General features: G+C 44.6%; 75 protein-coding genes, 1 rRNA gene and 1 riboswitch. Of the genes, 58 read left to right on the plus strand and 18 right to left on the minus strand.

Translation table 11 applies throughout. The annotated features are described in order from the left end of the window. The first annotated feature begins 190 nt into the window (after nucleotides 1–190). The 4 genes from AB4Z30_RS21390 (at nucleotide 191) to AB4Z30_RS21405 (ending at nucleotide 6,031) form a co-directional block, all read left to right on the plus strand. Nucleotides 191–817 (plus strand): bifunctional 4-hydroxy-2-oxoglutarate aldolase/2-dehydro-3-deoxy-phosphogluconate aldolase, encoded by a 627-nt coding sequence (locus tag AB4Z30_RS21390; protein ID WP_441929479.1) that lies wholly within the window; start codon nucleotides 191–193, stop codon nucleotides 815–817. A gap of 282 nt (nucleotides 818–1,099) precedes the next feature. Beyond that, nucleotides 1,100–2,062 carry an alpha/beta hydrolase gene (locus tag AB4Z30_RS21395; protein ID WP_441929480.1) on the plus strand — a complete coding sequence of 321 codons (963 nt, stop codon included), beginning with the start codon at nucleotides 1,100–1,102 and terminating at the stop codon, nucleotides 2,060–2,062. Nucleotides 2,063–2,252: 190 nt separating this feature from the next. Then, nucleotides 2,253–4,655, plus strand: a complete 2,403-nt coding sequence (locus tag AB4Z30_RS21400) for a YcdB/YcdC domain-containing protein (RefSeq protein WP_441929481.1) — start codon at nucleotides 2,253–2,255, stop codon at nucleotides 4,653–4,655. A gap of 248 nt (nucleotides 4,656–4,903) precedes the next feature. Then, nucleotides 4,904–6,031, plus strand: a complete 1,128-nt coding sequence (locus AB4Z30_RS21405; RefSeq protein WP_441929482.1) for a transglutaminase domain-containing protein — start codon at nucleotides 4,904–4,906, stop codon at nucleotides 6,029–6,031. 153 nt (nucleotides 6,032–6,184) lie between these two features. Here the strand turns inward: AB4Z30_RS21405 and AB4Z30_RS21410 are convergent, their stop codons facing one another. From AB4Z30_RS21410 to AB4Z30_RS21435, 6 genes are all read right to left on the minus strand, one after another. After that, on the minus strand, nucleotides 6,185–8,479 hold the full coding sequence (locus AB4Z30_RS21410) for a preprotein translocase subunit SecA (protein ID WP_441929483.1): 2,295 nt from the start codon (nucleotides 8,477–8,479) through the stop codon (nucleotides 6,185–6,187). A 23-nt stretch (nucleotides 8,480–8,502) separates the two neighbouring features. Next, nucleotides 8,503–9,213, minus strand: a complete 711-nt coding sequence (locus AB4Z30_RS21415; protein ID WP_441929484.1) for an ABC transporter permease — start codon at nucleotides 9,211–9,213, stop codon at nucleotides 8,503–8,505. After that, a complete protein-coding gene (locus AB4Z30_RS21420) occupies nucleotides 9,210–10,055 on the minus strand; it encodes an ABC transporter ATP-binding protein (protein ID WP_441929485.1) in 846 nt (281 codons plus the stop codon). Before AB4Z30_RS21420 ends, AB4Z30_RS21415 begins: the two co-directional genes overlap by 4 nt. Before the next feature lie 137 nt (nucleotides 10,056–10,192). Then, nucleotides 10,193–11,128 (minus strand): LytTR family transcriptional regulator DNA-binding domain-containing protein, encoded by a 936-nt coding sequence (locus AB4Z30_RS21425; protein WP_441929486.1) that lies wholly within the window; start codon nucleotides 11,126–11,128, stop codon nucleotides 10,193–10,195. Between the two features lie 230 nt (nucleotides 11,129–11,358). Beyond that, nucleotides 11,359–12,849, minus strand: a complete 1,491-nt coding sequence (locus tag AB4Z30_RS21430; RefSeq protein WP_441929487.1) for an amino acid permease — start codon at nucleotides 12,847–12,849, stop codon at nucleotides 11,359–11,361. A gap of 113 nt (nucleotides 12,850–12,962) precedes the next feature. After that, a riboswitch (Lysine riboswitch) is annotated at nucleotides 12,963–13,181 on the minus strand. Nucleotides 13,182–13,351: 170 nt separating this feature from the next. Further along, a complete protein-coding gene (locus AB4Z30_RS21435) occupies nucleotides 13,352–14,494 on the minus strand; it encodes a virulence factor (protein ID WP_441929488.1) in 1,143 nt (380 codons plus the stop codon). 255 nt (nucleotides 14,495–14,749) lie between these two features. Between AB4Z30_RS21435 and AB4Z30_RS21440 the strand changes: the two genes are divergently transcribed. Further along, nucleotides 14,750–15,166, plus strand: a complete 417-nt coding sequence (locus AB4Z30_RS21440) for a hypothetical protein (RefSeq protein ID WP_441929489.1) — start codon at nucleotides 14,750–14,752, stop codon at nucleotides 15,164–15,166. Between the two features lie 80 nt (nucleotides 15,167–15,246). Here the strand turns inward: AB4Z30_RS21440 and AB4Z30_RS21445 are convergent, their stop codons facing one another. After that, nucleotides 15,247–15,945 carry a response regulator transcription factor gene (locus AB4Z30_RS21445; protein WP_441929490.1) on the minus strand — a complete coding sequence of 233 codons (699 nt, stop codon included), beginning with the start codon at nucleotides 15,943–15,945 and terminating at the stop codon, nucleotides 15,247–15,249. Nucleotides 15,946–16,424: 479 nt separating this feature from the next. On the opposite strand from AB4Z30_RS21445, the gene AB4Z30_RS21450 reads away from it, so the two are divergent. From AB4Z30_RS21450 to AB4Z30_RS21465, 4 genes are read left to right on the plus strand one after another with little or no spacing between them, the layout of a single operon-like run. Continuing rightward, entirely contained in the window at nucleotides 16,425–17,549 is a 1,125-nt protein-coding gene (locus tag AB4Z30_RS21450) for a glycosyltransferase (protein WP_441929491.1), read from the plus strand. Beyond that, entirely contained in the window at nucleotides 17,546–18,844 is a 1,299-nt protein-coding gene (locus tag AB4Z30_RS21455) for an oligosaccharide flippase family protein (RefSeq protein ID WP_441929492.1), read from the plus strand. The genes AB4Z30_RS21450 and AB4Z30_RS21455 overlap by 4 nt, the downstream gene beginning before the upstream one ends. Next, the gene (locus AB4Z30_RS21460) at nucleotides 18,841–20,034 is read left to right on the plus strand and encodes a glycosyltransferase family 4 protein (protein WP_441929493.1); all 1,194 of its coding nucleotides are present in this window, start codon (nucleotides 18,841–18,843) and stop codon (nucleotides 20,032–20,034) included. The genes AB4Z30_RS21455 and AB4Z30_RS21460 overlap by 4 nt, the downstream gene beginning before the upstream one ends. Before the next feature lie 45 nt (nucleotides 20,035–20,079). Further along, on the plus strand, nucleotides 20,080–20,994 hold the full coding sequence (locus AB4Z30_RS21465; RefSeq protein ID WP_441929494.1) for a glycosyltransferase family 2 protein: 915 nt from the start codon (nucleotides 20,080–20,082) through the stop codon (nucleotides 20,992–20,994). Here AB4Z30_RS21465 and AB4Z30_RS21470 read toward each other — a convergent pair. Beyond that, a complete protein-coding gene (locus AB4Z30_RS21470; RefSeq protein WP_441929495.1) occupies nucleotides 20,959–21,660 on the minus strand; it encodes a response regulator in 702 nt (233 codons plus the stop codon). The two genes, AB4Z30_RS21465 and AB4Z30_RS21470, sit on opposite strands and share 36 nt — an antisense overlap. A gap of 46 nt (nucleotides 21,661–21,706) precedes the next feature. Here AB4Z30_RS21470 and AB4Z30_RS21475 point away from each other — a divergent pair, with 46 nt between their 5' ends. The 11 genes from AB4Z30_RS21475 to AB4Z30_RS21525 all read left to right on the plus strand — a co-directional run bounded on the left by AB4Z30_RS21475 (nucleotide 21,707) and on the right by AB4Z30_RS21525 (nucleotide 41,856). Continuing rightward, on the plus strand, nucleotides 21,707–22,123 hold the full coding sequence (locus AB4Z30_RS21475) for a hypothetical protein (protein ID WP_441929496.1): 417 nt from the start codon (nucleotides 21,707–21,709) through the stop codon (nucleotides 22,121–22,123). 28 nt (nucleotides 22,124–22,151) lie between these two features. Beyond that, nucleotides 22,152–23,879: an ATP-binding protein gene (locus tag AB4Z30_RS21480; RefSeq protein WP_441929497.1), complete on the plus strand. Its 1,728-nt coding sequence runs from the start codon at nucleotides 22,152–22,154 to the stop codon at nucleotides 23,877–23,879. Nucleotides 23,880–23,936: 57 nt separating this feature from the next. Beyond that, on the plus strand, nucleotides 23,937–28,379 hold the full coding sequence (locus AB4Z30_RS21485; RefSeq protein WP_441929498.1) for a hypothetical protein: 4,443 nt from the start codon (nucleotides 23,937–23,939) through the stop codon (nucleotides 28,377–28,379). Between the two features lie 264 nt (nucleotides 28,380–28,643). After that, entirely contained in the window at nucleotides 28,644–30,005 is a 1,362-nt protein-coding gene (locus AB4Z30_RS21490) for a sugar phosphate nucleotidyltransferase (protein ID WP_441929499.1), read from the plus strand. 265 nt (nucleotides 30,006–30,270) lie between these two features. Then, nucleotides 30,271–32,856, plus strand: a complete 2,586-nt coding sequence (locus AB4Z30_RS21495; protein WP_441929500.1) for a PAS domain-containing sensor histidine kinase — start codon at nucleotides 30,271–30,273, stop codon at nucleotides 32,854–32,856. Between the two features lie 176 nt (nucleotides 32,857–33,032). Further along, nucleotides 33,033–35,813: an S-layer homology domain-containing protein gene (locus tag AB4Z30_RS21500; RefSeq protein ID WP_441929501.1), complete on the plus strand. Its 2,781-nt coding sequence runs from the start codon at nucleotides 33,033–33,035 to the stop codon at nucleotides 35,811–35,813. 395 nt (nucleotides 35,814–36,208) lie between these two features. Further along, the gene (locus AB4Z30_RS21505) at nucleotides 36,209–37,555 is read left to right on the plus strand and encodes a cytochrome ubiquinol oxidase subunit I (RefSeq protein WP_441929502.1); all 1,347 of its coding nucleotides are present in this window, start codon (nucleotides 36,209–36,211) and stop codon (nucleotides 37,553–37,555) included. Next, entirely contained in the window at nucleotides 37,552–38,586 is a 1,035-nt protein-coding gene (locus tag AB4Z30_RS21510) for a cytochrome d ubiquinol oxidase subunit II (RefSeq protein ID WP_441929503.1), read from the plus strand. The genes AB4Z30_RS21505 and AB4Z30_RS21510 overlap by 4 nt, the downstream gene beginning before the upstream one ends. A gap of 7 nt (nucleotides 38,587–38,593) precedes the next feature. Continuing rightward, nucleotides 38,594–38,866 (plus strand): cytochrome bd oxidase small subunit CydS, encoded by a 273-nt coding sequence (cydS, locus tag AB4Z30_RS21515; RefSeq protein WP_441929504.1) that lies wholly within the window; start codon nucleotides 38,594–38,596, stop codon nucleotides 38,864–38,866. 93 nt (nucleotides 38,867–38,959) lie between these two features. Further along, on the plus strand, nucleotides 38,960–40,006 hold the full coding sequence (locus AB4Z30_RS21520; RefSeq protein ID WP_441929505.1) for an MBL fold metallo-hydrolase: 1,047 nt from the start codon (nucleotides 38,960–38,962) through the stop codon (nucleotides 40,004–40,006). A gap of 224 nt (nucleotides 40,007–40,230) precedes the next feature. Then, a complete protein-coding gene (locus AB4Z30_RS21525; RefSeq protein WP_441929506.1) occupies nucleotides 40,231–41,856 on the plus strand; it encodes an ABC-F family ATP-binding cassette domain-containing protein in 1,626 nt (541 codons plus the stop codon). Nucleotides 41,857–41,963: 107 nt separating this feature from the next. Here AB4Z30_RS21525 and AB4Z30_RS21530 read toward each other — a convergent pair whose 3' ends face one another. Further along, complete coding sequence (locus AB4Z30_RS21530) at nucleotides 41,964–42,152, minus strand: hypothetical protein (RefSeq protein WP_090924473.1); 189 nt, start codon at nucleotides 42,150–42,152, stop codon at nucleotides 41,964–41,966. Between the two features lie 284 nt (nucleotides 42,153–42,436). On the opposite strand from AB4Z30_RS21530, the gene AB4Z30_RS21535 reads away from it, so the two are divergent. After that, nucleotides 42,437–43,324 (plus strand): cation diffusion facilitator family transporter, encoded by an 888-nt coding sequence (locus tag AB4Z30_RS21535; protein WP_441929547.1) that lies wholly within the window; start codon nucleotides 42,437–42,439, stop codon nucleotides 43,322–43,324. Between the two features lie 103 nt (nucleotides 43,325–43,427). Here AB4Z30_RS21535 and AB4Z30_RS21540 read toward each other — a convergent pair whose 3' ends face one another. Both AB4Z30_RS21540 and AB4Z30_RS21545 read right to left on the minus strand, forming a co-directional pair. Next, the gene (locus tag AB4Z30_RS21540; RefSeq protein ID WP_441929507.1) at nucleotides 43,428–43,946 is read right to left on the minus strand and encodes a hypothetical protein; all 519 of its coding nucleotides are present in this window, start codon (nucleotides 43,944–43,946) and stop codon (nucleotides 43,428–43,430) included. A gap of 379 nt (nucleotides 43,947–44,325) precedes the next feature. Beyond that, on the minus strand, nucleotides 44,326–44,490 hold the full coding sequence (locus tag AB4Z30_RS21545; protein ID WP_090924476.1) for a DUF1328 domain-containing protein: 165 nt from the start codon (nucleotides 44,488–44,490) through the stop codon (nucleotides 44,326–44,328). Between the two features lie 221 nt (nucleotides 44,491–44,711). On the opposite strand from AB4Z30_RS21545, the gene AB4Z30_RS21550 reads away from it, so the two are divergent. From AB4Z30_RS21550 to AB4Z30_RS21600, 11 genes are all read left to right on the plus strand, one after another. Continuing rightward, nucleotides 44,712–45,227, plus strand: a complete 516-nt coding sequence (locus AB4Z30_RS21550; RefSeq protein ID WP_441929508.1) for a DUF948 domain-containing protein — start codon at nucleotides 44,712–44,714, stop codon at nucleotides 45,225–45,227. A 68-nt stretch (nucleotides 45,228–45,295) separates the two neighbouring features. After that, a complete protein-coding gene (locus AB4Z30_RS21555) occupies nucleotides 45,296–45,832 on the plus strand; it encodes a hypothetical protein (RefSeq protein WP_441929509.1) in 537 nt (178 codons plus the stop codon). 95 nt (nucleotides 45,833–45,927) lie between these two features. Then, nucleotides 45,928–46,272: a general stress protein gene (locus AB4Z30_RS21560; RefSeq protein ID WP_441929510.1), complete on the plus strand. Its 345-nt coding sequence runs from the start codon at nucleotides 45,928–45,930 to the stop codon at nucleotides 46,270–46,272. A 374-nt stretch (nucleotides 46,273–46,646) separates the two neighbouring features. Beyond that, a complete protein-coding gene (locus tag AB4Z30_RS21565) occupies nucleotides 46,647–47,816 on the plus strand; it encodes a PP2C family protein-serine/threonine phosphatase (RefSeq protein WP_441929511.1) in 1,170 nt (389 codons plus the stop codon). Further along, nucleotides 47,813–51,538 (plus strand): response regulator, encoded by a 3,726-nt coding sequence (locus AB4Z30_RS21570; RefSeq protein ID WP_441929512.1) that lies wholly within the window; start codon nucleotides 47,813–47,815, stop codon nucleotides 51,536–51,538. Before AB4Z30_RS21565 ends, AB4Z30_RS21570 begins: the two co-directional genes overlap by 4 nt. Before the next feature lie 69 nt (nucleotides 51,539–51,607). After that, nucleotides 51,608–52,480 carry a CheR family methyltransferase gene (locus AB4Z30_RS21575; protein WP_251511825.1) on the plus strand — a complete coding sequence of 291 codons (873 nt, stop codon included), beginning with the start codon at nucleotides 51,608–51,610 and terminating at the stop codon, nucleotides 52,478–52,480. 16 nt (nucleotides 52,481–52,496) lie between these two features. Next, nucleotides 52,497–54,173, plus strand: a complete 1,677-nt coding sequence (locus tag AB4Z30_RS21580) for a response regulator (RefSeq protein ID WP_441929513.1) — start codon at nucleotides 52,497–52,499, stop codon at nucleotides 54,171–54,173. Between the two features lie 87 nt (nucleotides 54,174–54,260). Then, nucleotides 54,261–54,599, plus strand: a complete 339-nt coding sequence (locus AB4Z30_RS21585) for an STAS domain-containing protein (protein WP_090924484.1) — start codon at nucleotides 54,261–54,263, stop codon at nucleotides 54,597–54,599. Nucleotides 54,600–54,617: 18 nt separating this feature from the next. Beyond that, complete coding sequence (rsbW, locus tag AB4Z30_RS21590; RefSeq protein WP_441929514.1) at nucleotides 54,618–55,070, plus strand: anti-sigma B factor RsbW; 453 nt, start codon at nucleotides 54,618–54,620, stop codon at nucleotides 55,068–55,070. Next, nucleotides 55,067–55,840: a sigma-70 family RNA polymerase sigma factor gene (locus AB4Z30_RS21595; RefSeq protein ID WP_342552793.1), complete on the plus strand. Its 774-nt coding sequence runs from the start codon at nucleotides 55,067–55,069 to the stop codon at nucleotides 55,838–55,840. Before rsbW ends, AB4Z30_RS21595 begins: the two co-directional genes overlap by 4 nt. 137 nt (nucleotides 55,841–55,977) lie before the next feature. Continuing rightward, nucleotides 55,978–56,997, plus strand: a complete 1,020-nt coding sequence (locus tag AB4Z30_RS21600) for a magnesium transporter CorA family protein (RefSeq protein ID WP_441929515.1) — start codon at nucleotides 55,978–55,980, stop codon at nucleotides 56,995–56,997. A gap of 22 nt (nucleotides 56,998–57,019) precedes the next feature. Here AB4Z30_RS21600 and AB4Z30_RS21605 read toward each other — a convergent pair whose 3' ends face one another. From AB4Z30_RS21605 to AB4Z30_RS21620, 4 genes are all read right to left on the minus strand, one after another. Next, nucleotides 57,020–57,385, minus strand: coding sequence for a DUF5665 domain-containing protein (locus tag AB4Z30_RS21605; protein ID WP_441929516.1), 366 nt, complete (start codon nucleotides 57,383–57,385; stop codon nucleotides 57,020–57,022). Nucleotides 57,386–57,468: 83 nt separating this feature from the next. Continuing rightward, nucleotides 57,469–57,876, minus strand: a complete 408-nt coding sequence (locus tag AB4Z30_RS21610; RefSeq protein ID WP_441929517.1) for a YtxH domain-containing protein — start codon at nucleotides 57,874–57,876, stop codon at nucleotides 57,469–57,471. Between the two features lie 64 nt (nucleotides 57,877–57,940). Continuing rightward, complete coding sequence (locus AB4Z30_RS21615; RefSeq protein ID WP_090924488.1) at nucleotides 57,941–58,198, minus strand: GlsB/YeaQ/YmgE family stress response membrane protein; 258 nt, start codon at nucleotides 58,196–58,198, stop codon at nucleotides 57,941–57,943. Between the two features lie 132 nt (nucleotides 58,199–58,330). Further along, nucleotides 58,331–59,032, minus strand: a complete 702-nt coding sequence (locus tag AB4Z30_RS21620) for a phosphatase PAP2 family protein (protein ID WP_441929518.1) — start codon at nucleotides 59,030–59,032, stop codon at nucleotides 58,331–58,333. A 199-nt stretch (nucleotides 59,033–59,231) separates the two neighbouring features. Here AB4Z30_RS21620 and AB4Z30_RS21625 point away from each other — a divergent pair, with 199 nt between their 5' ends. Both AB4Z30_RS21625 and AB4Z30_RS21630 read left to right on the plus strand, forming a co-directional pair. Continuing rightward, nucleotides 59,232–60,236, plus strand: a complete 1,005-nt coding sequence (locus tag AB4Z30_RS21625) for an asparaginase (protein ID WP_441929519.1) — start codon at nucleotides 59,232–59,234, stop codon at nucleotides 60,234–60,236. A 150-nt stretch (nucleotides 60,237–60,386) separates the two neighbouring features. After that, nucleotides 60,387–61,124, plus strand: a complete 738-nt coding sequence (locus AB4Z30_RS21630; RefSeq protein ID WP_441929520.1) for a pirin family protein — start codon at nucleotides 60,387–60,389, stop codon at nucleotides 61,122–61,124. 164 nt (nucleotides 61,125–61,288) lie between these two features. Here AB4Z30_RS21630 and AB4Z30_RS21635 read toward each other — a convergent pair whose 3' ends face one another. Beyond that, a complete protein-coding gene (locus AB4Z30_RS21635; protein ID WP_441929521.1) occupies nucleotides 61,289–61,510 on the minus strand; it encodes a DUF1128 domain-containing protein in 222 nt (73 codons plus the stop codon). 212 nt (nucleotides 61,511–61,722) lie between these two features. Here AB4Z30_RS21635 and yyaC point away from each other — a divergent pair, with 212 nt between their 5' ends. The 5 genes from yyaC (at nucleotide 61,723) to AB4Z30_RS21660 (ending at nucleotide 68,523) form a co-directional block, all read left to right on the plus strand. Beyond that, nucleotides 61,723–62,280, plus strand: coding sequence for a spore protease YyaC (yyaC, locus tag AB4Z30_RS21640; protein WP_441929522.1), 558 nt, complete (start codon nucleotides 61,723–61,725; stop codon nucleotides 62,278–62,280). Nucleotides 62,281–62,340: 60 nt separating this feature from the next. Then, entirely contained in the window at nucleotides 62,341–63,132 is a 792-nt protein-coding gene (locus AB4Z30_RS21645; RefSeq protein ID WP_434749428.1) for an alpha/beta fold hydrolase, read from the plus strand. 291 nt (nucleotides 63,133–63,423) lie between these two features. Beyond that, nucleotides 63,424–64,143, plus strand: coding sequence for a DUF6483 family protein (locus AB4Z30_RS21650; RefSeq protein WP_441929523.1), 720 nt, complete (start codon nucleotides 63,424–63,426; stop codon nucleotides 64,141–64,143). 174 nt (nucleotides 64,144–64,317) lie between these two features. Next, entirely contained in the window at nucleotides 64,318–65,559 is a 1,242-nt protein-coding gene (locus tag AB4Z30_RS21655; protein WP_441929524.1) for a class I SAM-dependent methyltransferase, read from the plus strand. Nucleotides 65,560–66,510: 951 nt separating this feature from the next. Beyond that, on the plus strand, nucleotides 66,511–68,523 hold the full coding sequence (locus AB4Z30_RS21660) for an O-antigen ligase family protein (RefSeq protein WP_441929525.1): 2,013 nt from the start codon (nucleotides 66,511–66,513) through the stop codon (nucleotides 68,521–68,523). Nucleotides 68,524–68,689: 166 nt separating this feature from the next. On the opposite strand, the gene AB4Z30_RS21665 is transcribed toward AB4Z30_RS21660, so the two are convergent. Continuing rightward, nucleotides 68,690–69,037, minus strand: a complete 348-nt coding sequence (locus AB4Z30_RS21665; RefSeq protein WP_441929526.1) for a dehydrogenase — start codon at nucleotides 69,035–69,037, stop codon at nucleotides 68,690–68,692. A gap of 160 nt (nucleotides 69,038–69,197) precedes the next feature. On the opposite strand from AB4Z30_RS21665, the gene AB4Z30_RS21670 reads away from it, so the two are divergent. The 17 genes from AB4Z30_RS21670 (at nucleotide 69,198) to AB4Z30_RS21750 (ending at nucleotide 82,937) form a co-directional block, all read left to right on the plus strand. Then, a complete protein-coding gene (locus AB4Z30_RS21670) occupies nucleotides 69,198–69,815 on the plus strand; it encodes a DedA family protein (protein ID WP_441929527.1) in 618 nt (205 codons plus the stop codon). Beyond that, nucleotides 69,815–70,384 carry a thioredoxin family protein gene (locus AB4Z30_RS21675; RefSeq protein ID WP_441929528.1) on the plus strand — a complete coding sequence of 190 codons (570 nt, stop codon included), beginning with the start codon at nucleotides 69,815–69,817 and terminating at the stop codon, nucleotides 70,382–70,384. The genes AB4Z30_RS21670 and AB4Z30_RS21675 overlap by 1 nt, the downstream gene beginning before the upstream one ends. A gap of 5 nt (nucleotides 70,385–70,389) precedes the next feature. Further along, nucleotides 70,390–71,022, plus strand: coding sequence for an MBL fold metallo-hydrolase (locus AB4Z30_RS21680; RefSeq protein ID WP_441929529.1), 633 nt, complete (start codon nucleotides 70,390–70,392; stop codon nucleotides 71,020–71,022). A 346-nt stretch (nucleotides 71,023–71,368) separates the two neighbouring features. Further along, nucleotides 71,369–71,746: a hypothetical protein gene (locus AB4Z30_RS21685; protein ID WP_441929530.1), complete on the plus strand. Its 378-nt coding sequence runs from the start codon at nucleotides 71,369–71,371 to the stop codon at nucleotides 71,744–71,746. 136 nt (nucleotides 71,747–71,882) lie between these two features. Further along, complete coding sequence (gene sigY / locus AB4Z30_RS21690) at nucleotides 71,883–72,410, plus strand: RNA polymerase sigma factor SigY (protein ID WP_441929549.1); 528 nt, start codon at nucleotides 71,883–71,885, stop codon at nucleotides 72,408–72,410. Nucleotide 72,411: 1 nt separating this feature from the next. Further along, on the plus strand, nucleotides 72,412–72,750 hold the full coding sequence (locus AB4Z30_RS21695) for a YxlC family protein (protein WP_441929531.1): 339 nt from the start codon (nucleotides 72,412–72,414) through the stop codon (nucleotides 72,748–72,750). Continuing rightward, nucleotides 72,743–72,967, plus strand: a complete 225-nt coding sequence (locus tag AB4Z30_RS21700) for a sigmaY antisigma factor component (protein ID WP_441929532.1) — start codon at nucleotides 72,743–72,745, stop codon at nucleotides 72,965–72,967. Before AB4Z30_RS21695 ends, AB4Z30_RS21700 begins: the two co-directional genes overlap by 8 nt. A 161-nt stretch (nucleotides 72,968–73,128) precedes the next feature. Next, nucleotides 73,129–73,512 (plus strand): ATPase, encoded by a 384-nt coding sequence (locus tag AB4Z30_RS21705; RefSeq protein ID WP_441929533.1) that lies wholly within the window; start codon nucleotides 73,129–73,131, stop codon nucleotides 73,510–73,512. Nucleotides 73,513–73,685: 173 nt separating this feature from the next. Next, nucleotides 73,686–73,973 (plus strand): Asp-tRNA(Asn)/Glu-tRNA(Gln) amidotransferase subunit GatC, encoded by a 288-nt coding sequence (gene gatC, locus AB4Z30_RS21710; RefSeq protein ID WP_090924504.1) that lies wholly within the window; start codon nucleotides 73,686–73,688, stop codon nucleotides 73,971–73,973. Nucleotides 73,974–74,000: 27 nt separating this feature from the next. Continuing rightward, nucleotides 74,001–75,458 (plus strand): Asp-tRNA(Asn)/Glu-tRNA(Gln) amidotransferase subunit GatA, encoded by a 1,458-nt coding sequence (gatA, locus tag AB4Z30_RS21715; RefSeq protein ID WP_441929534.1) that lies wholly within the window; start codon nucleotides 74,001–74,003, stop codon nucleotides 75,456–75,458. Nucleotides 75,459–75,484: 26 nt separating this feature from the next. Beyond that, nucleotides 75,485–76,924, plus strand: a complete 1,440-nt coding sequence (gene gatB, locus AB4Z30_RS21720) for an Asp-tRNA(Asn)/Glu-tRNA(Gln) amidotransferase subunit GatB (protein ID WP_251511861.1) — start codon at nucleotides 75,485–75,487, stop codon at nucleotides 76,922–76,924. Between the two features lie 131 nt (nucleotides 76,925–77,055). Next, entirely contained in the window at nucleotides 77,056–77,523 is a 468-nt protein-coding gene (locus AB4Z30_RS21725) for a GNAT family N-acetyltransferase (RefSeq protein WP_441929535.1), read from the plus strand. A 33-nt stretch (nucleotides 77,524–77,556) separates the two neighbouring features. Next, nucleotides 77,557–78,267: an MgtC/SapB family protein gene (locus tag AB4Z30_RS21730; RefSeq protein WP_090924508.1), complete on the plus strand. Its 711-nt coding sequence runs from the start codon at nucleotides 77,557–77,559 to the stop codon at nucleotides 78,265–78,267. A 151-nt stretch (nucleotides 78,268–78,418) separates the two neighbouring features. Further along, nucleotides 78,419–79,021 carry a hypothetical protein gene (locus AB4Z30_RS21735; protein ID WP_441929536.1) on the plus strand — a complete coding sequence of 201 codons (603 nt, stop codon included), beginning with the start codon at nucleotides 78,419–78,421 and terminating at the stop codon, nucleotides 79,019–79,021. A gap of 31 nt (nucleotides 79,022–79,052) precedes the next feature. After that, nucleotides 79,053–80,474 carry a DUF4097 family beta strand repeat-containing protein gene (locus AB4Z30_RS21740; RefSeq protein WP_441929537.1) on the plus strand — a complete coding sequence of 474 codons (1,422 nt, stop codon included), beginning with the start codon at nucleotides 79,053–79,055 and terminating at the stop codon, nucleotides 80,472–80,474. A gap of 159 nt (nucleotides 80,475–80,633) precedes the next feature. Beyond that, the gene (gene perR, locus AB4Z30_RS21745) at nucleotides 80,634–81,059 is read left to right on the plus strand and encodes a peroxide-responsive transcriptional repressor PerR (protein WP_441929538.1); all 426 of its coding nucleotides are present in this window, start codon (nucleotides 80,634–80,636) and stop codon (nucleotides 81,057–81,059) included. A gap of 147 nt (nucleotides 81,060–81,206) precedes the next feature. Then, nucleotides 81,207–82,937: a glycosyl hydrolase family 18 protein gene (locus tag AB4Z30_RS21750; protein ID WP_441929539.1), complete on the plus strand. Its 1,731-nt coding sequence runs from the start codon at nucleotides 81,207–81,209 to the stop codon at nucleotides 82,935–82,937. 129 nt (nucleotides 82,938–83,066) lie between these two features. On the opposite strand, the gene AB4Z30_RS21755 is transcribed toward AB4Z30_RS21750, so the two are convergent. Continuing rightward, complete coding sequence (locus AB4Z30_RS21755; RefSeq protein ID WP_441929540.1) at nucleotides 83,067–83,444, minus strand: DUF2614 family zinc ribbon-containing protein; 378 nt, start codon at nucleotides 83,442–83,444, stop codon at nucleotides 83,067–83,069. A 132-nt stretch (nucleotides 83,445–83,576) separates the two neighbouring features. On the opposite strand from AB4Z30_RS21755, the gene AB4Z30_RS21760 reads away from it, so the two are divergent. Both AB4Z30_RS21760 and AB4Z30_RS21765 read left to right on the plus strand, forming a co-directional pair. Next, entirely contained in the window at nucleotides 83,577–84,455 is an 879-nt protein-coding gene (locus tag AB4Z30_RS21760; RefSeq protein WP_441929542.1) for a nucleotidyltransferase-like protein, read from the plus strand. Between the two features lie 506 nt (nucleotides 84,456–84,961). After that, a 16S ribosomal RNA gene (locus AB4Z30_RS21765) occupies nucleotides 84,962–85,112 on the plus strand; the annotation flags it as partial.

The following is an 85,112-nucleotide window of genomic DNA, read 5'->3' on the forward strand; positions in this document are numbered from 1 at the left end:
GAGACTCATTGTTGTTTTGTTCACACTCCCTATGTTCATAATCACTATGTTCACACTCCCTAGTATGGATTAATGTATTTCTTCTAGGGGAGCCTATGCATTACAATAGTGTGTAACGGAAAAGCGGTGAACACCACATGACGGGTCCTCGGCTGCCGAATCTGAATGAAGCAAGGGGAAGTGAATGGATATGAATCTGACTGAAGTACTATTGGAATCGAGACTGGTCGCGATCGTGCGCGGTATAAGCCGTGAAGCGGCGGTTACGGCTGGACAGGGCATGACCGACGGGGGCATTCGTCTAATGGAAGTAACGCTGAATACACCGAATGCTCATCAGATTATTGCGGATTGGCGTGAACGTTACGAAGGACAGGCCTATATCGGGGCAGGGACGGTACTCAATGTGAGTATGGCGAAGGAAGCGGTGGCTGCAGGGGCACAATTTTTGGTCTCCCCTAATGTCGATCTGTCTGTCATTGAATATGCTGTAGAACACGGTGTAGAGATCTGGCCTGGGGCGATGACACCAACGGAGATTGTAGCTGCGTATGAAGCAGGGGCTCGAGCTGTTAAGCTGTTTCCTATGGCCAGCCTGGGTATTCCATACCTTCGTGAGATCAAAGCACCTCTCGATCACATCCCACTGCTGGCAACGGGTGGAGCGACACTAGAGAATATTGCTGCCTATTATGAGGCAGGTGCAGCCGCGGTGGGCTTGGGTAGTGCTCTTTTGCCAAAAGAAGCTTTAACATCAGGTGACACCGCACAAATTGCAGATCGTGCAAAGGCATTTGTAGAAGCCGCTAATACGTGAACGGACAGATAAGTGGATGGGTAGGCAGATAGGTAGGCAGTTAGGTAGGCAGGCAGTTAGGTAGGCAGGCAGTTAGGTAACCGAATAGGGGAACGTTAATAAAGAGAACCAACCCTAAGTTTTATTCTGGAGAAATAGAGAGCAAGCCATAGACATTAGGGTAAATATAAAAAGAGTTTACATGGTTATTCGTTATTACAAAAAATGAGATCATTTAACGTACAGCTGATCATGCTATCGTATGATGAGCATATGCCAGTAGCCAGAGAGGAGAGAGACCTTGTGAAAGCGAGAACGATGATTGGTAGTATGTTGGCTGTGGCCGCTGTAACGGCGGGAGGGTTATGGCAGGCAGCAGTCAAAAGCCAGACACCCAAAAAAATTCCGATTACGTTGACTCCGCCGATGCCTTTTGAGGATATAACCTTTGAAAGTGGAGGGGGACAGGTGCAAGGCTGGTTTATTCCAGCGAGGCCCGATGTTCCAAAGCCTTGGCCGCTCGTCATTATCGCTCATGGCTGGGGTTCCAATCGTTCCCGTGTATTGCGGTATGCGCGCCCCATTTGGGAAGCTGGATATGCACTGTTCATGTATGATGTGCGCAGCCATGGAGCCAGTGATGCGGTTCGCGCTGCATCGGCCTATCTGTTCAGAGACGATCTGCTGGCTGCGCTGACCTATGTATCAGGCCGATCTGAGGTTGACCCGGAAGCGATCGCTGTGTTAGGGCACTCATTGGGTGGACTGGGAACGATTCTTGCACTTACAGAAGGCATCCCGGTTTCCGCTGTGGTCACTGATTCCATGCCATCCCAGTTTCAGGTTATCGTCAGTTCGGAACTGAGACGCCGGCGTCTGCCGCTGTTCCCGCTGGCACAGTTGATCCCCCGAATATGGTTTTGGCGGCTAGGTGAGTCCTTGAAGACATATCAGCAGAATGATGCAGTAATGATGCTGAATGAAAGGCGAAGAGGTATGCAATTACCGCTATTGATGGTGCATTCGAAAGGGGATAATTTTATCCCGCCGAGTGAACTGGAATATTTTATGTCCAAAGCAGATCCGCCTGTAGAGCATCTTTGGGTCAACAGTGAGGGGCATAGCTGCTCTGAGGAAGACCCGGCTTTCTGGGAAACGGTGATTCCGTTTTTGAAAATGCATGTTCGTTCTATATCGGAACCAATAGCGCAGGACGGAGTTGCAACAGAGCAGGATGAGACGGATTTGCATCATAGTATAGGTTAGTATTGAAAACGCCAACTTGATTGGCGTTTTTTTGTTTTGTCTTTACAATATACAGAAATTCACAATTGTAAAATTGCCCGGAAAACAGCGATTAAAATGGGAGCTTATGGTATCATAGATTAGAATGTCAAAATTCATGCGAGAGATTAATCATACATCCTGCATGAAATCGAAGGGAGAGGTAACCATTTTGAGTTGGGATTGGAACATGAATGGAAGGCTTAAAACGTTCACAGCCAAAGCCGCAGCAACAGCAATGGCAACTCTGCTGTTTACGACACAGGCACCGGGTTTGACGGGGAGCGCATCTGCTGCTCAGGCGGAAGCTGGCTCAGTGAATGAAGCAGTGTCGGGGGAAAATGATCAACTAGACGTAACAAGCAATGACGTGCCGGAGGGAGCAAAGATTTCATCCAGGCAAGCCGCTGACAATATATTAAAGCTGTTCCCGTTATTAAAAAAAGCGGCGATCTCATCCGCAAAGTTTGATTCACCAAATTCCTATCCGCCGCCGGATTACAAGGCGTGGGATATTGGATTCCAAATTGTACAAGGCAATCACTCCATGGGATTCAGCGCAAGTGTACATGCAGGTACTGGGGAAGTACTTAGCGTACATTTGCCCTCTGAATTTGTGGAGAGTCAGCTATCATCGGTAGCTGATGTTCAATTGACCAAGGAAGAAGCAGAAAAAGCCGCTTTGGAACTGCTGCATCAGGCGATTCCTGGACTTAAGGAAGGGCAGTATGAACCGCTAGGTGACCAATATTCACCAGCGGAGCAGCAAGCATTGTTTGGCCGCAATCAATATCAATTTGTCTATAACCTAAAACATGACGGGGTTATTTCGGATGCAGAGACAGTCTACATAAGTGTGGATGAGAGAGGGCAGGCAACATCGTATTCGCGATCTACCATCTCCGCGAAATATCCGTCCTCCAAACCGAAGGCATCGGAAGAACAGGCCAGAAAAGTGTTTGAGGATGGGTTTGATGTTGAGCTGGCATATATCTCAAAAGAAAGTTTGTCTTCCAGACAGGGGCAGCAATACGTTCTTGGTTATTTACCCAAAGATGATAGTATGGGGCCGATTAACGCTAACACATTAGACCGAATTGATGTGCTGACCGGAAAATCCGTGGACAAGAGCAATTCACAGCATAACAAAAAAGTGACAGGTAATGTGCCGGCATTTACCGCAGCCAGCGGTCAGCGCTTAAATGTACAACAGGCAGTAGAGCGGGTTGCAGCGAGCTTTGACATACCTAAGGATTACAAACTCGAGCACAGCCAATTAACCAAAGGTTCCTACGGCAATGCGAACAACCAGGTATGGAGTCTAAGCTGGAGCAATCGAAATGCGAACATATCCTATATGTTCATGCGTGATATTTCGGCTCAGGTCGATGCGGTTACAGGACAGGTCTACAGCTATAACTTGATGCAACGGGTTGGACCAGAGATGGGTCAGGAAAAGCCTTCTCAAGAGAAGGAGAGTAAGACAGTTACTTCTCAACAAGCCGAGAAGCTGGCGATGAATACGATCATTGCTGCTGTGCCGCAGGCAAAAGAGCAGTATCAGCTGAGCAGAGTCCTTGAAATAGACGATGCTCGTACGTTTGTGTTTCAGCGTTATCTGAATGGAATTCGGGTTCAGGATGACACGGCACAAGTGCAGGTGAAGAACAACGGGAACATTACCGAATTTTATACACGCTTGGCGGCATCGCCTGAACAACTTCCGGCAGATACCACACCTGCAATCCGCTACGAAGAAGCCAAGGAACTTTATCTGAAGAAATATACGTTAACGCTGAATTATGCCCGTTACGGTGGATACGGCTTGGGTTCTGGTAGTTCTGTACCTGTCGGAGTGAATTTGGCTTACGTACCTGTGAGTGGCAAGAAATCTCTCTATAATTTGAACGAATTGCTGGATGCCAATTCAGGTCAATGGTTCTTCATGTACGGTCTGAATCATGCGGCATCTCAGGTAGAACCAACAGATATTGCGGGCCACATTGCTGAAACAGCCTTGCGTAACATGACAAAGCATAAGGTGTTGCTTGCCGATGAACAGGGACGTGTGCTCCCGGATCGGGTCATTACCCGTGGAGACTGGTTCAACTATCTGGCAAGAGCAATTAATCCGAACTTGGATATGTATTATAACAGTGATAGTAATGACAAGCTTTTTGCTGATGTGACTATAGAGAGTCCGTATTACAAGGCAGTGAAGGTCCTGATGGATCAACGCTGGATCGGTGGAGCTGACCCTGAAAAGCAGCTAAAACCTGAAGAAGAAATGACACGTGAGGAATTGGCTGTAGTGTTGATGCGGATTCTGCGTTATGAGAAGCTCGCTGGTTTCTATATGCAACCATCAGATTTGCCTAACATTGCAGATGCGAGTGCAATCAATAATAAGGGAGCCGTTTCCTTGAGTCTGAAGCTTGGTTTATTACCTTCCATTGAGGGAAGATTCATGCCTGCACGCAAAGTAACGGTAGCTGAGGCTTCTCAAGTTCTGGAACGACTTGCCAAGTTGCAGGGTAAGACGGACACGTTTATGAGTGGTAGCCGGCTTTATTGATTCCAACCTTAACTAACTATTTCTACGAATCTGTACGAATTTAAAAGTAGTTCATAATTTGCTTTTGGAAGACATAGGATGAAGAGAAGCGGGAAACATGATGACAGCAACTAAAGATCAAGGGGCCTTCCGAGAAGGTCCCTTTTCAAATTGAATAGACCAATATGAGAAATATAGAACAAGGAATGCAAGACCTTTTATGATACAATAGGGCATGAGAATGTTACGAAGAAGGGTGGGGTCCTTTCATGGGTAAGAACGGTAAACGAGTGATCACCATGTTGCTGGCAGGCTGTCTCGTTGCGGCTTGGCTACCGCGTACGGTTGATCTGGATCAATTGTATGCTGCGTCGGGAACTTCCGAACTATCTACAGCGACGGATTTGCGTCAGACACTGTTGAATGCAATGTCACAACGGACAGAGAAAGTAGTGTTTACCTATAAGGGGAATGTAAAGGGCCTCAAGAAACAGCTGCAGACCTCTATCGACGAGGCAATGAAGAGCGACCCCTACATCCAATATACAGTGAAAAGTTATGCGTTTAACTATAAAGGATCGAACACGTCAGCCGAGGTGGATGTGACCCTTACTTACCGGGAGACGAAGGCACAGACTGATTATGTGAATCGGAAAGTAGCTAATGTGCTCAAAGAAATCATTAAACCCGGTATGACGAGCCATGAGAAGGTTAAAGTGATTCATGACTGGATTGTACTGAATCTTGCTTATGATACGTCATTACAAAAATATACGGCTTACGATGGACTTGCTACAGGCAGTACCGTATGCCAAGGATACTCCTTGCTTACTTACCGCATGCTGGAGCGCGTTGGGATTGAAAATCGCATCGTTGAAGGTAAGGCAGGCGGGCAACTCCATGCCTGGAATCTGGTGAAACTGGATGGCAAATGGTATCATCTCGATACAACATGGGATGATCCAACGCCTGATCGCAAAGGTGTGGTTAGCCATAATTATTATCTGCTTAGTGATAAAGAGATGGCGCGTGATCATGTCTGGACAGGCAAAAACAAATACCCTGCAGCTTATGCACCTTACCGAGACGCTCTGCTTAAACTGGTGAAGTCGGATGGGAACAAGCAGGCGGTTTATGAGAAGCTCTACCGTGCTCTGGAGTACTCCCTATACGATGAACAGGATGCAGTCAAGGAACGGGCAGTGCTCAAAACCAAAGTACAGAGTGTACTGAAAGAGGGCGGCACTTCGCTTACGTTCAGGTACAAAGGGACGGAGAGCAGTTTGGTCGAAGATTTGCAGGATTTGTACCAGCTTGGAATGAAATCCATCTCTTATTTTGTCTCCAAGATGGAAGGTACAACAGACCTGCGTGTCAAAATTAATTGGACTTTGTAAGGAACTGGATAGGGTTTTTAGTCTTACCACAGCGAAAAAAAGTATATGAATAGCAACGTGCTTTCAATGATTAGAGCGCTCCTTATGAGGGGCGCTCTTTGTGATGTTTGCAATTGAATGCTAAGAATACGCCCGTCTAGTCTATATGCTGTATCAAAATTTTTCCCATCCAAACACTGGCCTCAAAATCTTATGTAGCCAATAGGCCATGATTGTGGCAGGTGTCCATGAACCAGGATTCAACAAATATTGCTGATATTGATCATTGATAATGTATGTCCAAGTGGAAGGAGGGGTGCTTAGTCCAAACTTCTCCCATAATGCGGGATCATTGGAACCCCCTATTTGGGACAACATATCTGCAGACTTCTTATCTATTTCAGAGGGGATCTGCTCGTAAGCTAGAATAATTTGATGATGGAATTCATCAATCGGATTTTTTTCAGCAAGACCTGTTAGATGAATGCTCTCACGGATGAAAGATGCGTAGGCCAAATGATCAGCCCAAAGCTGATCCATATAAAAAAGTCTCACCCGTTGCTCCGAAGGGCTTATTGGCAGTACCCTCTTCAGGATTTGGACCCTTTTCTCATACAAATGGCGTCTCTGAACCTCGATGATATCGGAGTAACTGTTCAGTTCCTGCTGGAGATGGAAGTTTTGGCTCATAATTCTACGCTGAATCAGGTCTATTTTTTCACAGAGTACCGGATCTTCAAGAGGTTCATTCTGCTTAAGTGTACTCTTCATGAGATCGGAACCAAATTGAAGTAACATCTCATCTTCCAAACTTAAGAAAAAGACAGAAGCTCCGGGGTCACCTTGGCGGCCAGCCCGTCCGCGCAGTTGGTTGTCGATCCGTACGTTTTGGTTCATATTCGTGCCAATCACGTACAAACCGCCCAGTTGGGCTACTGCTTCACCCTGTTCGGACTTACCGCCACCAAGCTGAATATCGATGCCTCTTCCCGCCATATTCGTAGAAACCGTTACTGCGCCGAGTACTCCCGCTTTGGCAATAATCTCGGCCTCTTCAGCATCATTCTTTGCGTTCAGAACATGGCAAGGTACCTGGGCATCTGCCAGCGATTCAGCGARAATAACAGATTCTTCAACACTCGATGTACCAATGAGTATTGGACGTCCTGTTGAGTGGGTAGATATCACTTCTTGGATAAGAGCTTTAAATTTGGCTTCTTTATGAGTATATATGCGATGCGGATGATCAATCCGTATGTTTGTTCGATTCGGCGGGATGTTTACAACCTGCAGGTTATAAATGTTTTTAAATTCTAATGCTGAAGCCTGCGCGGTAGCTGTCATTCCACAAATCTTTGGATAAAGACTAAGGAAATGTTGGAGTGTGATTGTGCCGAGGACCTTTCCTCCCGTTTTTACAGGTAGTTCCTCTTTGGCGTAAAGCGCGGTCTGCAGGCCCTCCGGCAAATGCCTGTTCTCCGCAACACGTCCGGTATACTCGTCGATTAATTTGATTTCTCCATCATGAACGATATAATCGATGTCTCTTTTCAGTAATAGTGCTGCATGCAACGCGCAGTTCAACGACATTAACAAATGACTATTTGATTCTTCATACAAGTTGCCGCAACCCAGTAACAATTCCACTTTAGCTGAACCAGCTTCATTTAAATAAACATTTCGTTTAAATTCATCAAAGTCATAATGCTCATTTTCATGCAGTTCCCTCACTAATGCTACTAATGAATTCCTTTCACCATCAGTGGTATCTGGTTCACCAGCGATGACTAGAGGCACACGTGCTTCGTCAAGTAGCAATGAATCTGCTTCGTCAACGATAACGTAGTGGAAAGGACGATGTACAGTATGGGCTTCAACCAATGCGATGGTGTCCCGAAGATAATCAAATCCAGCTTCTTTGGCTGTAACGTAGGTGATATCCGCAGCGTACGCTTCCCGTTTCTGTGTCATACTCATGCTGGCTTTAACGGAAGCAACCGTCAATCCAAGCAAGGAATAGATCGGTTCCATCCAAGTCGCGTCACGATTGGCCAAATAATCGTTAAATGTTAGTACATGAACACCTTTGCCTGTTAATGCATGCAGATAAGCAGGCATGACAGCTGAGAGAGTTTTCCCTTCTCCAGTGTGCTGCTCAATCAGGAATCCCTCGTATAGAGCGAAGGCAGCCATAATTTGAACATCATAAGGTTGTAATCCAAGGGTTCTACTCCCTGCCTCACAAACCATTGCATAAGCATCAACAAGCAGCTCGTCCATTGGCCTGCCAGCTTGTACTTCCTTTTTTAACCGGAGAGATTCCGCTTGTAGTTGTCTATCGTTCCACGCATGCATTTCCTTTTGCTGTTGTCTGACAAGAATGGCTTTGTCTCGATAGCCTTTCAATCTTAGCTGATCTTCACGCTTCCTGAATTTCTGAATGAATTTGATGACAGTATGTAGTGGCATGAGATTGATATACCTCCTTATTTCTATTCATCCTTTAAGCGCCGTTGGTATAGCACTACAGAGACAACCGTTACTACAACCGTCCATGACATAATAAAGAGAAGAGGTTTTGTCAGATCTTCCACCGTAAAGCCTGTACGGGGCACATTCAGTAGATGTACAAGCTGGCTGCTTGGCATATAATTCAGTACTTTGAGAATCGGATAGTCATTCTCAAATACGGCTCCCCACGGTGCCCCGGAGAAGATAATGGAGACAGGCAGTATAGAAAAGGAGGCATCCACCAGTGTTTTGGAGTATAAACCACAGATTGTTCCGAGTGACGTGTACAAAATAATCGAAAAGAGGGTTGCTGCCACAAACGCCCACAGGCTGGGTGGTTTATACCCCAATATAAGGATAGAAATACTCAAAGCAATAGTAGACAGTACAAAAACGAGCGCACTTTTACCGATTAATACATCTAAGGTTGTTGCTGGCGTCATCATTAATGAGCGTAATGTGCTGCGTTCCTTTTCTTCTGCGAACAAACAAGCCTGTGCAAAGCATGTGAGAAGGACAAACGAGAGATTGAGAAGAAAGCCGATCGCTCCAGGCAAATTTGGACCTGCACCTCGAAAAATAATAGCAAAAATAATGGGAACGAATAACATGATGGAGAGACCATAATTTCGTGTGAACTCCTTATAATCTTTCACAAAAATTGCACGTGCGCGTTTCAATGAGAAATTCATAATAGCTCACTTCCAGTCATTTTTATGAAAATATCGCTGAGGCTGGGCTCTTTTGTTTCTATACGATTAATTAATCCCGATTTCATCCAAAGAGAAATTTGGTCGGCTGTTTCCTCGTTGATTGGTAACTCGTATGATTCCTCATTAATTAGTTCAACACAAACTATATGTTCCCGATGCTGATGTTTAAGCTCCTTGGGTGTTCCGATGACCCTCACCTGTCCCTGAAACAAGATTGCTATACGGCTGCACAGCAGTTCTGCTTGTGCCATATCATGCGTGGTTAAAAAAATCGTTGTTCCATTTGAATTCAAACACCGTAATCCTTCATAGATATGTGCTGCGTTAACTGGGTCTAAAGCCGAGGTAGGTTCATCCAAAAATAACAGTTCCGGCTCATGAATAATGGCCAGTGCCAAGAGGAGCCGCTGGCGCATTCCTTTGGATAAGAGCTTCACCTTCTTTTTTCGTTCTCCGCTTAAGTTTACAAGTTGTAGTGCCTTCTCAATTGAAGATGTCGGTAAACTGTAGAGCTGGCGGTAGAGCTGCAGATTCTCCTCTATTGTTAATCGCTCATATAAGCCGCTATTATCAGTCAAAATACCAAAACGCATCTTTTGTACTGATTGAAGCATCTTCTCCGCTGGTTCGTTAAATACGTAAACTTGTCCACTTGTTGAATTTAATTGTGCTGTCAGCAGCTTTATTAATGTTGTTTTTCCTGAACCACTTGGCCCTAGGAAGCCGAATATTTCTCCCTTAGCAATGGAAAAAGATACATCAGAGAGTACAGCCCTCGATCCAAATTTTTTCCCGATATGTTCAACACGTATAACTGCCATTTACACCACTTCCTTAGCGTTTATGGCTTAACTATATAGAGATTAGCTGTTCCCAGCTATTCGAATCCCCTGAAATGTAGCTGTTTTGTGCTGAATTGTACCCAGAAGTGATTGACTGAGTCGTTATAGGTGCAACATCAAAGATTAAGAAGTGATTTTAAATCCTGTAATTTCGTTCGAGACAATGGGACAACCGTATCTTTGCCTGTATGTAATCGAAGACTATAACTATTTTTCGACCATGTAATGATCTCTCTTATTTTTTGCAGATTAACAATGTAGGATCGATGGCATCTGAAAAAGCCGAAATTCGCGAGTCGCTGCTCAAGCTCAGTTAGCGTCAAGGTACAGTCATAATTTTCACCATCTACATGGACAAGAACGGAACCCTCTATACTTTCGATAAAATCAATTTCAGGGGGATTGAATAAAATGACTTTGTTATTCCTTTTTGTATAAATTTTTTGCAAGGTGATATTAACTAAATCTGGGTCCTTCGCTTCTGGTTTATCCTCTTCTGAATCCTGAATATCCATTTGCTGAAATCCAAGCTTATTTAATCGATAAATGACATTGCATGATATAAGGGCGTCTTCAAAATTTGAAGTAATAACTAGAATCTGCTTTTCTTTCGAAAGGTCATCAATAATACGTTTGAACTGACGACGTTCGTGTTCTTCCAAGAAAAAAAAGGGCTCCTCTAATACGAGTGTAGGCTGATGGGCAAAGTAGGCACGCAATAGAGTCACATACATCCTTTTGGAGGGGGTTAGATTTTTGATTTTTACTTTTCGCTCTTCCTTTAATTCAAAATAGTCTAACAGATGAGTGGTAAGCTCATGATGCTCGGTTACGTTGATTAGAAATGTGATTAGTTCCTCTACTGTTAAGTGTAGATATTCGTTTTGCTGTGCTCGAAAAATATAATATAGTGAACGATCCAGCAGTTGATTAATTAAAATCTGCTTTCGCTTCAGGTCGGTTATGATGCCAAATACTTGGTCATATGTCATGTTTAATTCAAACGCCGGTAGAAATGATTCTCCATCTTGATAAACAGTTTGAAATTGCATGTGAGCCTCCTAACACTGCTTTTGAATATATGAAACAATCACATTATTATAATGTTGGCATAATTCTTTGTCATCCTTCATTAAAACATAAATCTAACTATTACAGAGAAACATATGGCTCTTTCGAAATGGCGTTAGTCCACTTACATTCCTTTATAAAAATAGAAATCCCCTATTCTACGAAGAGGTTTTCTCTTTGTAGAACAGGGGATGAGTATACATGGTAAGCTCTACTTTTTGATACCTGGCAGTTCAGCAGGTGTGAAGTCACATTCCTGCAGCGGGACAACTTTGGTCTTTTTGATCCATTTGTAACCAAGCCATAGAACCAGGAATAGCGGCACACTCAGATAAGCGACAAGGACTCCGCTCCAGTCGATCTGATCGCCTAAAAATGCCTGATAGTTCTGTCCCAGAATAACGATGATACACAGGACAAAAGCAAAGATTGGTCCAAACGGGAACCACCGCGCACGGTAAGGCAGATCTCTTAGATCGCGACCTTGTGCAACATAGGCTCGCCGGAAGCGGTAATGGCTAATTGCAATACCAAGCCAAGTAATGAATCCACACATGCCGGATGCATTCAACAGCCATGTATACACAATGCCGTCACCGAAGAGGGAAGCCAGAAATGCAAGCATGCCCACAGCGGTTGTGACAAGCAGGGCATTCATGGGAATGCCCCGTTTATTCAGCCTGCCAAGGAAACGAGGAGCTTTACCATCCCGAGCTAGCGCATAGAGCACCCGACTTGAGGCGTACATCCCGGAATTGCCGGCTGAGAGCACAGAAGTCAGGATGACGGCATTCATAACAGAGGCCGCAATGGCAAGTCCTGCTTTTTCGAAGACGAGTGTAAACGGACTGACACCGATGTTTTCCAAATCATCTTTGAGCAGATTCGGGTGCGTGTACGGAATAATCAAACTGATGACAGTGATGGCCAAAATGTAAAAGATCAGAATGCGCCAGAAGACCTGACGAATGGCACGTGGCACGTTTTCGCGTGGGTTCTCGCTTTCACCAGCGGCGACACCGATTAGCTCTGTTCCCTGGAAGGAGAAACCAGCGGCCATAAACACGCCTAGTACAGTGAAGAATCCGCCGTGAAATGGTGCATCCCCGATGGTAAAGTTGCTGAAGCCGACAGCTTCACCGCCCAGAATACCAAAAATCATCAACACGCCGACGCTCAGGAAGATGATGACGGTAGCCACTTTAATAATGGCAAACCAATATTCCGATTCCCCATATCCTTTGACAGATAGGATATTCAAAGCAAAGATCATTACCAGAAACAGTAAACTCCATAACATAGAGGAGCTTTCCGGGAACCAGTATTTGATAAGTACTGTAGCAGCAGCGAGTTCGGCGGCAATCGTCACCGCCCAGTTGTACCAGAAGTTCCAGCCCATGGCGAAGCCCAGAGCGGGATCAACGAAACGTGCCGCATACGTATTAAAAGAACCGGAGTCCGGCATAAAGGTTGCGAGTTCACCCAAGCTGGTCATCAGGAAATAAACCATAATGCCCACAGCCGCGTAGGCAATTAATGCACCGCCGGGGCCGGCAGTGGAGATGGCTGTACCACTTGCCAGAAACAGCCCGGTACCAATGGAGCCGCCCAAGGCGATCATAGTCATGTGACGTGCACGCAAACCTTTTTTCAGGGTAGGTCCGGTTGTAGTTGTGTGTGATTGGTTGCTGCGRTCTTGCATGGAAACACTCCTTCATTTGTATTGCTGATGCAGATCATAAACTCCCATAAACAAAAAAGACCACAGGCATGAGCCAGCGGTCTTGATATCTATATCCGCACCATGTCCCAGATGATTAAGATAGCTCAACACAGAAGAAGTCATACCTTTTTAGAAAAAGATACGAATACTTGCTGTGACAGTTCTGCACCTTTCGGCTGCAGCCCCAGCTCACCGGACCGATAAAGGAACGTCCAGCGAGCTTCGGCGGGTACACCTTTCGGCTGATCTCAACAGCGGCTCCTAACGCCTTCTTCAGCTTACTGATCGCACCCGCGACCTCTACCTCACCATGCAATGGATGAGGTGTATCTATTGTTTATGAAATTAGAAATCACGCTTTGAGCAGCGTGTAACCTGTTAATCAAACAGACAACAAGTATACCGCTCATTGATTTACAGTGCAATAACAAATGTTGGAGTTTACTCTAAAGGCCCCATAAAGAACATTGGATAGAACAGATTAATCCTGCTTTTTATTCCGTCCTGCCATCTGTTGCCACACGGTTCCGGCAGCTTGTTCACCAGATTCAATGCGTTCCAGCGCCATTTTGGCTTGCAAACTTACTTCAAATTCAGGATCTTCCGCGGCGAGACGTAAAGCCTGCTCCGCTTCTTCGGTTCCGACTTCATACAGAAAACGAGCTGCACGCCAGCGCACAAGTTTGCTCTTGTCCGTTAACGTTTCAATCATAGCCGGTGTGGCAGCAGGGTCACCGATGTCTGACAATGTATCCCCGGCAGTACGCCGTACAGCGGGAGAACTGTCCCGAAGTGCTTCGTACAGAAGTTCCATTGCCTCAGCTGTACGAATATCCCCCAGATAAACAACAGCCAAACGGCGAATTTGCATTTTGCTGTCATGTAGCGCCTGAGCTACCAGAGGCAGTTTTTCCTCTGTTGGCTCCATACCATCCAGTGCAGCGTAGCGCACATTCCAGTCTTCGCTCTGAAGAGCTGCTTCCAGTTCCGGCCCAGCCAGCGCACGCCGATGCTCAACGAATTCTTCTGTATTCGTACCATGAGCAATAGCTTGCTGAATAACCTGCTCCAATCGTTCCGGCGGGTAGGCTGCTTCCAGTTCCTGCTCAACTTCACGCGCAATTTCTGGCAACTCTCCATAACGTACCCCATAATCGCTCAACTTCCGCTCTTTGATTAGCGTGGCGCTCGCAACCTCCGTAACGGCTTTGACGAAACGGTCTGAGAGTGAGATTCGTTCTTCTTTCGTTCCGGCTTTGACACGAATCTGCATAGGCACTCCCCGGAAAAACTGTACAAAAACTTGTGCCTCTCCAAAATGCTCGCCTGAAGCATCTTCGGAGTCAATCCAGTCCAGACTTACACCTTGCTGACCGAGACGGCTCTGTACTTCACCAAGAATAAAAGACCAATCTGCATTGCCTTTACGATCCAGTGCAACGAAGTCAGTTGTGTGGAACACACTTTTCACGCCCGGAATGTGGAGCATCTGGCGAATAAACGCCGGGGCTGAACGTTCGTTGTCCAGTGTATAAGTTCTACGAATCCCGTCTTCCAGACGTTCGTCGAGATGGAGCATCATCGTATTTGGACTTGGTGTTGGTTCAATGGAAACGATATTCATGGGTGAAACCTCCTATAATACCAGATTGATACATAACCTCCCGTAAAATATATCACACGGGTGACTTTATTTTAACGGACACCTCTATTTTACATGAAATTAGGAAAACTACGAAATTACATGCCGAGAAGAAGCATCGGCGTAGGTATGTGAAGAATTACGAAGATTGTTAACACTTCTTTCATGTTCGTGCACAAACATTTTTAAATGAAACCTGACATAATATCGATTAAGAAGCTATTGGAGGTTATACCTATGGAGCCTGTTACTGTGCTAACGGATGGAGAGCGTTGTATTGACTATGAGAAAATCAAACCATTGTTTGAGGATTGGATTGCTTCAGCGCCATCGGATTCAGTAAAGGGAACAGGAAGAGGGGATTGGGAAAATTCCAGTTTTTGCATTGTGGATTACAGGAACGCTGAACAGGCAATATCCGCGGCGAAAGCCATTCGTGCTTTTGTACCGGATGTGCCTCTACTGGTCATTACCGATTTTACATCCTTGGTTCGTAAGCGTCATCTGCAGCAGATTACAGGTATTGGTGTTATGAAATTGATGCTCTGGAATAAACAAGACCCCGATCAATTGGTTAGCGGCATTGAGAAGTGGCTGCAAACATTTGGGTATGAAACACCAATAACCATGCCTTCCGCTCTACACATCAGGTAAAACGAAAGAAGCATGGTGCTTGCACAGTTTTTATACAGTTTTGTCATGTTTATGTTTTTGGCGTATTTATCGAAGACTATTTAGACCATATATTTATAGCCTGTACCCCATACCGTTTTAATATAACGGGGATTTTTGGGGTCGGGCTCTATTTTTTTGCGAAGACTTGAGATATGTACGTCGATAGTTCGATCCAGATAGGCGCGTTCCGAGCCTTTGATTCGATCCATCAGTTCATTGCGGGTAAAAACTTTGCCCGGATTCCGATACAATTCCTTCATAATCTCGAATTCTATATGGGTTACTTCAATTTCTAGACCATTCACAAACAATGTTCTACGATATTCGTTCACTTTAATCTGTCCCATAACCATTTCGGGTTCGTCCTCTTGTGGAGGCTTGACCTGATATGTAATGATCGAGCGGCGAAGTAACGCTTTAATTCGAGCGTCCAACTCCTTCAAGCTAAATGGCTTACAGAGAAAGTCATCAACTCCATTTTGTAATGCTTGCAATCTATCATTTAGCATAGTACTTGCAGAAATCATCAGTATAGGTACTGTGGAATTTTGGCGAAAAGCATCGACAATGTCGTTTCCGTCCATTTCTGGGAGCATGAGGTCGGTTACGACAATGTCAGGTTGAAACTGGGAAAATAGATGAAGTGCCTCACGGGCATGATGAGCCCGCTCCGTTATGTATCCTTCCTCCTCGAGAAAAAAGGCAATCATATCAGCCAAATTTTTCTCATCTTCGATAAGAAGTACTTTAATAGACATAGCTCCACACTCCTGGTGAAAAGTAATTTGTTAAGAAAGTACAAAATAGATGCATGAAAATATTGTAAATATTTATTTTTTTATTCGCGATACAGGTAAAATATAGTTATTTTATGAAGTGATTCACTATTATTATGTAGTTTAACATGTGCTTTCTAATTTGCCGATCCTTAAAAATTCCCAAACATCTGCTTGAGACTATTGGATCAGAACGAGCACAGAAAGGCTGGGCAGAAGAAATGGAAAGGAATGCGACAATATAATTCAATATATTCATCTATAATACCATATTGAAACGTATTATACGTATACTATGTCACATAATTGCCTCCTAATTCGTCGGAGGGTATAAATGTCGAGTGAGGGAAAATTATGAAGAGAATACAATCATTTTTATAATAAATTCATATGTACAAACAAACATTCTTAATCATTAATTGGGAAAATAGAACTATGAAATTTTGTTTGGAGGCGTGACTATGGACCCTGTTTTTGTTCTGAGTGATGACGGAAGAAGGATTAAGTTCAAAGAAATTGTTCATTTTTATAATGTAATAATAGGTGACGCTCTATTTAAGCCGGAAGGTAAGCATTTCGAGAAGATAAGCTGTAGTATTGTGGATTACAAGGATCCTGAGGAGGCAGTTTCGGCTGCTAACGCCATTCGTGCTTTTCATCCTCAGCTACCTCTGTTAATTATTACGGATATGCATTCAGGCTTACATGATCAGCATATGTTACGTATTAAGGGGGTTGGAAGGATCCGACTTTTACATTGGAATGCCAATTATCCGGATAAATTAATTACAGACATTCAAAGTTTACTACATCCTGAGTATCCTGCTAAAAGCACACATATCGCTTTTGTGTTGTCGGTGTATAACGAAGAACAACGATTTGCATATGTAGAAAGCTTTTGTCGTAAGTTACAAGATTATATCTGTACACACGTTATCGAAGGATCTTTATACCTTATTGATGATGGAAGTGGAGACCGAACTTTGGAATTAATTCAAACGTTAGAGAAAGAGACAACGTTGTCCATTAACCGGATAAACCGTGATGTTAGTCCACTGTTGAATGCCAAAGAATTAGGCAGAAACACAAGAAAAGCAGGCACATACCTGGAAGGGATGAAGGAAGTCGAAGCAGACTATTTTGTTTTTGTGGACGCGGATGACTCGTTTTTCATTGAAGATATTGCTCGTATGATCAACATTGTGCGTCTGGGCTATTACGATATGATAACGGGAACCAAAGATACATCAGCAGAAAACCGGCCCTGGATTCGGGTAGGACTAAGTTTTTGTAAAAGGTTGATCTCTAAACCGTTTTTGCCTGATGGAGTTGTAGATTCACAGACGGGGTTGAAAGTTTTAAGTGCAGTGGCGGTTAGAAGATTGTTTCCACATCTGAAAGAGAACCTTGGATTAGCTGTAGACCTTGAAATGATGTTTATCGCAAAAAGGCTTAAATTAAGAGTACTTCAACTACCAGTTGCATGTATTGACCGGGAAGGATCACATATTCATGTCTGGAAGGACTCCATACGTTTCCTTAGGTCCATCGCAGACATATGGCGTTTAGATCGGCGAATTAGATGAATGATACTAAAGCGAGGTATCGTTGGCGTGTAGTAGTTTTTCCTTTTTTTAATGTGTTATTAAATGCCTTTAATTTTTTATTTCATATTTTGGCTGGGCGTTACTTATCTTCCGAGCAATATGGACAGGTGAATGCCTTACTGGCCTTATTTGCATTACTGTCCGTGGTAGGTTTATCTGTTCAGCTTGTAATTGCAAAGTTGTCATTGCAGAGAGCCGATGAAGCTGTTATTCCTGCACCGAGGATCATATCACTTATCGCAATAGCAATTAGCATTTTGCTCCTGTTATTTCTCTCTTTAGCAACTAAGGTTTTGGAGTCAAGTGTATTGGCCTATCTTTGGTTAGTTATAATCGTAGGACTTCATATAATAACCAGTTACCATAGAGGTGTTATGCAAGGGAAGGGTTACTTACTTAAATTGAATGTTAACTTTTATGCAGAAGTTGGAGGGAAGTTATTTTTCGTTTTTTTCTTTGTCTTATGTACAAAAGAAGGTCTTAATGTAGAACGCCTGATGTTCACCGTCATGATGGGTATGCTTATCTCGGCTATACATGGTTATTGGACAAGCAAGGCCGGTGCTGGATTAAATCCCCGTAAAGATTCTGCTTCCAACCTGCCTTGGAACCAGATCGCCAAAGATCTGGGGCATTCATTTGTTCTGAACTGCTGCATCTTATTTTTTTTATCCGTGGACATGCTGGTTGTGCATCATTATTTACCTGAGCAATCAGGAGAGTATGCAGTTGCATTAAAGTATGGACAACTTGTCTATTTTGCTGGGTTTAGTATCATTACAGCCCTTGTTCCACGAATCAATATTATTCTTTCTCATACCGATCAAGAAGAGAGGGGAAAAAACAAGAAGTTAACAATTATGATAACGGGATATACAATTTGTATTTTTTTTGGACTGATGGGATATATCCTTTTCAACTCGTTGTGGTTACCACAAACGATTCCTATGCTGTTTGGCCCGGATTATTGGGGTGCTTCATCCATCTTGGTGCCCATTGGAACGGTATATGCTATCTTCTCGGTGCTCGTGTTCTTGGCTTATCTTCATATGCTCTCTGGAAACTCCCGTCTCATGGTTTGGCTCATCGCTGGGGCCGGATGCATAGTCACTGTATTTATATTTAATCACCGTAATTTAATGCAAATCGTGCTTAATGAAATAATGGTTTACAGCTTGTTGGTCTTAGGGCTGCTGGTAGATTGGTTATTTTATAAAAGGAAAATTAAGGTGACCAAGCCGATACATTTGGATTCAAGGGGGAGACGAACGTGAAATCAAAAATACAATTATCTAATCAGGTCGTATTACTGCTATCCTGGCGTGATATCCTTGCTCCTCGCAGAGGTGGAGCGGAGGTGTTTACCCATGAAATGCTAAAGCGTTCAACCTTAAAGCAATTTCAATATGTCCACTTTTCTCCAATGTATCCGGGTTCTGAGCGAGTTGAGATGATTGACGATGTACTTTATTTAAGAGCAGGGAACATTTGGACTGTCATCCTGCATGCAGCTAGTTTTTATCGGAAACACCGAAAAAAAATAAAATATGTTGTTAATCAATGTAACACTCATCAGTTTTTCACACGGTTCTGGGTACCGCGTGCCAAAAGATTGTTTTTCATTCACCAAACAACCCGAGAAATATGGTTTCAGAATATGGGCTTTATCAAGGGATTGCCGGGTTATTTAATGGAACCAACCTTACTCCGCTTGGCAAAACACGATCGTACGATTACAGTCTCAGCCTCTACTCGAAATGCTCTAATTCATCATGGATTTCATCCAGACCATGTACAAATTATTCCTGAAGGCATTGAATTCGAGCATTGGCCACATGAGAATTGGCTTCCCAAGCAGGCAAATCCGACTTTTTTGTACATTGGACGTTTTGTGAAGTATAAAGGGATTGATTATGTTGTTGAAGCCTTTGGCAAATTGAAACAAAAATATCCTACTGCAACCTTATGGATTGCTGGTAAGACAAATGAACAATACCTTAATCAGGAACTCCAACCAATTATGGAACGTTACGGGTTGAGTTCAAATAAGGGGACCGAAGAGGACGATTTAAGTATGTCTAAAATGAAGGCTGACGTTATTTTTCATGGATTTGTCACGGAAGAACGTAAACTGGAGTTAATGAGCCGAGCACATATACTTGTTTTCCCATCACAAAGAGAAGGATGGGGATTGACCATTACCGAAGCAGCTGCTGTAGGAACCCCTAGTCTAGTGAGTAACTCACCAGGTTTGGTAGATGCCGTGGATTACGGACGTAGTGGATACATGGTTGCTCATGGGGATGTAGATGCACTATGCAAACAAATGATTGATGTGATTGACCGCCCGGGGGAGTATGAGAGAATTCGTGCTTGTGCCTATGAATACGCAAAGCAATTTCATTTTGATCATACAGGTCAGGCATTTGGAGAGTGGTTGGGACGGATAAGCCATTCATCCTGAATCCAAGTGGGAAATTACATATGAAGTTAAAGAGAGGCGATTTATATGAAACCCAAAGTGTCCATCGTATTTTCAACATATAACAATTCCGAGTGCATAGAGAAGTGTCTGGAGAGTTGTCTAAAACAATCCTACGCAAATGTCGATGTTATTATAGCTGATGACGGGTCCACAGATGATACGACTTTGCGAATTCATAGGTTAGCCCGGCAAGCGGATAAACGTGTAAGAGTTTTACAATTAAGTCATGGAGAACGTGGAATTGCAAGAGTAGCCGCCGTACAAGAGGCGAAGCAGGAAGCTGCGGATTATATACTAATCATTGATTCCGATATGATCCTTGAAGAAGGTATGATTGATCATTTGATGGATGCCGTGATGAATACGGAGGTTGGCGCATACATCATCCCGGAGGAAGCCTTCACCACCTATCGAAACTTCTTTTCAAAAGTTAAAGTTTTTGAACGAAATATCATTAATAATGCTGGAGAAGATGTAGGCAAACGTTCAATTGAAGCCGCGAGATTTTGGAAAATGTCGGAGTATATATCCACAGGTGGGTTCAATGCGGGGCAGATATCATTTGAAGAAATCCAGCCCACACTACGTTATTTGGAAAAAGGAGGGAAGGTGAAGCGGGCTGTTCATACCCGACTGTATCATGATGAAAAGAAAGTATTGCTAAGAGAGCTTTTAGCTAAGAAAGCCTATTATTTCACCGCTATGGATCGAACTTTATCCTCCGAAAGTGGAGGATTCCGGAAAGCTCTCGAACGCTGGTACTTTTTCCGTCCTGTTCTATATCGGAAGGATAATATAAAGCGGTATATGAGACATCCCTTGTTATTTACTGGAATGATATTTATGTATGGTTGTCTTAGTTTTCTTGGAATCTACGGGATCGTTAAAGGAAGAATTGCCCGTTCAAACCGCTTCGTGCAGACGGAGAAAATAAAATGAAGTACCAAACGTATTCAAACGAACAAGCGTGTAACGTTCATGCTCTGTAACATCTCTGTTGCTAGGTGGAATGTGAAGATGATGATTGGCTAAATACAAGCCCTCCCATGCGTCGTCTTGAAGTACAATGCCAATGGGGTAGGCTTCCGACAAAACGGGATCTACTGCCACAATTTGACCGTTCTCGTCCAGTAAAAGATAGTTTCCATCATTATGCTTAAGAATCGTAATTAGGAATTGCTGTAACAAGGCAGCCGAATTTTTCTCGAATATTTGCTTTTGGCGATTGCGATGAGACTGATTTAGTGCATTCTGAATGACCGCGGTGAATTGGTCTGTGTATTCCAGAGGTTTGGTTATAAAGGCAAAGATTCCAACCTCATTAATTGCTGTCAACATGGAGGACATGTGTAAATGTCCAGATAAAATAACACGTACAACCGAGGGATATACGCGTTTTAGTGAGCGTAAAAATGCGATTCCATCCATATCCGGCATTAGAATATCGGAGATGACCACGTCAATTTCGTGATTTTCTAAAATCTCAAAAGCTTCTTTCGGATTAAGTGCAGTAATGATATTTACCTTCTCTGTTTCCAGCCAACGCTTAAGAATTGTTAATACCATTTTGTTGTCATCTACACATAAAATAGTTCTGGTTGTCATTGTTAATGGCAGCTCCAATCTAAAAAGAGGGAATGATTTCCTGTATATGAATGATACCAACATTATTGCTTTTTTGAAAGACAAGAAGTTGGCCGAAAGATTAAAGTTGAATTTCGAGCGTATGAATTCATCAGAAAGGTACCTTAAAGCAAGGGGCATGAGACTGTTTTATGGTGTGCCAGAAAAAAAGTGGGGAAAAGTATCGATTAAGATTACAGATCAGCTTGATCACATAGATGGAAAATGGGACTTATACATCATTGATAGTAGAGTGTTTGATGTTGGTGAACTGGATAGGCTGTATTTTGACCAGCAAAGTCGTATCCTACTTCTTCATGCAGCTCAAGAAGAGGCTTTCTCGGTATATGAGCTTCTTGAACGGAAAGTTATTCGTTTATTGTGCCTGAGATTGCCTTTAATAGAGTTTGAACTGGAGTGTGCTGTAAAACAAATAATCGACTAAATTGATTTGGGAAAGGAGGGAGCTTCGTTTGGTTAACAAACTCATTAACCTACTTAAATCAGTCCTTCCTGTTGTACTTATCGTATTCGCCTTAACTACTCTCTACATCGGTACAGTTCAATATATGAATTATAAATATCGTGAACAATCCATTCAAAGCCATAAAAAAGAATTGGAGCAGGCCGTCTCGATTATCAGTCACCGACTGGATTCCCAATATAAGATGTGGCAACAATCTTTAACCTATCTTGCCAAAGCTGGAATAACAGAAACGTCAGATGGAGTACTTAGAGCCGATCCGGAAATTGCTACACTTTTGCCTGACACTTGGACAATATTGAACAAAGAAGGCAAAATGATCGCTTCAAACCAAAATGATGTAGCCGTTCCCGCCAACCTGTTAAGTACCGCTAATGATCGAACTTATACATGGTCTGATTTTTATGTAGATGACTATGTACCTAAACAGTATTTTATCAGTCCCATCTCAAGAACAAAGGATACATATGCATTGCTTCAGATTGGACCAGCGCAACTGTCTGAAACCATAGGATCAGACTTGCCTTATCATGTATCTCTATACAACTTCGAATATAAAGTCGTAGCCTCCGATTCACAAGGTGAGGTAGGTCATCCAGTTATTAATGAAATCACCAAAAAGATGCTTGATGGCGATACGGGAACCGAACTCTCCGACGGAAGAATGACGGCTTACGGGTTTAGTGATACCAAAGGTGGAGCGTTATATGTAACAGCATGGCTGGATGAATCCGACATATTCAGAGAGCCCAATCGGTTCAAGATGTGGAGTATGCTCTCCATTGTTCCCGTTATGTTTGTCTTTCCCATGCTAGCTATATGGTATCGCAAAATGGTTATTGTGCGTGAGACACATCACCAGCGCTCCAGAGATGTTCATCATCAGGCGAGTTTGTTAAAGAGACAGGGTGAGCTGCATGTGCCGTTCTTACAAGAAATCAATGAGGGTATTGAAAGCATGAGTGACCGATTGAAGGTGCTAACAGACGGAGAAGACTTGAAATTGTTAGGGTTTTACCGAGATATAGCCAATGAATGGGCTCAGGAGGAAGGTCTCCTTACAAATTCAGAGCGAACAGAAAAAAAGGTCTTTTTTGATGATCTCAACGAAACCTTCATACAGAATCGATTAAATCAGAATATGGAGATCGATGAGATCCAGCATCAATTAAGAATGATGAGCAAAAAAGTAACTTCCCATCTGCAGACAGGTATGAACAATGAACTGGTCGATATCAATCAGCTTATTCAGGAAACGATGGCTTGGGCCAGAGTTCATATGGATTTATCCGATATAGAAGTATATTTTGTGGCTGAACATATACCCGGGGTGCTTTTACATCCAAGTATGTTCCGAAAGATTATAGTCGGACTGCTTGAAAACGCAGTAGAGGCGATGAGAAAACAAAACAAGTCTCAAAGGTCAGTCGGAAGTAGCAGGAAAAAAAGTCGTTCGGGTGAGCAATTATCCAACATGAAAATTCAAATTCACACTCGTCTTGAACCGCAGGGAATTAGCATTGAAATGGAAGATGAGGGAGGCGGCCTCGATGATAAAAAGCGGTATCAATATTTTCAGGAAAACTATTCTCAAAGCAGACAGGAGTATGGTTTAAGCTTGTTTCGGATGGATCAATATCTTAAAAGCATTCACGGCAAACTAAAGCTTCGAAATACAGACGTCGGATTAAAAGTAACTGTTCGAGTCCCTCGATAATTGGAGTTGAAACACATTGACTGGACAACAATCGCTTCGTTGCGTGGAGGAAAAAATATGAAACAACGGATTTATGCCTATAGATATGATGCTGTAGCCATTCTATTTATGGTTATCATCATTGGCATTTTTTTGGCTCCTATCTATACTGACGGACATATTGTATTCAGTGATCTTGCATTCGGCTGGAGTTCGGAACGTTATCTAGAAGAGATCATCGGTGTGTGGAATGAACGATGGTCCACATCCACTCTGTTTAATGCACCAAGATTAATTTATATTTTTCCCTTCTATATCATTTCCACTTGGTTCGATCATAGCGGAGCAGTGTTGATTAAATCATTTCTTACTTCGCTGCTGCTTATATCTGGGCTGTCCATGTATTTGTTTACCAAGAGATTGGTTAGTGTGTATTATTCTAAGAACTTTACTTTCCAGCGGATTATGGCGCTGACAACAGGTTCGTTATTTTACGCCATTAATCCATGGGTGATTTTTCGGATACAACATATTTATCTACTATGTGGGTACAGTCTGTTTCCATTCGTTTTAATGTTTTTCTTTAACGCCTTTGATCCCAAATTTCAAACTCAACGTATCCCCAACTATCAGATTTCCAAGGTTTATCGAAAAAATGTCATTGATCTGTTTTTGTTAGCTCTGGTATTCACGGTGAGTGCAGCTGCTATTCATTATTTCTTTTTTGGAGCCATGTACCTAGCGATGTTTGCCTTTTTATTACTAATTAAAGTGACATGGCAATATCGGAGAAAAGGTTGGGGATTTCTGTTAGGGATATATCGGAGCTGGTTTTTGAAAGGTCTCATATTTAGCTTGTTTTTCGGTATGCTTAGCTTTTATTGGTTGTCTCTATATGGTGGTAGTATCTTGATGGGGGCACAGGCATCTCAACATAACATTAATGTAGTGGATACACTGTCTCTGTTTAGCCGCAATAGCACGGTGTTAAATGTGCTTTTGATGGTTAGCTACTGGTGGCCGATGTTTCCTCTAAGTCATTTGCCCCTCAGCTTTTACATATTTGGTGGCCTGATCCTAACGACCATGTCGGTTGGTATGATTGTGCGTTCCAAAGGAAGGACATTAATTCTTTTATTTGGAAGTATTGCGCTAATTTTAATACTGGCGTCTACAGGAACGACTATTCCTTGGCTAGCCAACATTTTTGTCACGGTTGTTACGAAGACTCCTATTATCGGTACTATGTTTCGAGATCCAAATAAAATTGTAGGACTCCTTGCCTTGAATTTTGCAATCTTGCTCTCATTTGGTGTAATACAAATTCAAGAATGGATAAGAGCAAAGAAGAGCGGTCGCTCGCTAAAGTTTGCTGTAGTTATAGCGGTAACTGCATGTTTGTGGATATACATTTTTCCAATACGCCATGAATTTATTGAGGGATATTATAAACCTGTACAGATCCCCAAAGAATATCATGAAATTAACAATGAATTATCCAAAGTCAATAATTATGCAAGCAAGGCTCTGTACATTCCGGTGGCAGATCAGATGATCCAGAACTACAATGGGGTAGCAACACCTGTATGGAATGTGGGAAACACTGCGATGGAGAAAGCTACAGGTGATATTCCAGTGTATTCATCTTCTCAGAATACATTATTTCATCATGAAGGGAATGCACCAAGTATAGGCTATTACATGAATTTCCTACAGTACCTGTTGGATCAGGGGCTAAGCTCTAAATTAGGAAAATTATATGTACCTTTTGGTATCAGTCAACTGGTGTATCATAACGAATACTCTGGTCAGAAGGAACGACAACAATTTAACGAGCAAATCTTAAACATTCAGGAAGGGCTCAGGCGTACTTATAAAAACTCTATTTTTTCCATGTACCATTTGGCTGACCCGCTTCCGTATATGTCTCTTTTATCAAACAAGATTATTACGCCTTTCGGGTATAGTCGTGCCGAGAGTTACAGTCATCAGCCAGGTTTCGACTTTAACCGATTTGGTGTGCTATATAGTGCTCTAGATCCCTCCGTGAAAACGGTCCAAACAGCAAATAAGGGAGATTATATAGAATCTTCGAGTATGAAGGATTTATGGCTGAGCCAGCTCCCAGAAGCTCTTTATCTTCATCCTTTTGATGTGATTGAGGATGGAAATGCTTTTCTGAAGTGGTCTAAATCCTATGTGTCGAACGCGGATTGGATGTGGTTCCTTTCATCACAAGGACTTCGGAACTTTCCTTATGATATGGAGATGGGGACGGGAGTGGCAGTTACATTTGCTAGTAACAAACTGGACGTTTTGCCTTACCAGATGAATCAGATCAAAGGTAAGGTTGTGGCAGATTTTGATTCGTTACTAAAAACGGAGAAGTTTTTTGAGGCGGATAACCCGGGCATGTTTGATGTGCAAGCTCATCCTGCTGCCGATTCCAATGATATACCTTTACTTCAAGGTGAGATTATCAAGGGTGACCCGGATAATATATGGCAAGTTGCAAAATCAGGATTGCTGGATGCCAAGGAAAATAACCCTTATCGATTTTCCATCGTTGCCTCCGGGAGGGGCACCAATAAAATGCATGTCAAAGTGCGTTTCTATGATGAAAGAATGCAGGAGTTGGGCATTAGCTATGTAGTTGCGCCTACCGAAGAGTACAATTTTGATAACGTTAACTTTTTTGGTGAGTATGTTTCTCCTCCGGGTAGCGCTCATATGCGTATAGAATTGTTAAGTCAGCAACGTCCCGAACAAAAAACATACTGGTGGATACATGATATTCTGCTTCAAGACCTAGAAGACTACAAAAAACCGAATACCTTTACCATGGTAAAGAAGATGGATAAGGATACACTAGCCCATGTCTATATCAGAGTACTTAAAAATCAGGCCGGTGGCGAGATTGAAATTGAAATGCCTGATAAAACAACAACAACAGTACAAACGCGAAGTCAGTTAATTAATCAATTTGAATGGGTTGATTTGGGCCCCTATGTCTTTCCAAGTGGCGCATCAAGCGTAACAGTCAGAAACAAAGATGGTTTCAATGCCATTAACACATTCGCCATTGTTCCGGAGAATCTTATGGACACGTCTATGTTTCCCATTAAACAGGCCATTAAACGAGCGAAGATGTTTTTTGTTCTGGAGGCTGAGAATGATTTTGAGGGGAAGCCAGAGTTACAATCTACAAGAACGTATCCCGAATTAAGTATGGGAAGAGGGCTCAGATATCTGGAAGGCGAGCTAAGTAAAAAAATTGAAATAGTAAAGTCAGGACGGTATGACCTTTCAATGCTGGCGGATATCCCGAAGTCAACTGGCGGAGAAATAACAATACGGTTAGAGCATTTAACAACAGGTCGAGTAGTTCAGCAAAACTTGACTTCTCAGGACATACGGGTTGAAGGGAAAATAAATTCTGAACACCAAGTTATTATTACTGATCCATATCGCGAAGGATTTACCAAAAGACTTGTATCATCTCACAACATTCTGGAGGGTTATGGACGAGCAGAAGTAAATGCAATTTTTCTCGAGCCCGGAGAATACAAGCTGAGCGTTAGATTGCATAGCCAGGTTGCTTCAATGGTTGCATTGGACGATTTTCACCAAATGCGTGGAGATGAATACAGCTTGGACCAGGTGACAGAGGAACAGCAAACTTCTGAGAAAAATCCATCTTCAGCCTGCGCTTTTAGTGGTCTGAGCTTGGGGGAAACAACATCAGTGGTCTCTAAGGAAGGTTTGGATATTAAGTATGGTAAAACGTATTCCTGCGAGTGGTATACCTATACCTCAAGTTCAACTCCAGTGACCGGGCAAGATGAGTATTTCATCTCCTTTCTTGCTAAGTCCGAGTATATTCACGATCGGCATATCAAAGTAGCCTTTATGGATCGTTCCAATAACCTTATTCAGACCACCTATATTGATGAAGTCGAGGAAAAAGAGAAGTTCAAATGGAATCAATATAAACAACTTATCACTGCCCCACAGCAGGCGGCTACTATGCGAATCCAGATTTTAGCCAGAGGGAATGGAACTGAGAACGGATTGCTCAGCATGAAAGATCTCAATGTGATTCCTTACCAAGAGTTAGTGTTATTAGACCAAGTTATGCTTGCCGAGCATGATGATACATCGCCTTTTTTTAAAGCCAGCTCAACGGACGCCAAATTAACCTATCAGCGGACGGGGGCGATGAGCCGCAAGCTTTCACTGTTCAATCCTCAAAAGGAACGCTTGTTAATTAATGAGATTGAGTCACCTAATCCATTGTGGGAATTTACACTGGATACGGACAAGAACCGTGCGCGGCTAGCTGTTAACGGAGTCACCTCCGGATTCATAACGACTGGTTCCGGAGATGGGGAAATTGTAGTTATTTTAGAAAAAATGTATTGGATAGGCATTGTTCTATTACTGTTAGGTATCATGGCCGGAGTGTTATGTATTCTGCCTTGGAAGTGGAGGAAGAAAAAGAGTTATAAAATATATTTGTAGCCTGTGCCCCAGCGGTTTGAATGTATCGTGGATTTCTGGGGTCAGGCTTTTATTTTTTATGAAAAAAGTTATTCTTGAATCAATAACATATTAATTTTAATCAGAAAGTCGGCTCAACTGTGCATTTGTTAAAAAAATACGAAGAAAATATATTGTTTTGAGATGAAAAAGATGGAAGAAGTTTAATGATTTTATTCCAGAATATAGATTGAAGAACAATGTCCAAAATCGTCGTATAATACAATGTGAAGGAAGGGCAGTCTTATGCGTCTTATATTATTATCGGGTGGTGCAGGTAAACGTTTATGGCCTTTATCGAATAATAATCGACCCAAGCAATTTTTGCCTGTGCTTCAGAATGGCGATTTAATGGAAAGCATGCTGCAGAGAGTATGGCGCCAACTTGAAGAAACTGGGCTCGCTCATAATGCTATTTTCTCGTCTAGTGGCAATCAGAAAGAATTGATACTTAGCCAAATCGCTACAGATGTCGCAATTGTTGAAGAACCTGAACGAAGAGATACCTTTCCTGCAATCGCGCTAGCCGCTGCACATCTTTATTCACAAGGTGTAGATAAAAATGAGGTGATTACTGTCATGCCAGTTGATGGTTACGCAGATCATTCTTTTATAGAACACATTCCACGTCTTGCAATGGTTTTGGAAGAAACGGGAGCTGATATTGCGTTAATTGGCGTGAAACCGAACCAGCCATCTGAAAAATATGGATACATTGTCCCTGGGAACAGCTTCGCGAGTGATACTCCATACCACGAGGTAGAGTATTTTACTGAAAAACCAGATTTAATGAAAGCAGCGCAGTTAATAGAGAAGGGTGCCCTCTGGAACTGCGGCGTATTTGCTTTTCATTTAGGGTATATGATTGAGATTCTTCGAAAAAAAGGCCTGCCTTACCACTATCAACAATTACGAGAATTGTACGGAAAAATGCCAAAATCAAGTTTTGATATTGAGGTTGTAGAAAAAGCCAATAAAAGAGCCGTTATTACATATAACGGGACGTGGAAAGATTTGGGTACCTGGGACACACTGACGGAAGAGATGGCCTCTAATGTAATTGGGAAAGGCCATTTATGTAAGAACTCGATAGATTCCCATATAATCAATGAGCTTGATCTGCCAGTAAGTGTGTGGAAAGTGCCTAATATCATTGTTGTTTCTGGGCCCGATGGAATTCTAGTAACTGATCGGAATGAGGCTACAGGCATCAAACATATGGTTCAGCAGGTTGAAATTCCACCTAGATACGACGAGAGATTATGGGGAAAGCAGACTGTGCTGATGCATAAAATAGAACCAGAAGGAATTGAAACTTTGACAAAACGTGTCATTATCTCCGCTGGCAGGAGCATCAGTTACCAGGAGCATCATTTGCGCAAAGAAGTATGGACAATTGTTTCCGGATCGGGAGAGATTTGTCTAAATGGTGAAGTATCGTCAATTAAAGCTGGAGATACCATTATTGTAGAAGTCGGAATGAAGCATGCAATAAGGGCAGTGGCGACAGATTTGGAACTTATTGAAGTACAGGTGGGGAAGGAGATTGGTGAGATGGATACAATAAGATATACACATGATTGGGATTTAGCCCCATCAACCCATTGAAGCGATGGTCAGAATTAAATCACTTGAGTTGTATATTACGAATAAACTGAAAATTCCCTGGTTAGGGACGCTAGTCCTAACGTTCCTAGGGATTCTAGGAAGTATATTTCCAGTTAACCTTTTTTATGGTGTCGATCTGTTCATGGGATCTTTGGTCTCATTTATTGCAATTCGTTTGTTTGGCGGTCTATATGGGATTAGCTCCATTGTAATCATAAATTTGGTCTACATTTTGTACACCGGCGATTGGATCCAAAATCGCGATATGACTATTGTTATTTTTGAAATTGCTTGGGTAGGATATCTTCAACATAAGAAAAAAAATATGAGTATTCTCAAGGCGGACACTTATTTCTGGTTGATTATGATTGTGCCGGCTTTTGCCATGGGCTATTGGATGTTTGATAAAGACATTGTTAATATCCAATATATCTTTCTCAGTTTTAGTGTAAATGGCATGATCAATGCACTGATAGCCGGAATTATAATTGATTACTGGATTACCAAATATCCAGTAAAGGGATTGGGACAATCTACAATCCCATTATCCAGAATTGCGTCCAAGTATGTCGTTGCTTTTGTTGTTGTAGTTTCCTTATTATTAATAACTGCAGATAGCCGCAGACAAATGAACCAGATCAAATCTTCTATACTTGCTAATCTCAATCGTGCTGCTTATGGAGTCATGCAGGATATTGAGCGAGGGACCCTGAACCAAGACAACCTCTCGAGTGTGATGAGGCTTCTGCATGAATATTACAAAGTGAATACGATTGTCATTGATGAGAACGATACGATCGTTTTGTCCGGAGCACATGAGTTTATTCCAGGGAAAAAAATAGATCTAAATGCGTACCACGAGGTCGATATTGATGGCACAAAATTGTACCAAAAGAAATTTGACAAGTTCGAACGAGACACTTTGAAGAATTGGAAAAATAATTCCTATATCTATGAGATTGGAATACTTAAAGGGTCTTCCTATCGTATGGCTATTGAAATGGATTCCTCCTATTACTATAAAAATATTCAAAAAGTTTATCTAGTAGCTCTTCAATCTCTTTATCTCATCATAATTACATCTCTTGCTGTCGCTGCTCCATTAAGTAAAAAAGTAGTAAGCCCAATGAAAGACCTCACTAGGTTAACAGGTTCGTTACCTCGGATCTTATTCCGTGATCGGAAAATGAAATGGCCTACAAGTCATGTTACGGAGGTACAGATCTTAATTAATAATCTGAGGAAGATGGCTGACGTACTCGTCGAACAATTCGATCAAATTCATCAGGATAAAATGACGCTTGAGGATCGTGTGAATCAGAGGACAGCTGAGTTACAAAATAGTGAAGAAATCAAGAAGGCAATTATTGATTCTTCTATCGATCCCATTATATCTGTTGAATCAAGTGGTATTATTATTGAATTTAATCCGGCTGCGGAACAATTATTTGGATGGAAGCGAGAGGAAGTAATTGGTTTAGTCCAAGCACCAACGCTATTCAAGGGAGCCAGCTGTGAAGAGATAAAGAAGTTGTTGGAGGGTTACGATTACGTTAGACGACAACGATTCGTTGTGCTTACTGATGAAATTTCGGGGCTGCATCGAGACGGATCCAATTTTCCAATTGAATATAAAATTGTTGAGATTCAAGTAGGCAATAAAGAATCGATTTACAATCTATTTATTAGGGATATGACTGAAAAGACCATTGCAGAGGAAGAGAAAGTGAGACATGCTCTTGCTTTGGTGAATTTGAATGGCGAATTGGTTAAAGGGAAAAGCGCTATTGAAGAACAACGTGACATTAGTGAGCACTTTATTGAATCTGTAAGAGAAGGCCTGATCATGTGTGATCCATCAGGGATGATCACTATTGTTAATTGCCAGATTGAGGCCATGTTTGGATTAGGTCATTATCAAGGCAGATCGATTCTAGAGTTTGCGAGTGCCATTGATCAATCTTCAAAGGGTTTGAACTTAACCGAAAAAGTGAATTCCTTCCTATCCAGAGAGCTCTCATTTATTGAAACCGAGTTCACATATGGAAAAGATGGCACGGAGGGAAGTGTGTTTTCGCTATACATTAAACATATCGAAAGTCCGCATAAATCTATAAATCACGGATTTTTACTCGTTTTTAGAGACCGAACGGAAGAAGAAAGACTGAACCGGATGAAAAATGAGCTAATCAGCGTTGTTTCTCATGAATTAAGAACACCCATTGCTGCCATTATGGGTCATGTCGAGTTGATGTTGTTATATGACATTCCTTTGGAGAAGCGTAATCAATTTATGCAAACGATATCTGCAGAAGGGACGCGATTGACAGGGCTGTTGGATGATTTTCTGGATATTCAGCGTCTGGAAGACGAGCGGATGACTTATCATATGACATATGTTCCACTACTTGAAATTGTTGAAGGTGTCGCAGAACAGTGGAATCTTAAGGCGAAGCAGCGTATTTATGTACATGCCTTAAACGGTGACTTTTTTGCCTACGCGGATCGTAATCGTATAATCCAGGTGTTTCATAACATCGTCGGAAATGCTGTGAAGTACTCACCAGATGCAGATCGTATCGATATTACCGTATGGGAAGAGGACGAGAATCTGGGTGTGGATGTAAGAGATTATGGGATTGGAATTGCTGAGAATGTGCATAGCAATCTATTTAAAAAGTTTTACAGGGTCGATAATTCGGAACAACGACAAATTGGAGGAACAGGTCTTGGGCTGTACATTTCCAGAAAAATTGTTGAGGATCATGGAGGAACTTTAACGTTTCATTCCGTCTCTAATAAAGGGAGCACCTTCACGATTCGTTTGCCCAAGCTTGTTGAACTAATCTAAGTTGTTTCTTAGTTCGATGATATTAAGGGGGGGGTGCCTATTCAACGGTATGCTTGTGGTAAATTTTTTTGCCGGCCGGACATGATCTGAGAACAAATAATAGCCCGGCAGAGGCTATCATTTCGTAAGGAAGGTGAGGTATATTTTTACTCAACATTTCTACATAGGCATCTATCATGATGAGTGGTAAACAGGGATTTGCTCGTAAAATTCTGTACTGCCTGTTCATTCTGTTGTTTACAATAGATGAACCTTCTTATGTGGCGGCTCAAAGTGCTACAGGTGATGTTTTTACGGATATTCGTTATTCTTATGCCAATTATGAAATTAATCAGTTGGCTCGTGAAAAAATCATCAAAGGATACAGGGATGGTACTTTTCGACCCGACCGACTGATTAATCGTGAAGAGTTCGGAACAGTGGTGGGCCGGACATTAGGACTTTTTACAACAAAGAACAATCAAGCTGTACCCGTTAGAGTGTCGTCTTGGGCTGAGCCGTGGGTTTCAGCTGTTATGGATGCTAAAATTCCTAATGTTCTGCCGAATAAACATTGGTTTGGTGCCAAGAACAGGATAACCCGGGAAGAAGCTATCATGTGGTATGTCCGCGTGTTAGGTGTGGAAGACAAGCTGGATAGAATAAAGGATAAGCCTGATTTTAACGATGTAGATTTAATTTCAGATGATGCTCAACATTCAATCTGGCTTGCTCAGAAACTGGGTTTGATTCACGGAGATCGGGATCGGAACTTTAAGCCGCAAGCCTTTTTAGACCGTCAAGGTGCTGCTGTAATAACTCATCGGGTCTATCAAAATATTGAAAATTATAGAGTGAATGCGTTGAATTTGCTGGAATCACTGAAACAGCCGCCGAATCCAGTAACATCGCAGCCACCAGATCCACCGGACCTGGTAACGCCGCAGCCGCCGGATCCACCAGACCCGGTAACGCCGCAACCGTCGGATCCACCAGACCCGGTAACGCCGCAGCCGCCAGATCCACCGGATCCGGTAACGCCGGATCCTGTGCTTGTTCCAGTGTCTGTAACGGTTGCAACCTATACTATACCGTCAGCCCAAGAAGCCTTAGGGTCTAATTGGAGAGTAGAGTACTCTCTTCATGATGGAGATAATCAAAAAATTCCTGAAAACCGTTTACCTGCAGATCTAGAGATCTCTTTTTCGGATGACTTTAGTATTTTAAGCACGGATGGGGATATAGCCAATGTTAATAACATTCCGTTATCTGGATCTGAAATACAAGGCTTGGTTCGAATAACTTCAGTTCAAAAGGGAATTGATTTCAGTCAAACTTTTCAATTGATTGTAGATCCGTCAGGCCCGGTAACACCGGATACGGTACTTGTTCCAGTGTCTGTAACGGTTGCGACCTATACTATACCGTCAGCCCAAGAAGCTTTAGGGTCCAATTGGAAAATGGAGTACTCTCTTCTAGATGCAAGTGGGCAACATATCCCTGAACATCTTTTGCCTGGAGATTTGGAAATCGTCTTTTCGGACGACTTTAACATCTTAGGTAAAGATGGGAACATAGATAATTTTTATAATATTCCGTTATCAGGGTCTGAAATACAAGGCTTGGTTCGAATAACTTCAGTTCAAAATGGAACTGATTTCAGTCAAACTTTTCAACTCATTGTTGACCCTGCTGGAACGGGACAGCAATATATGGGGATTTCTATTTTGCTTGAGGATACGGGAGCTCAAGCAACTACAATTGCCGAGATGGATGAGATCAGAAACATGTTCTCTTCTATTGATCCTTCGTTAAAAGTAACATGGGCGATGGATAACCGCTTTGTTTTTGGGGAGAGTCAACGTCCACAATTACAACGACTTTTACAATACGTGGATACGTATGGAGATGAAGTGGGTATAGTTTCGGGTTATCCGAATAACAACTACTCCTTATCCCAGTGGGCAGCAGAAATGAATTCTTGGATGTACATGTATCGCTATAACGCGTTTACTGACTTACATGTGGGTAACACCAACGGGGAGCCTTCTGTGTGGAGTAGTATTCCGGAAGCGTACAGGCCGAAATCATTATCCACCCTTGCCGTTAATCCGGAACAAGCGTTATGGTTGAAACAAAATTTCCAGATCGACTCTTTTATGGGGTGGGCAGCTACACAATATAACGTTGATCAACTTTCAGCGGAAGGATCACCCTTAATGCCATATTGGTCGAATATTAATAATCCAATGGTACCTGCCCAATCTATGGCGGAAAACAGTGGTCTTATCTTTATGAATGCTATAACGATAGATCCGATTGGATCACGGTACACTACAGGTTCATCACGTTGGACGATTCATCCTGCCGACCCTTATGTTGTTGAATTGAGTGCTCTCCCTCAATTACGCACGACTTCCAATTATATGAGTAATCCGTATCGTGAACAGAATACACTAAATTACTTATCACTTGTTATAGGTGCCAATTGGGTCATGCGAACGCCGAATCTCAAAGAAAATTTGTCGATGTACATGAATCAATTTCCGCGACAAACAGTTACACAAGTTGTGGGCGTGCATCAATTATCCGAAATCTTCAAACAACGTTCGGGAGGCACCAATGATCAAATTCAATTTACTTTAATGTTTCGCGGAACAGGTTACACTACTTCGCTTGGGGGTAACGAATCTCCGGCAAACCTTCGTTACCTTTGGATGGAGACAAAAACCGAAAGAATCATCCTGTCCAAAGAGGATCAGGAGACACATTGGAATATCATTGATTTTACCGATTATTCCCGTACTCCGGTCCCCGTACTGCCTTATACACAAAATGGTGCGGCAGATGATATCAGCTATGTAACGGGAAGAAACTATAAATTGACGCCTCATGCACCCTTAACTTCATCCGAAATGGATCGAGTAAACATGCGGTTGCAGTCGCTGCATTTTAACGAACCAGTAAATAACCCATAGTTTGATAACAAGCTGATTACACATCCATTGGCCTTTATCTCTTAGAACGCGAGAGTGCGGAGAGATAAAGGCTTTTTTGTTTTTTTCATCTTTATATTTTGTTTTTCGTCTTCCGGGATAAAAAAACAGGAAATTTTGCACACTGTATATAGAGCCATAATTTGCATCCGGTGCAAAAGGAGGACAACACGTATATGTTTCGCAAACAAGAAAAAACACTCATTATTGTCTGCCTGGTGGCAGCTGTGGTCGTGTTGTATGCCGTCGTCAAAAGCATCATCCGCATTATGAGTTATTAAGGACCCGTTCTGGCTGAACGAATCCACTGTCGTACATAACCCATAACGATATATGTGAACCATTGATAACGATTACGTCGAAAGAGGAGTGTACCCATGTCATCTCTGGACCCTGTACTGCTCAGCCGAATATTAACCGGTCTGACCCTGTTTGTGCATATCATCTTTGCTTCGATTGGTGTAGGTGTTCCGCTCATGATTGCTTTGGCTGAATGGCGGGGGCTGCGTACTAATGACATTCACTACACACTGCTGGCTCGCCGGTGGGCAAGAGGTTTTGTAATTACGGTAGCCGTAGGTGTGGTAACAGGCACATCCATCGGATTACAACTGAGCTTGTTGTGGCCGATGTTTATGCGCGTTGCCGGACAAGCCATTGCGTTGCCTCTTTTTATGGAGACATTTGCTTTTTTCGTGGAAGCCATCTTCCTGGGAATTTATCTGTACACCTGGGATCGTTTCAAAAAGAAATACACGCATATGTTGTTGCTCATTCCGGTAGCTCTCGGCTCATCCGCTTCCGCGATATTCATCACAACCGTGAACTCGTTCATGAACCAGCCACAAGGTTTCACCTTGATTAACGGCATCATGAAAGATATTGATCCGATTGCTGCCATGTTGAATCCGGCAACACCAACCAAAGTATCCCATGTACTTGCTTCGTCCTACACCTTAAGTGCAGGTGTACTCGCGGGTATTGCAGCGTTCAGTCTACTGCGCGGGCGTGATCATGTATATTACAAAAAAGCCCTCAAGCTAACGACGGTATCTGCGCTTGTGTTTGCGATAAGTACCGTCATGATCGGGGACTCTTCCGGTAAATTTCTGGCGAAATATCAGCCGGAGAAGCTGGCTGCAGCCGAATGGCATTTCAAAACGATGAAGGAAGCACCGCTGGTCTATGGCGGTATTCTGGACGAGAACAACGAGGTCAAATATGCCATCGAAATTCCTTATGCGCTGAGCATATTGGCTGGTAATCGGCCGGATACAGAAGTGAAGGGACTGGAAGAATATCCTGCCGATCTCAGGCCGCCGTTGTCCATCCATTACATGTTCGACCTGAAAGTTACAACAGGAGTCATCATCTTGCTGATTCCAGTACTCTATGTGCTGCGTCGATGGTTGCCGGGACGCAAACCTTATCCGAAATGGTTGCTGCTTGGCATCGTGTTTCTTGGCCCGTTGGCGATGATTGCCATTGAGCTGGGCTGGATGTTTGCGGAGGTTGGCAGGCAGCCGTGGATTTTACGCGGATATATGAAGGTATCTGAGGCAGCAACGACGTCCACTTCAGTCGGCTGGATGCTGGTGCTGTTTATCCTGCTATATCTGGTATTGTGTTTCTCGTGCATCCGTGTCATCAGTAAGTTATTCCGGAACAAGGAAGCGGAGAAGGAGCTTGAATCGCTTGGCCTGGAAGGAGGTATCGTGCATTGAGCTTTGAAATTGCGGGCATCGCGATATTGTGGACGTTTCTGTTCGGTTATCTGATCGTGGCATCGATTGATTTCGGCGCGGGTTTCTTCAGCTTTTACAGCATATTGACTGGACATGAAAACAAAATTCACAACATTATTCAGCGCTACCTGTCTCCAGTGTGGGAAGTGACGAATGTGTTTCTCATTTTCTTTGTCGTGGGGCTGGTCGGCTTCTATCCCGACAGTGCATTCTATTACGGCACCGCTCTGCTAGTTCCAGGTTCGCTGGCGATTGTGCTGCTAGCGATTCGAGGAGTATATTACGCCTACAACACCTATGGCAACCACGGGGAAAACAGCAAAATCTATCTGGCACTGTACGGCGCAACAGGATTGCTGATCCCGGCAGTGTTCTCTACCATTTTGGCGATATCCGAGGGCGGAATTATCGAACAGGTAGGCGAAAAGGTGTTTTTTCGCTGGCGTGAATTTTTGACAAATCCCTATACATGGTCTGTTGTTTTGCTGGCGTTGGTGAGTGTACTGTACATCTCCGCGATGTTCCTGTCCTATTACGCGAAACGGGCCGGGGATGAGCCAGCGTTTGGCGTACTTCGGGAATATGCGTTGCTGTGGAGCTTGCCTACAATTTTTGCGAGCTTTCTCGCATTTCTGCAAATTAACAAACAAAACCCGGCCCATTTCGAACGTATGGTTGATATGTCATGGATGTTTATTGCATCCTTTATCTGTTTTGTCATCGCGGTGTCGCTTGTATGGAAAGAAAAATACCTGGGCTGGTGTTTTATCGCGGTTATGCTCCAATTTGCCTTTGCTTGGTACGGTTATGGTCGCTCCCATCTGCCGTATATTCTGTATCCGTACATCAACATCTATGACAGCTTTACGAATCGAACGATGGGCATTGCATTGATTACAGCATTCAGTCTGGGGCTACTGGTGCTCATTCCATCCCTCGTGTTAATTATGAAGCTGTTCCTGTTTGATGCCAATTATGTACGTGGTAACGCCGGGAAAAAGAAAGGATGACTTCGCCATGTTCACGACGACGATTTCAAATATTCTATATATGCTGTCTGCTCTGCTACCCCGGCATCTTTCGGTGTTGAGAGCTGCATGGCCCACGGGAATTTATCCGGGATTGCACTTGCAGCCGCTTTTGGAAGAAGGGGTGAAAGGCATACCGGGCATCACAGGGCTTAGCTTTTTTGAAACCTTTACGATTATGTATGCTCCGCCCCTGATTATAGTGGCTGCGATTGTTTTTCTTTTTATATATATGGCGCTCTATAAAAATCCAACGGATTGATTTGGGTAACCTCTGTGCTTATTCTGGATGGTACGTCCACTCCCGATACGGGTAATCTGATGTTAAGAACTGAGGAAGGGAGGAGGCCCCTTCATGCCCAAAATTCGTTATAACAATATCGATAATGTCAGTACAGACAAAACGCTGAAGGAGTTCAAGCAGTGGAGAGAACAGCGCCGGCGCAAAGTAAAGGATTATTCCTACAAAGTCCCGAAGCATGAGCCGGAGCTGGATTACTTGCATGCCAACCGGGAAGAAACAACCATAACGTGGATCGGACACTCCACCTTTTTTATCCAATATTATGGACTGAACATTGTGACCGACCCGGTGTGGGCGGAGAAAATGGGGTTTCAACGCAGGCTTGGTGTCCCTGGCATTCCGATTCAGGATATTCCGCCGCTTGATGTTATACTCATCTCTCACTCACACTATGATCACTTGCACTTGGCCTCTCTGCGCAAGCTGGTAACATCGAAGACGCTGCTGATTGTGCCAGACGGCCTGAAACGCAAAATGATCCGTAAGGGATTCCATCGCTGTCAGGAGATGAAATGGTGGGAGCATATGGTGCTCGGTGGAGTGAAGATTACGTTTGTACCTGCCCAGCACTGGACGCGCCGGACATTGTTTGATACCAATACCTCTCATTGGGGCGGTTATGTACTGGAGCCGAATCACGCCGTACATGTCTCAGAAGAGAGCGCAGCGGCAAGGGAGATAGCGGAAAAGTCAGCTTCAAATGTGCAAAAATCCAGCGGTGATGAACAAGCAGCAGGATACCCACCTGTTCTTTATTTTGTGGGAGATACGGGGTATTTCAAGGAGTTCAAAACGATTGGTGAACGCTTCGACATAGACGTTACGCTGATGCCAATTGGTGCGTATGACCCCGAATGGTTCATGACCTCACAGCATGTTACGCCAGAGGAGGCTTTGCAAGGGTTTGTTGAAACAGGCTCACAGTTAATGGTCCCTATGCATTATGGAACATTCAAGCTGGCGGATGACACGCCCAAGGAAGCATTGGATCGACTGGAAATGGAGCGTGAGCGCCTGGGGATCGTCAAGGAACGAATTCGGGTGCTCGGGCACGGTGAGACACTTCACATCCGGCATGAAGCTGCTGATACAGAATAATGGGGCTAACAAAAGCCAGCCAGATATGGTAATCTATAAACATACATGCATGAACAGCATATTTACCAAAACTTTAATCCGTAAAAAGCGGCTGATTTTCGAATTTGCCGCTTTTTTGTGTTATAATATGGTGCCAGAATAGGCATCGGATATTGAATCCATGATTTTACGCAGGTTGCTATTCATGCAGTATGCAGATTAACGAATAAAGGATGGTATGCTTAATGATCAGTACAAGCGGCATCACGCTCCGCTACGGAAAACGTGCACTTTTTGAAGATGTGAATATCAAATTCACGCCAGGCAACTGTTACGGCCTGATCGGTGCGAACGGAGCCGGCAAATCAACGTTTTTGAAAATTTTGTCCGGTGAGATTGAAGCCAACTCGGGAGAGGTGCACATCACCCCGGGCGAACGTATGGCCGTTTTGAAGCAAAACCACTTTGAATATGATGAGTACCCGGTCCTCGAAACTGTAATTATGGGTCACGCTCGTCTGTATTCCATCATGAAAGAGAAGGATGCTTTGTATGCGAAGGCAGACTTCACAGAAGAAGACGGTTTGCGTGCAGGTGAACTTGAAGGGGAGTTCGCTGAGCAGAACGGCTGGGATGCTGAACCGGATGCAGCAGCACTCCTGATCGGTCTCGGGATCGATCGCGATATGCATGACAAAAAAATGGTAGAGCTTAGCGGTAACGAAAAAGTCCGTGTATTGCTGGCACAAGCGCTGTTCGGCCGTCCGAACAACCTGTTACTCGATGAGCCTACCAACCACTTGGATCTCGAATCCATTCAATGGCTAGAGAACTTCCTGATGGATTATGAAGGTACTGTCATCGTTGTATCCCATGACCGTCACTTCCTGAACAAAGTATGTACGCATATTGCGGACATCGACTTTGGTAAAATCCAGCTGTACGTAGGTAACTACGACTTCTGGTACGAGTCCAGCCAATTGGCTCTTGCGTTGCAACGGGATGCCAACAAGAAAAAAGAAGAGAAGATTAAAGAGCTTCAAGCCTTTATTCAACGTTTCTCCGCGAACGCTTCGAAATCCAAACAGGCGACTTCCCGGAAGAAACAACTCGACAAAATTACACTGGATGATCTACGTCCATCCAACCGTAAATATCCGTTCATTAACTTCAAGCCTGAACGCGAAGCGGGTAAACAATTGCTGACTGTAGATCGTATTCACAAGTCTATTGATGGTGTGAAAATGCTGAATGATGTGAGCTTTGTGGTGAACAAAGGTGACAAAATTGCATTTGTTGGCCCGAACGGTAATGCCAAATCACTGTTGTTTGATATTCTCATGGGTGAAACGGAAGCGGATAGCGGCGAATATACTTGGGGTGTGACGACGACTCAGGCTTATTTCCCTAAAGATAACTCCCAATTCTTTGATGGTGTGGATATGACGCTCGTAGATTGGTTGCGTCAGTATTCCAAAGATCAGGATGAAACGTATCTGCGTGGCTTCTTGGGCCGTATGCTGTTCTCTGGCGAGGAATCCCAGAAGAAGGCTAGCGTTCTCTCCGGGGGAGAGAAAGTCCGCTGCATGCTAGCGAAAATGATGCAAACAGGTGCAAATGCATTGATTCTCGATGAACCAACGAACCACTTGGATCTCGAATCCATTACTGCACTAAATAATGGTATGATTGACTTTGATGGAACGATGTTGTTTACATCCCATGACCATCAGTTCATTCAGACGATTGCAAACCGGATTATCGAAATTACGCCAACAGGCCTGATCGATCGCCAAATGAGCTATGACGAGTATCTGGAAAGCGACGAAATCAAAGAACTGCGCAACAAAATGTACCCGGTGGAAGCTTAATTCCACTTTAAATACGTGCAAGCGAAAAACCGCAAGTCCTCCTAGTGGAGGGCATGCGGTTTTTTGTAGTGCTCGTGCTGATATACAGCTCTTATGCTGGCGCAAACCTAAGACCCGCCTGTACGGCGACGCTGGTTGTTCGGCTTTTTGTTGTTCTGGCTCTTCATGGCTTTAGGGCCGCCTTCAAAGTAAGCACCGGATTGGTTACCGGAGTTTTGCTGCTCTTTCTTTTGTGCCAGCTTCTGACGGATTGCATCTTGCAGGCTGACCTTTTTCGGTTCATTATTTTCGCTCATTATATATCCCTCCCGGTCTTGCAGTGAGCCGTCCAAATTGGACGGGATGTACTCATTTTATACGTTTTATAATAGCCTCACAAGGGCAACATGATAAAATGCCGATTTTCACCAGTTTTCCCTAAGCCAATATTGTTTCTCGTTTGCTACAGCCCTGCCCTCCAGAAACTTTGTTTCGGCTTAACTACAGCAATGCTACTCGGCAAAACTGTTTCTGTAGACCCACACGACCTGTATTTGGTAACATGAGAAAACTATTGGAAACGTGAAAAAGGAGTGTCGTCCTGTTGAACGCTTATGAAGAAATACGTAAAGGAGAGCGGGGAGCCTGGATCAGCATTGCGGCATACCTCGTTTTGTCTGCTTTTAAGCTGATCTGCGGATATTTGTTTGCTTCCAGCGCATTGGTTGCAGACGGTATCAATAATGCCACAGATATTGTGGCATCCGTTGCCGTGCTGGTTGGACTGCGTATCTCGCAAAAACCGCCAGATTCCGATCATGCGTATGGTCACTTTCGGGCGGAGACGATCGCGGCATTGATTGCCTCATTTATTATGGCGATTGTAGGACTTCAAGTATTGGTTGAGGCGGTTCGATCCTGGTATGCAGGCGACTATGCGGTCCCCAATCTCTGGGCAGCTGGCGTAGCTGTGATCTGTGCGGTGGTCATGTTGGGTGTATACCGTTTCAACTCCCGCCTGGCCAAACAAATTAACAGCCAAGCCCTGCTGGCAGCAGCCAAAGATAATCGCTCGGATGCTTGGGTGAGTATTGGAGCTGCGGTCGGCATTGTTGGTTCCCAATTTGGACTTCCGTGGCTGGATAAAGTTGCTGCCATCCTTGTAGGTCTGCTGATCTGTAAAACAGCTTGGGAAATTTTCCGCGATTCGACTCATCTGCTTACGGACGGGTTTGATCAAAAGCAATTAACGGATTTGAGATCTGCCGTTGCGCGTGTGCCTGGTGTCGAAATGATCAAGGATGTTAAAGCACGAGTACATGGCAGCCATGTTCTTGTTGATGTGGTCATTGAAGTAGATGGGGGATTAACGCTGGTGCAGGGCCATGAAATCTGTGATCAGGTAGAGGAACGCCTGAAACGATCACATAATATTATGCATGTTCATGTACATGTCGAGCCGAGATCAGAAGAAAAAAGCCTAACATAAAGTTGCTAAAGTGAGAAGTATTACAGCCTAAACATAAATAAAGAGGACAGACGCGCTACGGCGTACTGTCCTCTTTACTTATGTTATAAACGATTATACGATATTATTGAATAGCAACGTGAATCCAGGCTTTGCCTTTCCAAGTGTACACTTGAACCCATTCGCCGCCGTCGAATCCGTCAACTACTTCACCTGTTGTATCAATGACTTGTGCACCCAGAGCACCGATCGGTTTGCCGTTAGGCGCATCATAGAACCATGTGCGCTCAAGCAAGTTAAGCAGCATCGTTGGCATCACAACTTCGTCACCCGGTTTTACAATCGGCTTTTCAAAGATTAGATCGTCTTTTGTAGACGGTGTCTCTGTTGTTGTAGAAGTACCTTGTGTACCCGTGGAATCAACTGTTGTGCCTGTTACGGCCTCTGCTTGACCTTCAATGGTTTCTACAGCAGGTTTGTTCACTTCTACAGCCGGCGTTGTTGTAGCTGGTGTAGTCGTCGTTGCCTCAGTACCTGAAGTTGTCGGTGTTACTGTGCCAGTAACCGCTTCCTCAGCACCTGCAGCGGCAGCCATGGAACCCATCAAAGTTAAAGCAGCGGCAAAACTTACGATTTTTTTCATTTGTTTTTCCTCCTCGGTTAGATATGTAGTTTTTGTTGTCCTGTGATAAAAGTAACCAAGCAAGCTGGTCTATGAATCACAAATTATAACAATATTTTCTTGGTTTCTCCAGAGTCAACTGGCGCATATGTGGGTATATAGAAAGCCTGTAAAAATCAGACTATCGTGGTATAAAACCGGGCTGGCTATATCATTAAAGTCCTGTTTTTCCGGGACTCTTCGGCGGTTCATATTGGAATAAAGCAGGAGGGAGTGTAATACATAAATATAGAAAAATAGGAAAGTGTACCTGTCTTTAGAACGCACAAAAGCCGACGTGCCTTGAGGCGTCATCGGCTTTCGTATGTAATGCAGTTGTTCAGATCCAGATAGCAGCAACTCATCGCATTCGGCTTCGTCCCGTAATGAGGGAAATGACGAATAGTACAACAAAGATGAAGAACAACACTTTTGCAATCGAAGCAGCCGCTTCAACAATCCCGAAAAACCCGAAGATACCGGCAACCAGCGCGATAATCAGAAAAATTACTGACCATTTTAACATGAGAATTCATCCTTTCGTGTTATAGTTTGTGGCGTGAGTTGTGGTGTCTCACTGCCCTGTGTAGTCTAACCTTAACCGAGGTCAGAAGACTTGAAACATGGTGTTTTTTTCTTCTTCTATACTTCGCTGGAGGGACATTTTTCTTTTGTTTCGCCCGGGAAACCCTCGGGTAACTATAGCAATAACAAAACCGACGTAACCATGGAAAGAGAGGTCCTTTTATGATTTATCAACTAAGCGTGGCCCTGATTGCAGTGGCATTTGCTGTACTTGTTTTCTTTTTGATTCGCACATTAAAATCGGCCCAGAGTTCACTGGACAATGTTTCTCAGACGCTGCAGGAAGTGCAGAAGACCATTGATGAGCTCAGCTATGAAGTAAAACAGACCGTAAGACATGCCAATGACATCACTGTTGACGTGCAGCACAAAATGAAGAAGATTGACCCCGTGATGGAGTCGGTTGAGAATCTGGGAGAAGTACTTAGTGAGGTTACGGCAGCGGCCAAGCAGGTGTCCACTACACTGATGACCCGCTTTCAGACGAAGTCATCCAAAGCGGAAGCAGGAAAATCGTCTGAATCCAATCTCAATCATGTAACAGCTCCACCTGCTACGCCGGCGGAACGTACCCTGCAAACCTATGAAGCTACATATCATGATGAAGCAAAGGGTGGGAAGAAGTGGATGAATTATATCGATCTTGCAGCTAATGTGTGGCAACGACTGCGTAAATAACATGTCCGCTTTCTGAAATTTAGTGAAGCCTTCAGGGCGGTAATGAACCTGATGAAAGGGTGAGAATCATGATGAAACTACTGCTAGTGACGATGTTTAGCGTAATTTCTCCCTTTTCCGTTCAGCCGGCAGCAACGCCTGCTGCTCACGATTTGCAATGGACGGTAATGGAGGAGCAGGTGCCAGAGATGACTGTGGCAGTTGATCGTTCCGAGACGTTCGAGCAGTTTCGGACTCTGAATGGCATTTCACTGGAGGATACGAAACATGAACTCTTTACCAAACTCGGCCAGCCAATTTCCATCAAAGAGGACCCCTATCTGGGATGCTCGGAATATCATTTCCGTGACGTGAATGTTGGCGTATGTGAAGATACAGGCGTAATTCAGTATGTGCATGTCGATGGTTCACATGATGATCTGAAGTTGAATGGGAAGTCTATCCCAATGGATATTGATGCGATTCATCAGGCGCTGGGCAAACCTTATCATGTTGCTGAGGATGGCGAAGTTTACCTTCGTGGTCATTATGCAATCAAAGTGTATATGAAACTAGGCTCCGGTGAGATTGAAGGCGTTGACTTTTTTGACGATACGGTTACCTGAGATGAATGATGCAGCTTTCGTTTCAATGTAAAATAGTATGGTTATATACTATAAGAGCTCGATAAAGAAGATTATATCAGAGGAGAGTGGAAACGATGAATTCAACCAACGCACAGGCTTATGCTAAAGTGGTAGAAAACGGAGTTCAAGCAGTAGAAGCGGTGAAAGAATTGCAGACTACTGGATACTTGGCTGATCATATCTTCGTGCTTGCACATGAGAAGGATCGTACAGATCGCATTGCTGATACTGCAGATGCTAAGGAGATTGGCATTAAGGAAGAAGGTTTATTTGATTCCATGGCGAATCTGTTCCGCTCACGCGGTGACGAACTTCGGGCCAAGATTGTATCGATGGGCTTTACAGAAGCCGAGGCTGACTTCTATGAGAGTGAATTGGATAAAGGCAAGGTACTGATCATTGCCAAAAAGAAAGACTAATTTTACAGCCTGAATGCAGAATCGTTAGTTCAGCACATGTTCTGCGGTGAACCGGGAAGGCTTAATCAAAAACATAGATAAGGAATGGGGTTAAACCCCATTCCTTATCTATGTTTTTGCAAGTTGTGCGCCCGGCATGGAGATACCCGCCTGGCGAACGTATGCCATTAAATGCAAAAACGAATGTGAAAATGAACGAGGGAATTCCCTTTAATGGTGCTATTTGTGATAGAAGTTTTCTGGCTTTATCATTATAGTTATACTAGGAATTGTTATGTCTACTGTCACTCTGAATGCAAAATTTGTATAAATAAGGTTGTTCGTTGAATAGATAACTATCGACAAACCCGGACGCCATAGATAAGGAGATTGAAATGAGAATACTTATTGTTGACGACAATCCGACAAATGTCATTATCATTCGAGAAATTTTAAAAAAAGAAAATTACCGCGATATTGTGACAGCAAGTTCAGCTATGGATATGTTCGAAGTATTGGGGATCGGTGAAGATAACAGCGAGCCGCGTCCCAAAACGTCGGATATTGACCTCATTTTGCTGGATATGATGATGCCTGAGATGGATGGGATTGAAGCCTGCAGCATTGTGCAAAAATTCGAAAATCTGAAAGACATTCCGATTATTATGGTAACCGCAATTGGAGATTCCAAAAAACTGGCAGAAGCGCTCGATGCAGGGGCATCCGATTATGTAACGAAGCCAATTAACAAGGTGGAATTGATGGCGCGAATTCGGCTGGCCTTACGTCTGAAACAGGAGAAAGATTGGCACAAGGAGCGTGACCAGCGTATTCAGGATGAGTTGAAACTGGCAGCGATGGTACAAAACGCTGTGCTGAGTCATGCGATCGAAGATCCTTTTTTTCAAGTACATGCCATATACAAACCATCCTTTGAACTCGCAGGAGATCTCTACTCCTGGTTTCCGCTTGGAGAAGGGCGGTACGGCGTGTTACTTCTCGACATGATGGGTCACGGTATATCTTCATCTCTGTTCACGATGTTTATCGCTTCTGTGCTTAAGGATACGGTAACGACGTACGTAGACCCGGAGAAGGTTATTCAAGAGCTGAATCGTCGCTTTAACCAGCTGCATCTGGGAAAACAGCTGGTGCAGTATTACTTTACAGCGATTTATTTAGTCGTAGATACCCGTATGAAACGGATTGATTATGTGAATGCAGGGCACCCGCCAGCCTTATTTTTCCGTAGTGATGGCAGCGTGACTTCCTTTGACAGCGTGTGCTGTCCTGTGGGCTTGTTCGACAAAATGGATATTGAGCCTCAGACCATTCATTACGAAGGTGAAGGGCATATTGCGATGTATACGGACGGCTTGCTTGAAACGGTCCAAGGTGACCAGGAGCAGCAACTGGAGTTTTTGAAGGAACAATTAAAAGGTTCTCATAAGTGGAATGAAGAAGCGATGCAGACGTTGTTCTTCGATGACGAATTGAATCAGGAACGGGACGATGATAAATGTCTGGTATGGATTACCTTGGATAAAGGGGCGGAAACCGAATGAAAATCAGGAATAAACTGCTGATTGGTTTTACCGCCTTGATGGCTATTATGATCATGCTTACCTTTGTGAGCTATGAGCGTTTGAACAGCAGCAATAAGCAGATCGATCAGATGTACCAGGAACGTTATCTGAAGGTAAGATTTACTTCAGCTGCGCGCGGGGAAGTCAATGATATCGCTAAAGTGCTGGCTAACTTGTTATTAAACCCAAACAATTCGGTCAGCGCGGCTGAATCGGATCTGAAGGAAATGAAGGACAGAGGTGTCCGTTATCTAGAACAGGTGAGAGACCGGGCAGATACCGCTTCTGAACATCAACTTGTAGACCGTGTGAATAATGCGTGGGATGCTTACACGAATTATGCAACAAGAATAACCAGCTTGATGTCCCAGAACCGGGTGGAAGATGCTAACAATTATCGTAATTCCACCGGGCTTGCGGTGCAGAAGGAAACGGTGGACAGCTTGAATGCATTGTCTCGTTATCAGGATCAGGAGATTGATGCCGAGATCAAAGGCGCCAATGCTGCATATAGCAGGGCTGTTCAGATCACAATTAGCATTATGATCGCCGGATTACTGCTGGCTTTGGGTGTCATTCTGTGGGTGCTCCCAAGCATTTCGCGTGGTCTGAATACGGTATCGATGATGATTACGAGTTTTGGCAAGGGACGTTATAAAACGATCCGCCGGATTCAAATCAAGTCGACCGATGAGATCGGTCAAATTGCTTCCGTTTTCAAAGATGTTTCTAACGATCTGGAAGAAAAGCTGGAGATTGAGAAAGCTTACGTGCAAGCCCAGCAAGATCAGAACTGGATGAGTTCCAACATTGCAAGAGTTCCTGAGCTTCTCCGGGGAATCGGCTCCATCCGTCAAATTTCCCAGATGTTTATCAGTGAATTCACACCTGTGCTTGGTGCGCAACTGGGTGTAGTGTATCTGATTGACGAGGAGAAACATCCAGATGAATTGAGACGTTATGGTTCATATGCATTTGAAGAGAACGGCGAGCTTGGTAAAGAGGTGTATCGGATCGGGGAAGGTATGATTGGTCAAGCTGCATTGGATATGAATCCGATTGTGCTGGAGCAAACACCTGACCAATATGTGAGCATTGGCTCTGCTTCAGGTTCTGCACGTGCTGCCGGAATTATGATCTATCCGGTCGTGTTTGAAGACGAACTCATTGGTGTGGTGGAACTGGCCTCCTTTGAAGGTTTCAGCGAAATGCACAAGCAGCTGTTTGGTCAGTTAATCATGAACTTAGGTGTTATCCTTAACAATGTGCGGCGACGTCTTCGTGTGGAGGAATTGCTGCGGGAGTCTCAGGCGCTTACAGAAGAGCTGCAGGTGCAATCCGAGGAATTGCAGACACAGCAGGAAGAATTACGCCGTTCCAATGAAAATCTGGAAGAACAGACCGATGCACTCAAACGTTCTGAAGAGCTGCTGCAACGCCAGCAGGAAGAATTGGAGCATTTTAATACAGAACTGATTGCCAAAACGCGGGCGCTTGAAGAACAGGTACGTGAAGTGGAAGAGAAAAATGATGAAATTGAGAAAACGAAGACACAATTGGAACAGCAGGCCATGCAATTGTCGATGACCAGCAAATACAAGTCTGAATTTTTGGCGAATATGTCGCATGAGCTGCGAACTCCACTCAACAGTCTGCTCATATTGTCTCAGTTATTGTCGGAGAACAAGGATGGTAATCTCAGCAGTAAACAGCAGGAGTATGCACAAACCATTTATATGTCCGGTGCAGATCTACTGAAGATGATTGATGAGATTTTGGATCTATCCAAAGTGGACGCAGGCAAGATGGATATCAACTATGAGACTGTTCGATTGGATGAGCTGACCAGCTTTGTCACCCAGAACTTTGGTCCGATGGCCAACAAGAAGGAACTGGATCTCAATTTCGATTTCGACAGTTCCCTGCCAGAATGGATCTATACAGACAGTCACCGGGTGAAACAAATTTTACGTAATCTGTTGTCCAATGCCTTCAAGTTTACCAATCGTGGATCGGTGAATCTGATTGCAAGACGTATGAAGCCAGAGGAATTACCAGGATATCTGAATACGAATCAGGAATACCTTGGATTTAGCATCAAAGATACCGGCATTGGCATTCCACCTGACAAGACAGATCTGATATTCGAAGCGTTCCAACAGGTAGACGGTACAACGAGTCGCAAATATGGCGGTACGGGTCTTGGTTTATCGATTAGCCGAGAATTGGCACGTCTGCTTGGCGGGGCAATACAGGTTGAATCCGCTGAAGGGGTGGGCAGCACTTTTACATTATTCTTGCCGGATAATCATCAAGATGCCGAATTGGCAGAGGAAGAAGCAGCGAGAGAAGCAGCAGTATCTACAGAACAGCCGCAAGAAAGGTTGCCGGATATCAAGCCTGTTCGCTCATCTCAACAATCTATACTTGCACCTGATCCGGAACGGAGTCGTGTCGCTGATCTATCCCCTGCTCGTAGTGCAGAGCTAACTCGAGTTGAGGACGATGTTAATAACATCGTTGAAGGTGACAAAACATTGCTGATCATAGAAGATGATGTGAACTTTGCCCACATTTTAATGGATATGGCGAGAGGTCGGGGCTTCAAGGCACTGGTTGCTCTTCAAGGGGATACCGGACTGGAGATGGCCCGTGAATACTTGCCTGATGCGATCATTCTGGATATCCAGTTGCCTGTAATGGATGGGTGGACGATATTGGGCGAACTGAAGAGCAGTTCTGTAACACGTCACATCCCGGTGCATGTCATCTCCGTTGTTGATGATATGAAACAAGGACTGATGATGGGAGCTATTGCGTATCTAAAAAAACCATCCAGCAAAGATTCACTGGATAAAGCATTCTCTCATATCGAATCCTATACTGAAAATCAGCTGAAACGATTGCTTATTGTTGAAGATGACGAGATTCAGCGTAAAGCAATCATTGAATTAATTGGACATGATGATGTTGTCATTACCGCAGTATCTACAGGCCAGGAAGCACTGAATGAACTGCACAGCCAGCGTTACGATTGTATGGTACTGGATCTGATGTTGACGGATATGACGGGTTTTGAACTGCTGGATCAGATTCGGGATGATGAATATCTGAATGATTTGCCAATTATCATTTATACCGGTAAAGAACTGGATTCCAAGGAAGAGATGAAGCTTCGCAAATATGCGGAATCGATTATTATCAAAGACGTGAAGTCACCAGAACGTCTGCTGGATGAAACGACATTGTTCCTGCATCGGGTAGAAGCCAATCTACCTGAGGACAAACGACGTATTTTGCAGAAGCTGCATAATAAAGAGACTTTGTTCGAAGGCAAAAAAATATTGCTTGTTGATGATGATATTCGAAATGTGTTTGCATTATCCAGCGTGCTTGAAGGGTACCGTATGGAAGTTACGTTTGCTGAGAACGGCCGTGAGGCATTGGAGGCACTCGAGAAAAATCCGGAATTTGATCTGGTGCTGATGGATATGATGATGCCAGAGATGGACGGATACGAAGCGATGACACGGATTAGGCAGAACCCCAAATTCGATAAATTGCCGATTATTGCGCTCACAGCCAAGGCGATGAAAGAAGATCGAGGGAAATGTATTGAGGCTGGAGCATCCGATTATGTGAAAAAACCGATTCAAACGGATCAATTGTTGTCATTAATGCGGGTATGGTTGTATTCGTAAGCGTATGGTTTGGGTAATGAAGGAGAATAACGCATACGCAAGTAACCAATGATGAAGTGGAGAGAAGTTATGACACCGTGGGAACCTAACGAAACGGGAGCAGATACGGTTCGTATACCGCAAGATGAAGAGCGTGAATTGATTGAGATTGAATTGCTGCTGGAGGGAATGCATCGTTTGTATGGGTATGACTTTCGGAATTATGCGCTGCCATCCCTAAGACGAAGAATATGGCACTACGCGCATGCAGAAGGTGTGAAGAGCATATCTGGGCTGCAGGAAAAGGTTTTGCATAACCGTTCATCGTTTGAACGTTTTGTACAAAACTTGTCCATACCGGTGACAGAAATGTTTCGCGACCCGTCGCTTTTCCGCATGTTTCGGGAAAAAATCATTCCTATTCTGAGAACCTATCCGTATATTCGGATATGGCATGCAGGCTGTTCTACAGGTGAAGAAGTGTATTCCATGGCGATTATGCTGCATGAGGAAGGGCTGTATGACAAAGCACGAATTTACGCAACGGATATGAATGACCGCTCACTGCAACAGGCCAAGGAAGGCGTATACGGTATTGAGAAAATGAAGTTGTTTACAACAAACTATCTGGAGGCAGGGGGCACAAAAGCCTTCTCCGAATACTATACAGCGAAATATAATTCCGTTATATTTCACCCGTTTCTTCAGAAAAATATTATTTTTGCCGAACATAACTTGGCAACAGACCGGTCATTTAATGAGTTTAATGTTATTTTTTGCCGCAATGTCATGATTTATTTCAACGATGAGCTGCGGAACCATGTGCACGGGCTGTTTCATGAGAGCTTGAGCCACTTTGGCATACTCGTTCTGGGATCGAAAGAATCCATTCATTTTACAGAATATAGTGATGCCTATGAGCCGTTAGACCGGACCGAAAAAATATACCGGAAGATCAAATAGGGGGTTAGGCTTAGCTATGGGGCTCAATGAACCAATCCACATATTATTGGTAGATGACCGCCCTGAGAACCTGCTTGCGCTCGAAGCGGTTCTGGAATCAGAGCAGTACAAACTCGTCAAGGCAAATTCCGGAGAAGAGGCACTCCGTTGTTTGCTCAAAGACGAATTTGCGGTCATTGTACTTGATGTGCAGATGCCTGGGATGGACGGAATTGAGACAGCGAAATTAATTAAGGCACGAGACAAATCCAAAGATGTGCCAATTATCTTCATCTCGGCGAACAGTAGAGAGGCCGAGCATCTGTTTGCCGGATATTCGGCGGGGGCCATTGATTATATGGTCAAACCGTTTATTCCTCAGATTTTGAAGTCCAAAATCGAAGGATTTGTGGAGATGTTTATCTCGAACAAAAGACTTAAGACACAGACGATGTTGCTTCATCAGAAGACGCAGGAATTGGAGAAGATGAATCAGCAACTTGTGCAGGCCAAAGAAGAGGCCGAGATTGCGGCTAATGCCAAAACAGAGTTTCTGGCGATGATGAGCCACGAGATCCGTACACCGATGAACGGAGTCATCGGCATGGTCGACCTGTTGATGGAAACCGAGTTGAAGGAAGATCAGAAGGAATATGTGGATATCGTTCGTCGTAGTGCCGATGCACTTGTTACGGTGATTAATGACATTCTTGATTTTACCAAAATGGAGTCTGGCAAAATGGAGCTGGAGGAGCATCCATTCGAACTGGTTTCCTGCATACGGGAAGTGCTCGGTTTGTTTGCTGCAGAAGCGGGTAAGAAAAATCTGGAATTGGATTATTTCCTTGAGGACTCTGTGCCGGAATTAATCTATGGAGATATGGCACGGCTCCGCCAAGTACTGCTGAATTTGATTGCCAATGCGGTGAAGTTCACCGACCATGGCGGTGTTTATCTGATTGTCTCCGTGAATGGAGAGCAGGAGGGGAACCTATCTTTGGAGTTTGCTGTCAAGGATACCGGAATAGGCATTGCACCAGATAAAGTGGATCGCTTGTTTCAGCCATTTTCCCAGCTGGATACGTCGATGACCCGAAAATATGGTGGAACAGGTCTTGGCCTTGCCATTTGTAAAACGCTTGTCGAAATGATGGGTGGACAGATCTATCTGGATATCTCTGAGAAGATGGGAGCTACCTTCGTATTTACCATTCAGGCGAAGCGTTACATTGAAACGGAACTGGTTCAGGGCGGCAACGAAGAGAAGTTGACGGATGTGAAAAATGAAGATCAACATCCTACCGTGTTAATTGTGGATGATCATCCCATTAATCAGAAATTGATGGCGATTATGTTGCATAAATTGGGGCTGCTATCGGATATTGCGGAAGATGGTCAGAGGGCTCTGGACATGGTGATCGAGGCCACGTCACCGTATGATTATATTTTTATGGATTTACAGATGCCTGTCATGGATGGTTTGGAATGCACGAGACGCATACGTGAGAGCGTACCCCGGAATAAGCAACCTGTCATTATCGCAATGACGGCTAACGTAATGGAAGGCATTCAGCAACGCTGTAAGGCAGCAGGGATGGATGACTATATCAGCAAACCGGTAAAAATGGGTAGTGTGAAGCAGAAGCTTGCACATTTTCAGAAGAAACATCAGGTCTTGAATCCAGGCGCCTCGGCAATGAATCATGCGAATTGAAAATTTTACCAGTTATGTTTCCTGTTTCACTCGTGCATAAGTTGGGTTATAAGGTAAGGAAACCATTGATCAGGAGAGAGATGTCTAATGAATACAAATAAAAATGAAAAATTCAATGCAAGAACCGAGACACATGACGGTGTATGCACAGTGTATTTGACTGGCGAACTGGATTTGTCGGTTGCTCCTGACTTCCGTTTGGTAATGGAACCGCTCGTGGACAACAAGGAGCAAGATTTGATTATTAACATGAAAGATCTGAAGTACATTGATAGCACAGGGATTGGTATCCTGTTATCTGTTCTCAAGGCCAGACATGGAATGGAAGCTCGCTTTGAAGTACAGGAAGTTCCTGCGCAAATTCAGAAACTTTTTGATATGACGGGTATAGCCAAATTCTTTGTTACACAGAAGAATTCCCAATAGGAAAGGATCGAAAAAGGAATGAATGCAGAAGTCCAAAGAATTACGCTGAATTTACCGGCGACAGCTGAATATGTAGATATTGTAAGACTTAATTTATATGGTGTTGCATCCAAAATGGGTTTTTCGTACGAAGACATTGAGGATATGAAGGTTGCTGTGTCCGAAGCTTGTAACAACTCCGTATTGTATGCCTACTCTCATGAAGGCGGCATGGTTGAAGTGGTATTTGAAGTAGATGGTGAGTCACTTGCGATTACTGTCAACGATGAGGGTGCCAGCTTTGAAAATGTGAACCCTGCTATAACACGTTCCGGACTTCACGACAAAGAACTGACAGACGCTCAGATTGGCGGACTTGGGTTCTATCTGATGCAAGCTCTGATGGACGATGTCAGTGTGGAGAGTGAGACGGGCAAAGGTACGAAAGTAGTACTCGTAAAACGTCTTGCAAAAAGTGAGGAGAAAGTATGAATGAAAAAGTGACTCCCCCAGAGTCCATGTCTGAAGCGATTGGTTTGATCTGGGAATATCAACAAACACAGGACAACGAAATCGCTACCGTTCTTATTCGAAAATATGAACCGATGGTCAAAATGGCCGCGGGTAAAATTGCCCGGAATCGACCGGATTTATATGAGGATCTGTACCAGACAGGCCAAATGGCTTTGATTCGATTGCTGAAGCAATACGATATCAATCTGGGGATTCCATTTGAACCGTATGCGATGAAAAGTATGATCGGTCATATGAAAAATTATCTTCGAGATAAGTCATGGTACATTCAAGTGCCGAGAAGAATCAAGGAAAAAGGTGCATTAGTGCAGCATGCGATTGATGAACTGACGGTTAAGCTGGAACGTTCACCAGGGGTTAATGAGATTGCAGAATATCTGGATCTTACACCGGAGGAAACCATTGAAGTTCTGGCTGGCCGCGAGTGTTACCACTATGTTTCTCTGGATTCTCCTTTATCTCAGGATGACAGTGCAGCGACACTGGGTGAACTGATCAGCGCGGATGTGAATGACTTTGATTCGGTTGAAAAACGGATGGATCTGCAGCAGGCATTAGGACAGCTCAAAGAGCAAGAACAGAAGGTACTTATTTTAGCGTTCCAAGATGGTCAGTCACAGCGGGCCATAGCCCAGAAGCTGGGTGTTTCTCAGATGAGTGTATCCCGGATTCAAAAACGGGCTACGGAAAAACTGAAGCAGATTATGTCTAACGCTTCTATGCTATGATAAATCATTCCTATTGTTGCTCCAATACGGCTTGACGAGGACACGGTATTGCACTCACTGGATTGCATACGTGTCCTTTTTGAATTCACTGGAGGGACCCGGAGACCAATGGATTAACATGTCAGGAGGAATATAAGGTGGATGATATCAAACTGGAAGCTCGGCGTGATCAGTTATCCTGCTCTGAAGATTGGCAGTGGTGGGACTGGGTAGCTCCGGATTCCAGCAGTATGGACAGTGCACTTTATGATCTGGAGCAGGCATTTCCAGAGATGCAATATTGGCTAAGCAAAATACCGAAAGCTGAATCAAACTACTTATCTGTTCGTTATTTTAACGGCACAGATGCGGTTATTTTTGGCTCCTTCTTATATGCCGTGAAGAATGAAACAAATGTTCAACGAAGAGATAACCAGATGTTTTTTTATGTCGATAAGTTCAATTTGGTTACGCTCAATTTGGATGACAATACGAGAGGCATTATGAAATCGGGCGAACGTATGCATATGCTGCAGCAATGCACGCAGGCTAGAGAAGGAATGTTTGTGCTTTTTCGAGCCATTCTGCATTATTATCATGTCGGCATGGATCATTTTGAGATGAATTTGCGTGATCTGGAACGGACAATGGAGTCACGCAATGCACGCACATTGATGGATCAGATTCTGGCGGCGCGGTTTGAATTACTGTATTGGAGCAACCTGTTCATTCCCTATGCCGAATTAATGGCAGCTTCCCGGGAAGCCTATCTTCAAGAGATTACAGACAATCGCTTCTATCAACAGCTTCAGTATCGCGTTGAACGTATGGAGTGTCTGTTTCAGCATTATGAAAAGGAGATCGATACTCTAATCTCAATAGACAATGCCATCTCGGGAGTACGTGGTAATGAAATTATGAAGACACTGACGATTGTTACTTCTGTATTCACACCGGCAACAGCGGCAGGTGCTATATGGGGAATGAATTTTGAGAATTTACCCCTGATCGACAAGACGTGGGGAGTTGTACTGGTCATTGTACTGATTATCTGCAGTATGGTTAGCATGTATATATGGATGATGATGAAAGGGTGGACAGGGGATTTGCTGAAGGTAAAATCTGCCCAGTCTTCCGCTCCGGGAAATCGGGACAGAGGAAAAGAGGGGCCACGCTAGCCGCAGACGGGCTGCCCCTCTTTTATTTTTTGTAATCCTGGATGTAACCGAGAAGATCCGCGATATATTGACCCACGATAGGCATATTAACAAATTGGCTAAGGATATAGGCAAGCAAACCAAGCACAACAAATGTACCGACAGTCAACCCAAGCCCGCGAGCCATACCAGCGGTAAAGTTCGTAATGATTCGTTTTTTGGGGCTACTGTAATTTTCAATGATGTCTTTGATCTGTGCTCTCTCCAAACTGTCCGCAATCTGATCGAGTCGTGTGTTCAGGCGTTTGACCTCGTGACGCAATTCGAATGGATGCTCACTCGTATCATACTGCTGTGCAGGTGTTCCTCCTGTTACCGGGGTATTGCCATTAATCGTGACTTTACTCATATATGTCATTCCTCCGTTCGTTCTGGATAAAAAATAGCCAGCTGGAATGCAGCTGGCTATTTATTGCTCGATCTCATCAGGCCTTACAGGCTTGTCGAGTTCAATTGTTTACGCSCATCTTCCTTCGCTTCCACGGAAGCGGCAGCTACTTCTCCAGATGCACGCGTTGCTTCCTCAGCAACGTCTGCAGATGCTTTTTTCACGGAGTCCATAACATCATTACGACCTTGGTTTACCGTTCTAGCCAGATCGGAGGTTTTGGATGATACCGTTTTGGCAATTTCAGAAGCTTTGTCACCAACAACAGTAGCCACTTCTTTTGTACGGTCAGTCACCATGCCTACCTTTTCAGAAAGATCACCACGCAATTCGCGGCCTGGTTTAGGTGCGAATAACAGGGCAGCTGCAGCGCCCAGCAAACCTCCGATGAAAATACCTTTTGCGAAAGTCGAACCACTTTGTACAGGATATTGCTCTTCTGCTTTATTCATGTCTAATCACTCCTTCTTTAATTTGGGAAACAAATACGAAACAACGAACACCGTCTAACCCGAATCAGGCAGCCTGTCTAAGCAGTCTGGACACAAGCCCCAGCAAGAAAACAAAGAGAGCTGTACCAATGATGGCAGGAATGACTGCAAAGTTACCGATAACTGGTCCCCAGTTACCAAGCAAAAGTGCTCCCAACCACGCTCCGGCGAATCCGGCAATCATCGCACCAATCACGCCGCCCGGCATGTTATGACCGGCCAGTGCATCTCCGATTAAACCGATAATGATCGCCATGACAATGCTGATAATAATGCCCCACATAACAACCGCCTCCTTTTCAACTTGATGCAGGATGTTGTCTGTTCGCGTTTGCTTACTTCGTATATAAACGCCGTGCAACACAGTGAAACAACTAACTGTCCGATGAATAAGATGGAAATTAGAGGAAAGGGTTCAGGAAGCAGATCGTTTTATTCCTTGGACCATACAAACAATCCAGACGAATCCGGCAGCAAATCCGGCAAAGACATCGGTAGGGTAATGAACTCCCAACATGACTCTGCTTAGACCAATTAAAAGAACAAATAAAGTACCGCAGAAGACGGGAAGCCACCTGCTGAGTACGTCACGTCCATTCCATTCCAAGGCCCAGATGACAAACAACATACCGTAAAATCCCATTGAAATCATGGCATGTCCACTGGGATAACTATATCCATGCACAACGAGAAGATGATCGAGTTCGGGTCTGCTTCGTCTGAAAATCTCTTTTAATAGAGTGTTCAAGATCCACATCATGGCAAAGCTCACGCAGATTACATAGCCATACGTGATAGCTTTGGGACGGCGCTGTGCAAAAAGCAATAGTGCAAATCCCACTGCAGCGAGTGCTGATATTTTGAAAGAACCTAGTGCTGTGATGAATGAAGTGTATGGCAACAAAGAAAGACGAGACTGGGAATGCAGGTAAAATAGTTGCTGAATCTGACTATCCAGCTGAATCAAACGATCCAGACCCAGCCAGGCTCCAACACCTGCAAATAACAACACAATGCCTGCACTCATCAGTGAAGCAATCAGGATATATTTCAGCAGGGATTGCAAAGGGATAACATGTTGTGATTCAGATGAGAACTGTGGAAAATTGCGTAGCATGAGACGTGTCTCCTTCTATAAAGAGTAGTCCTTCAATAAGGTTGATAAAGCTTTACCCGAAACGACTGTCGAAAAAACTGTAAAACCGTCGTTTTTGTACTATACTAATGAGGATATCCCATGCAGCGCCGTGAAGCAAAGCAGAGATAAACTGGATTTTATCAATATGAAATTGGCAATATGAAGGAGAGAAACTCGCGTGGATAGTGCTTTGTTAGTTAAAGAATACCGTGCAGGCGTGATGGAATGCGCCCACTACGGACACATATGTATTACAGATGAGCATGGGCAGGTTGCATATTCAGTCGGTAATCCTCATTTCAGAGCGTTTACACGTTCGTCTGCCAAACCATTTCAGGCGATCCCTGGAATTCGGGCGGGAATGGATCACCACTATAACCTTGAGGCCCATGAGATTGCCATCATGGCTTCATCACATCGCTCAGAACCGGAACATATTCAGGTGTTGGAACATTTAGCTCGTAAAATTGGACTTGGTGAGGAATGTTTGGTCTGTGCGCCAAGCTACCCGCTTAATGAGGAAAGTCGCAATAACTGGTTGCGCGAACAAGGAGAGAAACGCAGAATACTGCATAACTGTTCGGGTAAACATCTGGGGATATTAGGTTACAGCCAGATGAAAAAGCTTGATTTGGACACCTATGCCGAGCCAGGACATCCAGTGCAACGGGAAATCCTTGAAACATTGGCCGGTCTTGCTGGTATTAAAGAAAATGAAATTCAACTCGGGACGGATGGCTGCGGCTTTCCGGTATTTTCATTGCCGCTGTCCGCGCTCTCCAATGCGTATCTTAAGCTGGCTTGTCCTGACCTCATTGAAGATGAGTCCACACGCATCGCTGTGAAGACAATTACTTCTGCCATGAATCAGCACCCTCTTATGGTCGGTGGCACGAATCGGGTGGATTCGGTGTTGCTGGAGGACGATAATATTGTTGCCAAGGGTGGATTCAAGGGTGTATTTGGTTTCGCGCTGAAAAAAGAGAGACTTGGTATCACCTTCAAAGTGCTGGATGGCTCTGAGGAAGAATGGGCTTCCATTGCACAATCAATATTGAAGCAATTGAACTATTCCAATCCCAAAACCATTGCCCGCCTGGCAGAAGTATTTCCTGCAGACATTCGTAATGATGCAGGAACTTTAGTAGGTCGGATGGATAGTGAATTTGTGCTCCACTCATAAAAAGATAGCGTATAACCTTTGGAAGGAGCTTGATTAGAATGACCGGGCCCCGGGTAAAGATCACATACCAACTGGTATTGACCTATACAATTCTAAACACGCATGGATCACTGCGATAAGGCAGTTCCAATCCTCTGGAGGTGGATGAATATGATTAAAGTAGTGACATCGGAAGAAAGGCACACGTCGGATCGAGGTTGGATACACAGCGAATTTAGCTTTTCCTTTGCAGATTATGAGGATCCAAGCAATGCCCATTTTGGTTGTCTGTTAGCTCATAATGACAACATACTGATGCCGCAGGAAGGCTTTAAGAAACATCCACATCATGATCTCGAAATTGTCAGTTATGTGATATCAGGTACGCTTAAGCATACAGACAGTATGGGTACAGAACAGCTGCTGGAAGCGGGGACAGTTCAGGTGATGAGTGCAGGTACAGGTGTAGAGCACTCTGAAACCAATCCGGCCACGGATGAACCGGTACGTTTCCTGCAGATGTGGTTTCTGCCTTCCCAGCGAATGTTGAAACCGTCTTATGCATATCGCAAAATAGAAGAATCCGCACAGCTGAACCGTCTTTGTCCGATAGTGTCAGGTATGTCAGATCAACCGGATGAACGCTTGGAAGAGGATTCTCTCCGCATTGCTCAGGACGTCACCTGTTATCTATCTAAGCTGGAGTCAGGCAAAAAATTGATGTATCCGCAACATGAAGATCGGCGGACACATTTGTTCCTCATTAACGGGCATCTTGAAATCCAGTGTTCCGATGGTAATTTTAATCTCAAGCCCGGAGATGCGGCTCGAATTCACAAAAGCTGTGATCTTCAGATGACAAGTGCAGGCAGCGAGCCTGCCGAGTTTGTTCTTGTTGATTTACCTTGACCTTGATATATTCGCACATTGGATCAACAAGGTTGGATTAAGCAAGCGCATAGACTATAAAAAATCAAAAGGACTTGTCCTGCATCAGTGTTCTGATGTAAGACAGGTCCTTTTCTATTGCTGCAATACTGTCAGGTGTGAAGGCAGAGACAAAAGGGTGTAGCTTATTTGCGAAGTTTACCGAGTTCCGAAGCAACAGCCTCCACCTCGGAGATGCTTAGATGCTCTTTTCCGATAACCATCTCATACAAATCTTGCAGATCCTCATATTTCTCAAGCGGAAATGCTGAACCTTGCATAGCGGCACCACTGGCCATCCGCAGCTTGGTCTTGATGGCTTCGATCATATATTCCATATTTTCTACTGTTGCTTGTGTTAAATCCATCGTTAACTTCATCCTTTCCATCTACGGGGATGGTTTGCTCATTTTCCATCTCGGAAACTCTTGTTATTGTAGCATGAGTGGAAGGGCACAAGCCAATGATTTTGCGGGGGAACGGAGCATCGGTTACAATGTGAGAATAGAACGAAATGACTGGAAGACAAGATTGCACTGGAGTTGTCAGTCAGATCAGAGTCAGCAGGAGGGAATCAAGCTTGGCCTTATATAAACGTGAACTTGTCAGGCAACAGAATCGAGAAATACGTAAAGGAGTGCCTGGAGACCAGCTTGTCCTTTTTTTCAAGGATATCTCCCAGCTTCACAATCTGGATGAAATTACGTTTCTCTGTATCGGTACAGATCGTTCCACCGGGGATGCACTTGGACCACTGACGGGTACACTGCTGGAGGAATGCGGTATACCTCATGTGATTGGCACGCTGGCTGCTCCTTGTGATGCAGATACACTGGAAAAGCGGTTGGCACAGATACCGGCACACCATACCGTAATTGCAATTGATGCATGTTTAGGCCCAAAAGATGCTGCCGGGACATACTATGTTTCAGGAACGCCTCTTTATCCTGCCCAATCCGTTGGCGGCAAGTTGCCACCTGTTGGAGAATACAGTGTAGCCGCAGTAGTGAATGCTAACGGTCCGAGACCGTATTCTATTCTGCAGATGACTTCACTTCACTTTGTTATAGGCATGTCTCAAACGATTGCCAACGCGGTAACAGAGGCCTGGATTGCACGAGAAACGTTTCATTCATGAGATGAATGCTTAATAATATACAACCTGAAATATTACATTCGCGCAGAGAGAGGGATTAATATGGAAAAAGTGATGTGTGATGGAACGACGATTTGTTATGCTGAGCAGGGTAAGGGAGAAGCACTAGTGCTGCTTCACGGATACTGCGGCAGTTCATCCTATTGGGATGAGGTGTTGCCGGAGCTGGCACGCAGCTATCGTTGTATCGTACCTGATCTGCGTGGGCACGGCAAAACGGATGCACCGGTTGGCAGTTACACGATTGAACAGATGGGCAATGATGTGCTGCAGCTGATGGATGAAATAGGTGTGGAAAAAGCGGTCATTCTGGGACATTCCATGGGCGGATATATTGCGCTTTCAATTGCACAGCATCACCCGGAGCGTCTGAATGCGTTTGGTCTGATCCATTCAACAGCGTTCCCCGACGGTGAAGAGGCGAAGGAGAAACGTTTGCGCGCAGTATCCACGATTCAGAGCGAAGGCATTGTGAATTTTGTGGACGGGCTGGTTCCTGGTCTGTTTGCACCGGAAAATGTGGAGTCGTTGTCGACACATGTGAATCGTGTGAAGGAAATTGGTTACCAGACTGCCCCTCAAGGTGCAGTTGGTGCAGCACTGGCTATGCGTGAACGCCCGGATCGCCGTGATGTGTTATCGGCTACACCACTTCCTGTACTGCTTGTGGCAGGGGAAAAGGATGGTCTGATTCCGCCAGAACGCACCTTTACGAGCGATAAGCCTCATATTGTTCAAGCTACGATTGCAGGTGCAGGACATATGAGCATGTATGAAGCACCAGAAGAATTGATTCAGGTGATTAAACAGTTTATGGCCGGTTTGTCTGACTAACTGTGAAGTCATTCAACTCAATGAAGTGGAATGGAAATAGATAAACGTAAAGGTCTGTCTGGAGAAGTGAGAAAGTTTACGATGAAACGTACTCAATCATTGTAAGTATACCAAGCCCCTGTGTGTCCCATGTATTGGACAAGCAGGGGCTTGGTTTTGTTTGCTTACAGAACTCAGGAAGTAGGAGGGAGCTGGATTTTCGCTTTTTTTCACTGCATGAATTAAAATACATCATATAGATGCACGTTAGAAATATGCGATAAATGATCGAGGATATAAGGGGGCAAACCGATGTTCAGGAAGGATTACCTGCTCCGCATGATGGAGGAAATGACCGAGGCAATTGGCAAGGCTTTTACGCTTAGACAGCAACGAAAACATACGGAGGCCTTGTCTGAACTGGATGAGCTGATGCGTAGGCAATTCGGCATGAACCTCAATTTGCTAAACTCCCTGCCCGCAGAGGATGTCATCGAAATGTTCCGGTTTCGTGGCGTCATTGAAGTGGATAATCTGCAGCAGGCGGCTAGACTTATCGAGGAGGAGGCGTATATTTATCAGGAGAAAGGCAGAGTCGAGGGCATTGATGATCAGGAGAAAATGGATGCAGAGGATGCGGCGCTTGTTCGTTTAATGCGAGCGTTACATTTTTATCTGTATGCATTAAATCATGGTGCTAATCTCGAATTGCTGCAAATGCCCGAACGTGTCGATGGAATTTTGGAGCAAATTCAGGAATATGAGCTTCCTGCCCGCACGGAAAAGCAGCTTGCGCTGTACCGGGAACAACAAGGACGTTACGATGCAGCCGAGAATGGGTGGTACAGATTGCTGCATCTTGGTGCGGAGTATCCGGTACAGTATGAGGAGGATGCAAAAGCATTTTATCAGAGGCTAACGGAACTTGCCGATGAGCAACTGGAGCGGGGTGGCTTGCCACGAGATGAGGTCAAAGAAGGGCTGGCACAGATTAAAGAGCTGGAGGCCAAACGTCAGCAGGCGAATGGCTAAGAACGTGAAAATAGATAATTCAACGTACGACTGAATATGTAAAAGAAGAATAACCGAACGGATAGCCCGACTTATAAAATATTTGATGACTGAACCTTTGGAGAGTAGCTCTTACTTGGAGAGGGAACAGAATTATGGTATGGTAACGGTTGACCAAACCAAACCGAAAGTGAGATGTACCCCGTGGATTCGTTGCGAAAGCTTATACAAGATATTTTTGAACAGAACTCGCTGATTACGGCGACCTGGAGTCAGCTGCGCAGACGGGACAATGTCTCGTTTACCAAAGTGCAGGTGAAGCCGGTTACGCTGAAGAATCAGCTCCATTACCAGTTTGCTTTTCATTATGCCAATAAAGTGCTGCATGAAAATTTGACTCCTGCTGGAGCGTTGGAACGTATGACTCTGTTGTGTGAAGAGACGTTCCGTCAGGGATTGATTTGTACGGCAGATGCGGATTATCAAATTTTGATCAGCAAAAAATATAAAGTATCGATTCTGACCAAATCTCCATCCAAATCAGCGGTGGATCTGAATCATAATCGCAAAAAGCAATATGTGTTGGAAGAAGGAGTGCCGGTTTCCTTCCTCGTCGAGCTTGGCATTATGAACGAGGAAGGACGTGTGCTTGCACGCAAATACGATAAGTTCAGGCAAATCAACCGTTTCCTTGAGATGGTGCAGGATGTGATCCTCCATCTACCGGAAGGACGTCCGCTGACAATTGTGGATTTTGGCTGCGGTAAGTCCTATCTGACCTTTGCCTTGTATCATTATTTGTCTGTACAGCAGCGGCGTTCGCTCAACATCATCGGTCTGGATTTAAAGGCAGACGTCATTGAACACTGCAATGATCTGGCAAGACGTTTGCATTACGGTGACCTGAAATTCCTCGTTGGTGACATTGCGGACTATGATGAACTGAACGAAGTGGACATGGTGGTAACTCTCCATGCTTGTGATACGGCTACAGATGCGGCACTGGAGAAAGCTGTCCGTTGGGGAGCATCCGTCATTCTGTCGGTTCCTTGCTGTCAGCATGAGTTGTATGATCAGGTCGAATCTTCAGTGATGAATCCACTTCTGTCCCATGGCATTCTGAAGGAGCGTTTCTCCGCACTGGCAACAGATGCGATTCGCGCCAAGCTGCTCGATATTATGGGATATAAGACACAGTTGCTCGAATTCATCGATCTGGAGAATACACCGAAAAACATTTTGATACGTGCCGTCCGTGGTCAGGCTGGGCAAGTGAAGGACATGTGGAGTGAATACACTGCATTCCGTGATTTTATTCATGCGGATCCATATCTGGAGCGTGCTTGTGCAGATCTGCTGCCGGTTGAAGGAAACATCACTGGCGGAAAAGTGGACAGGGAAAATTTAGAGCGGTCTGCGAAATGTAATCTTCATTGATCATTTCTAGAATTGTGATTCATGATTAAAGGTTGATCGAGATCGGAGAGCTAGAGTGAGATGCTCACATCTTCCTACATGAGTGGTCTGCATCATTGAGGAAATGGACATACTGATGCAAGGGTCGCTTTATCCGATGTGTGAGACGAATGTGTGAGATGAAGAATTCAAATGATAAATGAATGATGGCGGATGAAAAAAGCGAGATAGTTCATCTAATAAAAATGTGAGATTGTGCTTTTGATGGATAAGGATGATATGTGCATTGAAAGTTATTGATGCAGGGCTGTAGATCATGAACTGATCTGACGGCTAGGCTTGAAATGAGGTAGAAGGACCCGAGATCGGGAGCCTTCTGCCTTTTTTTATTTTTAATAGGGAAAAGAAAAGAAGGTGTGGAACGAAGTGGAGGATAGAGAACCGGATATGAATCGAACTACATGGGCGGGTGGGAGTAAACTTTCGAAAGAGCGGTGCTATTACCAAGATGAATGCAATACATATAACGATATAGCTAGTCCTTCCCGTACATCTATCTTTGAGCATGAGTCGTCCGCTTCGAGTTGTGACACCGGTAGAGAAGAAAAGGGAAATGGGAAGAGTTTTAGTGAGCCAAAATGGACTACCGTTCTGGGTTCAAGCATGGTGGCTATATTAGTGACCGGATGTTTGCGCAGAGGCTTGTTTAATTCGGTTGATATCTATCCAGTTATTTTAATGACTGGAGCTATTGCGTTGATCTCTCTTGTGATGTACGTCGGAGTAATGCTAGGGAGGACACGTGATGGCTTGGTTTCTGTGAGGCCAGGATCAGCTCGGCTGGGAGTGATGAACTTTGCGCTTGCAGGGTTCCCTTTGGCAGTGATGTTATGTTATACCGTACATGCTTGGGCAGGCTCAGTGAGTACGCAAGGTAGCATCTATGAAATGCTTCGTTGGAGTCTGCTTGCGATGTTTGCTTTGCTTGCTGCTCTGCTGGCAGCGAGCAAGGGGGGTGTGCACTGGCTTGCCCTTGGCTGGAAGTTGGCAGGCGGCATACTTGTGCTAAGCGGCATCTTCGCCGTATGCGGTGTGCTGCCGCTGCCTTTCGGGGTCATGCGTACAGCTGACCCCGAGATCAGCTCCGCCGGTGCCCGGCTCGGCGGATTGCTGCAGTACCCCAATGCGTACGGTGCCGTCGTCGGCATGTACGCATTGGAGCGGCTGACGGCCGCCGCGGGGGTGCTGGCTGGGCGAGTCGTCCCGGCACGCCGGCTCTTCGCGGCGGTGTTGCCGCTCATGCCCGCGCAAGCCGCGCTCCTGCTGAGCGAGTCGCGCGGCGCCTGGCTAGCGGCCTGCTGTGCCGTGGCCGCCGCCGTGGCACAGCAGCGGCGCGGTGCCCGCCTGCCGCTGCTGCTGGCCTTGGCCGCGCCCCTGGCGTGCGCGGCCTGGCTGTACCGCCAGCTGGCTGCTGCCCAGCTGGCGCCTGCGCCCGTGCCCGGCCTGCTGGCACTGGCCGGGGCATGGGCAGCTGCGCTGCTCGGCACGCTGCTGCTGTGCCGTCTCTGGCACAGCGGCAGCGTGGCCGGGCGCACCGCTGCCTTGGCGGCCACGGTGCTGGCGTGCATCGCCGCCGCACTGATGGCCGCAGCCTCCACCGCCGAACGTTTCGCGGCGGGGGTCGGCACAGGGGCATCCCGCCTGCAGATGTGGCGGGATGCCCTGCGGTTATGGACCGAGGCCGCATGGCTCGGCCACGGCGGAGAGACATGGCGCACGATGTTCCGCGCCATCCAGTCCTCGCCGTATGTCGGCGGCGAGGTTCACAGCGGGCTGCTCGATCTGGCCCTGGATACGGGGCTGCTCGGCATCGCGCTGATTGCAGGGTGGATGCTCTTCACCCTGCGTAGCATTCGCCGCTTCGCACCGCGGCTACTACCGCCTGTGCTTGTCTTCGTCCTGCATGGAATCGTGGACTTCGACTGGAGTTATGCGCTAAGCTGGATGCTCTTCATTTGGCTCACAGCATGGGCACTTGCGCGGAGGACAGAAGCAGAGACACCCTCACGGCAACAGTCTACGCATCGCAGTATTTCGAATGTATTTCTTGATCCAGACCAATTCGGAAAATCTGCTTATATGATTAAGAAGAAGGCTTATGATGCTCAAACTGCGATCAGGCCGCGCCAATCTCAGCATTACTGGCACCATCTCGTTATACCAGCAATTTATTCAAGACTGCTGCATGTCTGTACTTGCGTCCATACCTACATCAGTATCTACATTTGCCGCTATATTTGTACTTACATTTTGATCTGCATCCGTGCCTGTAATTGCACTTACATCCGTATACGTATGCCGGTTCATATCAAACGATATACAGTTGCGATTTTACTTGCATGCTGGCTTGGGGTAACCCTTGGGAACACTGCACGTTACGCATGGGCGGATATGCTATATCGTCACGCGCTGACTAAACAGATGGACACGACAGCTACTGTCCAGTATCTTCGATCAGCATATCGCTTGAATCCAACTCGGCCTGAACTGGCAATTTCACTTGCGCGTACGCTGCCTCAAACGGAAGCCACCTCCATTTTACGGAACAGTTTGTCCCATTCGCCGAAAGATCCCGATCTTTATTTGCAGCTTGGGCGATTGGCGTCACAATCAGGTGAAGGGGAGCAAGCGGGACAGTATTTCATCACAGCCATCGCCTTAAATCGTTACGATAATGAAACCCAAAGAACGGCACTGTACAGGATGGAACGGCTGGCCATGCGTGAAATTTCAAGAGGTCATGTCTTGCAGGCCCAAAAAGCTGCGTTTATAGGCATACAAATACATGAACGTTACAGAGAGCTGGCAGCACAGGTCAATGCAGAGTATATGCGTAACGACCGTCGTTTCGTGTTGCATGACTCGGCTTCATTGACGGTTGAAAACTTGCGCAGAATTGCTGCGAATCAGCAAACCTTGAAATAGACAATTCATGTGACAGCAACTTTGCATATGTATGTGTCAGTCCAAACCGACTTTTCTTCCTTACCCTACTGTTTCAGGGTAGATGAAAGCTTTGGTTAATGCTGCCCTTCTCAGAGAGACTTAAACAGGCGGGCGAGAATGCTTTCGCCTGCCTGTTTAAACTTTTCTACAGACGGTAGCCGCCAAAAGCATGTTTAAATGCTTCTTTCAGCGGTTCAACCTCAACGTCCCAGAGCGCAGCAATATCTGCACTGACTTCGGTATGCCACCATTCGCACAGTTTTTTGCGGTCATTGCGGTTTTCTCCAATCCAGAGTAGGTTTGCAATAACTTTGGCGTAGTATGTTTCCTCGGCCTGCTTCATTTGTTCCGGAGAGATATACAATTTTAACCTCTTGGCCGTCCGGTATAATTCCTTGCTGCAGGCACGGCGAATGCCTCGGGCAGAGGGCAGATTTTGGCCGGATTGCTTATGTTTGACCAGGGGAGACCCAGGCGCAGATTTAAATGACACGATTCCACACTCCTCTCTCCATACCATATGCGGAGCAGGGGCAGCGGGACACTGTCTTGATCCGTCAAGTAGCCACGTTCAGATGCCTGTGATAAAATAAGGACGAACATCCATGGTGCTTCAGGGCACCGCCATTTCAGGGAAAAGAAAGAGGGTTGAGATGGACGTTATTCATAACATTGTCAGCCAATTATTCGACTGGATTCAAAGTCTGGGATACTTCGGCATCATGCTCGGATTAATGATGGAGATTATTCCAAGTGAAATTGTGTTGGCATATGGCGGTTTTCTCGTTTCTCAGCATAACATTAACTTCTTCGGTGCGATGATTTTTGGCACAGTGGGCGGGGTGCTCGCTCAACTGTTTATTTACTGGATTGGTCGTTATGGCGGCAGACCTGTACTTGAACGCTACGGTAAATACATATTGATCCAGAAAAAACACATTGATCATTCCGAAGAGTGGTTCCGCAAGTATGGTACAGGTGTTATTTTCACAGCAAGGTTTGTTCCGGTCGTAAGACATGCAATTTCGATTCCGGCCGGTATCACGAAAATGCATACAGGCAAATTCATTCTGCTAACCACACTCGCTGTTATACCTTGGACTGCATTGTTTATATATTTAGGGATGATTCTTGGAGATCAGTGGAAGCATGTAGATGAGAAAGCGGCACCATTTATTACGCCAATCTTGCTTGTCGCGCTTGCTCTTATGATTGTTTATGTTGTTATCAAATGGATGAATGTACGTAAAAAGAGAGGAAGTGTGAAGTAATGTCCAAACCTAACTTGTCTCACAAATTCGGTAAAGGCTTGCCGCCGAAGGAATTTATCGCAAGCATGACTAAAAATCAAAGTGAATTTCAAGCAAACTATGATAGCTTTGTCTGGGCAAACGAAGAAGATCGTGAATTTTTTGAAAGTCTGAACTATCGTGACGACCTTCGTGTGCTGATCCTAGCAGCGGATTGGTGTGGTGATGTAGTTCGTAATATTCCAGTCGTGTTTCAGGCGCTGGAAATTTCCGGCATCCCGACTGAAGTCCTGATTATGGAAAACCATCCAGAAGTGATGGATGAGTTTCTGACGATGGGTGGTCGGTCTGTGCCTATCGTGATCGTAGCGGATACTGGCGGACATGTGCTTGGTCAATGGGGGCCGCGCCCGCAACATGTACAAGAGGTGATGGTGGAATTCAAACGACTGAATCCTGACCGTGAGGCTGCAGACTACCAAGACAACATGGCCGAAGCGCGCAAAGAGATCTTGAAACGTTATGGGGAAGGAACGGAGTCCCATGCAGTGATCATTCGTGAGCTGCGTGAACTGATTTCGGGTTTTTAATTCATATGCTTAACATTCGTACATTTACGCTCGGGCCGTTGCAAACTAATGCCTACCTGTTACAGGGAGAGGACCCGGGTAAAGCTGTTATTGTTGACCCAGGCATGAATCCTGGCCCGTTACTCAAGGCTATTCAGGATCTGGAGATTGAAGCGATTCTTCTGACCCATGCTCATTTCGATCATATCGGCGGTGTGGAGGAGATTCGTAAGCTGAAGGACTGTCCCGTCTACTTGCATGATCTGGAAAGTGACTGGCTGACTACGGCCAAACTGAACGGGTCGTTGAATTGGCCGCAAGTCACACCACCGATCACGGCGAATCCGGCAGAGTTTGCCTTGGATGAAGGTCAGAAGCTGCAATTGATTGGTCACACGTTTCAGGTATACCATACGCCAGGACATTCTCCAGGTAGTGTCAGTCTCCTTTGTGAAAATGATCTATTTGCTGGAGATGTGTTGTTCCGCATGGGTGTGGGCAGAACGGACCTGACAGGTGGTCGTGAACGCGATCTGGTGGACTCCATTCAGAATAAGTTGTATCGCTTTCCTGATGAGGTTAAGGTATATCCGGGACATGGCCCCAAAACAACGATAGGTTATGAGAAACAGAATAATCCTTACGTTCCTGCCAGATAATTCGACAGAATATATGAATTAAGTCTGGACAAGTGACAGCTTTACCATTAGAATAACAATTAGTTGTTACAAGCGTTAAGGCATTACTTAACTAAAGCGTTGAATAGAACTACCCTAACTCGCGAAGCACGCAGACTGTGGTTTATACCCGGTTTGCGTTCTTTTTTTGTTTTCAGCCCTTTTTGGCTGGATTAGAGGGAAATAAAGAATGAGTAGAAGCAGTAGAGAAAGAACAGATTAATCAAGCTTGATAATAGAAATTAAAGGCTAATGATTGTAAGTTACCTAAGTTAAACACTACAGATGATCGATTGGTTTTTAATAAGCGAGGGTGAGGGAGGATAATGTGGAGAAAATAAATATGTTTCAGTCGAAGCAATCGCCAGAGTATACATATCCTGATGAGCAACGATCCGAATTAAATTCCGTTATGTATTCCGTTATTAAGGAAGCAACTCTTCATAAAGCTTACATACCTAATGCCAGTTTTAGTCATATCTATAGTAACAAACAATCCCGCTTGAATTTAGGCCATGCTGATTTTGATAAAGCAATTTTACAAAATAACCATATAAACCGTTCGAAGCCGAATCACTCAAAAACAGACATGAAGAAACAAGATCTCAGGCAGCGGCAAAATATATGGAACAGCCGTGTGTTAAGAAACGGTGCACATGAGCAACGGTGGTTCGACAAACTGCAAGAATACCGAAATGGAGTCTGATTGCCCGGGAAATTGTCGGTTTGTTTTGTTTTATTAAGATGAATGAATGGATGAAATTAATTATTTTGTGTTGAACGTTTGGATGGAGTCTATCGTATTACCTTTAGATTGATACAGAAAGCGGGTGATCATCATGATGAGAACAGCTGAATTGGAGGAAGTGCGCAGAGCGGCGGAGGGCGATGACAGCGCACTTGCAGCTCTATTACAACGCCATTACTCGTTTGTATATAAATATCTGATGAAAGTTACGATGGATCCTAACCTTGCAGAAGAGATTGTACAGGACACCATGGTTCGATGTATGGAAAATATAAGGCGTTACAATGGTACATCAGCATTTTCATCATGGATGATTACCATTGCAACCCGAATCTACATTGACAGAACAAGGCGTAAGAAGAGGGAGCGGAACTGGCTTGAATTGATTCGCCATCAGGCCATCCGTCGTTTTCGCTGGCAACTCGAAAGTCGAAACGAGGAATGGACAGACGTCATGGACGCGATGACGAGGCTAACCCCTGAGCATCGCATTACTGTGCTACTGAAACATTATTATGGTTATAGTTACGATGAGATTGGCGATATGTTGGGCATACCTGCCGGAACAGCAAAGTCTCGGACAGCTTATGGTCTCCGTCAATTAAGAAAGGAGCTGGAATAACATGAGCAGATCGAATGAGTCACAGGACGAAGAAATCGTACAGCGATTACAGGATTCTATGAAAGCACTGGATGATGTCTGTGAACCTGCTGATATTCCATCCTTGGCAACACTCGAATCCCGTGTAAGGGAACAAAGGCGTATTACGCGCAGGGCCAATCTGGTTGAGATCATCTGCTTCTGGTTCGTTGCACTGATGATAATTACACTGGGGACGTTGTTATTTGTTTCTTCTCCTGCCGTGTACTTGGGTATACAAGTTCTGGGTACTGTCATTGCTGTCATTGTAGCTGCATTATGGTTGGTCCGGCACCGGAAGGAGACGATGAATCATGAATAGATTGCATTATTCATTAGAAGAGATTCCTCCGGTTCTGCTTGTGTTTCTTGCGCTCCTGCTATTGTTTCAAGGAACATGGATTTTTCTGGACGCACGCAAACGAGGCCGTTTTCCTTGGTTATGGGGATTGTGGGGCATTACCAGTGTTCCTGGGCCTCTGATCATTTACTGGCTGATTGTGATCCGCACAGACCGCAAACGGCATAACAGGAATTAAACATAATAGAGATATGAGAATGATTCGATATGACTTAGGAGAATTTCCAAAAAGATTTTGCACAAATATGTTGTTTGAATCTAGTATTCCTAGACATCGTTATTCTTTTCTAGTAGACTATACAAATAAATAATAATGATAGACTACCAGGAGGTTAGACGATGCTGCGATTAGGAGAGAAGGTTGTCATCGTCGCGGATTCGTTTGAGCAAAATCTTCCTGTGGGGGAATATGGATACATCATCGCTTATGACCGGAATCCGGACAATGCGTTCGATTAYGTGCTTCGAGTGCCGCTGGTTAATCGGAACTTTTTTGTTCCATCCGGCGACATCGATCTGGAAGAGGTTCTGCTGAAGCAGGAAGCTGAGCGGGTCGAGCGAGAAGCGTTGATAGATTACGCCCTTGCGACACATAATGAGAAGCTGTTTCATCATCTGATGAACGGTGAACCTCTAGTTGTGGAAGAGGAAGAAGAAACCGCGAATGATGTGATGTCCCAGGCGGATTTTATAAAGCAGGTTAATCTGCGTGCATGGATTTAAGGATTAGAATTTCAGGAGTCGGCTGATGCCGGCTCCTTTTTTGCATTTGCATTGAATTGTCGAACTATCTCACCTATAATTAGAAAAGTTATCTTGGGACTTTAGCCCGTTAAACGAACGCTTCGTTTGCAGGTTTGTCTCAGGCACAGAACGATTGAAGGAGGCATCCGGTAATGAGTATTTCGAATAATGACGTTCAGCATGTGGCCAAGCTGGCCCGTCTTAATCTGACTGCTGAAGAAGAACAGACGCTGACAGGTCAACTGAACGCGATCTTAAAATATGCAGAGAAGCTGAATGAGCTGGACACGGACAATATTGAGCCAACAACTCACGTTCTGCATGTCAGCAACGTGATGCGTGAGGATGAAACCAAGGAAAGCCTGTCCATAGAACAGGTGATGCACAACGCACCAGATGAAGAAGACGGGCAGTTTAAAGTGCCTGCTGTGATGGAATAACGGATAATTGGAAGGAGGATAAGCACTGTGAGTTTATTTGAACAATCGTTGCCTGAGTTACATAACAAGCTGCACGCCAAAGAACTATCGGTCAGTGATCTGGTGGATCAGGCGTTTCAGAATATCGGCGCGCATGATGACAAAGTGAAGGCTTATTTGACACTGGACGAGGAGAACGCACGCGCACGCGCTCGTCAGCTGGATGACCGACTTGTCAGTGGTGAAGAGAAAGGTTTGCTGTTTGGCTTACCGGTAGGTATCAAAGATAACATCGTGACGAATGGACTGCGTACGACTTGCGGAAGCCAGTTCCTTCGCAATTTCGACCCGGTGTATGATGCAACGGTTGTCGAGAAGCTCAAAGCAGCGGATACCGTAACCTTGGGTAAATTGAATATGGATGAATTCGCCATGGGCGGTTCCAACGAGAATTCCAGCTTCTCACCTGTGCATAATCCATGGGCACTTGATCGTGTTCCAGGTGGTTCCTCAGGTGGTTCTGCTGCGGCGGTTGCTGCGGGAGAAGCGTACTTCACCCTTGGATCAGACACGGGCGGCTCTATTCGTCAGCCTGCTTCCTATTGCGGAATTGTTGGTTTAAAGCCTACTTACGGACTGGTTTCCCGTTTTGGCTTGGTGGCCTTTGCGTCATCTCTCGACCAAATCGGACCTTTGACCAAAAATGTAGAAGATTCTGCTTATGTGTTGCAAGCCATTGCCGGTTATGATGCCAAAGATTCGACATCTGCCAAGGTGGATATCCCGGATTACTTGAGCGGACTGACTGGGGATGTCAAAGGATTGCGCATTGCCGTACCGAAGGAATATATAGGTGAAGGCGTTGACCCGCAAGTTAAAGAGAAAGTTCTTGCCGCACTGAACGTGCTGGAGGGACTTGGAGCGACATGGGAAGAGGTATCCTTGCCGCATACCGAATATGCAGTAGCTACTTATTACCTGCTTGCTTCTTCTGAAGCTTCTTCCAACTTGGCTCGTTTTGACGGTGTACGTTACGGTGTACGTGCGGACAATCCGGAGAATTTGCTGGATCTGTATCACCAGTCCAGAAGTCAGGGTTTTGGTCCAGAAGTAAAACGGCGTATTATGCTCGGAACCTATGCACTCAGCTCCGGTTACTATGATGCGTATTATTTGAAAGCTCAGAAAGTGCGCACATTGATCAAACAGGACTTTGATGATGTTTTTGCCAAGTATGACGTGATTATTGGACCTACTGCACCTACAACGGCATTTAAGATGGGGTCTCAGGTAGACAATCCGCTTACGATGTATCTGAATGACATTCTGACCATTCCAGTCAGCTTGGCGGGTGTACCTGCGGTCAGCATTCCTTGCGGATTCGCAGACGGTCTGCCTGTTGGTTTGCAGATTATCGGTAAAGCTTTCGATGAAACAACCGTACTGCGCGTAGCGCATGCGTATGAACAAAATACAGCATTCCACAAGCAGCGTCCGCAGCTGTAGACTGCCCGGAACGGAGGTAATTAGAAATGTCCGCATCTAAATATGAAACGGTCGTTGGACTTGAAGTCCACGTGGAGTTGCATACCAACTCCAAAATTTTCTGTGGTTGCTCCACTGCTTTTGGAGCTCCGCCTAATACACACACCTGTCCGGTCTGTCTCGGACACCCGGGCGTATTGCCTGTGCTGAACCGCCAGGCCGTTGACTATGCGATGAAGGCTGCAATGGCTCTCAACTGCACAATCGCCGATGTCAGCAAGTTTGACCGTAAAAACTACTTCTACCCGGATTCACCTAAAGCATATCAGATTTCACAATTTGATCAGCCGATTGGTGAGAATGGCTGGATTGATATCGAAGTCAATGGAGAAACCAAAAGAATTGGTATCACACGTTTGCATCTGGAAGAGGATGCAGGAAAGCTCACACACGTAGATGGTGGTTATGCCTCCCTTGTAGACTTTAACCGTGTCGGAACTCCGCTCGTGGAGATTGTATCCGAGCCGGAAATTTCTTCTCCGGAAGAAGCGCGTGCGTATTTGGAAAAACTTCGTGCAATCATGCAGTACTGTGATGTTTCTGATGTGAAGATGGAAGAGGGATCACTTCGTTGCGATGCCAACATCAGCTTGCGTCCACATGGTCAGGAGAAGCTGGGCACTCGGGCGGAACTGAAAAACATGAACTCCTTCCGTGGTGTACAGCGCGGTCTGGAATATGAACAATATCGTCAGGCCGAAATTCTCGATGACGGCGGAGAAGTTGTTCAAGAGACACGCCGCTGGGATGAGGCTCAGGGCAAAACCTTGTCGATGCGTGGCAAAGAGCAAGCGCATGACTATCGTTATTTCCCAGACCCGGATCTGGTAAAACTGCATATTGATGCCGAATGGAAGGAACGCATCAGAGCTTCGATTCCTGAACTGCCGGATCAGCGTAAAGCTCGGTACACTGAAGATTATAGCCTGCCGAGTTATGATGCAGAGGTTATCACCTCATCCAAAGCCATTGCAGATCTGTTTGAAGACAGTCTGAAATATACCCAGGATGCCAAATCGGTTTCCAACTGGATTATGGGTGACTTGCTCGGGTATCTCAACACCAATAATCTTGAGGTAACGCAAGTTCCGCTGACAGGTCAAGGACTCGGTGAGATGATCGGATTGCTGGAGAAAGGCACCATCAACAGCAAAATCGCAAAAACCGTATTTAAGGAAATGCTGGAGAGCGGCAAACTTCCACAACAGATCGTAGAAGAAAAAGGACTTGTGCAAATCAGTGACGAAGGAGCGATCCTCGCCATTGTGGAGCAGGTCGTTGCGAACAATCCGCAATCTGTCGAAGATTACAAAGCTGGTAAACAGAAGGCCATCGGTTTCCTCGTAGGTCAGGTTATGAAAGAAAGTAAAGGCAAAGCAAATCCAGCCCTTGCCAACCAACTGCTCGCAGATGTATTGAACCGCTAATCCTTCCAGTGAGGTCGGACAGAAAGAGGCTCGTCCCTGTGACAGCCTCTTTTTTGTTATAAGGAATTCTGACGTGCCGTGTTATTTCGGTTTAACGGTTTATGAAGTCTGATACGGAGGGTTGCTTAACGATGAGAATTCAAACATTGTCACTGCGTGATGAAGATATGTTGGCCCAATTGTGGAGACTGCAACATATGGCTTACCGATTGGAAGCAAAGATTATCGGATTTCAAGACATTCCGCCTTTGCTTGATACGATGGAAACATTACAGAACTGCGGGGAAACATTTTACGGATATGTTGATGAGAAGGACGGAGAGCTACTTGGTGCAGTGGCTGTGATGGAAGAAGAATGGGACACACTAACCATCACACGTATGATGGTGCATCCGAACCACTTTCGCAAAGGGATTGCTGCCTCATTAATGAAACATGTTTTTGAACTACATCCCGATCTGCCTCGCTACATCGTTTCTACAGGAACGCTAAATACAGCTGCAGTGAATCTATATATGAAGTTTGGGTTTAAGCCAGTGGATGCTGCAGAGATCGCACCTGGAGTGGAATTAACAACATTTCATAAGAATAAGCTTTAAGCATGTGAACAACTTAGAGGGGGAACTAGAACGTTGAGCAATCCTTGGTTTATTGATGAATGGCATATTTTGCTTCGTTTATTGCTGGCTATGCTGCTTGGTGGACTTGTCGGTCTGGAACGTGAGCGTTCCAATCATGCTGCCGGACTACGAACTCATATTTTGGTATGTCTCGGATCGGCGCTGATTATGATGCTGTCTATTTATGGTTTTAAAGATTTTGCACATGAATTAAACGTGCGGATCGATCCTGCGCGTCTCGCTACAGCAGTAATTACCGGTGTCGGTTTCTTAGGCGCAGGTACGATTCTTTTCACAGGAAAGTCCATTACGGGACTTACAACCGCGGCGTCGATCTGGGTGGTTGCTGCGATAGGTCTTGCCTCAGGGGCTGGATTCTTTTTTGCCTCCATCGTATCCACTGTGCTGGTTCTCTTAAATCTTTGGGTTTTTAACAAATTAGAGCTGAGGTATTTGCGCGGCAATAAACTGCATGTTATTACCCTCCATACCTTGTCCGAGCCAGGGACATTAGAGAAGGTCTCGTCTTTTATGGAACAGGAAAAGATTAGAGTTCGTAAAATTACCGTGAATGAACCAGATTTGGCTTTTGCAGAAGTCGTATCTGTTGAGCGAAAAATAGAAATTGTACTACATGTTCAAGTGCCGCATGACTTTAAAACGATACAGATTGTCTCCAAGTTAAGACAGTGGGAACACATGACGAAAGTGTCTATTGAATAAAAGTAAATCTCAACCCTCTGAGTCCATGAATGGCGGAGGGTTTTTACCGATATCCATTTTTATTCCAGTTACTCTTCTGGCACTTTAGGGTACTATCTAACCAAATGCATAATGAGAGGTAACGGTCATTTTTAGGAGAAAGGAGCATGTTATGAAGAAGGGGAAGGGCCATAAGGATCATGCAAGAACGGGAAAAACTAGAAAACCCAAGAAGGTACGTAATAAAACACATAAGTTTATTGCCGGGCTATTAAGTGCCATTATACCGGGTTTGGGACATATCTATTTGCGTTTGTACATGCGGGGGTTGACTTTTATTTTGCTTGTTTTGCTTGATTTGTCCGCTCTGTTATACTTTTCATCCATCGGTATACAGATCAATGTACCTTTACTGATTTTGCTGGCTCTTTGTATTCCGGTGATTTATTTCTACAACGTATATGATGTGCTGCAATCGGCTGACTGGGTTATGCTGCGCAGGCGTCGGGCTGTAACACAAGGAAATATGGACAAGTCACTAGGTAGCGAACGTTCCGAACGGGAAGGAATGATGGTGTGGGAGCGCGGCATTTCGTTTGGACTTCTGTTAATTGTGGGAGGTTCACTGATGGTGCTGTTCTTCCGGAAACCACGCTGGTTTCAAGATTTGATTGCCATGTATGGCGGTTATTCTTTTGCTATTCTGATGATTGCAGGCGGCTTGTTGCTATTCGGCCGGGAATTCTGGGTCATGCTTCGTAAGAAGAAAACATAGGAAACGGATAGGACGGAAGGAGGGGGAAAGAATGAACCGTAAAATCCGGGTTGGACGTTATACGGCGGCTGCTCTAATAGCTACTGTTGGTGTACTGCTCATTATGGATAAACAGTGGGGGACAGATTACATCTACGATTTCGTGGATTGGTGGCCATTTTTGCTTGTGGCTCTGGGTGTGGAATGGATCTTATTGTTCCTGTGGACACGCGGTAGAGTTAAACGAGATGTAGACCGTTTGTCCCCATCCGATGAGCGACAAAAAACACGTTTTAGACCGGATGCCAAGGGCATCCTGGCCTCTTTGATTTTAACCGCCTCTGTATTTATTGTGACTGAACAGGATCACTACATGCATCTGTGGAACCGAGTCAGTCTTAATCTGGGAGCAGCTTCAATGGACTATAGTCAGGCTGCCGGTTATAAGGAAGATAAGGTCACGATCGGAGTTCCTGTCCGTATGGATACTTCGGATATCGTGGTCGAGGGTGTGAACGGAGATATAACAATCCAGCGGGGAGATACGGATGAGATTAAAGTGAATACCGTTGTCTGGGTAGATCAAGCATCTGAAGTACAAGCCAAGGCGGTAGCAGCGGCTTCTTTCGTAGAAGCGGAAGGAGATAAAGTCATTCATATCAAAGCGACAGGTAAAGCATATGGTGAAAATGAAAAAATGCAGCCACGTATGAATATGACGATCACCATTCCAGATGACCGCCGTTTCAATCTGGATATCCGAACATCGAATGGTGCGATTTTGTTAAACCGTCCTGAAGCCATCAAGACCATTCTTGCCGAGACAGGCAATGGGCGAATTCGGATTACAAATGCGGTGGGCGATATCTCGGGGAAAACGTTAAACGGGGACGTCATCGTAGCTAATGCTATGGGGAACGTGGACATGGATAGCAATCGTGGCGATATGAAAGCACGCGGTGTTTCTGGGGATGTGGACTTGACCACACAAGTGGGAAATGTCAGTATCACAGACTCTTTTGGGGAGTTTACAGCCGAAACTCGGAATGGGAATATTACGCTGGATGGTGCTAATTTGGGTGTGAAAGCTCAGTCTCTCAATGGCAGTATTAACATCGTTTCGACCAAAGTCGGCGGAGATTGGGATGTATATAGTGCGGTCGGCGCTATTAACGTTATGATCCCTGAGCGGGGGGATTACAGTCTGACAGGCTCCAGTAGTTACGGCGATTTGAAGACGGATATGCCATTCAACGTCAAAAACAAAACGATTGAAGGACAGCTTGGTGAGGGAGAGTACAGGATCAAAATTGAAGGGAACAGTGATCTGACGGTAGATCGTAACCCGGAAGTCCCTATACCAGAAACTTTGTCCACCGAGTCAGATGAAACGAATGAGAATGGACAGCAGACGACGGATGAAGGCCCGAATTCCCAAGAGGATACAACCGAAGTTCCTGCATCGTCGCGTTGACAATAAACTTGCAATCGCCGTACAATAAATATACACTGGCAAGGTTACATGACGTGAGAGAGCATTTTTTTGTTGTGAACAGCCAGAAATAATACTCTGTATGAAGGGGAAGGATTCACTTTTTCCAAACAGAGATCGAAAGGTAAGGCGGTGGGCTTTATGGCAACACGTGTCCAACATGCGTTGGAGCAGCTCAAAACGACCGGTGTCCGTATTACACCCCAGCGTCATGCCATATTAAACTATTTGATGGAATCAATGGGGCATCCGACAGCCGATGAGATTTACCGGGCGCTTGAACCCCAATTTCCGAGTATGAGCGTGGCGACCGTATATAACAATCTAAAAATGTTTCTGGAAGCAGGTATGGTTCGGGAACTGACCTACGGAGATAACTCAAGCCGTTTTGATGCCAATGTAACGGATCATTATCATGTGATATGTGACCAATGTGGCAAGATTGAAGACTTCAGCTATCCGTCGTTAAAGAGTGTGGAGCTTCAGGCTGAGTCAAGCACGGGATTTGAAGTACATGGTCACCGATTGGAAGTATATGGTGTGTGCAAGAGTTGCAGGGATCATTAGAGATGATTTACAATATTAACGTGTGGAATTCAGTATGGATTCTTCACGTTTTTTATTTATAGAGGTTCTGGTAATAAACATCTTTGTCTATATATCATTTGTTTTTTTATTTTCACCATCATCTATGGAATTAACGGAGGTAGTCGTTTGGGTAGAAAAAGTAAATATACACGTCGTAAACGACGTTCATTTTGGCCGGGGTTACTTGGAGCTTGTCTGGTGGCTGGTGGTGCCTATTGGCTTATTACCAACCTGTGGCTTAACAAGGTCTATGAGGATCCGGACTGGCTCGGAAGAAACCAGCCTATTTTTGTAGACGGACAGCTTATGGATAAGGATGCTTCTGGCACAGGAGGACAGCTTAAACTGCCTGTAAAAGTGCTACAAGAAACTATTGATCCTGGAATACGTTACGAAGCTGATTCCGGAGATATTATTATAGCTTCACCGCAGCGAGTGCTTCATATGAAAGAGGACAGTACCAAGGCGGAATTGAATCATAAGAATTATCCGATGAAGGTGAAGCCGGAGGTGAAAGCGAATGAGGCGTATATTCCTCTTCAACCTCTGAAAGAGGTGTACGGACTGACCGTTCAGGAGGATTCGACGACAGGTGCTGTCATCCTGATGCGTGGCGGGGATACGATACAATATGCTGAGATTGATACCCTGTCATCCAAAGAAGATCAGACGGTTCCTCTATATAAGCGAGGAGGTGAATCATCTCCTATTCTCACAGATATGCAGCAGAACACAAGAGTGCGTGTATGGCAGACCGGAAAAGATCAGAGCTTTGTGCAGATGGATAACGGTTATGCCGGTTATGTAGATAATGATCATCTCGTTCTGGGTGAGAAAAAAATTGTGGACACACCGAAGTTTACACCCACTGCTGCGGAGAAAAAGTGGAAAAACAAACCCGTCAATCTGGTCTGGGAAGCTGTTTATAATCGGCAACCAGATGTAAACTCTATCGGAAAAATGCCTGGAGTTAACGTGGTGAGTCCAACATGGTTCCATATTACAGATGGAAATGGCTCAGTGAAAAGCAAAGGAGATCAATCTTATGTAAACTGGGCTCACCGTTCAGGGATGGAAGTATGGGGCTTGATGGATAACAGTTTTGATCCGGCTATCACCAAGGAGGCACTGTCCACCTACGCCAAGCGTACGCACATCATTGAACAAATGCTGGATTACGCCAGAACGTTCCGGCTGGACGGTATCAATATCGATTTTGAAAATGTGCACACCGAAGATGGAGTTAATGTGACACAGTTTGTACGTGAAATAAAGGCGATGGCCCGCATTCATGGACTAATGTTATCGGTGGATGTCACTCCAAAATCAAATAGTGAAATGTGGTCTGCTTTTTTAGATCGCCGTGGATTGGGAGCTTTTGCTGATTATATTGTGGTGATGGCATATGACGAGCACTGGGCTGCCAGTCCAAAAGCTGGCTCGGTAGCTTCTCTCCCATGGACTGAGTCCTCGATGCGACGCATCCTTGAGGAAGATGAGGTTCCTTCGGACAAGCTGATTATGGCCGTTCCTTTATACACACGGATTTGGACTGAACAAGCCAATGAACAGGGAGAGATTAAAGTATCCTCCAAAGCTGTAGGTATGAACACCGTACAGGAGTTAATTAAGGAGAAGAAACTTAAACCTGTTCTGGATCAGGCAAGTGGGCAGAACTATGTAGAGTATAAGGAAGATGGTGCTGTCAAAAAAATCTGGATCGAAGATGCGGTATCTTTGCAAGCACGGGTGGATCTTCTTGCTTCGCTGAAACTGGGCGGAGTAGCTGCGTGGAACAGAAGTTTTGCCAATGCGTCAGCATGGGAAACGCTTAAACAGGCTGGTTATTCTAAATAAATTATAAATAACTTAACTGAACTCATTATAATCATAGCTTTCATAATTAGAAAAAGACCCGGTAGAATTACCGGGTCTTTTTGATGTGTTGGTTTTTTTGAAAAGTCCGTCACCAACAGATACACCTCGTTACTTGGAAGATGCGGTGGGTGGAGTAGTTGGTTCCAAAGGTGGACTCATTGTGTTTGCCTTGTTTGGATCCATCGTCAGAATCGTATGACAAAACATACAGCGGTCTGTCTTACCCAGCATTTTCGTTAACTTGCCGCATTCTGGACAATCGACTTGAACAGCACTGGTTGAGAGCATACCGGCCCAGAAATAAATAATCAAACTGCCAAGCATGGCGACCAGTCCAATAACAAGACCAACAGCTGCAATGACCTTTCCAGCATGTCCCCAGAACACAATTCCGGCTGTCCCGAGTATCATTAGGCCCATTCCTAACATGGTTAACAGTAATCCCCAAGTGCGAAAAGCATTAATTTTTGCTGATTTAAAAATCATGAAAAATGCTCCTATCGTATGAGTAGTTTTGGACCCTGTAAAAGAAGGAAACGTTGTGATTCATGTAGAATTACATTATAACTGACTTGGCGCTAGTCTGCCATGAATTGTATAAATTGTATGGAGGGAATCGTGGAATTAAAGAACCTTGCTTTTTTGTCCGAGCAGTCGGAAGAGACGGGGGCAGTTGGGGCTATCGCTTATTCTCACCCGGGAGAGCGATTCCACGGCTCTCTGATTCAGGATTTCGACTTGCTGGTACTGATCGTGCACAACACAGAGCACACGATGTCAACGGTCGAACATTACAGATACGGTGATCTTCGTTATCAATTGATTTATGCGAGCCGGTCTGATTTGCAGATTACTGCGGTTACGGGAGAACATGATAATCTCATGCAATGTCTTATTGAGGGCGAGATCATCTGGGAGACGGATAATCAGATCAGTAAGTTGCGAGAAGAGTTGTCTTCATTCGGAAATGAGTTACGTGAGCAAAAACTGTTTCATGAGTTCACCAGTTTTCTGAGAATGTACGTTGAGGCCAAGCAACATATCCAGCAGGGGCATGTTGTGGATGCTTATTATAGTGCACTGGAGGCACTGGGAAACTGGGCAAGGATTGTGCTTATTGAGCAGGGTATCTACCCTGACCATGCCGTCTGGACGCATGTACAGCAATTGGATCGTGCGTTATGGAAACTATATCAGGAGTTAACAGTAAGTTCCGAGACTTTGGAACAGCGTGTGGAGCTGGTTTTGCTTGCCTGTGAGTTTTCCGTCATGTCCATAATGGGAGAGTGCTCCGAACTTTTGCTGCGTGTGATGAGAAGCCGGAAAGAGCCGTGGAGTATGAATGAACTTGTTCATCATCCTCAATTAAAATTTGTACGTAAGGACCTGCCTTTGGTTCTTCGTAAACTTGTGTTTCGTTCTATAGTAAAAGAATCAGCTGGATGGCCCTCTCTGGAAGGGGAAGGCAGAGAAATTCGATATTGGATTGAGACTTGATCTAGGTTATTAAATTGATATGTGAAATGGTATATAAAGGAGGGGAAACCTTCCTTTTTTGTTTATTTAATAATTTATAAGTTTAATGTTGACTCCGGCCGGAGGAATATGGTACATTATATTTCGTTCCCCAAATGAGTAAAACGTGAGTAAGTGGCGAATTCATTTAGAGGAAAAGTGAAGAACAATGAACTACAAAAAGAAAATAAAAAAAGTTCTTGACGAAAACAAACGAAATGTGTTACATTATTCAAGTCGCCGCCGAAACTTGGCTAGACAAAAAACAAGTAAAACAAACCGTGTTTGATCTTTGAAAACTGAACAACGAGTGAGTGAAACATTCTGCTTGCAGAATGAACGTGAAGGTTTTGGTRCATGCCATCYGGCTGTATGAAAACTGGAACACAATTGAGATTTTTAATCTCGTCAGATTCAAAATGAGCTTATCGCTCTTTTCAATACCCCGATGAGTTTGACAGCGTTTAACGACGCTGACCAATTCATCTTCATTGGAGAGTTTGATCCTGGCTCAGGACGAACGCTGGCGGCATGCCTAATACATGCAAGTCGAGCGGACTTGAAGAGAAGCTTGCTTCTCTGACGGTTAGCGGCGGACGGGTGAGTAACACGTAGGCAACCTGCCCTCAAGCTTGGGAC

This window comes from Paenibacillus sp. 2TAF8 (assembly GCF_052114825.1).
In the GTDB taxonomy this organism is placed as follows: Bacteria; Bacillota; Bacilli; order Paenibacillales; family Paenibacillaceae; genus Paenibacillus.

Coding starts and splice junctions, on each gene's coding strand:
- AB4Z30_RS21390 (WP_441929479.1), top strand. CDS start 191: ATGAATCTGACTGAAGTACTATTGGAATCGAGACTGGTCGCGATCGTG.
- AB4Z30_RS21405 (WP_441929482.1), top strand. CDS start 4,904: ATGGGTAAGAACGGTAAACGAGTGATCACCATGTTGCTGGCAGGCTGT.
- AB4Z30_RS21415 (WP_441929484.1), bottom strand. CDS start 9,213: ATGAATTTCTCATTGAAACGCGCACGTGCAATTTTTGTGAAAGATTAT.
- AB4Z30_RS21420 (WP_441929485.1), bottom strand. CDS start 10,055: ATGGCAGTTATACGTGTTGAACATATCGGGAAAAAATTTGGATCGAGG.
- AB4Z30_RS21425 (WP_441929486.1), bottom strand. CDS start 11,128: ATGCAATTTCAAACTGTTTATCAAGATGGAGAATCATTTCTACCGGCG.
- AB4Z30_RS21435 (WP_441929488.1), bottom strand. CDS start 14,494: ATGAATATCGTTTCCATTGAACCAACACCAAGTCCAAATACGATGATG.
- AB4Z30_RS21440 (WP_441929489.1), top strand. CDS start 14,750: ATGGAGCCTGTTACTGTGCTAACGGATGGAGAGCGTTGTATTGACTAT.
- AB4Z30_RS21445 (WP_441929490.1), bottom strand. CDS start 15,945: ATGTCTATTAAAGTACTTCTTATCGAAGATGAGAAAAATTTGGCTGAT.
- AB4Z30_RS21450 (WP_441929491.1), top strand. CDS start 16,425: ATGGACCCTGTTTTTGTTCTGAGTGATGACGGAAGAAGGATTAAGTTC.
- AB4Z30_RS21455 (WP_441929492.1), top strand. CDS start 17,546: ATGAATGATACTAAAGCGAGGTATCGTTGGCGTGTAGTAGTTTTTCCT.
- AB4Z30_RS21465 (WP_441929494.1), top strand. CDS start 20,080: ATGAAACCCAAAGTGTCCATCGTATTTTCAACATATAACAATTCCGAG.
- AB4Z30_RS21470 (WP_441929495.1), bottom strand. CDS start 21,660: ATGACAACCAGAACTATTTTATGTGTAGATGACAACAAAATGGTATTA.
- AB4Z30_RS21475 (WP_441929496.1), top strand. CDS start 21,707: ATGAATGATACCAACATTATTGCTTTTTTGAAAGACAAGAAGTTGGCC.
- AB4Z30_RS21485 (WP_441929498.1), top strand. CDS start 23,937: ATGAAACAACGGATTTATGCCTATAGATATGATGCTGTAGCCATTCTA.
- AB4Z30_RS21490 (WP_441929499.1), top strand. CDS start 28,644: ATGCGTCTTATATTATTATCGGGTGGTGCAGGTAAACGTTTATGGCCT.
- AB4Z30_RS21495 (WP_441929500.1), top strand. CDS start 30,271: ATGACTATTGTTATTTTTGAAATTGCTTGGGTAGGATATCTTCAACAT.
- AB4Z30_RS21500 (WP_441929501.1), top strand. CDS start 33,033: ATGATGAGTGGTAAACAGGGATTTGCTCGTAAAATTCTGTACTGCCTG.
- AB4Z30_RS21505 (WP_441929502.1), top strand. CDS start 36,209: ATGTCATCTCTGGACCCTGTACTGCTCAGCCGAATATTAACCGGTCTG.
- cydS (WP_441929504.1), top strand. CDS start 38,594: ATGTTCACGACGACGATTTCAAATATTCTATATATGCTGTCTGCTCTG.
- AB4Z30_RS21520 (WP_441929505.1), top strand. CDS start 38,960: ATGCCCAAAATTCGTTATAACAATATCGATAATGTCAGTACAGACAAA.
- AB4Z30_RS21525 (WP_441929506.1), top strand. CDS start 40,231: ATGATCAGTACAAGCGGCATCACGCTCCGCTACGGAAAACGTGCACTT.
- AB4Z30_RS21530 (WP_090924473.1), bottom strand. CDS start 42,152: ATGAGCGAAAATAATGAACCGAAAAAGGTCAGCCTGCAAGATGCAATC.
- AB4Z30_RS21540 (WP_441929507.1), bottom strand. CDS start 43,946: ATGAAAAAAATCGTAAGTTTTGCCGCTGCTTTAACTTTGATGGGTTCC.
- AB4Z30_RS21545 (WP_090924476.1), bottom strand. CDS start 44,490: ATGTTAAAATGGTCAGTAATTTTTCTGATTATCGCGCTGGTTGCCGGT.
- AB4Z30_RS21550 (WP_441929508.1), top strand. CDS start 44,712: ATGATTTATCAACTAAGCGTGGCCCTGATTGCAGTGGCATTTGCTGTA.
- AB4Z30_RS21555 (WP_441929509.1), top strand. CDS start 45,296: ATGATGAAACTACTGCTAGTGACGATGTTTAGCGTAATTTCTCCCTTT.
- AB4Z30_RS21560 (WP_441929510.1), top strand. CDS start 45,928: ATGAATTCAACCAACGCACAGGCTTATGCTAAAGTGGTAGAAAACGGA.
- AB4Z30_RS21565 (WP_441929511.1), top strand. CDS start 46,647: ATGAGAATACTTATTGTTGACGACAATCCGACAAATGTCATTATCATT.
- AB4Z30_RS21570 (WP_441929512.1), top strand. CDS start 47,813: ATGAAAATCAGGAATAAACTGCTGATTGGTTTTACCGCCTTGATGGCT.
- AB4Z30_RS21575 (WP_251511825.1), top strand. CDS start 51,608: ATGACACCGTGGGAACCTAACGAAACGGGAGCAGATACGGTTCGTATA.
- AB4Z30_RS21580 (WP_441929513.1), top strand. CDS start 52,497: ATGGGGCTCAATGAACCAATCCACATATTATTGGTAGATGACCGCCCT.
- AB4Z30_RS21585 (WP_090924484.1), top strand. CDS start 54,261: ATGAATACAAATAAAAATGAAAAATTCAATGCAAGAACCGAGACACAT.
- rsbW (WP_441929514.1), top strand. CDS start 54,618: ATGAATGCAGAAGTCCAAAGAATTACGCTGAATTTACCGGCGACAGCT.
- AB4Z30_RS21595 (WP_342552793.1), top strand. CDS start 55,067: ATGAATGAAAAAGTGACTCCCCCAGAGTCCATGTCTGAAGCGATTGGT.
- AB4Z30_RS21605 (WP_441929516.1), bottom strand. CDS start 57,385: ATGAGTAAAGTCACGATTAATGGCAATACCCCGGTAACAGGAGGAACA.
- AB4Z30_RS21615 (WP_090924488.1), bottom strand. CDS start 58,198: ATGTGGGGCATTATTATCAGCATTGTCATGGCGATCATTATCGGTTTA.
- AB4Z30_RS21620 (WP_441929518.1), bottom strand. CDS start 59,032: ATGCTACGCAATTTTCCACAGTTCTCATCTGAATCACAACATGTTATC.
- AB4Z30_RS21630 (WP_441929520.1), top strand. CDS start 60,387: ATGATTAAAGTAGTGACATCGGAAGAAAGGCACACGTCGGATCGAGGT.
- AB4Z30_RS21635 (WP_441929521.1), bottom strand. CDS start 61,510: ATGGATTTAACACAAGCAACAGTAGAAAATATGGAATATATGATCGAA.
- AB4Z30_RS21645 (WP_434749428.1), top strand. CDS start 62,341: ATGGAAAAAGTGATGTGTGATGGAACGACGATTTGTTATGCTGAGCAG.
- AB4Z30_RS21650 (WP_441929523.1), top strand. CDS start 63,424: ATGTTCAGGAAGGATTACCTGCTCCGCATGATGGAGGAAATGACCGAG.
- AB4Z30_RS21655 (WP_441929524.1), top strand. CDS start 64,318: ATGTACCCCGTGGATTCGTTGCGAAAGCTTATACAAGATATTTTTGAA.
- AB4Z30_RS21660 (WP_441929525.1), top strand. CDS start 66,511: ATGTTTGCTTTGCTTGCTGCTCTGCTGGCAGCGAGCAAGGGGGGTGTG.
- AB4Z30_RS21670 (WP_441929527.1), top strand. CDS start 69,198: ATGGACGTTATTCATAACATTGTCAGCCAATTATTCGACTGGATTCAA.
- AB4Z30_RS21675 (WP_441929528.1), top strand. CDS start 69,815: ATGTCCAAACCTAACTTGTCTCACAAATTCGGTAAAGGCTTGCCGCCG.
- AB4Z30_RS21680 (WP_441929529.1), top strand. CDS start 70,390: ATGCTTAACATTCGTACATTTACGCTCGGGCCGTTGCAAACTAATGCC.
- sigY (WP_441929549.1), top strand. CDS start 71,883: ATGAGAACAGCTGAATTGGAGGAAGTGCGCAGAGCGGCGGAGGGCGAT.
- AB4Z30_RS21695 (WP_441929531.1), top strand. CDS start 72,412: ATGAGCAGATCGAATGAGTCACAGGACGAAGAAATCGTACAGCGATTA.
- AB4Z30_RS21700 (WP_441929532.1), top strand. CDS start 72,743: ATGAATAGATTGCATTATTCATTAGAAGAGATTCCTCCGGTTCTGCTT.
- gatC (WP_090924504.1), top strand. CDS start 73,686: ATGAGTATTTCGAATAATGACGTTCAGCATGTGGCCAAGCTGGCCCGT.
- gatB (WP_251511861.1), top strand. CDS start 75,485: ATGTCCGCATCTAAATATGAAACGGTCGTTGGACTTGAAGTCCACGTG.
- AB4Z30_RS21725 (WP_441929535.1), top strand. CDS start 77,056: ATGAGAATTCAAACATTGTCACTGCGTGATGAAGATATGTTGGCCCAA.
- AB4Z30_RS21735 (WP_441929536.1), top strand. CDS start 78,419: ATGAAGAAGGGGAAGGGCCATAAGGATCATGCAAGAACGGGAAAAACT.
- AB4Z30_RS21740 (WP_441929537.1), top strand. CDS start 79,053: ATGAACCGTAAAATCCGGGTTGGACGTTATACGGCGGCTGCTCTAATA.
- perR (WP_441929538.1), top strand. CDS start 80,634: ATGGCAACACGTGTCCAACATGCGTTGGAGCAGCTCAAAACGACCGGT.
- AB4Z30_RS21755 (WP_441929540.1), bottom strand. CDS start 83,444: ATGATTTTTAAATCAGCAAAAATTAATGCTTTTCGCACTTGGGGATTA.